Source organism: uncultured Clostridium sp., from assembly GCF_963515715.1.
In the GTDB taxonomy this organism is placed as follows: domain Bacteria; phylum Bacillota; class Clostridia; order Clostridiales; family Clostridiaceae; genus Clostridium_AW.
This window is the reverse complement of record NZ_CAUPZS010000019.1, coordinates 1-82,883: the sequence shown is the minus strand read 5'-3', so window position 1 is coordinate 82,883 and position 82,883 is coordinate 1. Positions and strand designations below refer to the sequence as shown.

At 31.4% G+C, this 82,883-nt stretch carries 73 protein-coding genes, 3 pseudogenes and 1 riboswitch; of the genes and pseudogenes, 26 read left to right on the top strand and 50 right to left on the bottom strand.

Annotated features, from left to right (window positions below):
• From RYO54_RS13440 to RYO54_RS13415, 6 genes and pseudogenes are all read right to left on the bottom strand, one after another.
• Positions 1-909, bottom strand: a 909-nt coding sequence (locus RYO54_RS13440) for an ABC transporter substrate-binding protein (protein WP_315119686.1), incomplete at its 3' end; no start/stop codon positions are given.
• Between the two features lie 241 nt (positions 910-1,150).
• Entirely contained in the window at positions 1,151-1,282 is a 132-nt protein-coding gene (locus RYO54_RS13435; RefSeq protein ID WP_315119685.1) for a helix-turn-helix transcriptional regulator, read from the bottom strand.
• Positions 1,283-1,893: 611 nt separating this feature from the next.
• The gene (locus RYO54_RS13430) at positions 1,894-2,928 is read right to left on the bottom strand and encodes a Cfr family 23S rRNA (adenine(2503)-C(8))-methyltransferase (RefSeq protein ID WP_315119682.1); all 1,035 of its coding nucleotides are present in this window, start codon (positions 2,926-2,928) and stop codon (positions 1,894-1,896) included.
• Between the two features lie 162 nt (positions 2,929-3,090).
• A pseudogene (locus RYO54_RS13425) lies at positions 3,091-4,568 on the bottom strand (Lsa family ABC-F type ribosomal protection protein).
• A 620-nt stretch (positions 4,569-5,188) separates the two neighbouring features.
• The gene (locus tag RYO54_RS13420; RefSeq protein ID WP_315119680.1) at positions 5,189-6,082 is read right to left on the bottom strand and encodes a GNAT family N-acetyltransferase; all 894 of its coding nucleotides are present in this window, start codon (positions 6,080-6,082) and stop codon (positions 5,189-5,191) included.
• An 11-nt stretch (positions 6,083-6,093) separates the two neighbouring features.
• Positions 6,094-6,843, bottom strand: a complete 750-nt coding sequence (locus RYO54_RS13415; protein ID WP_315119678.1) for a DUF2087 domain-containing protein — start codon at positions 6,841-6,843, stop codon at positions 6,094-6,096.
• Between the two features lie 244 nt (positions 6,844-7,087).
• Between RYO54_RS13415 and RYO54_RS13410 the strand changes: the two genes are divergently transcribed.
• Positions 7,088-7,345, top strand: coding sequence for a hypothetical protein (locus RYO54_RS13410; RefSeq protein ID WP_315119677.1), 258 nt, complete (start codon positions 7,088-7,090; stop codon positions 7,343-7,345).
• 60 nt (positions 7,346-7,405) lie between these two features.
• Here RYO54_RS13410 and RYO54_RS13405 read toward each other — a convergent pair whose 3' ends face one another.
• From RYO54_RS13405 to RYO54_RS13395, 3 genes are all read right to left on the bottom strand, one after another.
• Positions 7,406-8,302 (bottom strand): penicillin-binding transpeptidase domain-containing protein, encoded by an 897-nt coding sequence (locus RYO54_RS13405; RefSeq protein ID WP_315119675.1) that lies wholly within the window; start codon positions 8,300-8,302, stop codon positions 7,406-7,408.
• Positions 8,303-8,761: 459 nt separating this feature from the next.
• Positions 8,762-9,910, bottom strand: coding sequence for a toxic anion resistance protein (locus RYO54_RS13400; protein WP_315119673.1), 1,149 nt, complete (start codon positions 9,908-9,910; stop codon positions 8,762-8,764).
• A gap of 18 nt (positions 9,911-9,928) precedes the next feature.
• Complete coding sequence (locus RYO54_RS13395) at positions 9,929-11,257, bottom strand: 5-bromo-4-chloroindolyl phosphate hydrolysis family protein (RefSeq protein ID WP_315119670.1); 1,329 nt, start codon at positions 11,255-11,257, stop codon at positions 9,929-9,931.
• 141 nt (positions 11,258-11,398) lie between these two features.
• On the opposite strand from RYO54_RS13395, the gene RYO54_RS13390 reads away from it, so the two are divergent.
• A complete protein-coding gene (locus RYO54_RS13390) occupies positions 11,399-11,623 on the top strand; it encodes a hypothetical protein (protein WP_315119667.1) in 225 nt (74 codons plus the stop codon).
• An 82-nt stretch (positions 11,624-11,705) separates the two neighbouring features.
• On the opposite strand, the gene RYO54_RS13385 is transcribed toward RYO54_RS13390, so the two are convergent.
• The 4 genes from RYO54_RS13385 to RYO54_RS13370 all read right to left on the bottom strand — a co-directional run bounded on the left by RYO54_RS13385 (position 11,706) and on the right by RYO54_RS13370 (position 13,816).
• Entirely contained in the window at positions 11,706-12,035 is a 330-nt protein-coding gene (locus RYO54_RS13385) for an AzlD domain-containing protein (RefSeq protein ID WP_315119664.1), read from the bottom strand.
• The gene (locus RYO54_RS13380; protein WP_315119663.1) at positions 12,035-12,748 is read right to left on the bottom strand and encodes an AzlC family ABC transporter permease; all 714 of its coding nucleotides are present in this window, start codon (positions 12,746-12,748) and stop codon (positions 12,035-12,037) included. The genes RYO54_RS13385 and RYO54_RS13380 overlap by 1 nt, the downstream gene beginning before the upstream one ends.
• A 64-nt stretch (positions 12,749-12,812) precedes the next feature.
• Positions 12,813-13,130, bottom strand: coding sequence for a hypothetical protein (locus RYO54_RS13375; protein ID WP_315119661.1), 318 nt, complete (start codon positions 13,128-13,130; stop codon positions 12,813-12,815).
• A 332-nt stretch (positions 13,131-13,462) separates the two neighbouring features.
• Positions 13,463-13,816 carry a helix-turn-helix domain-containing protein gene (locus RYO54_RS13370; RefSeq protein WP_315119659.1) on the bottom strand — a complete coding sequence of 118 codons (354 nt, stop codon included), beginning with the start codon at positions 13,814-13,816 and terminating at the stop codon, positions 13,463-13,465.
• A 169-nt stretch (positions 13,817-13,985) separates the two neighbouring features.
• On the opposite strand from RYO54_RS13370, the gene RYO54_RS13365 reads away from it, so the two are divergent.
• The 7 genes and pseudogenes from RYO54_RS13365 (at position 13,986) to RYO54_RS20210 (ending at position 18,860) form a co-directional block, all read left to right on the top strand.
• A complete protein-coding gene (locus tag RYO54_RS13365) occupies positions 13,986-14,174 on the top strand; it encodes a helix-turn-helix domain-containing protein (protein WP_315119656.1) in 189 nt (62 codons plus the stop codon).
• Complete coding sequence (locus tag RYO54_RS13360; protein WP_315119654.1) at positions 14,167-14,874, top strand: response regulator transcription factor; 708 nt, start codon at positions 14,167-14,169, stop codon at positions 14,872-14,874. Before RYO54_RS13365 ends, RYO54_RS13360 begins: the two co-directional genes overlap by 8 nt.
• 2 nt (positions 14,875-14,876) lie before the next feature.
• Positions 14,877-15,800 (top strand): HAMP domain-containing sensor histidine kinase, encoded by a 924-nt coding sequence (locus RYO54_RS13355; RefSeq protein WP_315119652.1) that lies wholly within the window; start codon positions 14,877-14,879, stop codon positions 15,798-15,800.
• A 158-nt stretch (positions 15,801-15,958) separates the two neighbouring features.
• Positions 15,959-16,881 (top strand): annotated as a pseudogene (locus tag RYO54_RS13350) (ABC transporter ATP-binding protein).
• Positions 16,874-17,611 carry an ABC transporter permease gene (locus tag RYO54_RS13345; protein ID WP_315119649.1) on the top strand — a complete coding sequence of 246 codons (738 nt, stop codon included), beginning with the start codon at positions 16,874-16,876 and terminating at the stop codon, positions 17,609-17,611. The pseudogene RYO54_RS13350 and the gene RYO54_RS13345 overlap by 8 nt, the downstream one beginning before the upstream one ends.
• A gap of 10 nt (positions 17,612-17,621) precedes the next feature.
• Positions 17,622-18,383, top strand: coding sequence for an ABC transporter permease (locus tag RYO54_RS13340; protein WP_315119646.1), 762 nt, complete (start codon positions 17,622-17,624; stop codon positions 18,381-18,383).
• 21 nt (positions 18,384-18,404) lie between these two features.
• Positions 18,405-18,860 carry a recombinase zinc beta ribbon domain-containing protein gene (locus RYO54_RS20210; RefSeq protein ID WP_399549496.1) on the top strand — a complete coding sequence of 152 codons (456 nt, stop codon included), beginning with the start codon at positions 18,405-18,407 and terminating at the stop codon, positions 18,858-18,860.
• 464 nt (positions 18,861-19,324) lie between these two features.
• Here RYO54_RS20210 and rlmD read toward each other — a convergent pair whose 3' ends face one another.
• On the bottom strand, positions 19,325-20,707 hold the full coding sequence (gene rlmD / locus RYO54_RS13330) for a 23S rRNA (uracil(1939)-C(5))-methyltransferase RlmD (protein WP_315119644.1): 1,383 nt from the start codon (positions 20,705-20,707) through the stop codon (positions 19,325-19,327).
• Positions 20,708-20,734: 27 nt separating this feature from the next.
• Complete coding sequence (locus tag RYO54_RS13325) at positions 20,735-21,115, bottom strand: hypothetical protein (protein WP_315119642.1); 381 nt, start codon at positions 21,113-21,115, stop codon at positions 20,735-20,737.
• A 230-nt stretch (positions 21,116-21,345) separates the two neighbouring features.
• Between RYO54_RS13325 and RYO54_RS13320 the strand changes: the two genes are divergently transcribed.
• Positions 21,346-23,163: an LTA synthase family protein gene (locus RYO54_RS13320; protein WP_315119639.1), complete on the top strand. Its 1,818-nt coding sequence runs from the start codon at positions 21,346-21,348 to the stop codon at positions 23,161-23,163.
• A 142-nt stretch (positions 23,164-23,305) separates the two neighbouring features.
• Here the strand turns inward: RYO54_RS13320 and RYO54_RS13315 are convergent, their stop codons facing one another.
• From RYO54_RS13315 to RYO54_RS13305, 3 genes are all read right to left on the bottom strand, one after another.
• Positions 23,306-24,082 (bottom strand): TSUP family transporter, encoded by a 777-nt coding sequence (locus RYO54_RS13315; RefSeq protein ID WP_315119637.1) that lies wholly within the window; start codon positions 24,080-24,082, stop codon positions 23,306-23,308.
• Between the two features lie 148 nt (positions 24,083-24,230).
• The gene (gene pepV, locus RYO54_RS13310) at positions 24,231-25,622 is read right to left on the bottom strand and encodes a dipeptidase PepV (RefSeq protein ID WP_315119634.1); all 1,392 of its coding nucleotides are present in this window, start codon (positions 25,620-25,622) and stop codon (positions 24,231-24,233) included.
• A gap of 57 nt (positions 25,623-25,679) precedes the next feature.
• On the bottom strand, positions 25,680-25,949 hold the full coding sequence (locus tag RYO54_RS13305) for an ATP cone domain-containing protein (RefSeq protein ID WP_315119631.1): 270 nt from the start codon (positions 25,947-25,949) through the stop codon (positions 25,680-25,682).
• Positions 25,950-26,113: 164 nt separating this feature from the next.
• Between RYO54_RS13305 and RYO54_RS13300 the strand changes: the two genes are divergently transcribed.
• The gene (locus RYO54_RS13300; protein WP_315119628.1) at positions 26,114-27,010 is read left to right on the top strand and encodes an MBL fold metallo-hydrolase; all 897 of its coding nucleotides are present in this window, start codon (positions 26,114-26,116) and stop codon (positions 27,008-27,010) included.
• 89 nt (positions 27,011-27,099) lie between these two features.
• Here RYO54_RS13300 and RYO54_RS13295 read toward each other — a convergent pair whose 3' ends face one another.
• From RYO54_RS13295 to RYO54_RS13270, 6 genes are all read right to left on the bottom strand, one after another.
• Entirely contained in the window at positions 27,100-27,357 is a 258-nt protein-coding gene (locus RYO54_RS13295) for a hypothetical protein (protein WP_315119626.1), read from the bottom strand.
• A gap of 79 nt (positions 27,358-27,436) precedes the next feature.
• The gene (gene helD / locus RYO54_RS13290) at positions 27,437-29,731 is read right to left on the bottom strand and encodes an RNA polymerase recycling motor HelD (RefSeq protein WP_315119623.1); all 2,295 of its coding nucleotides are present in this window, start codon (positions 29,729-29,731) and stop codon (positions 27,437-27,439) included.
• A 41-nt stretch (positions 29,732-29,772) separates the two neighbouring features.
• Positions 29,773-31,323 (bottom strand): hypothetical protein, encoded by a 1,551-nt coding sequence (locus RYO54_RS13285; protein ID WP_315119620.1) that lies wholly within the window; start codon positions 31,321-31,323, stop codon positions 29,773-29,775.
• Positions 31,310-32,749, bottom strand: a complete 1,440-nt coding sequence (locus RYO54_RS13280; protein ID WP_315119618.1) for a HAMP domain-containing sensor histidine kinase — start codon at positions 32,747-32,749, stop codon at positions 31,310-31,312. Before RYO54_RS13280 ends, RYO54_RS13285 begins: the two co-directional genes overlap by 14 nt.
• Positions 32,734-33,420: a response regulator transcription factor gene (locus tag RYO54_RS13275; RefSeq protein WP_315119615.1), complete on the bottom strand. Its 687-nt coding sequence runs from the start codon at positions 33,418-33,420 to the stop codon at positions 32,734-32,736. The genes RYO54_RS13280 and RYO54_RS13275 overlap by 16 nt, the downstream gene beginning before the upstream one ends.
• Positions 33,421-33,673: 253 nt before the next feature.
• Entirely contained in the window at positions 33,674-36,073 is a 2,400-nt protein-coding gene (locus tag RYO54_RS13270; RefSeq protein ID WP_315119612.1) for a heavy metal translocating P-type ATPase, read from the bottom strand.
• Between the two features lie 152 nt (positions 36,074-36,225).
• Here RYO54_RS13270 and pepF point away from each other — a divergent pair, with 152 nt between their 5' ends.
• Positions 36,226-38,028: an oligoendopeptidase F gene (pepF, locus tag RYO54_RS13265; protein ID WP_315119609.1), complete on the top strand. Its 1,803-nt coding sequence runs from the start codon at positions 36,226-36,228 to the stop codon at positions 38,026-38,028.
• Between the two features lie 139 nt (positions 38,029-38,167).
• Here pepF and hisS read toward each other — a convergent pair whose 3' ends face one another.
• Positions 38,168-39,481 carry a histidine--tRNA ligase gene (hisS, locus tag RYO54_RS13260; protein WP_315119606.1) on the bottom strand — a complete coding sequence of 438 codons (1,314 nt, stop codon included), beginning with the start codon at positions 39,479-39,481 and terminating at the stop codon, positions 38,168-38,170.
• 165 nt (positions 39,482-39,646) lie between these two features.
• On the opposite strand from hisS, the gene RYO54_RS13255 reads away from it, so the two are divergent.
• The gene (locus RYO54_RS13255; protein WP_315119603.1) at positions 39,647-40,306 is read left to right on the top strand and encodes a hypothetical protein; all 660 of its coding nucleotides are present in this window, start codon (positions 39,647-39,649) and stop codon (positions 40,304-40,306) included.
• 66 nt (positions 40,307-40,372) lie between these two features.
• Here RYO54_RS13255 and RYO54_RS13250 read toward each other — a convergent pair whose 3' ends face one another.
• Together RYO54_RS13250 and RYO54_RS13245 are read right to left on the bottom strand one after the other, a co-directional pair.
• Positions 40,373-40,618 (bottom strand): hypothetical protein, encoded by a 246-nt coding sequence (locus RYO54_RS13250; RefSeq protein ID WP_315119600.1) that lies wholly within the window; start codon positions 40,616-40,618, stop codon positions 40,373-40,375.
• Positions 40,619-40,697: 79 nt separating this feature from the next.
• Positions 40,698-41,276, bottom strand: a complete 579-nt coding sequence (locus tag RYO54_RS13245; RefSeq protein ID WP_315119597.1) for a YdcF family protein — start codon at positions 41,274-41,276, stop codon at positions 40,698-40,700.
• 607 nt (positions 41,277-41,883) lie between these two features.
• Between RYO54_RS13245 and RYO54_RS13240 the strand changes: the two genes are divergently transcribed.
• The 4 genes and pseudogenes from RYO54_RS13240 (at position 41,884) to RYO54_RS13225 (ending at position 44,588) form a co-directional block, all read left to right on the top strand.
• Positions 41,884-42,066, top strand: a complete 183-nt coding sequence (locus RYO54_RS13240) for a hypothetical protein (protein ID WP_315119595.1) — start codon at positions 41,884-41,886, stop codon at positions 42,064-42,066.
• Between the two features lie 227 nt (positions 42,067-42,293).
• Positions 42,294-42,536, top strand: coding sequence for a hypothetical protein (locus RYO54_RS13235; protein WP_315119594.1), 243 nt, complete (start codon positions 42,294-42,296; stop codon positions 42,534-42,536).
• A 348-nt stretch (positions 42,537-42,884) separates the two neighbouring features.
• Positions 42,885-43,414 (top strand): annotated as a pseudogene (locus RYO54_RS13230) (CDP-alcohol phosphatidyltransferase family protein).
• A 787-nt stretch (positions 43,415-44,201) separates the two neighbouring features.
• Positions 44,202-44,588, top strand: a complete 387-nt coding sequence (locus tag RYO54_RS13225) for a hypothetical protein (protein WP_315119591.1) — start codon at positions 44,202-44,204, stop codon at positions 44,586-44,588.
• 156 nt (positions 44,589-44,744) lie between these two features.
• Here RYO54_RS13225 and RYO54_RS13220 read toward each other — a convergent pair whose 3' ends face one another.
• A complete protein-coding gene (locus RYO54_RS13220; RefSeq protein ID WP_315119588.1) occupies positions 44,745-45,173 on the bottom strand; it encodes an OsmC family protein in 429 nt (142 codons plus the stop codon).
• A gap of 1,023 nt (positions 45,174-46,196) precedes the next feature.
• Here RYO54_RS13220 and RYO54_RS13215 point away from each other — a divergent pair.
• The 3 genes from RYO54_RS13215 to RYO54_RS13205 all read left to right on the top strand — a co-directional run bounded on the left by RYO54_RS13215 (position 46,197) and on the right by RYO54_RS13205 (position 49,167).
• Positions 46,197-46,736 carry a hypothetical protein gene (locus RYO54_RS13215; protein ID WP_315119690.1) on the top strand — a complete coding sequence of 180 codons (540 nt, stop codon included), beginning with the start codon at positions 46,197-46,199 and terminating at the stop codon, positions 46,734-46,736.
• 120 nt (positions 46,737-46,856) lie between these two features.
• Positions 46,857-47,810 carry an alpha/beta fold hydrolase gene (locus RYO54_RS13210; protein ID WP_315119585.1) on the top strand — a complete coding sequence of 318 codons (954 nt, stop codon included), beginning with the start codon at positions 46,857-46,859 and terminating at the stop codon, positions 47,808-47,810.
• 289 nt (positions 47,811-48,099) lie between these two features.
• Positions 48,100-49,167, top strand: coding sequence for an alkaline phosphatase family protein (locus tag RYO54_RS13205; protein ID WP_315119582.1), 1,068 nt, complete (start codon positions 48,100-48,102; stop codon positions 49,165-49,167).
• Between the two features lie 573 nt (positions 49,168-49,740).
• Here RYO54_RS13205 and RYO54_RS13200 read toward each other — a convergent pair.
• The 8 genes from RYO54_RS13200 to RYO54_RS13165 all read right to left on the bottom strand — a co-directional run bounded on the left by RYO54_RS13200 (position 49,741) and on the right by RYO54_RS13165 (position 59,015).
• The gene (locus RYO54_RS13200) at positions 49,741-50,919 is read right to left on the bottom strand and encodes an ROK family transcriptional regulator (RefSeq protein ID WP_315119579.1); all 1,179 of its coding nucleotides are present in this window, start codon (positions 50,917-50,919) and stop codon (positions 49,741-49,743) included.
• The gene (locus RYO54_RS13195) at positions 50,916-51,926 is read right to left on the bottom strand and encodes a BadF/BadG/BcrA/BcrD ATPase family protein (RefSeq protein ID WP_315119576.1); all 1,011 of its coding nucleotides are present in this window, start codon (positions 51,924-51,926) and stop codon (positions 50,916-50,918) included. Before RYO54_RS13195 ends, RYO54_RS13200 begins: the two co-directional genes overlap by 4 nt.
• Positions 51,916-53,457 carry an argininosuccinate lyase gene (argH, locus tag RYO54_RS13190; RefSeq protein WP_315119573.1) on the bottom strand — a complete coding sequence of 514 codons (1,542 nt, stop codon included), beginning with the start codon at positions 53,455-53,457 and terminating at the stop codon, positions 51,916-51,918. The genes RYO54_RS13195 and argH overlap by 11 nt, the downstream gene beginning before the upstream one ends.
• A gap of 3 nt (positions 53,458-53,460) precedes the next feature.
• Positions 53,461-54,210 carry a creatininase family protein gene (locus tag RYO54_RS13185; RefSeq protein ID WP_315119570.1) on the bottom strand — a complete coding sequence of 250 codons (750 nt, stop codon included), beginning with the start codon at positions 54,208-54,210 and terminating at the stop codon, positions 53,461-53,463.
• Between the two features lie 15 nt (positions 54,211-54,225).
• The gene (locus RYO54_RS13180; RefSeq protein WP_315119567.1) at positions 54,226-55,935 is read right to left on the bottom strand and encodes an iron ABC transporter permease; all 1,710 of its coding nucleotides are present in this window, start codon (positions 55,933-55,935) and stop codon (positions 54,226-54,228) included.
• 14 nt (positions 55,936-55,949) lie between these two features.
• The gene (locus RYO54_RS13175; protein ID WP_315119564.1) at positions 55,950-57,038 is read right to left on the bottom strand and encodes an ABC transporter ATP-binding protein; all 1,089 of its coding nucleotides are present in this window, start codon (positions 57,036-57,038) and stop codon (positions 55,950-55,952) included.
• A gap of 53 nt (positions 57,039-57,091) precedes the next feature.
• Positions 57,092-58,174, bottom strand: a complete 1,083-nt coding sequence (locus RYO54_RS13170; RefSeq protein ID WP_315119562.1) for an extracellular solute-binding protein — start codon at positions 58,172-58,174, stop codon at positions 57,092-57,094.
• Between the two features lie 151 nt (positions 58,175-58,325).
• Positions 58,326-59,015 carry a Crp/Fnr family transcriptional regulator gene (locus tag RYO54_RS13165; protein WP_315119558.1) on the bottom strand — a complete coding sequence of 230 codons (690 nt, stop codon included), beginning with the start codon at positions 59,013-59,015 and terminating at the stop codon, positions 58,326-58,328.
• Positions 59,016-59,117: 102 nt separating this feature from the next.
• Here RYO54_RS13165 and RYO54_RS13160 point away from each other — a divergent pair, with 102 nt between their 5' ends.
• Positions 59,118-59,855, top strand: a complete 738-nt coding sequence (locus RYO54_RS13160) for a 4Fe-4S binding protein (protein ID WP_315119556.1) — start codon at positions 59,118-59,120, stop codon at positions 59,853-59,855.
• Between the two features lie 113 nt (positions 59,856-59,968).
• Here RYO54_RS13160 and RYO54_RS13155 read toward each other — a convergent pair whose 3' ends face one another.
• The 3 genes from RYO54_RS13155 to RYO54_RS13145 form a co-directional block, all read right to left on the bottom strand.
• Positions 59,969-61,414 carry an NCS2 family permease gene (locus RYO54_RS13155; RefSeq protein WP_315119552.1) on the bottom strand — a complete coding sequence of 482 codons (1,446 nt, stop codon included), beginning with the start codon at positions 61,412-61,414 and terminating at the stop codon, positions 59,969-59,971.
• Positions 61,415-61,643: 229 nt separating this feature from the next.
• The gene (locus RYO54_RS13150) at positions 61,644-63,053 is read right to left on the bottom strand and encodes a sodium:alanine symporter family protein (RefSeq protein WP_315119549.1); all 1,410 of its coding nucleotides are present in this window, start codon (positions 63,051-63,053) and stop codon (positions 61,644-61,646) included.
• Positions 63,054-63,154: 101 nt separating this feature from the next.
• A riboswitch (glycine riboswitch) is annotated at positions 63,155-63,248 on the bottom strand.
• A 156-nt stretch (positions 63,249-63,404) separates the two neighbouring features.
• Positions 63,405-63,947 carry an ECF transporter S component gene (locus RYO54_RS13145; protein ID WP_315119546.1) on the bottom strand — a complete coding sequence of 181 codons (543 nt, stop codon included), beginning with the start codon at positions 63,945-63,947 and terminating at the stop codon, positions 63,405-63,407.
• Between the two features lie 230 nt (positions 63,948-64,177).
• Between RYO54_RS13145 and RYO54_RS13140 the strand changes: the two genes are divergently transcribed.
• On the top strand, positions 64,178-64,945 hold the full coding sequence (locus RYO54_RS13140) for a glucose 1-dehydrogenase (RefSeq protein WP_315119544.1): 768 nt from the start codon (positions 64,178-64,180) through the stop codon (positions 64,943-64,945).
• Between the two features lie 120 nt (positions 64,946-65,065).
• Here the strand turns inward: RYO54_RS13140 and RYO54_RS13135 are convergent, their stop codons facing one another.
• Positions 65,066-66,136, bottom strand: a complete 1,071-nt coding sequence (locus RYO54_RS13135; protein WP_315119542.1) for a DUF6709 family protein — start codon at positions 66,134-66,136, stop codon at positions 65,066-65,068.
• 219 nt (positions 66,137-66,355) lie between these two features.
• On the opposite strand from RYO54_RS13135, the gene RYO54_RS13130 reads away from it, so the two are divergent.
• Positions 66,356-67,393 (top strand): M42 family metallopeptidase, encoded by a 1,038-nt coding sequence (locus tag RYO54_RS13130; protein WP_315119537.1) that lies wholly within the window; start codon positions 66,356-66,358, stop codon positions 67,391-67,393.
• Positions 67,394-67,459: 66 nt separating this feature from the next.
• Here the strand turns inward: RYO54_RS13130 and RYO54_RS13125 are convergent, their stop codons facing one another.
• Both RYO54_RS13125 and RYO54_RS13120 read right to left on the bottom strand, forming a co-directional pair.
• The gene (locus RYO54_RS13125; protein ID WP_315119534.1) at positions 67,460-68,491 is read right to left on the bottom strand and encodes a zinc dependent phospholipase C family protein; all 1,032 of its coding nucleotides are present in this window, start codon (positions 68,489-68,491) and stop codon (positions 67,460-67,462) included.
• A 174-nt stretch (positions 68,492-68,665) separates the two neighbouring features.
• On the bottom strand, positions 68,666-70,144 hold the full coding sequence (locus RYO54_RS13120) for a carbon starvation protein A (RefSeq protein WP_315119531.1): 1,479 nt from the start codon (positions 70,142-70,144) through the stop codon (positions 68,666-68,668).
• Positions 70,145-70,354: 210 nt separating this feature from the next.
• Between RYO54_RS13120 and RYO54_RS13115 the strand changes: the two genes are divergently transcribed.
• Positions 70,355-72,028, top strand: coding sequence for a LytS/YhcK type 5TM receptor domain-containing protein (locus RYO54_RS13115; RefSeq protein WP_315119528.1), 1,674 nt, complete (start codon positions 70,355-70,357; stop codon positions 72,026-72,028).
• 2 nt (positions 72,029-72,030) lie between these two features.
• The gene (locus tag RYO54_RS13110) at positions 72,031-72,792 is read left to right on the top strand and encodes a LytTR family DNA-binding domain-containing protein (RefSeq protein WP_315119688.1); all 762 of its coding nucleotides are present in this window, start codon (positions 72,031-72,033) and stop codon (positions 72,790-72,792) included.
• A 26-nt stretch (positions 72,793-72,818) separates the two neighbouring features.
• On the opposite strand, the gene RYO54_RS13105 is transcribed toward RYO54_RS13110, so the two are convergent.
• From RYO54_RS13105 to nuoE, 3 genes are read right to left on the bottom strand one after another with little or no spacing between them, the layout of a single operon-like run.
• A complete protein-coding gene (locus tag RYO54_RS13105) occupies positions 72,819-74,552 on the bottom strand; it encodes an NADH-dependent [FeFe] hydrogenase, group A6 (protein WP_315119525.1) in 1,734 nt (577 codons plus the stop codon).
• Positions 74,553-74,576: 24 nt separating this feature from the next.
• Complete coding sequence (nuoF, locus tag RYO54_RS13100; RefSeq protein ID WP_315119522.1) at positions 74,577-76,472, bottom strand: NADH-quinone oxidoreductase subunit NuoF; 1,896 nt, start codon at positions 76,470-76,472, stop codon at positions 74,577-74,579.
• 13 nt (positions 76,473-76,485) lie between these two features.
• Positions 76,486-76,968, bottom strand: coding sequence for an NADH-quinone oxidoreductase subunit NuoE (nuoE, locus tag RYO54_RS13095; protein ID WP_315119519.1), 483 nt, complete (start codon positions 76,966-76,968; stop codon positions 76,486-76,488).
• A 247-nt stretch (positions 76,969-77,215) separates the two neighbouring features.
• Here nuoE and lgt point away from each other — a divergent pair, with 247 nt between their 5' ends.
• Positions 77,216-77,980, top strand: a complete 765-nt coding sequence (gene lgt / locus RYO54_RS13090) for a prolipoprotein diacylglyceryl transferase (protein WP_315119516.1) — start codon at positions 77,216-77,218, stop codon at positions 77,978-77,980.
• Between the two features lie 472 nt (positions 77,981-78,452).
• On the opposite strand, the gene RYO54_RS13085 is transcribed toward lgt, so the two are convergent.
• The 5 genes from RYO54_RS13085 to RYO54_RS13065 all read right to left on the bottom strand — a co-directional run bounded on the left by RYO54_RS13085 (position 78,453) and on the right by RYO54_RS13065 (position 82,503).
• Positions 78,453-79,025 (bottom strand): hypothetical protein, encoded by a 573-nt coding sequence (locus RYO54_RS13085; protein WP_315119513.1) that lies wholly within the window; start codon positions 79,023-79,025, stop codon positions 78,453-78,455.
• Positions 79,026-79,472: 447 nt separating this feature from the next.
• Positions 79,473-80,021, bottom strand: coding sequence for a GNAT family N-acetyltransferase (locus RYO54_RS13080; protein ID WP_315119510.1), 549 nt, complete (start codon positions 80,019-80,021; stop codon positions 79,473-79,475).
• Between the two features lie 275 nt (positions 80,022-80,296).
• Positions 80,297-81,028: a CPBP family intramembrane glutamic endopeptidase gene (locus tag RYO54_RS13075; RefSeq protein WP_315119508.1), complete on the bottom strand. Its 732-nt coding sequence runs from the start codon at positions 81,026-81,028 to the stop codon at positions 80,297-80,299.
• A 169-nt stretch (positions 81,029-81,197) separates the two neighbouring features.
• The gene (locus RYO54_RS13070; RefSeq protein WP_315119505.1) at positions 81,198-81,935 is read right to left on the bottom strand and encodes an SDR family oxidoreductase; all 738 of its coding nucleotides are present in this window, start codon (positions 81,933-81,935) and stop codon (positions 81,198-81,200) included.
• A gap of 91 nt (positions 81,936-82,026) precedes the next feature.
• Positions 82,027-82,503 carry a hypothetical protein gene (locus RYO54_RS13065; RefSeq protein ID WP_315119502.1) on the bottom strand — a complete coding sequence of 159 codons (477 nt, stop codon included), beginning with the start codon at positions 82,501-82,503 and terminating at the stop codon, positions 82,027-82,029.
• Positions 82,504-82,883 lie beyond the last annotated feature (380 nt).

Genomic DNA, 82,883 nt, shown 5'->3' with positions numbered 1-82,883 from the left:
AGAAACAGCAGTTGTGTTTTGAAGAGCCGGTGAATTATCGATAACATCCTGAGCAGGAACTGCATCAGTTGTAGAAGATACTGCAGCATCACGATCTAGTACGAAAATCCAATTAGGGTTACTTTGTGCAATAGCTTCAACAGAAATATCATCACCTTGATGATCAGAAGACGCATTTCCAACCTCTAATGCTGGAACCCATCCAAAAATTTCATACATTGGTCCCCAAACACGTCCAGAATGAGGAGCTGAAAAACCAATATCTCCACCAGAAACTACAATACTCATAACTGTATCCGTTCCATTATATGCAGACTTAGCATCTTTGATAGCTTGACCAAAATCAGCTACCAATTGTTCAGCCTCTTTATTTTTATCAAAAATTTGTCCCAAAGCAATTGTAGAATTTTTAAGTCCATTTACTAAGTTTTCTCCAGGTTTATCAGCTGCCTCAGAAACATCAAAATTAAGGTCAATAACAGCTGCATTTGGCACTATTTTTTTTATTTCTTCATAATAGCTAGCAAACCTTTGACCAACAATTACAAGTTCAGGATCTACAGCTGCTATAATTTCAAGATTTGGTTCACGATGATTTCCAATATCTTGAACTGACTCATCATTTACATATGATGAATCCGCAGGCATTACCCCCTTTGGAACAGCTGCTAATTCAATTCCCCAATCAGCTAAAGTTTCAAAAGTTCTATTATCCAAAGCAACTACATTCTTTGGATTTACAGGAACAGTAACAGTTCCATGAACATCAGTGATTTCAACCGTTGAAACTTCAACAGGCTCATTAGTTTTAGGGCCACTAGCTTCATTGCTTGAATTTGTGCAAGCTGTCAACATCAAAGCAAAAATTGCCATAATAATAGTTAATTTAAAAAATTTAGATTTTCTCATACATTTCTCCTTATATGTAAATTTTATAAATAAGCAAATTATTGAATTGATAAAATTAATATCTACGTTATATTTTTATGTGTGATTTAAATAATAATTATTTTTATTTCACTATAGTGCACAGAGACAACATAAATTAATTGATATTGATTATCAATTTCAATATTTAAGTTAATTATAACAAATCAAAAAATATTGTCAACTATTTTTTATAGCTTTAATTTTTTGAACTTAGGAAAATTTACTCAGGGAATCCTTGATTATTCTCTAATTTGCTGATAGCCTGTCTAGTTGTACCTATTTGCTCTGCAAGTGCTTCTTGTGACAGTCCGTTCTCTTTTCTTAATTTGAATAATTTTTCGCCAAAATTCATTTGTGATTACCTCCTATGTTTTGATACCCGAATATTGTCAAAACACAATGTCTTCTTCTATATCTTTTGATATGCACTTTGCCAACTTCAAGTTGCATCGGGGAACAGATTAATTTTGCCGAAAGATTGCATGCATCCAAATGTTGCTCCGCCTTTTCGATCTGTTTTTTTGATAAATCTATGCACCATAGAAAGGAATCGCTGTTGTTCCTATATGTTTGTTACTCAATTTGATTTCAATCAATAAATTTTCATACTGTTGCCCGGTAATTGAGCTCAACCAATTTCCTATGAAACTCTACTTCTGTTTTTGCACATTAAGAGGAGGCTGTATATTATAAAGTCTCCAATTATGGTGGAATCGAGAAGAGAATTAATTTTTTATCGAAGTCTTTTAATAATCTCAAGATACCACATAAACTTCAATGCAAATAAATCTAATTACATAAACATCTTTAGTCTTGCATAAAAGGTTCACTCATCTTAACCAAAAAGTCCCTCAGATTTAAAGTCTGAGGGACATACAACATTCTTCAATATTTAATTAAAAATCTTCAAGACCTTTAAAATGAGGCTATTTCTTTACTCAAATGGATATTTTTGAACTAACATCATAATTCATTTTCGTAACACAACTGTCCGCAAGCAGCACTAATTTCAGAACCAAATTGTGTTCTAACAGTTACACTAATACCAGCTTTCTTTAGTGTACTGCAAAATTGCTTGATAGCACTTGAAGATTGAAATTTAAAAGTTGTTTTGTCCGTAGAATTATAAGGTATCAAATCAATGTGATATAAATGCTCCCATGAACCACGATTTTTCAATAAACCTATAACTGCCTCTGCATGTTCTTTCGAATCATTAATTCCTTCAAGCATAATATAAGCAATAAACACTCGCCGTCCCGTATGAATAATATGCTCATCTAATGTCTTCATTACCTCATTCAATGGAAATCTTTTATTTATAGGCATTAAATCGCTTCGTTGACTTTCAAATGGTGAATGAAGTGAAAAAGCCAGATTCACTTGTGGAAATTCTTTGGTCAATCTTTGAATTCCTGGTATAATGCCAATTGTTGAAATAGTAATTCTTCGTTGACTTAACCCAAATAAATTTTGATCAGTTAAAATTTTTACTGCATCAAATAACTCCGGATTTGCAAAAGCCTCACCCATTCCCATAAATGAAATACTATTCAATCTATGGTCATTAAAATAGAAATAAAGTAATTGGTCAGTTATCTCATCAGCAGTAAGATTGCGTTTAAATCCAGCACTTCCCGTTGCACAAAAACCACATCCAAAACCACAACCACATTGGGAAGAAATACAAAACGATTCCCACCCCTGTTTATACTTTAGTCCAACAGCTTCTATTCTTTCTCCATCAGTCAATTCGAATAACAATTTTTGAGTTTGTTTAGAGTCTTGTGAAAAAACAGGTATTACACTAGATACATTATTTCCAAACTCATTTACTAAAGCTATCCTTAACGCTTTTGGTAGTATATGCATATCATCAAAATTATCTATTCTTTGATGAAAAATAGCTTTTGTAAGCTGTTCGTATCTATAATCAGGTAATTTTAAATTTGATACTATTTGTTTTATTTTTTCATATTTCGTTTTTGTCTGCTTCATGTAGGCTTCCTCCTCACTATTAATAGTTAGGAAGCAAAGCCAGTATAATTAGCGACCTATACTACTCCATGCAAGCGTCGCCCAAAACATCTGACTTTGCATGGAGCCTATTGTGTGTTACTTTTATATTCCCATTAAACATATTAATTACCATTTCTGCCTTTACAATTTTATTGTTTTTGTTGCAACATTTTCACAAAATGCACTATCATGTTCAACAAACAAAATTGTAGATTCATGTTCAATTAACAATTTCTCAATCTGCATGCGAGAAATGACATCAATAAAATTCAATGGTTCATCCCAAATATACAAATGTGCCCGTTCACACAAACTTTTGGCAAGCAATACCTTTTTCTTCTGTCCTCCGCTAAAATCCTCGATATTCTTTTCAAACTGTTCTCTTGAAAAATCAAGTTTTCTAAGCATTGATTTAAATAAGCTCTCGTCAATACAGTGTTTATCTGCATACTCAGATAAGTTACCATATAAATCTGAAGTATCTTGTGAAACATACGAAATGATTAACTTATTATTCTTTCTTACAATTCCACTATGGGGGATGTCTTCTCCATAAATTAATTTCAATATACTTGATTTTCCGCTGCCATTCTTTCCTTGAATAGCAATTCTTTCACCTTGCTCTATAGTGAAGCTTACTCCTTCACAGACAATTCTATCATCATATTCAATTGCAACATCTGTAAGTTCTACAAGCTTTTTATCATGGAAAGTAAGCGGTACTATTTTTAAACTTTCATTAGACTCAATATTTTTAAGAAGCTTTGATTTTTCCTCAATCATGTTTTGTTGTCTAGCTTCTATATTTTTAGCACGCTTCATCATTTTTGCAGCTTTATGTCCAACATATCCTTTATCTAATTTGCTCCCAGAATTAGTAGTTCCATACTTGCTGCTTTCAACACTATCTGACCACGTAGATGTACGTTTTGCCGAACTGGAAAGTCTGTTAATATCCTTTTTTAATTTTTCGTTTTCTGCTAGCTCAAAACCATCTTGTAACTCTTTGTTTCTCCACCATGAAGAGAAATCTCCTTTTTGTATTTCAATATTAGTTTTATTAATAGACAAGATATGGTCAACACAATTATCCAAAAAAGACCTATCATGTGAAATCAGAATAAATCCTTTCTTTTTTTCAAGTAATTACTTAGTTTTTGCCTAGCTTCAGCATCCAAATGATTGGTAGGCTCATCAATAAGTAAGAAGGAGTTCTTCTTCAAAAACATAGCAGCCAACAATGCTTTGGTCTGCTCTCCTTTAGATAGCGTATAAAACTGTCTATATAAAGCATCGTAGTCCATATCTAACAAAGATAATTCTTTTACTATTTCCCAATCCATTGAATTTGGACTAATCTCCCTTATGACATCTATGGTGAAATTGCTTTGCTCCTGCACCTCATAAGGAAAATATTCAAAAGTCACATCAGCTGAAATGTTTCCATTATATTCGTATTTCCCAAGCAAGAGATTTAGAAAAGTAGTCTTTCCTCTTCCGTTTCTTCCAGTAAATCCTAATTTCCAATCGGTATCAATTTGAAAACTTACATTTTCAAAAATATTATCATAGCTACCTTCATAAGCAAAAGTTAGGTTTGTAACATTTATTAAAGACATATTTTTGTCCTCCCCTGTATTTAATAGTATAAATAACAAAGTCGGAACAATAGGCGACCTTGTTATTACTCCATATAAGTGTCGCCTGCAGTATCCGACTCTATATGGAGATTATCATGTGTTAGCAAAGTGTCTTTATTTATCATAATATTATTTATCCTCCTTATTCGAATTATTTATTAAAAAATAAGAGCCGCAAGAATTAATTATTCTTACAGCTCATAGATATACGTAATTAAGCTAATCATTATAGCATAACACAAGTGTATATATTAAGAGAAAAAAGAATAACTTTCTTGCATAAGTACAACAAAACAAACAGAACACCCCTGTTTATCTTTGTATTAAATGTACTTTAAAAATTAGCAAGAAAAATTAATCATTTTTTCACCTCAAATTTCAATTTTTCTATCATTATACTATTATACGTCGAAAAAGTCAATAAAGAGTGAATCAAGAAAATCTATTTTTTCCTTATCTTTACAACACACTCTACATGCCTTGCGGATACAAAAAGATGCCGTTTGAAGCTGATAGCCCCTTGGCGGCAGGATTCTTTAAAAACAATATTAAAAATTTATCTTCGCTAAATTTAATTTTAATTAACTTAGCCTTTGAACTTATGAGGATTCTTCATCAAAATCGATTTCATACCAATCAGATATAAAACTTTTTATCCTAAACCCTCTTTTTTTATACATCTCATAAGCCGGCTCATTACCGGAAATAACGGTAAGGGTAACTTCTGTCGCACCCTTTTTAACTAATGTAGCTATGGCTGTTTCAAGCAGCCGTTTTCCCATACCTTGCCCTCTAGCTCTTTCTAAGAGTCCTATATCAAACTCTCCCATACCTTGGTTAAGCTTTAACTGTAAGAATCCCATTTCAGTATTTCCATCAGTAACAATATAGTAATATTTATCATCTTCTTTTTCGGTTAAATGTCTTTCAATTTCCTCAGCCTTTAGAGTGCCTGCGTTTGGCGTATCACGAAATGCTTCATTAAATATTCTAATATATTGATTCTTATTCTCCTGTAAAAGCGGAATGATATCTAAAAGAGGATACCTAATCAAAATATCATCTAAAGACATTTTGATACCTTGGTAAATCATCTCATAACCAAGATCTTCTATCAAAGTTTTTATAGTGTCCAATCTCGTTCCAAGCAGCAAACGATTTAATCCTTTATCTATCGCAAGTGTCCTTATTGATTTAATCATATCCGTCAACACAAGCATTTGATTATCTATATGATTATCAACCATCGTCTCTACAATATAACCTACATTTTTATATCCTGCTTCGTATAACGTCAATGAGGCCTTTCCTTCAACATTACCATTATTGTCATTAAAATAAACTAAAACACCTTGTCCGAAATGAAAATCTTCCGAACGATAACACGTTTCTAACTCTTTATTGGTCATTTCCTTATTAGAATTTCTTAAATAAAAATCATAAACTTTTTCTCTATCAGATGCCGAAAGCATAGAATAACTTTTTACTGACATATTCGCCCCTCCTATTCCTTTACCCAATAACCGGTTCCATCATTTGTCCTATTCATAAAACCATACTCAATGAGTGCCCTTCGGATTGTTACGTAATCCTCATACATTCTCTTTAATATATGGTTAATTTCCTGTTCTTTATATTTTTTACCGGGTGAAAAGTTCTTCATCATTTCACTTAAGATGATAATTTTTCTCTTCTCCTTGGCCGGAAAATTTTTCAGTTCACCATTCTCGTTAAAATATGTCTTTATGATATCCGTTCTTTCTATATCCGTGATATTGTATCGGTCATCAAGCGTTGTAGCTGTCTTATGCGCATCATAAAGTTTGCCTTTATCAAGCTTATGAATCTCCTTTTCTGTCTGCATTGAAAGCATCTCCATCATGGCTTGAAAAACTTTTGCTTGCTTTTCTTTTTCCCTTAACTTGTAGCGGTGATTTCTAATCGTTGAGTCTGCGACACCAAGCTCCTTTGCAATTTCTTTATCTGTCAAACCTTGTGAAATCAATAATAAAACATCCCGCTGAGCCTCAGTGATTCCAGTATAAGCATGGTTCATATTTAAAATATAAGAAAGAATTGACCCATGCTTTGTTTTGATATGAAGCTGTGCCGTTTTCTCAGCATCATATAATGCTCCGTCAATTTCATAGATGCGTCCTATTTCAAATGTCTCTTCACAAATTATACAAATATATGTGTCACCTCTTTTTAGATAACCTTTTATCATTTCATCTTTTGATGCACTCCAAAACATACCATCAACTCCTTAAATACTATGTTGAAAGCAATTATACCATCTTTTAAATTATTTGTCTACACATATATAGACATTTATTATTTTTGTTTGTTTTATATTTTGTTCGTCATATCATTAGTACTGTAACATTTAGAAATATTATCTTATATTACATAAATAGATACTTTGCATACTACTCGTAGAACGAATCAAAAGGAATTAGACAACAGTATGCGCATTGCAATGTCTGAATTAGATGCTTATGATAGTGCTACCGCAACCTAATATGTTTACAGAATTTATAAAACTAACTGAACAAAGTAATTATTTCAGACTAATAGCAAAATCTATTCATGTTTGGTTAAGTGCTTCACCATTACATTATCAATCTCCACATTCCGCTGCATCAAAAACAAAAATAGCCTTTAGAAACACAGGATTTATGCCATTTCTAAAGGCTATTTTTCTTATTTCTTCTCTATCTTCACAACACACTCTACATGCCTTGAGTAGACAATAATGATGTCATATAAAGATGGTACTTCCTTGGTGGATGGATAATTGAAGGTTGTAATGGAGCTTATTTGCCACTTGCTAAGATACTGATTGCTATTTCTTTCGCCTTATATCCTGAAAGACCATCTACTGTATTATCAGATAAATAAACAGCAAAATATTTTCTTTGTATATCATTTTCTACAAATCCAACGAACCAAGTATGTCCATCTATTCCTGTTCCTGTTTTACCATAAAGATTCATATTATCATCCATATCAATCTTCATAATTTTTTTAAGGATATCTATATTTTCGCTAGAATAATCTGTTCTTTCTTCAAAAATTCTTGCCAAAATATTAGTTTGCTGTAATGGTGAGATTTTAAGTGAAGACTCTAACCAAAAACCATTCAAATCTTGTGATGGATTTATATTGCTACCATTCCACTCACTTGTATCGCAATTTCCGTAATCTAATCTTTCTAATTCTTTTTTAACTTCATTTTCTCCTACTTTGTCAATAACTTGACGAAAGTACCATACACATGATGTTTGAAATGCTTCCTCTAAAGTCAAATCTCCATTCCATGCAGAAATAGGATAGTTTTCACCGTTATAATCCATTATTGATTCTTCAGATTTTATCACACTATTACTTAAACCAATAAGAGTTGAAACAATCTTAAAGGTGGAACATGGAGAGATCTCTATTTTACACATTTCTTTGTTGTAGAAATAATATGTGTTTTCAGAAGGCACAAAAACTACGGCACATCCATTAATACCATTAAAATGATTTCGCCAATCTACAGACTTCTCTATTGCAATATCTTGTGCTTTAGATAATTCTTCTGAATTCATATTTTTTTGTGAGTCATTATATAAATCTTTTGTTTCTGAGCATCCACACAATCCTACTAAAATAAAAGCAACTAATAATAGTACTATTTGCTTATATACATGCCTTTTCTTTTTAATCATTCTATCTCCCTAAGCCTCCTATCTACAGATTATACAAATTTTCTTGCCCTCTCTAGAGAAATAATTCTATCTTTCATTAATGTTTTGTAATATTAAACTAACTCGATTACATATGAAGAATATGTCCTTTTAGACCTAATCTTTTAATATTATTACCAATATAATACTATATTTACCCATCACATACATTATATGTATATAAAATTCAACCTTTTATTCCACCTCCCCTGCCCTTATCACACAAAAAAGCCCTGCAACTCTCAGGTGCTCTAACCTGAAAATCACATGGCTTTTATAGCTATTTAATTTTTAAATTTATTATGGACGCCACTAGCAAAACAAATTGTTCACAATTCGTTTACCCCCCCGTGGGTTCTTATGAGTGCCTAGTGGGACATATTTTCCTAGTGCTAATCTGCATAAATCCATATCATAGCAATACCTATTTGGTATCTCTCATCAACCTCTCATTTCTAAAAGCTTAGTTTTTAATTGTTCCTCAATTCTATTCAACTCGATCTCTGCTTCCTTCCTCTTCTGATGACCTTCTGTTTGAATACGCATAACTTCATCAAGGGTCTTTATTAATGATTCATTGGTAATACGAAGTGTCTCAATGTCCACAATTCCTCGTTCTGATTCCTTTGCTGTTTCAATAGTCGCCATTTTAAGTGTTTCAGCATTTTTCCTTAATAACTTATTCGTCATATCCGTTACTTCTCTTTGAGCTTTTGCAGCCTGACCTGAATGGGTAACTCCCAAAGCCAAAACCATCTGACTTTTCCATAGTGGAATTGTGTTTACAATGGTGGACTGAATTTTTTCAGCCATTATGGTATCATTACCTTGAACCAAACGAATCTGGGGTGCCATTTGGATCGAAATCATTCTAGTTAAGTCCAAATCATGAATTTTTTTCTCAAATCGGTTGCAAATGCCAGTCAAGTCGTTAACAGCCTGAGCATCCTCTGGCAAACCACTGGCCGCAGACTTCTTTATTAGTGTAGGTAATTCTTCAGCATGAACCTTAGCCAGCTTCTTTTTACCTGCCAAAATATACATGGAAAGTTCTTTATAATACGTCTTATTAAGTTCATACATTTTATCAAGCATTGCTATATCTTTGAGCAACTGCATCTGATTTCTTTCCAACGCCTCACAGATTTTATTTATATTAACTTCTGCTTTATCGTATTTTGATTTCATCGCCGTAAGTTTATTCGATGATTTTTTGAAGAACCCAAAAAATCCTTTCTCTTCTTCATCTACATCAAAGCTTCTCAGTTCTGTTACAACATTAGAAAGCATATCACCAATTTCACCCAAATCTTTAGTTTTAACATTATTTAAGGCTGTCTCAGAAAAGTCTGCTATCTTCTTTTGAGCTCCTACGCCATATTGGAGAATCTGATTCGATTTATTTAAATCAATCTGATTTGCAAAATCGTCCACCATCTTTTTCTCTTCAGGTGAAAGGATACTTTCATCAAATACTGGCTTTTGACTATGAATGTCATCCTCAGTTAGCATGTCTTTGCATAGTCCTTCTTGAGTTGATGTATCATCACTAAAAGGATCAAAAGTTAGTGTTGGTAATTCGTTATTCATTTTTTGCCCTCCATAGTTTTATTTTTTAACTCTCATATTCTTCCCTGTTAACCCTTCCTGCGCAAACATAGTTTCTAATACAGATATATCCGTTGATATATCCATTGCTATATCCTCAAACAGACCATCTAATAAATTTTCAAAAGCAAGGTTTATGGTATCCATTGTTTCCTCTATCTCTTTCTTTGCATTAGAAATATTCTCTCCTTGTACAGTCTGATAATCTAATCTCTTATAAGCATCCACCAGTTTTAATGTCGTTGGTAGGAAATATTCCGTAAATTTCTTTATCTCTGGAAACTTTTCTGGGTGAATTTCCACATAATCAAAGATTTTTCCTGTTACTTCTTCCAATCTATCTAATTTACGTGATATCTCCTCACCTAGAATTGCGATATTTGCATTTTTAATTTCTATGACGAATTGTCTTCCTTCATCAATGGCTCTTTTAATTTCTGGTTTCAGCCCATCGCTTTTACTATTTTTTTCTCCCTGTGTGAAATCCTGCTGTGTCGTTTGATGCTTCTGTTTTTCCTGTTCCTCCAAATCCTTCATTTTCATATTTTCCTGCAACTTAAGATATTGTTCATAGCATTCGTTGTTTAACATAAAACAGGTATTTTTATCATCAATATGTCCTTCTGGAAACATACCAATAGCAATCATTTTTCGCAAATCTTTCACCGTAGATTTATTGCTCAATCCTGTTGCGGAAGAAAAGTTCTTAATCAAACAGTAGTCGCGGTTATGCATCTGTGCTATATACCTTTGAAATCTTTTTAATCTTTTACGAATCCTGTTTCCATTCATACACAAAATTATACTTGTAATAAAAAAAGGTATTAGCCCTATAGCAATAGTATGAAATACCTCCTTACCTCCAAGCAAATATCCTAATAGTGTTAATACAATTATTCCTATTCCAAATGCAGTGCTTCCTATGATTCCAAATACAGTAAACAATGTTCCTGACACCTGCCCTACCGGAGCAGTGAACTTAGTTGGCTTTAAAGCCGCTTTATACTGTCTGCAAGCATTATTGTGATTACTCATGGTATTATAGTTATCTTTTTGTTGTTTTGGTTTTTGTTCCCCAAATGTCTGTGAATTTTTTTCATATCTATTATCATAATCATTAGTGTTACTAGTCTGACTATTCCAAGTTTGATTGTTCCAATTATGATGATTCTCTCGCTTCCAATCAATTGACCTTCTAACCTCATCAAGTGCACCTTTAACAACATTCTCAATATCTCGATTTAATCTTTTAAAATCCCCATTGTTCAAAGCATCCTGAACTACATTTTTAATCTCATCACCTAAATTTAATTTACCCCACTTATTCATATCCGCCTCCAAGTGATTAACTTTAGAATATGTCTTTGCTCAATAACAACAAATCTATTTTCATCATTTAGAAAATCATATCATATCTTATTTTCTAAATCAACTATCACTGAAAGGGTATTTTTATAGAAGGAAACAAGAATGGTAAATGCACCTGGATTCTCAAATATATATTATTCATTTGATGACTTTATTAAAACTGTATATCGTGATAAATACGGTGATGATGCTGAAATTAAAGCATTGTATTACGGAAGTCCAAAAGACAAAATACTAATTGGAGAAAAGGGAGTGTACTTACCAAAAGTAAGCCCAAAAGTTGAAGCATACTTCAATGATGAGTCTAATTCATATATGCCCTATTAGACATACATAAGAAAAAATTAAATTAAAAAATGCGCTAGTTAAAGATTATTTATTCTTTATACTAACGCATTTACTTTTTTAATTAAGCCAATAAATTGGTAGCCCTTAATATCCATTCCATTATGTAGACTGTAGCACAAGCAGACAACGCAACTATAAGTAAGCCCTTTTCTTTAAAAGCTAAAAAAATTGCAACAAGCACTCCTATAAGTGCAGACCATATAGAGGCTGTTGAGTTTAAAACCTCTGGCAAGGTCATTGCACCAAGTACCGCATAAGGAACGTAAAACAAAAAGGACTTTATAAAAGGACTTTCTATCTTTTTTTTAAATATAGCCATAGGAAGCATTCTAATAAGATATGTAACCCCTGACATTACGAAAATATATATTAAAATTCTATAAGTACTCATTAATCCGCCTCCCTAATAGGAAATAATTTAGCTCCTAAAGCTGATGCCACAACGGTACATATAATAATTATAAAACCGCCTGAAAGCTTATTTAATACGGGAGTAAATCTCAAAATACAGCTGATAATTACAGATATCATTATTACTTTTAGTATAGGACGATAACGCTTTGCTGGAGGAATAATAATTGCAATAAACATTCCATATATTGCAATGCTTAAAGCAGAACGCATAGCTTCTGGCAAAATGCTACTAGCCGCTGCACCAATCAACGTACCTAAAGTCCATCCAAAGTATGGAGCAGTTATCAAGCCGTACATATAACGCCTTCCAACTTCAGAGGGTTGTCCACTTGCTACAGCAAAAACTTCATCGGTAATTCCAAAAGAAATCAATAATCTATGAAACACATTCATAGACTTGTCTGCCTTTTGAGAAAGAGATAAAGACATTAGAGCATATCTCATGTTGATTACTAGTTGTGTCAGCGCCATTTCTACATAGGGTGCACCAGTAAAAATCAATCCAATTCCTGCAAACTGCCCTGCTGAAGTAAGATTTGTCATTGAAATAAACACAGCTACCCAAATAGGAAGTTTCATATTTACCGCCATCATGCCAAAGGTAAAGGATACAGGTAAATATCCTAGAGCTATAGGCATTCCGTCTTTGAAACCCTTGGAGTAGCTATTCATAGATTTAGTCTGTTCCATTCATAATAACTCCTTTGCACGCATAAAAATAATTGTCGTTCATAGTTTATCATTTATTCCCTTTTTAGACAAGAGTTGAAGTTTTTTGAAATATTTTAACATAGATCTTACTAGTACGTGCTAACTTACCAATACTTCCAACAGTGGACATTTCATTGGATGAGCTATAAAAAATATTCCCGTATGATGCAATGAATGGATATGCAGAAAGTTCTTCAAGATCAATACTATCAATATCTTTATAAAAATATGGATTCGGTGTACTTACAATAACCTGGTTTTTAGTTTTTTCATTATGAGAAAAATATATGTTTTCTTTACGATGCTTTTGATATAGATCAACAAAAACATTGTAAACAAACTTTAATGTAAATGTAGACACTGAAAAACTTTTCTATTCTCATAAACCACATGTTTGCAAATTTCCTCTAACTACAAAAACTGCTGATAAACAGGCTTTCAAATAGAAAGACTCAAATTAGGTTGTGAAGTATAAAGATTTTGTGCTGCTTTACTTATAGAGGCTGTTCGAGCAATTTGTTATTAGTATAGATGAATACCAAGATATCAGTATTGAATTCTGGGGTATATAGATAATATATATTTAGCAGTAAAGTATGACGCACTCTACTTGTTATCTATATCTATGTTACGAACTAAAACAATAAACAAATTTATCAAATTATATTATTTTATATTTTAAAATATTTTATGTTATTTTGCACCTAGGTGGAAGATTAGTGGAAAATCTATCGCCCCTTGTATAACCGTCAATTCTTTATCGCTAAGTAAGTTAAGTGCAAAGTCAATCTGACTACGCAAATCACTCTTGCTATCCTCAGTATTCGGATAGAAAAATTGGTCAACGGAAATATCAAGCAAGGTCATGAGTTGATAAAATGTATTCAGCCTTGGGTGTTGTCCTCTGTTCTCTATGTACATTACATTTCGTGGAGAACGGTCAACAAGCTGTGCCAGTTGCTCCTGTGTCCACCCCTTTGCTTCTCTCGCCGATTTTATCGCCTTGCCAATGGGACGAAAATCAAGATTTCTTTCGTCTTGGTACATTTTAATATCACCCCTTATCATTATACATTTCGGGTAGCGATATTTGAACGAAATGTAGTTTTATCAACGGTACAGTTTAGTTTCGTGTTAGCACGAGAAAAATTCGCTATTATTCGTCATTCCGTATATAATAGATATATCATGTTCGAGTGAAAGGATGAGGAATAACATGAATTATATTTCTGTGAAAACTGCTTCTGAAAAATGGGGCATTTCGGAACGACGTATACAAAAATTGTGCGAAGAAAACCGCATTGATGGTACTTTAAAATTCGGTCGGGCATGGATGATACCCAAAGATGCAGAAAAACCTGTTGACGGCAGGACAAAGAGAGGAAAGGAGCTGCAACATGAATAATGTTTTGATTATAGACGACGACAAAGAGCTTTGCGCTCTTATGAAAAAATGTGTAGAACAAGAGAATTTATCTGCTATTATTGCACATGGCGGTGTGGAGGGGCTGCGTCTGGCTGACGAAAACAAAAATAGAAGCTCTCTTTCTCTTGTAATTTTGGATGTAATGATGCCGGATATAGATGGTTTTCAAGTTTTGAAAAAAATTAGGGAAGCAAGTAATATCCCGGTGCTTATGCTCACCGCTAAAAGCGACGAGGGAGATAAAGTTTCTGGGCTTCGGCTTGGTGCAGATGATTATTTAACAAAACCGTTCAGCATTAATGAGCTGATGGCTCGTGTCAACTCCCTTATTCGACGTTATACCACCTTAAATCCCATGACTGAAACAGATTTGGAGTGTATCCCGCTGAAAGGAATGGTTATTGACAAAGCAAACCGCATTGTTATTATAAATGATACTGTTGTAGAGCTTACAGGAAAGGAATTTGACCTGCTTTTCTTTCTGGCAACAAATAAAGGGCGTGTATTTACCAAAAAACAGATTTATACGCAAGTTTGGGAAGAAGAATATGCTTTTGACGATAGTAACATTATGTCTTTCATCAGTAAATTGCGGAAAAAGATTGAACCAGACCCAGACCGTCCATTTTATATTTTAACCATCCGAGGTGTAGGCTATCGTTTCAATAAGGAGGCGTGAACATGAATATAAACGGTTATCTTCTTTTGGGATTTAGTATTGCTATGTTGCTTATCCTGTATCTTGTTTTGAAGCTGCATCGTGTCCGAGAACAGCTCTCTTTTATCAAAGACGCTTTGGAGGATTTGAAAAGCGGCAATCTCAACCGCCGTGTTTTGGCGCAGGAAAATGATATGACAAGACAGATTTGCTATGACATCAACGAAATTGCAATCAGCAGCCAATGCCGACTTGTTCAGCAAAGGCAGGCAGAGCAGGCGTATAAACGCTTAATGACAAGCCTTTCCCATGATGTAAAGACCCCGTTGACCTCACTTGTCGGCTATCTGGAAGCAATCGAAAATGGATTAGTAACAGGGCAGGAAAAAGACGAATATGTTCATGTTGCTTCCGATAAAGCACATCGCCTAAAAGATTTCGTCACAGTTCTGTTTGAATGGGTAAAGCTAGATGCAGGGGAACAGATTTTTCACTTTGAGCTTTTTGACATCAACGAATTATCCAGATACATTATCGCAGAGTGGATTCCCATTTTAGAAAATGCAGGTTTGAATTATGACATTGATATACCCGAAACAGAGTGTTCTGTTCGGATTGACCTCAACGCATATACCCGTATTCTCAATAATCTGATGCAAAATATTATGACTCACAGCGAGGCGAAACAAGTGATTCTGCGCATTACCGAGGATACACAGCAGGCAAAAATCATGGTAACAGACAACGGTAAAGGAATTTCCCCCGACGACCTTCCTCATATCTTTGAGCGAATGTATCAGTGCGACCATTCTCGGTCTGCCAAAGGAAATGGGCTTGGACTTTCTATTGCCAAAGAGCTTGTCAGCGCCAACAAAGGAACGATTGAAGTGGTTAGCTCTCTCGGCTCTGGAACTACATTTACGGTTTTATTGCCGAAAGCCCTGTGACAGCACAGGGCTTTCTTGCTGTAAAAACAAGATAAAAGCAAGATTACGGCAAGGTTTTGGCAAGGTTCATGCTTTATACTTTTAATTGTAAGTGCTTCTGCCGTTATATCGGTTATCGCATTACGAAAGCAAATCTATTGAAAGTGAGGAAATTCAATATGAATGATTTTTTGATTGAAACCAAACAACTGACAAAAATTTATGGAGAACAAACCGCTGTCAGTTCGGTAGATCTTCATGTGGGGAAAGGTCGCATTTACGGCTTGCTCGGACGCAACGGAGCCGGAAAAACCACCATTATGAAAATGATTTTGGGATTGACCACTATCACTTCCGGCGAGGTGGATGTGTTCGGTAAGAACATCAAAGGTCGTGAAAAACGAGTATATCCCCGTATCGGTGCTATTATCGAAACACCTGGGTTTTATCCAAATTTGACAGGAACAGAGAACTTGGAAATTTTTGCAAAGTTGCGTGGTACAGCCGCCCCCAATGCTGTTAAAACGCTTTGGAAGTTGTCGGCTTGCCTTATAAGGATAAAAAATTGTTCAGCAAGTATTCTCTCGGCATGAAGCAGCGGCTTGGTATTGCAAACGCTATTTTGCATGACCCGGAACTGTTGATTTTAGACGAGCCGACCAACGGTCTTGACCCAATTGGCATTGCGGAAATGCGGGAGTTTATCAAGAATTTGAGCGTTGAGCGTGGAAAGACAATTCTTATTTCCAGTCATATTCTTTCGGAAATCTCGTTATTGGCTGATGATATTGGAATTATCGACCACGGCGTTCTTTTGGAAGAAAGTAGCATGAGTGAACTGGAAAAGAAAAACGGCAAATATATCCTGCTGCAAGTTTCCGATGTGTCAAAAGCTTCTTTAATTTTGGAGCAGCAATTCAAGGTCAAAGACTACTCTGTGCAAGACGACCATATTCTGCGACTCTATGATACATCACTTGATATGGCTGCAGTCAACAAGGCGTTAATGATGCAGGATGTTGCAGTTGCAGGCTCTCAGCTTTGCAATGATACTTTGGAGGACTATTTCAAAAAAATCACAGGAGGAGAAGGCATTGCTTAAACTAATTCAAACAGAATTTTTAAAACTGCGTCGCAGAAAGTTTATCTGGCTCATGTTGTCAGCCGCCCTCTTTATGCCGTTTTTCGCACTATTATACTTCAATTATTTTGAGGAAACAGGTGTTGAACCGATACAGTTCTATAAATGGTCCGCATTCGGCTATACGGTTTTTATTATCTTGCCTGTTGTTTTGGGAATGCTTTGCACCATGCTTATGCGTGAAGAAAATCAGTATGATATGCTCAAACAGCTTTGGATTGTGCCTGTCAGCAAAATGGGATACTTATTCAGTAAATTTTTTGTGGTTTTGATTTACTCCATTTGTTTCATGCTGATTACAGCCGTCGCTTCCGTTGTATTCAGTGTAGTTCCCGGATATGTCGTATTTGAATGGGGAAGCGTTTTATATTTGCTGGAAAAATGCTTGGAGATTGGCGCTCTTACTGCGTTTGTAATGCTGCCGATTTTAGCAATCGCTGCGGCGCAAAAAGGATATATTCTTCCGGCTTGTATCACATTGGTGTATGCCTTTTCCGGTTTTATCTTAATGACGGTAAATATGTATTTACACCCGTTATCCAGCATGGCAGTTATCGTCATGCGAAATAAAGATATTCCGGGTCTTGTATTTACACAGGAAATTAACATCCTTTTTGCATTTCTTTGTATTTGTGCTTGGGATATTATTGCAGCATTACTTGCAAATATTGCATTGGGAAGAAGAAGGTGAGGTGTAGGTAATGTGGAAATTACTTTGGGTGGAATGTCAAAAACTTCGCCGTTCAAAGATTGTTTGGATTACAGTTTTTGCTACGGTTATGATAGCGGCCATTGTTTTTGCAGGTGGACAGGATGTATATCATGGCCCTGATGTACAGTATGGCTTAAAGAGTGTCAATGATGGTTCACGGTATATAGACAATGCAGGCTGGTATATGGATGAGGCTCAACCATGGTCAATCTTTTTTGTTCTTCCTGCGGTCATTGCCCTTTTGGGAAGTTATATGATTTGTCGTGAAGAGGATGAGGATACTATCAAATCCCTACGCCTTATTCCCATAAATGAAGCGAAATTAACTGCTGCAAAAATGATTGTTACTTTTGCGATAAGCATACTCCTTTATTTACTGCTCTTTTCCATAACATTTTTAACTGAGGCAGTTTTACATTTTTCCGATTTATCGGCAGAATTGGTTTTAGGTTCTCTAAAGGAGTATTTTCTGGACGGCGTAGGTGTATTCCTTGCAATCTCTCCTATTATCGCTTTGATATCTCGCATAAAAAAGTATTGGCTTGCGTTGGTATTCACGGAAATTTATTCTGTTGCAGGACTATTTGTGGGTATGTCAAGTGTCTTAAAACATTTTTATCCCATTACGGCTGTATTTAACCTTTCCGGTTACTATATAACCACTGCAGGAAACATAATGGGAAGTGTAATAATCTTATTGCTGTACGGCTGTCTTTCTGTTTTTATATTGAAAGGGCTAAACCATAGTTAAAAAATTGAAGTTGCAAGCTATTTGTGGATAATATGGAGTACGCATTTCGTCAGAATGATAATTGACAACCCTGTGTACTCAGGAAAAATCGCTTTTGGCAGACGAACAAAAGAAAAGGTCAAAGGCACTAAAAATGAATACCGCCAAGTATACCAAGATGAATACATTCTTGCAGACGGTCAGCACGAGGCTATCATAAGTGAGGAACTATGGAACCAGGAACATGAAAAACGAGAAATAACAGGTGTGAAATCTCCATCTAAAATTGGTCGGGACAGGGTACATTTGTTAAGCGGCATCTTAAAATGTCCTAAATGTGGTGGGCCGATGTATACCAATAAACACGCCTGGACAAACAAAGACGGTACATATAAAGAGATTTACTATTATGTGTGTAGCAAGGCTCGGACAGCAAGAGGAAAAAGCTGTGATTATAAAGCTATGCTCAAAAAGACCGACATTGAAGCAATCAGATAGCTGATTAAAAATCAAGATTTTGCAACCGAAGTAAAATCACGTATTGGAAAAGAAATTGATACTTCTACCTTAAACAGAGAACTCAAAAACTATGAAACCAAGCTGCGAGAAGTCGAACTCAATAAAACTCGCCTTGAAAATGAAATTGACAGTTTGCCGGAGGATACCCGTTTTCGAGAACGCAAACTTCACGATATGACGCTCCGGCTTGATGGTCTATATGACATCATCGTAGAGCTTGAAGAAAAAATTGAGGACGTAAAGCTACGACGTAAAGCTGTGGAGCAGGATGCCATCACCTTAGAAAATATCTATACCCTATTAGCAAACTTTGATAAGGTCTTTGATAAAATCAGCGATGAAGAGAAAAAATCTCTAATTTCTTCGCTAATCAAAGAAATAGAGATTTTTCCATGTGACGAGGCTGAATTGCCCCTCAAGTCAATTTTATTCAATTTTCCTGTTTATAAAGACGGTGGAGATGTTTGTGGGTTTTTGTGGGACAAAAGCACGCACGTCTCCACATGCGGCGTATGCGGGAACATATCCTTAATCTTAACCTTCTCCACCTTATATCCTGCTTCGATTAAAACTTTAAGATCAGTTACTAAAGTTTTAGGGTTACAGGATACATATACTATTTGTGGAGCATCGAATTTAATTACATAATCTAATGCTACTGGATGCACCCCTGGTCTTGGTGGGTCTAGTATTATTAAATCTGGTTTTTCAGTTACATTTCCAATAACCTTTGCCACATCTCCTGCTATAAACTCACAGTTATTAAGTCCATTAAGTTTTGCATTTTCGTTTGCTGACTCTACTGCTTCCTCTATAAGTTCAACTCCAATAACCTTTTTTGCCTCTGGAGCTACTATTTGACCTATGGTGCCTGTTCCACAATACAAGTCAAATACAACTTTATCCTTTGATTCACCTAAGAATTCCCTTACTATGGTATAAAGTTTTTCCGCTCCCTTTGAGTTGGTTTGGAAAAAGGAAAATGGTGTTATTTTAAATTTTAAACCTAATAACTCTTCTATTATATAATCTCTACCATAGAGTATTTCTACCTTATCTCCTTGAACTACATCGGAAAAAGAATCATTTATTGTATGTATTATACCTACTAATTTTCCTTTATAGTTAATTTCCTTAATTAAGCTTACCCACTCGTCTAAATCAAAATCCATTTGAGAAGTGGTTACTAAGTTAATTAAAACTTCTCCTGTATTAGCAGCTTTTCTAATCACTAAGTTTCTTAAATAACCTTCTCTACTCATTATTCTATAATAAGTCAATTTCTTTTCTCTAAAATAATCTAAAGTAGTATTTAAAGCTTTTCTAAAATCTTCATCTACAATTTGGCAGTCATTTGCTGTGATTATTCCAAAGCTTTTGCCCTTTGCATGCATACCAAGGGTTAACTCTCCCCCTTTTTCCATGTCACCAAAGGAAAATTCCATTTTATTTCTATATTCAAATTCTTCTGGACTTCCTTCTATTCCTAAATATTCAAATCCCTTTATATCTCCACCTTCGAAAAGCTTTAAAACCTGCTCTTCTTTAAGTTTCAATTGCTTATCGTAGGGAACATCTTGGTGAGCACATCCACCACATTCTCCAAAGATAGAACATTTGGATTTAATTTTATAGTCCACTTCTTCTAAAACCTTTGTTATTTTTCCTTCTGCATAGTCTCTTCTTTTTTTAGATATTTTAGCTAATACCTTTTGACCTGGCAGTGCATTTTTTATATATATTTTTAATCCTTCATACTCTCCAATTCCTGTGGATGGAAATTCTGTAGATGTTATATTTATTTCGTATTCCTTACCTTTCCTCATCTTAGCTTCATCCTCACCTCTAAAGTTTTAACGTTCTTTATCTTTTTTAAATACTGGATATATAATTGTTACTAATATATATGTAAATAAAATTCCTGTACCTATATAGGCTCTTGCAAATTTATATCCTAATATTCTTAAGATAACCATGTCTAAAATTAAATATGCTGCTAAAGAAATAGAAAGCATTATTGCAACCTTTGTTAAGTTATCTATAAAAATGCTATTTTCCTTTTTCACTTCTGCTTTTACTTCTGCTGTTTCTGACTCCGTTGATGCTTCTTCAACGTAATCATCTAAATCTATTTTTTCCTCTTTTTCTATAGCATTTTCTTTATTTTCATCTACAACCATTGTTTCTTTTGATTCTTCCACTTCATTTTCTAAAACCTTATTTTCTTCTGTCATATATAACCCTCCAATCTCTTTTTCCGTAATTTTGATACAAATACTATTATCCTACAGTATGATTGTAAAGTAAATACTGAACCGTTGACTAATTTGTGAATAAACTATAAAATATTAACCGTGCCAAAATCTTATAGTTTTGTTTGTATTTTATTTACAATTTGTTTTCTTATAAGTAATATTTATAAAATATAATATTACTTGATGCAATTTATTTGAGGAGGTTTGTAATGCCAGGATTAGATTTAATCTCGTTTGTATTTACTGTAACCATAAAGTTATTACTTTTTGGTAGAGAAATAGAAAAAGGCTACTTCACATATAGGTCTATTTTTATTCCAGTACTATCCTCTGTTCTATTATTTGCTGGTATTGGATTTTTATTTAATAAAGATAAAAGATTTAAGATTTACACCATATTTAATATAATTATTACCCTATTTATAATAGGTGATTTAAACTATTTTAGATATTTTAAAGATATCATATCCTTGCCCGTTATGTTAAATGGCTTTCAATTAGGTGCTGTAAAGAGCAGTGTTGGGAATTTACTTAAAGCTACAGATTTTCTTTACTTTATAGATATTTTCGTATTTTTAATAATTCATAAATTGTACAAAGGTCATAAATCACAAGCTGTAAATTTTAAAACTAGAGCGATAATTTCTATTTCTTTATTGCTAATTGGAACTACAGCAAGTGCAATTAAGATATATGATTTATCTAAAGAACAACCTAGACTCTTAAGTACTATGTACAACAAAGTTTATGTAGCTAAAAAGCTTGGGGTGGTAAACTATCATCTTCTAGACGGTTATAACTTAGCCCTTAATTCCATTAGTAAAAAAATTCCTCTTTCTAAAGAAACTAAAGAAGAGTTGAATAGTTTTTTAATTAGTAACTCTGAAAACTCCTCTGAAAATTTAAAAGGAGTAGGGGAAGGCAAAAATCTTATTATGATTCAAGTAGAAGCATTGCAAGGTTTTCCTATAGATAAAACCATACTTGGAGAGGAAATTACCCCTAACCTAAATAAGCTTATGAAAAGGAGTGCTTATTTTAATAATTATTTCTATCAAACTGCTTCTGGCGGAACTTCTGATGCAGAGTTTATATCAAATAACTCCCTATATCCTACTCCATCAGGTTCTGTTACCTATTTATATACTAACAACCAGTTTAATGCATTACCAGAAGCCTTAGCAAAGAAAGGTTATAACACAAGTGCCTTTCATGGTTTTAGAGATAATTTTTGGAATAGGAATATAATGTTTCCTAAATACGGCTTTCAAGAGTTTCATGGAGAAAAAGACTATAACGTCGACGAGTCAATCGGTCTAGGATTAAGTGATGAATCCTTTTTTAAACAGAGTCTTGAAAAAATGGACAACTTAAAGGAACCTTACTATTCCTTTTTAGTTACATTGACTAGTCATTTTCCTTATGATGACACGGAAAAATACGGCGATTTCCCTGTTGGAGAATTCGAAGGAACTCTTCTTGGAAATTATTTAAAATCTATTCACTATACAGATAAGCAACTTGGAATGTTTATAGAAGAGTTAGAGAAAAAAGGCGCCTTAGATAACTCTATCTTAGTGCTTTATGGAGATCACTATGCTATACCAAAAGAAAACAAAGGAGAACTCGCTAAATTTTTAGGCCTTAATGATTTTACAGAGCTGGAATGGATGGAGCTAAATAAAGTTCCATTAATGATACATTTTCCAGAAGATCAGCACAAAGGACTTTATGAATTATATGGTGGACAAGTAGATCTTTATCCTACTTTAGCTAATATTTTTAACCTACCAGTTGAAAATATGATGGGAAAAGATTTATTTAACTCAAAAGAAGGTAAAGTTATCTTTAGAAATGGTTCCTTTACAGATGGTAAAGTTTTTTATTTATCCTCAGATAACTCCTTCTATGATATGAATACTGGAAATAAAATTTCCGAAAATGATAAGCTAACTAACTTTAAAGAAAGTGTTATCAATCAATTAGAATATTCTGATTTGATTTTGAAATACAATCTTCTTAAATAGTTGAAAATTGAGAGTTCATAATGGAGAATTGGAGAAGGGATTCTGCTTAAGCAGAATCCCTAATATATTTTCACGAATTTTAGCATGCTAAAATTTTATCCATAATTGTCAATTATCAAATATCAATTGTCAATTAAAGAATTTATTTTAATACCATTTCGTAAAGCATTTTTCCAGCTACTGCTAGTGACATAGTGACAAAAATAGGCTTTATAAATTTTGCCCCCTCTTTTAATGCTAGCTTTGTCCCTACTCGAGCGCCAATAGTCATAAATATTGCCATTGGTATTCCCATAAGGTAATATATTTTTCCTTTGATTGCAAATAACACTAGGGATGTAACATTACTCATTAAATTCATAGCTTTTGCATTTCCACTTGCCCTAACAAAATCAAAACCATATATTTTTATAAGTCCGAAAATTAAAAATGATCCTACGCCTGGACCAAAAAAACCATCATAAAATCCCATGGCAAAAGCAAAAACACTACCGATTATTAAAGTCTTTCTAGTAGTTCCTTCAAAGTTATCTTCCATACCTACAGTCTTAGAAAAAAAACTATAAATACCTACACCCAAAAGCAAAGCTAATACAATAGGTTTTAATAAATTTGAATCAAGTAAAAGTACTGTATAAACTCCAGTAGCTGCTCCAAGTAAAGTAAATGGAAGCAATACTTTTAGTACAGCTTTGTCCACCTTACCAGATTGGGCAAATTTTGCTGTACTTACTACAGAACCACAGCTGGCTGAAAACTTATTTGTCCCCAATGTGAAATGTGGTGGAAAACCAACTAAAAAATAGGCAGGTACACTTATGAGACCGCCTCCTCCTGCTATTGAGTCAACAAAAGCAGACAAAAATCCTGCTGCACATAAGAAAATTATTTTATAGGCTATATGAACATTTGCCAGCACCAGAACCCCTCCTCTGAAAATATTATCTGACAATTCAATTATATCACCATAATTAGCTAATTTATATATTAAAAAGAATTTTTCTCACTAAATTTTAACCAAAATAAAAAAGAATGGAAATATCATCCCATTCTTTCCAATAATATACTTATTTCGCCAATTCATATATAGAATGTGCATAGATTTTTGTATTACTAATTAAATCTTCAATCTCAATATATTCATTAGCTTGATGATCTAAATCCGGTTTCCCGGGAAATATAGGTCCAAAAGCTACTATATTTGGCATTTCCTTAGCATAAGTTCCTCCACCTATTGCTATAGGCTCTCTATGATCTCCAGTTTGTTCACTGTAAACCCTTAATAAGGTTTTTATAAGTGGATGATCTTTCGGGAAATAAAGTGGCTTTTGATGACTTATATCTTCAATCTCTATTTTCCTATCCTTTAAAACTTTTTCTATAGGTTCTAAAACATCTTCCTTTTTAAAGGACACAGGATATCTTACATTAATTCCTATAACTAATTTTTCATCCTTTATTTCTACAGTTCCTACATTAAAGCTTAACTCTCCAGAATCCTCATCTTTCAGATTTATTCCTAAGGATTTCCCATTAGTTTCAGATCCAACTTTATTATTCATAAGCCTTATAAAATCGAATATATCAGTCCTATAAATAGGAAGTGTCTCTAAAAAACTAAACATTTGCATTATAGCATTAACCCCTATTTCTGGAGTACTACCATGTGCAGATACCCCAATGGATTTTATAACTAACATATCACTTTTTATATGAGCAGTTAAATTATAATCATAGCTTTGTTTAAATTTATCCAGTGCTTTTATAATTATATCCTTTTCCATTGCCCATATTCCAACTTCACAATAGTCTGGGACCATATTTACTCTTTGTCCACCTTTGATATACTTTATAGAAAAATCTTTTGTTTCTAGTACCTTAATTTCCTTTGATAAATTAAAAGATAATATTCCTTTTTCTGCAAATATTAAAGGATACATAGCGTCTGGTGTAAAGCCTGCTACTGGAGGTTTTTCATGCTTTAAGTAATATTCCATCTCGCCACAACCAGTTTCTTCATTTGTTCCAAATATTATCCTTACCCTCTTAGATAGCGGTAAGCCAATATCCTTAATTGCCTTTAATCCATATAAAGCTGCTATAATGGGCCCTTTATCATCCAATGCCCCTCTTGCATATATCTTTCCCTCATGTATTTCTGCACCATAAGGTGGATGTTTCCAACCATCCCCTTCTGGCACCACATCTAAATGCCCTAAAACAGCGATATAATCTTCACCTTCTCCGTATTCTGCATATCCTATGTAACCATCTAAATTTTTAGTTTTAAATCCCATTTCTTTAGATAGGTTCAAAGCATACTCTAAGGCTTTTGAAACACCTTCTCCAAAAGGCATTCCTTCTTTACTCTCATCTTCTATACTTTTAATTCTTAATATTTCTTGTGTAGATTTTATTATATTATCTCGTAAGTCATTTATTTTCATACTTAACCTCATAATATATACCTCCAGCCATTTATTTTAGGAGAATTGACTATCAAATCATAATGTGCTTTAATTATGTTTAATGTAATTGTCATATAAATCAGCTACATTATCAAAACCTAACTTCCTTAATTCTTCTAATACTATGCATCTAATTTCCTTTGATCTAATTACACCATTGAAATCATTCATAATTGTCTTTTTTATTACTTTTGATATCATATCAATGTCTGATTCATTAAATGGTGTTTTAGCTTCTTCTGCCGCCCTTATTAAAGTAATTTTTATTTTATCAATATCAAAATCTTGAGTTCTTCTATCTCTTTTTATTACTTTCATAATCATACCCCCGTTTAAATGGAATCTTATCTATAATATTATATCATAAAATAGTATAAATTTTTTATAAAAGTTTCTTATATATTGTATGCTTAAATAACTTTATTAATCACGTAAAAAGATGCTATACTTATTAAATAAATTATTTTTTAGGATGTGACAAAATGGACTTAATTAAAATTAAAGGAAATACATATTACATAAATGCACCTACAAATATTGGAGTTTATGTTTTTAAAAATAAAAATTGTTTATTAGTAGATACAGGAATTAATAATTCTCAAGCACGAAAAATTGATGAAGTGTTAATACAAAATAACCTTCATCCCAAATATATAATTAATACTCACAGTCATGTGGATCATTGTGGTGGAAATTTTTATTTTAAGGAGAACTATCCAGGTTCTTTAATCTTTACTTCAGCTAAAGAAAAAATATTCATGGAAAATCCTGAGCTATACCCTTGTATTTTATCCAACTCTATACCTATAAAAGGATTAAAAAGGATTACTAAAAAATGTGATGTGGATTTTATATTAGATTCTGGAATAAATAAAATAAATGATGAAAAGTTTGAAACATTATCTTTAAAAGGACATTCTCAAGAACATATTGGATTTATTACCCCTGAAAAAGTATGTTTCTTAGGAGATGCTCTGTTTAGTGATGAAATTATAGACAAATACTCATTGCCATACCTTTATGACATTGAAGAAAGTATAAATACCTTAAAAATTATCGATGATATAGATTGCGACTATTTCATATTGGCTCATAGCAATGAAATGGTTCTTAAAGATCAAATTAAAGATTTAGTACAACATAATTTAAATAATATAAATTATTTTATGGAACAGATATTAGATCTCTTAGATGGCCCAATGACAAAAGAAGATATACTTCAAAATTTAGCCATATTAAACGATTTGTCTATGGGATTCACTCAATATCATTTAAACTTTTCTTCTGTATCTGCCCTTGTTAATTATTTATATAATCAGGGAAAAATAGAAGGTTCTATAGAGGATGGAAAATTATATTTTTATAATAAAACAACATAGTAAATTCTTCTTTATTCTTTGTAATTTTAAAAATAAAAATAAAACCCAATAAATGTTTAGAATCATTTATTGGGTTTCTTTATAATATTTTATTTTCTTTTATTTTTCTTTTTCCCTTTAGAAGTTTTGTTTACATTATTATTATTACTTACATTATTATTGCTTATATCATCATTCATTTTCTTTTGTGCTCTTTTCATGGAAAGCTGAAGACCAATCATGAAAGCAAAAACAAGGAATATTTTTGCTATAAATCCCGATACATTCCCATGCCTTAAATCTAAAAGATATCCCCAAACTCCTGCTATTGCTACCGCTCCTAAAGTTAAAACCCAGAATTTTTTCATATGTAAATCCTCCATGCCTTTAAAAATATATAATATTAACTCTATTATATATTAAGTTTGCTAAGAAAAACATAAAAAATTAAACTAAAAGCTCTGAAATCTCATCTTTATATAAAATATATTCCATATGAAGTGCTCTAGTTAAAGCTACATACAATAATTTCTTATCCAGTTCATTATCTGAATAGTTATTTTTATTGCAATTATATATTACTGTACAATCAAATTCTAATCCTTTTGTCATATAGGAAGGTATTATTATCCTTTCCTCTTCCATTTGTCCCTTATCTTCTTTTATTAACTTCCAACCTTTTATTTTATTTTTAACTAGTTTTTCATGTATCTCTTTACATTCCTTCATGTCCTTACCAACCAATGCTATGGTTTTCTTCTTATTATTTTTAACTTCTTTACTTATTTCATCTAAGATTTTTACTAATTCTAAATCCTCACTATATTTTATTATAGCTGGCTCCATACCATGTCTTAACACTGGTTTTGCTGGCTTTAAGAAATTTTCTTGTTTAGTAAGTACTTTATTAGCGAAATTTACAATTTCAATAGTAGAACGATAGCTTTGTGAAAGGGATATATACTCCCCTGTTCCTTTATAAACATCCTTAATTAAACCATCCCATGCATTAATACCCCTATAATAATATATACTTTGACCTACATCCCCAACTATAGTAAATGCATCGTTTACCACTGAAGAATTTAATACAAACACTTCAAATTTACTATAATCTTGCCCTTCATCCACTATCATATACTTATATAGAGGATAATCATTTCCTTGTAGTTTTAATTTCAAATATAAGAGCGCTGCTAAGTCATCCCTATCTAGAATTTTATTATCAATATTACTTTTCAATTCATCCTTTAAATAATCCCATAAATTTTTTGGAATTAACTCATCAGTCATCATAAGATATAAATCTTCATCTTCAAATAGATTATAATAAAGTCCTAATACGTCAATTTTTCCTAGAGCATTAAAGAAGTTTTTTAAAGCCTTTTTACTATCCTTTTTTATACTATCTATTTTTTCATCCTTCTCATCATAAAGGGATACTAGCTTTTCTCTTTTTATTAACTCTTCTTCATCAGAATTTCTAATATTTTTTAAAAGATAATCATAATCTCTTTCTATTCCATTAATTATTTTATCTAATCTATTCTTTAATTGAGCATTAAAATATCTTTTTAATTCCTCTACTCTTTTTTCCAATGGCAAATATTTTAAGTTTTTTACTATTAATTCTTTAATCTCTTTTCTTGAGAATATTACATGCTCTCCTACGCTAATATTTTCATAACTGATTCCTGAAAACTCTACATATTTAATGTATCTATCTAAAACAGTTTTAAATAAAATACTTCCCTTTAGCTTACTTCCATTTATAGTATGCTTTATATCCTCATTCTGGCTGTTTTCAATTATATAACTTAGTTTTTGATCTTTATTATAAAGCTTCATTTTCATTTTCAAAATATCCATTGCCCAATCCTCAAAAGTATTTTGAGGCACATCTCCCCCACCTAAGTTTGGAAGTACTTCTGATATATAGTTTAAAAATAGCTTATTTGGTGCAAGCACTAGAACCTCTTCTGATTCTATTTTATTTTTATATTTATAAAGCAAATATGCTAATCTATGAAGAGCTATGGTAGTTTTTCCTGAACCCGCTGAACCTTGTACGATCATAACTTTATTTTTTTCGCTTCTTATTATGTCATTTTGTTCTTTTTGGATTGTGGCAACAATATCTTTCAGCTTAGTATCACTACTCTCCTCCAGTGTAAGCCTTAAAAACTCATCCTCTAGTTCCTCGCCTTCTTCACTACTCCCTAAATTCCTTAAAATTATTTGGTTTTTTCCTTCATCAAAAACATCTACTAATTCACTTTCTTTTATTAAAAATTTTCTTTTTAATAAAAGTTCTCCTAGTATTTCTCCATAAGGTCCTTGATAGCTGGCTTTTCCTTCTGTGCCGCTATAATAGAGATCAGCTATGGGCGCTCTCCAGTCAATCACTCTTTCTTCTTTTTCTCTTTCGTCTGTAAGACCAATCTTTCCAATATAAAAACTTTCTTCATCTCTCAATTTTTCCTTAAAATCTATTCTAGCGAAATATGGTTTATCCTTTGATTCTCTATAATTAACTATTTTATCCTTTAAATTGCTTTGTATCTTTAAAAAGGATTGCAATTCAATATTATATTTTCCTTTAGACTCTTTTTTTAATTTAAGAACCTTTTTATCTATATCTTCTTCACTGTCTTCTAGATACACTATTTCTCTTTCTATCCAAGACATAGTATTATCTAAACTCTCTTTTTCAATTTCAAATTGTTCTTTATTTATAGCCATAAAATCCCTCCAAAACAGCATTAGAAATGCTAATATATTTGCTAACGGACAAATATATCAGCATTTCCTTTTAAAGTCTTTTCCCATCTTTCCATGTACTCACCGGTAGCCCATTCAGCCATTACTACGCTTTCTCCTTGCTTTAGAGCTATCTTTTTTAAGTACATATTTTCTAAAGTCCCATTTAGTATCTTATAAACATATAGATTGTTATCTGAAATAATTATCGCTAAATCTTTATTAGGTGAGGTGTATGCATCCACAGCCCCTGGCACTTTTTCTTTTACATCGTTCCATGAAATATGAAATTCATCATAGTTTAACATTTTCTTAGGAGGTACTATGTTAATATTATAGTCCTTATAGAAAGAATCATTAGTATTAACACTGTTCAAACGACCCTTTACTATCCAATGGCCATTTCTTCTGTATAATGCAAAACTCTCCTCTCTTGGTTCTTGCTCCAACCTTTTTGAGGACTCTTTATCCTCTAATGCCAAAAATGCCACTGCTGAGTCATACACTGAAGTTTTTCCCTCTTCTCCACTAATATCGGAAATCTTTATCCCTTTGTTGTCTAAAATATTATCTATCAATCTTACTTGAAGGATACTCCTTCCTTCATCATCATTAAAGTTTGAAGCATTTTTTTGCTCTATAGCCACATAGTCATTTCCTACAAACAAGATTCGTTTCAAGGATTGTTCATCCATTAATTTTATATCACTAAAATCTTTTCTTTCTTTACCAACAGGATAAGAAAATAATGTATTCGTAGGATATTCTGAATTTAATCCACTTACATCAACACCGAGCCACCAAAAACCACTCACTCTTGGTACAAATAAGTTAGGAGTTTCTAGTATAGGGTGAAGCCTACTATTTTCAGATCCTATCCATATTGTTCTATAAAAAATAGATTTATTTTCATATTCTGCCCCTAGAATATCTTCATATTCAATAGGAGTATTAGACCTTAAACCTATTAAAACTCCTGTTCTTAGTAATTCATCTTTTTCTAAAGGATTCTCTATCTTATTTTTTTGTAATTTCTCTAAGTTTTCCTTGCTTAAGACTTTACTAGTATCATCATCAATTTTTTCAAGATAATAAAATACATCATCTAGATATACTACTAGTTCTTTTTCATTTATTTTTATAAAATCATAAAATAAGCCTCCGTCACGAACTACTGAAATTACTTCTATCTTATCCTCTTTAATATCAAGGTCTTCTTTATCTACTTTATATGTATAAAAAAAATAATTGTTTGCATTTACTTCCTTTAGTTTGTATTGAGGATCTTTACATATTTCATCGATTAAAAATGAATGTTCTTTATTAAAAGCCGCCTTGCTTCCTAGTAAATTTGCAGGCTTCCTTTTGCTTTCTTGATATGTTTTGCTTCCAGAGTTAAAGACCTTATATCTTTTTACTTCCCATACACCATTAAGTGGAGATAAGCTATTACTAGGAGAAGATATTTTATCAGTTGCATTTAAATTATTTAAAGAACATCCTGAAAAAATAGAAGAACTTAAGTATATAAATAATAATATTGAACCTATTATATAAAAGCTATTTTTTTTCATTGTAATCTCCTTTTAATTGCTCTAAAGGTAATTTTATATAAATGCTAGTTCCTATATTAAATTTACTTTCTATAATTAATTCTCCTCCATGCATTTTAACTATTTCGTCACAAATTGATAATCCAATACCATTTTGTGATTTACTACTTTTACCTTTATAAAACTTTTCCTTTACTTTAGGGAGTTCTTCTTTCCCTATACCACATCCATTATCCTCTACCTTTATGATAGCATACTTTTCTTCTTTATAAATACTTAAGCTTATCTTTTTATTAGTTTCATCCTCTTTCATGAACTTAAATGAATTATCTAATAAATTTATTAAAACTTGCTTTATTCTATTTTTATCTATCAAAAGTGTAGGTAGCTCATCTTTATAATTTATAGTGAAATCTATATTCTCTCTTTTACTTCTCGGTCCTATATATTTTTCTATATACTCTACAACTCCATTAATATTTGTATTCTCTTTTTTAATACTTACTTTACCTGAAATCAGTTTTGAAAAATCTAATAATTCCTCTACCATCAAAGATAGTCTATCACTTTCTTTTTCAATAATAGTGAGTCCATCTCTAACTAAATCCTCTGGAGGAAGTTCCTCAGTGTTCAATGTAATGGCCCATCCTTTTATAGCTGTTAGAGGAGTTCTAAGTTCATGAGACACTGAAGAAATAAAATCATTTTTTAGTCCCTCTTTTTTTAATAATTCCTCTGCCATATAATTTAAGGTATCTGATAATTTTCCTATTTCATCATCCATTTCTTTTTCGTTTCTTACTTTTAAATTACCATTAGCCATTTTTTCAGCTGTTTCAGTAAGTTTTTTTAAAGGATCTATAATGCTATTGGATAAAAAAATGCTGATTATTCCTACTAATATTATAACAATGAAACCTATCGACAAAAATAAGGTGGATATTGACATAATAGCTTTATCCACATCTCTTAAAGTACTAATATACCTCAACACGCCCACTATTTTACCTTGAGATTTTAAAGGATATGATATTGCCATTACTTTAGCACTATCATATTCTACCATTCCAATCCACTTACCAAGCTCTCCTTCTAAGGCTTTTTTTACATCGGAAGTATCAATTACTCCTTTATGTATGGTTCCTATTGAGTCCATTAGTATATTTCCTTTTAAATTTATTATTTGAACCTGTGCATTGGTTTGCTTCCAAAATACATCCACATTTTCCATTACATTATCCTCTAGGGAACTATTTGAAAAGTATCTAGAATAAAAATCTGAGGAAATTCTAATTTGATTTGATAATATCTCTTCCACATTACCATAGTAATACACTTTTACAAAATTCATTAATATGACTTCTATAGCCATAACACTTATTACTATAATAATCATAAAATTTCTAAACAGCCTTTTTTTGATGCTTCTTTTTAGATCTTTTTCCATCTATATCCTCTTCCCCATACCGTTTCAATACATAGTGGATTAGAGGGATTGTCCTCTATCTTTGCTCTTAATCTTCTTATGTTTACATCTACAATTTTTGAATCTCCAACAAAATCATAGCCCCAAACTAAGTCTAATAATTCATCTCTACTAAATGCCTTATCCTCATTTTCAACAAATATTTTCATTAACATATACTCTTTTGGTGTTACATCTACTTCTTCATCATTTTTATATACCTTTTGAGAGTATACATCTAATTTAAATATTCCACTGGTTAATATCTGTTTTTCTTCTTCACTATGATTTTCCATTCTTCTCAATATAGCCTTTATCCTTAAAACCAATTCAGAGGGATTAAAAGGTTTTACCATATAATCGTCTGCTCCAAATTCTAATCCCATTATTTTATCTATATCTTGAGCTCTAGCTGTAAGCATAATTATACCAATATTTTGATATTCATTTCTTAGCATTTCACAAACCTTAAATCCGTCAATACCTGGAAGCATAACATCTAAAATAGCTATATCTGGCTTCTCTAATTTTGCTAGTCTTATTCCTTCTTCTCCCGTTCCTGCCTCTATAACATTAAAATTATTTCTTTGAAGATTTATTTTAAGAAAACTTCTTATACTCATTTCGTCTTCCACAACCAAAATTTTAATCATATTTATCACCCTTATACATACTTATATATCAATTTTATAATAAACTATATATAAAATAAAGGGTTACAAATTTGTTTCAATTTATTTTCTCAATTATAATTTTTTAACAAAGATATTGTTTATGCAAATATAGCTAATAATATAATGACATTATTTTAGCAAAATTGCTACGAAATTTTATGTTAAAAATAAAAAAGAATTGAAAGCCTTAACTCTCAATTCTCAAAATGTAAATTTTCAGCTAAATTCTTAACTAAACCCTAACTATTCTCATAGCATTCAACACTGCAATTAGAGCCACTCCAACGTCTGCAAAAACCGCTGCCCACATGTTTGTAAGCCCTAATGCTGCTAATATCAGTACTAAAAACTTTACTCCAAGAGCGAAAACTATATTTTGTATAACAATCTTTCTTGTTCTTTTGCCTATTTCTATAGCAGTAATAATTTTTGATGGTTCATCTGTCATTATTACAACATCTGAAGCTTCAATAGCAGCATCTGAGCCAAGAGCTCCCATTGCCATTCCTATATCAGCCCTTCTTAATACTGGAGCATCATTTATTCCATCTCCTACAAATATTAAATTTCCTTTTTTATTTGAATAAAGTTTTTCTACGATATCAACCTTATCTCCTGGTAGTAATTCCGAGTAAACTTTATCTATATTTAATATTTCTCCTACTTTCTCTCCTACATTTTTGCTATCCCCTGTAAGCATAACAATATTGTTTATTCCTTTTTCCCTTAATTTTTTAATGGTATCTTTAGAATCTTCTTTTATTTGATCCGATATAACCATATATCCCCAATATACTCCATCTACAGCTAAATGAGTTATTGTTCCATAATCTTCAACTTCTTTACTTTTTATATTTTCTTTGCTCATTAACTTTTCATTTCCAAGCAATACTTTCTTTCCATCTACTAATGCCTTAACACCCATTCCCCATATCTCTTCATAATCTTTAATTATATTCTTGTCTACTTCTTTTCCATAGTATTCTCTTATGGATATAGCTATAGGGTGATTTGAGAAACTTTCAATAAGGGCTGCTTTATAAGTAAAATCCTCTTTACTTATCCCTTCTTCTAAATATAGATTATTTACTTTAAACTCTCCCTTTGTTAGAGTTCCAGTTTTATCAAATACCACAGTATCTACATTATTTAATGCTTCAAGATAATTTCCGCCCTTTACTAATATACCTTTTTTAGATGAAGCACCAATTCCACCAAAGAAAGTCAAAGGAATTGAAACTACCAAAGCACATGGACAAGATATTACTAAAAATGTTAATGCTCTATATAGCCACTCTGAGAAAGTTGCACCCTGAATAAATAAAGGTGGTAATACGGCTAAAGCGGCTGCTGCAAATACAACTGCTGGAGTATAATATCTTGCAAATTTAGTAATAAACTTTTCTGTTGGCGCTTTTTTAGCTCCTGCATTTTCTACTAAATCTAGTATTTTAGCTACTGTTGATTGTCCATAATTTTTGCTTACTTTAACCTTTAATAAAGCTGTTTTATTAATAAAACCAGAAAGTATTTCACTTCCTTCTTTCACTCTTCTTTGGACAGATTCTCCTGTTAAAGCTGAAGTATCGATAAAAGATTCTCCTTCTAGCACAACTCCATCAAGTGGAACTCTTTCCCCTGGCTTTACTATAACTATATCTCCAACTTCCACTTCTTCAGGTGAAACTTTGCTTATATCATTATTTACTAATAAATTTGCATAATCAGGTCTAATGTCTAGTAGAGAAGAAATAGATCTTCTTGAATGATTTACCGCATAGTCTTGGAATGATTCACCTATTTGATAAAATAACATAACAGCTACAGCTTCAGGATAATCCTTTATAGCAAAAGCTCCTATTGTAGCAATAGTCATTAGAAAATTTTCATCAAAAACTTGTCCTCTCGAGATATTTCTAAGGGCATTTAATACTACTTCTCCGCCTATTAATAGGTAACTTATGAGAAATAATGATATTCCCATCATTCCTTTATCCTTTAAAAGAAATGCGATTACCGCAATTACTGTCCCTATTGCAATTTGATATATTCTTCTTTTTCCTTCAAATTCCTCTTCTCTTTCTTTCTCTACTTCCTTTACTTCCTCTACCTTTTTAGTCATAGGTGCATTTTTTTCAGTTACTTTTACATCTGGTTCATATTTATTAACTATCTCTTTAGCTTTACTTATTACATTCTCTTTACTTTTTTCTTCCTTTAAATTAATAGTTAGCACCTTAGATACAAAATTCATAGAAGCATCTTTAACTTCTGCTAATTCTCCAACTGCTCTTTCAATTTTTGCTGAGCAATTAGCACAATCTAATCCATCTAAAATTAATTCTACTTTACTAATCTTATTCTCGTATCTGTTTATTTTTTGTATTTTCCCTTTTGCCTTTCTTTCACTTACCCTCACATGTGGTTCATATTTATTTACCACTTCTTTAGCTTTGCCTACCACATTATCTTTGCTTTTTTCTTCTTTTAACATGATAGTTAGTACTTTAGTAACAAAGTTCATATAAGCACTTTCTACTTCCTCAAAATTATTTACAGCTCTCTCTATTTTACCTGCACAATTAGCACAGTCTAATCCATCTAATGTTAACTCTAATTTATTTCCTTCCATAAATTACTCCCCCTATATAAGACATATGAATAATTGTTCATATGTTCATTTTAGTACTAATACTAGTATATGTCAATATATATTTATGTGTATTTACTTTTTCTTTTTTATTATGTATTATAGTTGTAATTTATTCTTAAGGAGGTATTATTATGGAAAACACAAAACGAATCAAAACTAGAGATGAAATAGAGGTAAAATATAAATGGAAAATAAACAAAATTTATCCTAATGAATCTTTATGGGATGAAGATTTTTCAAAGTTAAAAGAACTTACTCCGAAATTATCTCATTATGAAGGAAAACTTAACATAGGAAAGGAACTGCTTAATTTTTTAAAGTTAGATGAGGAAATTAGTAGATTAGCAGAAAAGTTACACATATATGCTCATTGTAGAGCTGATGAAGATACAGCTAACACTAAATATCAAGCACTATGGAATAAAATTGTGGGCTTTATACCTCAAATTAATGCTGAAAAATCTTTTTTCCTTCCTGAAATACTAGCTATGGATGAAAAGCAATTGCTAAAAGAAATTGAAGATACCCCTGAACTTAAAATATATACCTTTGCTATCGATGATATATTAAATTTAAAACCACACACTTTAAGCAAGGGAGAAGAAAAAATTTTAGCTGCTGTAAGCGATGCTTTAGAAGCTCCTGCTAATATTTTTAATATGCTTTCAAATGCAGACATGACTTTCCCTAAAATAAAAGACGAGTTAGGTGCTGAAGTTGAGCTTTCTGATAAAAATTATTCAATTTATATAACTTCAAAAGATAGAAAAGTTAGAGAAAATGCATTTAAAACTCTATTTTCAACCTACGAAAAATTTAAAAATACCTTTGCTACTTCATTAACATCTTCAATGAAAGCTTTCATTTTTAATTCTCAAATGAGGAAATACTCCTCTTCTTTAGAAAGCTCATTAAAACCAAATAATATTCCTCTAGAAGTATATTATAAAACTATAGAAACAATAAACAATAACCTATCTACCCTTCATAGATACGTTAAAATTAAAAAGCAGTTATTAGGTCTAAATGAAATTCATATGTATGATTTATATGTTCCAATTATAAATACTCCAGATATAGAAGTGTCTTATAAAGATGGAGTTAAATTAATAGAAAAAGGACTAAATCCTCTAGGAAAAGATTATTTAAAAATATTTAAAGATGGCATAGAGGAAGGATGGGTTGATGTATACGAAAACAAAGGCAAAAGAGGGGGAGCTTATTCCACAGGTTCCTATGATACAATGCCTTATATACTTTTAAACTACCACAATAAAGTTAATGATGTATCAACTTTAGCTCATGAGATGGGTCACTCTATACACTCATATTACTCTAATAAAACGCAACCTTATATTTACTCAAACTATACCCTATTTTGTGCGGAAGTTGCTTCAATCACTAATGAATGCATTTTAATTGACTACTTAATAAAAAATGAAAAAGATAAGATGAAAAAACTATACTATATTAACAGTGAATTAGAACAGATCAGAACTACTGTATTTAGGCAAGTTATGTTTGCAGAATTTGAAATGATTACTCAAGGAAAACTAGAAGAGGGTACTCCATTAACTAGCGAAGAACTTTGCAACATATGGCATGATTTAAACGTAAAATACTTTGGACCTGAAATGATAGTAGATAAAGAAATAGATATGGAATGGGCTAGAATACCTCATTTCTACTACAATTTTTACGTATATCAATATGCAACAGGCTTTGCCGCAGCAAATTCCTTTAGTGAAAGAATACTAAGAGGAGAAGAAGGTGCATTAGAAAACTATATATCCTTCTTAAAAAGTGGTGGCAGCGACTACCCTATAAATCTATTGAAAAAGGCTGGAGTAGACATGACTACTTCAAAACCTATGGAAGACACTATTAATAGATTCAATCAGTTGTTAGATATGTTGGAAGAAACAATTTCTTAATGGATAGTTAAAAGTTAAAAATTGAAAGTTAATGAAGAATTGAAAATGAAAAGTGAAGAGTAAAGGAATTTCATCCATAACTCTTCACTCTTAATTTTAAACTTTTCACTATTAAGTTTTTAACTCTCAACTAAAATAACTATTTAATTAAACTAACCGCTTCTTCTAAAGAAATCATACTCTGTTCTCCTGAAGTCATGTTTTTAATTGTTAGTTTATTTTCTTTAACTTCATCTGGTCCTATTAATATAACATAAGGTATTTTTAACTTATCTGCATATGCAAATTTCTTGCCTATCTTTCCATCTTCTAGATAAAGTTCAGCAACTACCCCTTTGTTTCTTAATCCATTAGCAACCTTTATGGATTCTTCTATGCAATCATCCATTGGGATAACTAGGGCCTGGGATAAAGTTGATGAAGCATTCTCTCCCCATATATTGGCTTCTCTTAATTGATAAAATAATCTTGTAAGACCTATGGAAATCCCAACTCCAGGAAGTTTTTGATTTGTATAGTATTCTGCTAAGTTATCATACCTTCCACCTGAACAAACACTTCCGATACTTGGATAATTATCTAAAATAGTTTCATATACTGTACCGGTGTAGTAATCAAGTCCTCTTGCAATAGTAAGGTCTATTCTGAAATTCTTTTCTGGCACATTGAAACATCTTATATAATGTACCACTTTACTAAGTTCATCATATCCTTCTTTGAATACTTCGCTATTAACGCCTAATTCACCTAAAGCTTTTAAAATTTGGTCATTTTCTCCCTTTATTTTAATAAACTCCATTACTTTTTTAACTGAGCCTTCTTCAACACCTAGGTCCATTAGCTCTTTAACTACAGCTTCTTCGCCAATTTTTTCTATCTTGTCAATTGTCCTTAAAACATCACCTTTATTAGTTATATTTAAATACTCAAAAAATCCATTCAATATCTTTCTATTGTTGATTCTTATGGTGAAATCTTCAAATCCCAATTCTTTAAAAGTAGAATATATTACGCTAGGTATCTCCGCGTCGTTAATTATGCTTAATTTTCCGTTACCAATAATATCTATATCAGCTTGATAAAATTCTCTAAAACGTCCTTTTTGATTTCTTTCTCCTCTGTACACCTTTGAAATATGATATCTTCTAAAAGGGAAACTTAGATCATTAAAATGCTGGGATACATATCTTGCCAAAGGTACTGTTAAATCAAACCTCATGGATATGTCCGTATCCCCTTTCATGAATCTATATATTTGTTTTTCCGTTTCTCCTCCACCTTTTGCTAAAAGTACCTCTGACTTTTCCATCACAGGTGTATCAAGTGGTATAAATCCAAATTTTTCATAATTATGTCTTATCGTATCCATCACTTTGTTAAAAACTATTTGATCCGCAGGCAATAGTTCCATAAAACCAGGTAATATAGATGGCTTAACTATATCATTTGACAACTTTATCCCTCCATTTTGCATATATAATTGCTTTCCTTTAGTTTCATATTATAACATAGTTTAACCAATTTTTAAATTTTATTATTCACTATTCAGGTTCTTTATGATAAAATGATTAATAGTCTAAATTGTAAAACAATTATTGCATTTACAGGAGTTGATTTTATGTTATTCTTTAACAAAAAGGTAAACCCAAGTACTATTAATGAAATAGAAGAAATACTAAATAAATACAATGAAGAATTTGAAGATTGCTATTTACCTAATGGCACAAAATTTCTTTGTTATTTAGGCGGTCACAAAACTTTAGATTCTTTATGCGAAAATGAATTAACTAATTTTGATTTACATAAGCTTTTTGATTATAAAAAAATAACTTTAGCCAACTGCTTAGATGAGCAGCCTAAAGTTAGAAAATCTTTTTTTTATTCCTTAAATAACATTAAACAAAGTCAAGACTTTGAGGATACTTCTTCCCTATTAGATTTTTTAGAAAATAAAGGTAAAATGTTTATTAATGATTACTTAAAAACCTTTCAAAAATCAGCAGAGTATTATAACAAGAAGCATAACAAGGGCAAATTACCTGAGTATAGGGAATTATATACTTGGACAGATGATGAATATATTTATTTATTAGATAAGCTTTTCGTTTATTTAGGTGCCTTTAAAATAAAACTAGATAGCATAATAGATGTCTATGAAAATGATGATATTGCTAGAACAGTTTTAAAATATCGTGAAAATGATGAAGTTAATGAATTATATTTTAATTTAGAAGCATATGGAATGCTTAAAAATTTTATTCCTTATAAAAATGATTAAAATTTAAAGTTCTAAAAAAGACTTTTGGATAACTTGCCCAAAAGTCTTTATTTAATTCTAAATATTTTATAATACTTTTCTTAATTGTCCTGATTCATACTCTTTAATAAACTTATTATTATATTCATCTCTTACTAATAATCTAACTACATTATCCTTAATTTTTAATACTCTTCCCTTAGTTTTAGTTCCTATTACATTAACTGGTGTGCCATAGCTTAAGTCTTTTATATTTTCCCCATTACAATAATTACATTTTTCGCCGCTGTTAATAACTCTTTTGCATTCTGTACAATAAAATAATTTCCCCATGATCCATCCCTCCAATTATTTTTGTCCATGTTTATATATTCTATATTTTCTGAATTTTTCCTCCTGCTTTACTAAATATTTATCTTTTCAGTATATAGAATTTGCATAGAGCAAGTATCTCTCTTAAAAAATAATAATATTCTTTTTCCTTATGCTCCGTAACAAAAGCTCCTGAGAAGGAAGCATCTATTCCAATTTTTTTAGCCATTAAGGAAGCTCTTTTTAAATGGAATTTATTAGATACTATTATAGCCTTATCAAATCCTTTTTCCTCCATGATTTTTTTACATTGTTCTAAATTCTCCATAGTACTTGTGGATAAATCTTCTTTGATTATTGCTTCTTCTTGCACACCTTTATTAACTAAATATCTTTTCATAGCTTCAGCTTCACTTATATTCTCCCCTGGTCCTTGTCCTCCTGAAGCCATTATGAAATCTGCATATCCTTGTTTATATAGTTTATAACCTTCTTCTATTCTTGCCTTTAAAAATGGGCTAGGAGTTTCCCCATAAACGCTGCATCCAAGAATGATAATGCATTGGCTCTTTTCAACTTTTGAATTCCATCCAAAATTATAAATTTTCAAAGCTAAAACTAAACATAAAGATATGCCAAGTACAATTATCCCTATAAACACCTTTTTAACTTTAGTCATTTTGATTCTCTCCTCTGTACGTTATCTCATAGCTAACCGTAACTAATACCCACACCTCTTTAAGTGGGACAATAATGTATCTAATCTCTTTGATTAGTTCAGTTAAAATTTACTTTATAATAATAGTATATCATTACTTGGACAAATAAATTGAATTATATAGAAAAATTTCATTGAATAGGAAATTACAATTTAGTTTCACAAATAATAGATAAGCACGTAGTGAAGCCGCTCTGAAAAAGTCGCTTTTTCACTACATACTTAGCTCTTTTGTGTTTTACAAATATATTTAATAGATTTTTAGATAATAGATGTTGTGGAAATCTATTTTAGGAGATTTTTTAGATTCAAAACAAATAAAAACAGTGCGATAGCACTTCATTCAATATCAAGTGGATGGTAGTACTTTAAAGATATTCATTATATAATAAAAGAACAGTTAATACGTTATAGTAGTTTTATGTGAAGCAAGATTATTTATATAATCTACATAAAATTGTAATCTAGGAAGATTTTCTATGAAAGAGAAAGTTGGGATTATCATTATATTTTTAATAATAGTAACCGGGTTATTTTTTTAAGTACTGGGGGAAAAATAACGGGTATTATGCTAAACGATTACTCAATATCCCAAGATGGTGATACAATGACCTTAAAAGTCGGTGTAGCAAGTAGTATAGGATATATAAGGACGCTTAGGGCTAGTCAAGACAAAAATACATTACCTTTTATTCAACATACGGATTCAATAGTAATATCGGTGCTAAAAACGAATTTCAAGTTGAATTAACTCCATCATGCGACGAAATATATTTTTACAAAGGTAATGGCAAATACAAATTGAAGTTACAAAAAAATAGTGAAACAAATCAATGAAAAAAAATTAAGTAGTAGCAAGGTTGTTGAAGATAATGAGCATTATCTTAGGTAGTTTATATGCCACACTTTTTATACTTGGCGTCGTAATAGTGGATTTATGTGCAGTAAAAAGTCAATATCAGAAGGAGTTGATTAAATATGTCTGACAAAAACAATATTAATAAAGATAATTCCTATAATAATGATAAAAACTCCTATGTGGGTTTTGGAGTTGGATTTGGATTGATGGGAGGTACTTTGTTTGCAACAGTTATTGGAGCAGTATTTGGATTAATAGGAGATGGTTTCTTCCCAATGGTTATAGCTCTTGGAGCTGGATTCGGAATGCTTCTTGGAATAGTTATAGGTGCGGTAATGGATTACAATAAAAATAAAGAATAAATCAAAGTGATGACTTATAAAGTTAAGACGTATTCTTCTTATATTGCTCTATCAATATTTATATCTAACAGAGCGAAATTTTTTAATAGAAGCTATAGTGGATGCTAAAGTAAGAGGTTAAATCTTAACATGAGGTATAACAAATTTTTTCTCAAACATTGAGTTTTACAATTTCATCGTGCAAAACTTAGAAATGCTATGTAATGTGCTCTATGCATTTGAGCAAAATCTAGAAACTTCCAAAGATAGTTAGATAAATAGATAGTGTTCATTATATAATAAAATAACAGTTACTACGTTATAGTAAGGTTGTGTGTAATAAAGATTTATTTTAGACGAGGTGATGAGATGAAATCACTACCAAATTGTATATCCTTTAGTAGAATAATTTTTTCTTTGATTTTAATTTATACTAAGCCATTGAGCTTAGCCTTTTATGTAATATATATTATTTGTGGATTTAGTGACATTATAGATGGATTTATTGCCAGAAAAGCAGGTACAACAAGTATCTTGGTGCAAAGCTTGATTCCATAGCTGACATGATATTGGCAGGTGTATTGTTGCTTTTGATTTACCCAATTTTAAATCCTACAACTAAAATTATTATTTGGATTATTTTAATTGGTATGATTAGATTATCATCCATGTTTGTAGCCATGAAAAAATATAAAACTTTTGCAAGTATTCATACTTACGGAAATAAAATTGCTGGTATAATTTTGTTCCTGTTCCCTATACTGATTCCCTATGTTAATACAACTATATTAATGTATATAACTTGTGTTGTGGCAAGTATATCAGCAATTGAAGAATTGATTATTCAGCTCACATCAAATAAACTGGAATTAAATAAACAAAGTATATTTGTAAAATGAGCACAATTTATAATTCAAGTGAATCATATTTTTCTTATATCGCTCTATCAATATTTATATCTAACAGAGCGAAATTTTTTAATAGAAGCCATAGTGGATGCTGAAGTAAGAGGTTGAATCTTAACATGAGATGTAACCAATTTTTCTCTCAAATATTTATCTTTTAAATTTTATTGTGCAAAACTTAAAAATGCTATGTAATGTGTACTGTGCATTTGAGCAAAATCTAGAAATTCTTAATTTATTTTAGAAGTTCTTATTGAAACGAATCAGCATAATAAGCATTATGTAGCATTTTTTATTTGTTCTACCTCTAAATTGGTTTCATATTTATAAATTTCTACAAAAGTAATTGGATATCCAAAAGGTGAGCTAAGTACATAATAACGTCACTTCAAAAAAGGCGTTCCTCCCATTGTATACTTAGCTCCCTTATGTTTTACAAATGTATTCAATAGATTAATAGATGATAGATTTTTAGATAATAGATATTATGGAAATCTATTTTAGCAAATTTCTTAGATTGTCTAAAAATCCTATAATTTCATGGGGTTTTTATTGTGATCTCAAATAATTATGCGGGAGCATTTTAGGAAATCACAGACTTATTATATAATGGATAATTTTTAAATTCACAACAAATAAAAAATAGTGCGATAGTACTTCATTCAATATCAGGTGAATGGTAGTACTTTAAAGATATTCATTATATAATAAAAGAACAGTTAATACGTTATAGTATAATATTATGACTATTACAATTTAATTTAGATTAAGGAGTTTTGTTATGCAGATCGACATTGTTAAATTATGTCAATGTGAAAGTGAAGGAATTTTCATCGAGTTTTCATCGCAGTATGGAGTTGCTAAAGGCTTATGGAAAGGCAACACACCAGAGATAAACCAAAGTTATTATGTTGAACTTGATATTCGAAAAACTCTTATTTGGGAAATTGATATAATTGAAACTGATTGTAGGGAATATAAGATGTGGAGCGAACAAGATAATATCTTTTTTAATGTAAAGATGGAAAGCTATGAAAATGATGGCTGTCTTACTGTTAGACTTGGTGATAATGTTATTCTTATTGAAACAGAAGGTATACCATATTCAGAAGGTTCATTTTTAAAACTTCAAGTAAATAAGATATTAATATACCCTTATGACCTATAGTTAATTCAGAGTATAGTTAGTCTTTGAAATACGACGTAAAAACACAGCAAAATTCAATTCTGAATAATGCGGTGTTTAGAATAATTATTCGGTTTTTATTGTTGTGACGCTAAATAAGAATAATGTGCATAAAATATTATAATATACATTTTATTTTTATCGATATCTTATCTTATATTCACTGCTTATATCAACATTATTTTTTACCATGTTCCAAACAGGACATGAATATTCTTCCATATTCTTTATAGCATTTTCAATATCACCTGGTTGTACATCATTCGATGCAAGTTCAAATCTTAATTGTATACTTTTAAAATATTTCGGTAATGTTTCTCTTCTTTCACCTGATGCAATTACGCTTAATTCAGATACATTCTTATTCATCTTCCTTAGTAATAAAGCCAAAGTCATTCCACTGCAGGTTGCTAAACTCATAAGAAATAACTCAAGTGGAGTATATCCATCTCCCTCACCTAAAGGTTGTACAGCATCTATAGACACCTCTTTATTATCACGAGATACCCCTGAGAATTTTATCTTGTCATTTATCAAATCTGCTGTTACTGTTAATTTGTTACTCATAATAAAACCTCCTGATAGAATTTATCTTATAGTTCGTAATTATTTACCATTCCGACTTTATTACTAGTAATTATATCATTTATAACCAATTAATTCTAGATAAGCCATATATGAAAGAAGATTTTCAAGCAATTTTTCACCGCATTATTCAATTTTCAAAGAACATTGTTCGTATTTTTAGATTGAAAAGTTAATTCGTAATATTTTCTTATATTGTGTAACAAAGGAAGAAAATAAATTAATTTTCCTCCTTTAATTATATTACTCTACCAATATTTATTTATATCTAACAGAGCGAAGTTTTTTAATAGGAGCTATAGTGGATGCTGAAGTAAGAGGTTGAATCTTAACATGAGATGTAACCAATTTTTCTCTCAAATATTTATCTTTTAAATTTTATTGTGCAAAACTTAAAAATGCTATGTAATGCGTACTATGCATTTGAGCAAAATCTAGAAATTCTTAATTTATTTTAGAACAATATCGTTAAGATGCTGCACATGTTTGACCGAAGGGAGTTTGTCAGCATTAGGGATTTTTATAAAATAAATTTTAGAAGTTCTTATTGAAACGAATCAGCATAAGAAGCATTATGTAGCATTTTTTATTTGTTGTGCCTCTAAATTGGTTTCACATTTATAAATTTACACAAAAATAATTTAGTTTCACAAATAAGAGCTAAGCATGCAGTGAAGCCGCTCCAATAAAAAGTCGCTTTTTCAATACATACTTAGCTCTTTTATAGTTTACAATATAAAAAAATTGGGCTATGTTTTAACTAAACAAGAAAACTATGAGAACTAAAAACTTTATAGTTCAAAGTAATGTGTCTTATAATTATAGATGATTTAATGAATATCTTCTGGATTTATTATCCATAAATTGTGTATAATTAGTATATAAACTACCGAATAGTTACTAAATATTGTTCGCAATATCTAATAGTAAGAGTAATAAAAATAAGTATCAAGATTAATGGATGGAGAAAATTATGATTAAAGAACATACAATTGTTATTGCAATATCGGGAGTGTCAGGTGGGGGAAAACAACAATAACTAAAGAATTGAGTAGTTTTTTAAATAACGCAAAAATTTTATTCTTTGATGATTATGATTTTGATAATTCTCCTAATGACATTTGTGAATGGGTAGAGAGTGGAGCAAACTATGATGAATGGAACTTAAGTAAATTAGTTTATGATATAGAGTCCTTGCTGTCAGATGAAAAGCAAAGACTTAATTATATATTACTTGATTATCCATTTGCATATAAAAATAAGGAAGTTGCTCAATTTATTGATTACGCAATATTTATTGATACACCATTAGATATTGCTATGGGAAGAAGAATTTTAAGAGACTTCAAAAACGAACCTAAAGAAAATTTATTTATAGATATTAAAAACTATCTTTCTATTGGAAGAGTAGCATATTTAGAAATGCTAAATACAATTAAGCCTAATTCTGATTTAATAGTTGATGGTAGTTTGCCTACTATTAAAATAATAAATGAAATATTAGAGAAGCTAAAAGGTATAAATAAAAGTAAAATGTTTAGATAAAAATCTTAAAATTAGGCGAATTAGATAGACTATAATTTAGTATATATTTGTATTATGATATGGGACAAATATAACTTATATAATTTTTATCGAGCAAAGTGTGGTGAATACATGATTAAAATGTTTAAAATTAAAAGAAAATTTTTCGTGTTTGGCGCAATACTAACTTTGTTTTTTATAGGATATGTATGGCAAGATACGATGCAAAAAATTGAAATTGAGAGATATAGGTCTGTAGGAACATTTGTGAATGTGAATTCTCATAATATACATACCTATGTACAAGGAGATGGAACCACGTGTTTTGTTTTTATGGCAGGCTCTGGTACTCCTTGTGCATATTCGGATTTTTACAACTTACAAAATGAATTTAGTCAATATTCGAAAACAATAACGTATGATCATGCTGGATTTGGATGGAGTGAGAAAACATCCAGTTCTCGTGTAGTGGATACTTTGGCAGATGAATTAAACTCAATTTTGAATGAGGTTGATGCTGGAAATGAGTGTATTCTCATTTGTCATTCTCTTGCCTCGTTGGAAGCTATACGTTTTGCACAACTATATTCTAACAGAGTGAAAGGAATTGTGTTTTTAGATTCTGGAAGTCCTGAATTTTATAGTACGAATTCGGAATTGCAATCATATATTCTTAATAGAGTCTGCTCTGCGCTTCGAGTTACAGGCATAAATCGGTTACTCGGAAACTTTGGAGTTTATTTACCTATTGTCGGTGAAAATGATAGGATTTCAATGTTGCCCGATGAAATAAAACATATAGATAAAGTTATGTATTATCGCTATCTTGGCAATAAAGCTAATGTAGCTAATATAAATTTAATTAATGAAAATGCGCAGACCGTCTTGAATGGGAATACTCTTGTAGATATTCCTATACTTGTTCTATCATCTGATAGTGGTGAGAAATGGGGAAGTGTTCAGAACCAATTGAGCAAGTGGTCGGAAAACAACCATCAAGTTACTATTGAAAATTCTGGGCATTATATTCATTGGACAAATCAGCATAAAGTAATAGAAAAAATCCATAGTTTTGTTGAAGATATAAATAAGTGATATGAAAAGATCAAATTGGATTTGTTGCACCCATAAATTAGTTTCACAAATTATAAGTTTCTATAAGAATATTTAGATATCCAAAAGAGGACCTAAGTACATAATGACGTCACTTCAGAAAAAGGCGTTCCTTCCATATCAGATGGATGCTAGTACTTTAAAGATATTCATTATATAATAAAAGAACAGTTAATACGTTATAGTATAAATTGGCGAACTTAAGATTATTTATACTAAGCTGTTGAAAGTAGAGGGAAAAGATATGTTTGTTGATTATCATAATAGTATCGTGAATCTTGCTTGCTCTATCTTAGAATATTTTGGTGCTGAGAGTGAACATAGTACACTAAAAGAAGTGGATGAGCTTTTGAAATATCAATATAAAAATGTAGTTATCTTGCTATTGGATGGATTAGGGATTGATACATTACAATATCATTTATCGGAAAATGGTTTTTTTCGAAAGAATTTGATTAAAGAATATTCATCTGTGTTTCCTCCAACTACTACATCAGCAACGACCTCTATTGAAAGTGGTTTAACCCCTTTGGAACATGGGTGGTTAGGATGGAGTTTGTATTTTAGTGAAATAAATAAAATTGTAAACGCATTTATTAATACGGAAAAAGACACAGAAATTCATGTGGCGGATTATCATGTTGCCAGTGAAATTTTACCGTATAAAAGTATTTACGAAAAAATAAGAGATGCTGGGATGGCTAATGCATATAGTGTGTCGAAATTCGGAAGTAATAAAATAAAAACATTCGATGAATTGACGCATGAAGTAGAACGGTTGTGTGCTACCTCCGAGAAAAAATACATATATGGATATTGGGAAAATCCTGATAGCTTAATGCATGAGTTTGGTTGCTATAACAGTCTGGTTACTGAGAATATAAAAGAACTCGAAGAAAAAGTAACAGATATGTGCAAAAGATTATCCGATACATTGGTTATTGTTACTGCAGACCATGGACATTGTAATTTGAAGCACTATATTTTGAGTGATTATCCTAAGTTAATTACTATGTTAAAACGTCCAACTTCTATCGAAACAAGAGCTACAGCTTTCTATATAAAAGATGAATATTTAAATGATTTTCCCATTGAATTCAATTATAATTTTGGCGACGACTTTTTATTGTATTCAAAAGAAGAGGTTATCGAAAAGAATATATTTGGTGTTGGAAAAATGCATCCTAAGTTTGAAGAATTCATAGGGGATTATTTAGCAATAGCAATTAATGACAAAGGTATTGTATATTCTCAAAAATCAAATCAATTTATTTCCAATCATGCTGGGATGACTGAACAGGAAATGAAGATACCGCTTATAGCAATATGTAAAAAATGAGCATTTTCAAAAGTTAGTTCGCATTTTTCTAATATTGCGTAACAAAGAAAGAAAATAAATTAAATTTGTTCGTTTAATTATATTACTCTATCAATATTTATATCTAACAGAGTGAATTTTTTTAATAGAAACTATAGTGGATGGTAAAGTAAGAGGTTAAATCTTAACATGAGGTATAACAAATTTTTTCTCAAACATTGAGTTTTATAGCTTCATCGTGCAAAACTTAAAAATGCTATGTGATGCGCCCTATGCATTTGAGCAAAATTTAGAAATTCTTAATTTATTTTAGAAAGATATCGTTAAAATGCTGCACATGTCTGACCGAAGGGAGTTTGTCAGCATTAGGGAGTTTTATAAAATAAATTTTAGAAGTTCTTATTGTAGCGAATCAGCATAAGAAGCATTGCATAGCATTTTGGATTTGTTGCACCCGTAAATTGTTTTCACATTTATAAGTTTCTACAAAAATAATTAGATATCCAAAAGATGATCTAAGTACATAATGACCTCGCGTCACAAAAAGGCGCTCTTCCCATTATATACTTAGGTCCCTTATGCTTTACAAATACCTTATGAGTTTACCAACATTTCATTTTTACTTAGCACTTTATATATGGAGCCTATAATTCCTGCCTTGTTTCCTAAATTGCCAAATTTAACTTTAGGTAGAAAAGGAACTAGATTTTTTAAGATTTCTTCTATGGTTTTTATTCCTTCTTCTCCGATGTTTAAAGCTTCTCCGCCTAATATGACAACCTCTGGGTTTATTATGGATATTAAATTTGCAATGGCATAACTCCAATGAAGGTAAATGTCATTAAGTAGATTTTTATATGATTCATCCTCACTGCTTTTTTCTACAATGTATTTTATTATGCTATATTCTCCTTTGAGTGCATCTCCTTTGTCTTTAATAAAATCCCTTAATGCTGTTGAAGAATAATTGCTTTCAAAAACACCTTGCTCATGGTTATCTCTTTTTTTAAAATTTCCAACCACCATGTACCCTATTTCTCCAGAAGCTTGGTCTGCCCCTCTGTAAAGTTCTCCATTTATCATAAGTCCTGCTCCTATACCATTTCCAAAGTATATATAAGCCATATTAGTTTTTTTATCTTTACTTTTATTGTCATAAGCATTGTAATATTCTCCAAGGCACATTAAATTAACGTCATTATCTATAAATATTGGTACATCGATCCAGCTTTCAATTTTGTTTTTAAGAAGAATTCCCTTATATTTTATTTCTGGGGCAAACATTATCTCTTCACGCTCATCTTTAACTATGCCCGGGATTCCCATGGATATCCCCATTAGGTTATCCATCTCTAAATTATTATCTTCTAAGAGTTTAGAAACAGCAGCCCTAAATTCCTTGGCTACTGTCTCCTCCTCTCTAGAATCCTCTACAAAAATAAATTCTGTAGACATAATCTCCCCTAAAAGATTTCCTAGTGCTAACTGAATTCCTACATTTGTAAACATAGCTCCAATAATTACATACTTTCTAGAATTGAACTTAAGCCTCATAGGTCTTCTTCCTACTTGAGTTCTTTCTCTGCCTTCCTCGAAAACCCATCCTTCATTAATAAGCTCATTCATCAATGAACTTATACTTGGCTTAGATAGGTTAGTAATCTTTGATATATCTGCCCTAGAAAGCCCCTCGTTACTTTTTAATATATCCAATATAATATTTTTATTGATTTTTTTCATTAATTTCATGTTGCCTAATTCTTTTTTTGTCATAAAATCACCACTTGCTCTTTTACTTTCTGCATATTTAACGGATTTAATAAATTTGAATGTTTTAATCCTAGAATCATTGCTCCAAAAATCGGCTTAACATCCATATGAACTATATTACATTTATTATAATTTTCCATAACCTTTTTAACAAGAATATCTTTTAGTGAGGTGTTATTCTCCAAGAGCCCTCCAAGCAATACTAAGGTAAAGTCTTCTTTTAAATGTAACTTATCTACCACTACATTTAAATGACTTAGCAATTCCTCTGCAGCCATATTCACTATTTTAAGAGCTAATTCGTCTCCATGAGAAGCAGAATTAAAAACATCTTTAGCAAGTGCTGATACTTTTTTTATAGAATAATCCTCACTATATACCCAGCCCATTAATTCTTCTATATTTTCTAGTTTTAAACTATTCAATATATTTTCTCTTAATAGAGTGCTCTCTTTTCTTCCATCCTCACTATGAAAAATAAATTTTATTGCCTGACTTCCTATCCAAAAGCCGCTTCCCTCATCTCCTACTATATATCCCCATCCACCAGTTCTATAATATTGATTTTCATTGTTTTTTCCATAACATATAGAACCGGTACCAGATATTATTAAAACCCCTTCTCTATCTTCCAGGGCGCCATTTAAAGTTATATAAGCGTCATTTTCCAGTATATATTTATCTACAGTTATATTTAACTCATCAAATATACTTTTAAATATTCTCTCCATTACTTTTTTATCTTTTCCCGTATCGTTACCAGCAATTCCTGCTATAACACATTCTATCTTACTCACCTTACAGGAATACTTTTTTTCATAATGTTCCATCGCATTTAAAATAGACTTTTTTATGCTTTCCTTTGATTTTTCTTCACCAATGCTTTGATAATTACAAGAACCGCTTTCCCCTACTCCAGCTATATTACTTTCATAGTCTAATAAAGCTGATAAACACTTTGTGCCTCCACCATCTATAGAAAGAACGGGTAAAAATACTTTATTTCTCATACTCCCTCACCATTTCTTTTGATAAACTCTCTATATTGTTAATGCTGTTTGCTATGGAGGCAAATTTTTCACTATACCAGTTTATATTGCTTGCATTTTTATTTCTTCCCTTAAAAATCATATCTTTCATTGACTTTGGGGCTGGCCCGCCTTCTACACTTCTTATGTTTACAAAATTATATGGATCTAATGCCCTTTTGATGATTTCTTCATGGAATTCTATTTTTTCCCCGCACTTTTCCTCATATAGGTTTTCTAACATTTTTCTATCTATGTCCTTTGGTAAAAGTCCTTCTTTCATACATTTATCCACTGATGCACTTACAATACTATGAGCTAATCTAAAAGGTATTTTGTATTCTCTCACTAAAGTATCAGCAAGCTCTGTCACCACAGCAAAGCTTTTCTCTACCCTATCTTTTAATACTTCTTTATTGATTTCTAAAGTTGCCATTATGCTATATAATAAATCATATATATCCTTCATGGTATCTATAGCCTTCCAAATATAAGGTTGAGCATCATCCTCTGTATCTACAATATCTCCATAAGGAGTGTTATGAAGCATAGTTAATATAGTAGAACAATTTCCTATGACCGCTGAAAGTAATGCTCTCATGTGTTCAATAGATACAGGATTTCTCTTTTGAGGCATTATGGAGCTTATTTGAACATATCCTCTTGATACTTTTAAAATATTAAATTCTTGGGTAGCCCACAATAGTAAGTCAGATACAAATCTACCTAAGTTTATTGCAGCCAATTGTATTGAGGTAGCCACCTCTCCTAGGTAATCTCCTCCTCCTATACAGTCATAGGAGTTTTCAATTACATCATTAAATGCTAAAAGCTCACTCATTCTATCTCTATTTACATTAAACCCACTGGTAGTGATGGCCGCAGCACCTAAAGCACTCCTATTACATGTGTTAAAGGCACTTTTAAATCTTACTATGTCCCTATTGATAACCCATTGAATTCCCATGGTATAATGTCCTAAATAAGTTGGTTGAGCCTGTTGAGTATGGGTATGGGCTATCATTATAGTTTCTTTATGTTCCTCTGAAAATTCTATAATTACCTTTTGAACCTCGCATGCAGATTTATAAAGGGATAATAATCTATCTCTAATAACGAGTCTATATAAAGCAACTGCCATGTCATTTCTACTTCTAGCTATGTGAAGATTGCCACCTATATCTCCACTATTTTTTATAATATTGCTTTCCACTTCAAAGTATAAATCTTCAAATTCCCCAGTATATTGGCTGTTTCTGAATTTATCCTTATCCACTTCCAATATACCTTTCATAATGCTTTTGGCATCTTCTTTTTTAATTATTTCCTGCTCCTTTAACATTATTAAATGAGCTTTATTTACTAACATCATATAGTCCAATAAATTTTTCTTAGCTTCATTATATGCAGGCTCTAACTCTATCTTTGAATAGGATTTTACAGGAAATTTAGTTCCCTCAAGTTCTTCTACTTGCTCTCTAATTTGACTTAGATTTAAATATTTTTCTCCCATAAATTAAATCTCCTTCCTGTATTTAATCCATTGATCTATAAGGGTTTTTAAGTTCTTTTCCCCTTCTTCAATTATTAATTTTCCACTTTCACTAGATATTCTAGAAATCAAACCTGTATATCCATCCCATCCTTTTGGCGTTGATTCTACACACACATGAGGAATCTTCGAGTTTATCTTTATAGTGTGTAAATCTACATCCTCTTTAATAACTTCTACACTATCCTCATCTATAGCTTTTACTGCTGACATTTCATAAGGTCCACCATGCCCTTTTCCTATATCACCATTAAAGAGATTTTTTTCTTTTATAAATTCATCTGATACAAGCTGCCACCAGTTTACCATCAATAAACTTACATCTTCATACTTGCCTGTTATATATTCTCCGCTACTTCTAACTGTAGACATGTTACCATCATGGGCATTTAAAACTAAGATATTTTTTATGCCGTTTTTCACCAAAGATTCAAATATATCATTTAAGTAGCTTATCATAGTTTCTGGCTTTATGCTTATAGTTCCAGGATAGTTATAAGTTTTGCCAGGACATGTTGTATATGCAATAATGGGCATTAAAATGCACTCATACTCTTTTTCTATATATTTTGAAAAATGCTCTGCTAGTAAAGAGTCCGTTCCTTGTGGAGAATGTTCTCCATGATATTCCAAGCTACCTATTGGCAGCACAGTAAAAATACTTTTTGATATTTTCTCATTTATCTCTCTTCCTTTAATTTTCCTATAATCCAATTAAATCACCTTCCTTTATATAGCTGATACACTTTCTCCTTTAAGTCTTTCAGAAGTGAATAATACTATTACTAAAAGTACTATTTGTAAAACACCATAAGCACAAGCCGTACCAAATTCAAAGGAATACATTCTCTGAAATATTTCAACGGAAATCGGAGTAGTATTTACTGTATATAATAAAATTGAAGCTACGAATTCTCCAATTCCCTGCACAAAGCCTAATAGCATTCCAGCTGCCATGCCTGAAAAAACCATAGGTATTACCACCTTTATAAAGCTATAAAACCACCCTGCTCCTAAATTTCTAGCTGCTTCTTCTGCTGAACCATCCATTTGGGCAAAACTTGCTGATGTAGATCTATATACTAGTGGCAAATGTCTCACAAAATATGCAAGAGGTAAAATCCAATAGGTTCCTACAAGTATCTTTCCAAAACTAAAAAATGATGGTCTATTGAAAGCCGCTATTAAATTTATAGCTACAACAGTGCCAGGTAATGACCAAGGTATCATTATAATAGAATCTACAAAAGAATTTCCTCTAAATCTAAACCTACTGAGTAGATATGCTGCAATAAGACCAAATACAGCATTTCCTAAGGTAGCAATCAAACTCATAACTACACTATTTTTTATAGGTATCCATGTCTTTGCATTAGTAAATAGATCTTTATAGTGATCCAATGTATATTTAGGTGGTAGTATTTGAGTTGTCCATGTACCATCCTGTGAGAAGGATATTAATATGATTACTATTATTGGAAGCATTAAGAAGATAACTAAAATAAATGACGCTATTGCTGCCACATATTTTCCCCATTTATTCTTAACCTCCGTTCTATGAACTCCCACACCCTTATTTACATTTTTGTAGTTTCTTTTATTTTCATACCATCTCATAAGTATCAAGAACATAATAGACACTAAAGATAGTATGGTTGATTGAGTAGCGGCCATATCTAAGTTTCCATTTGTTCTAGATAAATATATTTGCATTGTCAATGTGTTATCTATACCGTAAATTAGAGGGGCAGTATAGGAAGCCATAGACATCATAAATACCAAAAGGGATGATGCCACTATAGATGGTGTTAGCATTGGTATAATCACTCTAGTAAATACAGTCCATTTACTTGCACCTAGATTATATGCTGCCTCCTCCATAGATGTATCGAAATTTCTTATAGCTGATGAAACAGGTAAGAAAAAATAGGTGTACATTGTAAAGGTGTGTACCATTATTACCCCAGCTATTCCATTTAGATAAAAAGGAACTTTATTAAGAGAAAATAGATGCTGTAAAAACCTAGGTATTATGCCACTTTCCCCATATAAAAAATCAAAGGATATTGTTCCTATTAAAGATGGTAGTGCCATAGGTAGTATTGCTATAATTGCCAAAATCCTTCTCCCAGGGAAACTAAACCTCTCCATAAGAAGAGCTAGTCCTATACCAACTATTCCGCAGGTCACTACACTAATTAATGATATATATACGCTATTTTTCAGCGATTGAATATAAGTAACATTTTCTACATTAAAGAACTCCTTATAGTTTGCAAAATTAATCTTTCCATCTACCATTACACTATTTAAAAAGGTTTTAAATAGTGGATAAACTACATATCCAAATAAAATAAACAATACTGGGATCAATGGTATATACACAAAGTAGGGCGAAGATTTTATGCTCTTTTTTTCACCTTGTATTTTTTTCATCATCTTTCACCCCTCCTTTAATTTACCTTTTCAATAAAGAATATATTATCCTTTGGAACATGTATTTTAATCTCTTCTCCCCTGTTGATTATTGAATGTCCAGTAGATATAAATATTATCTTCCATAAATCTTCTTCAAATTGAGCCATGTATTGTATATTCATACCTGTATATTCTGTCAGCTGCACTTTACCTGTAAGTACATTAAATCCATAATCCTTTTCTGTTGCATCTTTAATGCCTTCAGGTCTTACACAAAATTTCACCTTGTCTCCAACCTTTAGATTTAAATTTTCTCCTTTATTATGAAGGTTTCCTATTAATGAATTGTTACCACCAATTTTTATTTTTACATCTTTACCCTCTATCTCCGCTAGGGTACCTTCAATGATATTGTTTTCACCTATAAAAGAAGCTACAAATGAATTATTTGGTGTATTGTATATTTCTAGTGGTGTTGCAATTTGCTGTATTTCTCCATTTTTCATTATCATTATCCTATCTGATACCGCCATAGCTTCCCCTTGATCGTGGGTAACATATATTGTAGTTATCCCCATATCAAGTTGTAATTTTTTTATTTCCTTTCTCGTCTCCTCCCTTAACTTAGCATCCAAATTTGATAATGGCTCATCAAGTAAAAGTATTTCAGGTTCTATAACCAAAGCTCTTGCAAGAGCAACTCTTTGTTGTTGTCCTCCTGATAGCTCATTAATTTTCCTTTTGCCGAGTCCCGGTAGATTTACCTTCTCTAAAGCACTTTCAACTTTAAAATCTATTTCTTTTTTAGAAAACTTTCTTATCTTCAAACCGAAGGCTACATTTTCTGCCACGCTCATATGAGGAAATAATGCATAGTTTTGAAACACCATACCAATATTTCGCTTATTGGGATCTAAATAAGTTACATTTCTATCTCCAAAGTATATTTCACCTTGTGTAGGAAAGCTGAACCCTGCTATCATTCTTAAAGTAGTAGTTTTGCCACATCCACTTGGCCCTAAAAAAGTAAAAAATTCACCTGGCTGTATATCTATATTTACATTGTTTACCGCTACGAAATCTTTAAAAACTTTTTTAACATCTTTAAGTAAAACATTTTCCAAATCATTAACCTCCCTACTATATAGATTATGCGGTGATTAACACCGCATAATTTTTATTTTTTATTATATTGTCCTTTGATATTTGTATCCCAGTGTTTCATCCACTCTTGCTCTTTTTCAGCAATTACTTGCCAATCGATTGTCATTGGTTTTAAATCAACGCTCTTTAACCAAGATGGCAACTTGTCCTTTTCGATTCCAGTTTGAACTGGTATTTGATACATTTGTTCTGCTAATTCAAGCTTTATACTTTCTTCAAATAGGAACTCATAAAACTTCTTAGCACCTTCTTCATTTTTGCATCCCTTAACTATACCAACGGCATCTACAAGAATTGGAATTCCACTTTCAGGAATTAAATATCCAAATGGTTGATTATGCTGTTCTTTTTGAATCATTATATCTTGTAGGTTCCATAGTGATATTGTTCCTTCTTGTCTAGCAAGTTTTAAGTATAATGCTGTTGGATCTTGAGCATATAACTTAGTATTAGCATCTAATTTCTTTAACCATTCATATCCTTTAGCTGGATCTTTAGGGTCCTGTTTGTAAATTAAAGAACTATATATTGTTCTCATTGTTCCTGAAGGTAAAACCCCTCTTATTATTATCTTGTCTTTATATTTAGCATCTAATAAATCATCCCAATCCTTTGGTAAGTCTCCTTCTTTAAGAACTTCTGTGTTATACATTATAACTTCTGGCAATAATATTTCTCCGTACCATCTATCTTCTTTATCTTTATAAAGCTCTGGTATTTTATCAGAAAAGCTTGGCTTATATGGACTTAATAGCCCTTCTTTAGCAGCTAACTCAAAGGAAGCTTGTGTACCTCCCCACCAAAAGTCAGCTTGTGCATTTTCTTTTTCTCCTCTAACTCTTTCTAGTATCTGTTGTGCCCCCATTGTATTTACTTGAACTTCATATTCTGGATATTTTTCTCTAAATTTTGGTACTAAGTACTCTACAACATTCTTATCACGCGCAGTATAAACAACTAAATTTTGCTTTTCTTTTGGTTGTTTTGCTTCATCCTTGTTAACTGTATCTTTACTTCCACATCCTGCAAGAACAAATGCAGCAAGCAATGCTGTTGCAATTAGCTGTAATCCTTTTCTTTTTGAGAACTTTTTCATTTAATAATACACCCCCAAAATAATTTAATCGTTAACCCTCTCTGAATTTTCAGAATATTTTATTTGTTAATACGATTAACTAATTACATATTAAATATATCATTCTCAAAATTTAATGTCAATAATAGTTAGTAAAATAACAATTTGGTTATTATGACAATATATTCTCCAAACCTTCAATGTCTACTATTTTAATAATATTCTTATCAAACTCTATTAAGCCCTCATCTTGCATATTTATCATTTCTCTTGAAAGGGATGGGCGAGGAATTCCAAGATATTCAGCCATTTCTTTTCTTGATATCGGCAACTTTATTACTTTTGTCTTTTGAGTCTGATAAATATATAATAAGTAACTACATATTTTTTGTCTTATACTTTGATAAGAAAGGGTTTTAACTCTTCTATTTAGCATTAGTATTTTATTTGACAAAACTGCAATGAAATTATTTAATACTATATTATTGTGAGAAAACAATTTTAACATTTCATTTTTAGAAATCATCATTACAGCAGCCTTTTCTATACAAATAATAGTAGCTGGATATTTATGAACATTTGAAAAAACAATAGCCTCACCAAAGGTATTCCCCATTTCAAGTCTATCTATTGTAATAGTTTTACCTGAAGGAAATATCTTTTGTGGTTCTATTTTACCCTGTATAACAATTCCTAAAGAATTACAATCATCTTCTTCTATAGCTACTGTTTCTCCCTTATGATATTCTTCAATTTTATAGTTTATAAAACTCAACATATTTTTTATTTCATTTTCCTCTAATTCCCTAAATACGATGGAACTCTTAAGAGCTATGATAATCTTCTCTTCACTAATTTTCATATACGAACTCTCCTTAAGGTAACCTTTGTTACCGCTTTATATAATTGATTTTATTATAATAAACATATAAAATCAATGTACACTATTTTAGGAGGAATTGAAATGATAAGAAAGATTATTCATATAGAAGAAGAAAAATGTAACGGCTGTGGTCTATGTGTGAATGCTTGCCATGAAGGAGCAATAGAAATGGTAAATGGAAAAGCTAGACTGATTAGCGATGAATACTGTGACGGACTAGGTGATTGTTTACCAGAATGCCCTACAGGAGCTATACTAATGATAGAAAGAGATGCAGAAGAATATAACGAAGAACTAGTTTTAAAAAAGATTGAGGAGAAAAAGACTATTGAACAAAAAACTGCCGAAAAACCTCTACCTTGTGGATGTCCTGGACATGCAGCTAAATTAATCGAAAGAAAGCCAGTAGCTAAAGCTACTATGGCTAAAAAGGATGAGGTTTCTTTAATGGGTGAATCACAATTAAGACAGTGGCCTGTTCAATTGAATTTAATAAATACAAGAGCACCTTATTTAAAGGATGCTAATCTTTTAGTGGCTGCAGATTGTACTGCATATGCCTATGCTAATTTCCATAATGATTTTATAAAAGATCACATCACAGTTATAGGATGTCCTAAACTTGATGATAATAAATACTATGAAGAAAAATTAGCTGAAATCCTAAAACTTAACACCATCAAAAGCATCACTGTAGTTAGAATGGAAGTACCTTGCTGTGGTGGAATAGTAAACGCTGTTAAAAATGCAATGTTAAAATCAGGGGAAATAGTACCTTACAGGGAAGTAACTATTTCAACAGATGGAAATATAATTTAGTATAAAACCCCTATCCTCCCTTGGAAGTGATTTAAAATATAATCTCTTATAAGTAAAACCTCACAGGAAATCTCCTGTGAGGTTTTACTTTTCGGGGTTATATTTAATATATATTATTTAGGCAAAATAGTAAATCTTAATATAAATAGAGCGGCAAGTATATATACAACTGGATGAACTTCTTTAGCTCTTCCTGTAGTCACTTTTACTATTGGATAGAATATTATACCTGCTGCTATTCCATTTGCTATACTGTAAGTAAATGGCATTATAGCAATTGTAAAGAATGCTGGTAAGGCTTCTGTAAAGTCATCAAAGTTAATCTTTGTAACGGCACCCATCATCAACACTCCAACTATAACCAAAGCTGGGGCTGTAGCTTCTGCAGGAACTACTCCAACTAATCCTGTAAAGAACATAGCAAGTAAGAACATACATCCAGTTACTACTGATGTTAAACCAGTTCTACCACCTTCTGAAATTCCTGCTGTAGATTCAACAAAAGTTGTTACAGTGCTTGTACCAAGAAATGCACCGCAAGTAGTAGCAACAGCATCTGCCATTAAAGCTTTATCCATATTCTTCATCTTACCCTTTTCATCTAGCATATTGGCCTTTTGAGCTGTTCCTACTAATGTTCCGATTGTGTCAAACATATCAACTAAACTAAAAGATATTACAACCATGAATACATTTAATAATGCACTAGCTACTCCCACGCCACCAACGTTCAATAATCCTTTTAAATCTAACTGAAAAAATGTCGGTGCTAGTGATGGTGGTGCACTAATTAATTGGCTCATAGGCACTAATTTAGTCACACCTAATGGCACACCTACTACTGTAGTCAATAAAATACCTAATAGTATAGAACCTTTAACTCCCCTAGCCATTAATATCGCAGTAACTGCTATACCTATTAATGTTAATACTGTACCAGGGTTTGTAAAATCTCCAAAAGCCACTAAAGTAGCTGGGTCTGAAACAATTATGTTACCACTTTTTAAACCTATTAAAGCTATAAATAATCCTATACCTCCAGATATAGCCAATTTTAAGTTTTGAGGTATAGCATCTACTATTTTTTCTCTAATTGAAGTTAATGTCATTAATATAAATAATATTCCTGAAATGAATACTGCTGCTAAAGCTTGTTGCCAAGTATACCCTAAAGTTAAACAAACTGAAAAAGTAAAGAATGCATTCAATCCCATTCCTGGCGCTTGTGCAAAAGGAACATTTGCATATAATCCCATTATAAACGTACCAATTGCCGCTGAAATACAAGTAGCTGCAAATACTGACGCTACCACTGGGTCATTTAGCGCGTTTATTCCCGCATTAACGGCATCCGCTCCTAGAAGTCCTTTCGCATTCATACCAGCTTGCATTAAAATTCCTGGATTAACGAAAATAATATAAGCCATAGTAATAAAAGTAGTAATACCTGCTATTATTTCTGTTTTCACATTTGTATTATTTTCTGATAGTTTGAAATATGAGTCTAAAAAAGAAGTTTTTACTGGTGAACTACTTTTGTCTTTTATTTTCTGCTGCATTTTGTTACCTCCTAAATAATAAATACGAACATTATCATTATAATTACATATGAATGTTACCATGCCCCTCGAAAAAAGTCAATATATTATATGCAATTTTTATATTATTATTCGTATATAAGGAGATAGTATTGTCACTACAGTTATCATCGTTCGTGTATTATAGAAAAGAAAAATAGCATTTACTGCTAGAAATATCTTTAGTAAATGCTATTTAAAAAAAACTAAATTAATTAGAACCTGCTACTTTTTTCAATTCCACGTACTCTTCATTTTCTTCATTGCTAGAGAGTTTATCGAAATATTTCTTTGTTTCACTAACTACTACTCCACTTAATCCTATAAGAGCTATAAGATTAGGAATTGCCATTAAACCATTAACTATATCAGCTATAATCCATATTAAATCTAATTTTAATATAGATAATCCTCCTATAGCAACAATAGAAATAAATATATATCTATAAGGTTTTATACCTTTTACCCCAAATAAATACTCTGTACATCTTTCACCATAGTAATTCCAGCCTAATATTGTTGTAAAAGCAAAGAACATTAATCCTATTGTGATTATAAATTTTCCAACATAGGGTATGGATATTCCATTTACAAAAGCCAAATTAGTCATAGCCGCTCCTGCTAAATCTGTTTTCCACGCACCAGTTAATACTAATGTTAGACCTGTCATAGTACAGATTACTATAGTATCAACAAATGTACCTGTCATAGATATAAGTCCTTGTCTTACGCAGGATTTAGTTTTTGCTGCTGCCGCCGCAATAGGTGCACTTCCTAGTCCAGACTCATTTGAAAATACCCCTCTTGCTATACCATTTTGTATGGCATTTTTCACTGTTGCACCTAAGAATCCCCCAATAGCAGCTGCAGGAGTAAAAGCGCTGACAATTATTAATTTTATAGCCTCTGGCAAAACTTTAACGTTTAATCCTAATATAGTTAATGATGCTACTATATATAAAACTGCCATGAAAGGAACTATTTTTTCTGCAACCTTAGCAATATTCTTTATACCACCTAGTGTTACCATAGCAACTAATATTGTAATTATAATTCCTGTTAAAATTACTGGAACTCCATAAGAATCCTTTAATGAATCAGAAATAGCATTTATTTGAGCAAAAGTACCTATACCAAAGAAAGCTACTCCAATTCCAAATATAGCAAACATTTTTGCCAAAAATTTATTTCCTAGCCCTCTTTCTATATAATACATAGGACCTCCGGCCATTTGTCCATTTTTATCAGTCACTCTATATTTAACTGCTAATAACCCTTCCGCATATTTAGTAGCCATACCAAAAAATGCTGCTATCCACATCCAAAATATAGCACCTGGTCCGCCAGCCTTTACCGCAGTTGCAACACCTACTATATTTCCTGTACCTATTGTGGCAGCTAGTGCCGTACACAAAGCTTGGAAACTTGTAACATCACCTTCGCCTTGACTATCATCATCTTCTTTAGAAAACATGTACTTAAATGCTAAAGGAAGTTTTGTGATTTGAATACATTTCAAACGAAGCGTAAGATATACACCTGTACCTACTAATAGAATTAGTAAAGGTGCTCCCCATACTATTGAATCGATTTTGTTAAAGATTTGAATTAAATTTTCCATTTTCCATCCTCCCAATATTTTGATTATTGAGGACAGTGGATGAACAGAAGCATCGCAAATAAATAGAGGTACTTCAAAAAAATAGAAGACCTCTGGATAACTATCTATTCTCTGTCCTTTTACCTGAGAGTTTCATTGGATTTCTCCAATTTGCTCCTTCGGTGCTCTTAAAAGAGTCTCTCCAGAGTTTCGTCCGATAACAGTCCTCACCCTAACTGGGATACCTGAAAGATTTGCATCTTCGGTGGGCTTTCGCCACTCTCCTGCTACCATCATCCGAACCATATTAATTTTTAAATTGAAATTCTATATATAATTATACAACTTTATAAGAAATTATTCAATAGCCAATTATACTATTTTTTTAAGCTTTTTTATTAAAGGTAGCGCTATCAATATTCCTACAACAGCTTGCACAATATAGCCAGGTATTTCTACTAATCCAATTATAAAGCTTTCTTTAATAGTGGCTGTTGGCACAAAGAAATACTTTGTCAACACAACATTTGCTAAATAATATCCCACTATCATCCAAACTCCCGCCATTATAAATGCAATTAAATTATTCTTAAAGTTTTCCCCATTGTATTCCCCTCTATAAGCTATGGATGCTGCTATATACGCCATAACCGCTTTAATTATTAGTGTGGATGGCGCCCAAATTGCATACCCAGATAATACATCAGCTAAAACCATTCCTGTAGCTCCTATAAAAGCTCCTTTTTTCTTGCCAAATAATATAGCAGCTAAAAATATCATACTATCCCCCGCATGAGTATACCCAACTTTACTTGGTATTTTCACGAACATTGTAAGTAAGCAAGTTAATGCTATCATTAAGGCAATTTGAACCATCTCATAAGTCTTTGTTTTTGTTGTTACTCCATTTTGCATAGCAGTTCCCCCTTTATTTACCCAAGTTTATTTTAATAACTTTATTTATGTAACTCTATTTACTATTATATGGATTAAAGCCATTTTATCAAATGTATGGATACACTTTTAGCAATTGAGAATTGATAGTTGATAATTGAGAATTAGCAACATATAACTTAAATAAAAAGAACTTTTCCAGTATTTGTTATATAATATATGTATAGCTAAGATTTAAAGGAGAGAATTTCATGAGTAATCTATTTGATCTAACAGGGAAAGTTGCAATTGTTACTGGCGCTTCAAGCGGCATAGGTGTTCAAATTGCTAAAGCGTTTGCTAGACAAGGAGCTGATGTGGCAATACTTGCAAGAAGATATGAAAAATTAAAAGAAGTGACTACAGAAATAGAAGCCCTTGGCAGGAAAGCCCTTCCTATAAAATGTGACGTTACAATAGAAAAGCAAGTCATTAATGCTGTAAATACTGTTTTAAATACCTTTGGGAAAATAGATATATTAATGAACAATGCTGGAGTAGATTCCGTAGGTTCTGTTGATTCAATTGAAGAAGCTGAATGGGATAGAGTTATGGATACAAATTTAAAAGGTGTATTTTTAATGTCAAAACACGTTGTAAAACATATGAAGAAAAGAAATTATGGAAAAATTATAAATACCAGTTCCGTTTGTGCCATTATTGGAGGCAAATATGAACCTCTTCATGCTTATAATGCTTCAAAAGGTGCTGTAATAAGCTTAACTAAGGGTATGGCAGCTTCATTAGCTCGATACGGAATAACTGTAAATGGAATTGGACCTAGTCTTTTTGAAACAGAAATGACTTCCCCAGAGCTTTTTGAAGAAAGTAGTTTAAAGATCTACAATGAAATTTGTCCTGCTGGAAGACCTGGTAATGCTGGTGAATTAGACGGTGCTGTTATTTATTTTGCCTCTGACGCCTCCAGCTATACTACTGGCCAAACATTGTTTATTGATGGTGGCTTCACATCTATTTAAGTGAAAAAGTATCATTTTAAGTGAAAAGTATGATTAAATAATTTTTAGCTTCAGATGGAGTTTGCTTGTAAAGACATTTACTCCCGCTGAAGCTTTAAAATTTTATCTTTTATGGTAATTTTATATATCCATATTTTTAGAACTTTCCTTATTAACTCTCCACTTAAATATAAATTCATCAGAATCTTTTTTTAATAAATTTTCAAGTTCTTCTGAATGCCCCACGAAGGATGCTTTGCAATTGTTAGAAATATATTCAATAACTTCATCAATTATTTTCTCACCTTTAAATAAATCAACCTTATACTCATTTTTATCTGAAAAAACACATACTAAGCCATTTGTCTTACCAGCTGGAATAATACCATATACTTTTTTCTTTATAGTTTGCTTATACACCCACATTAACTCTTTAAGAGGGAGTGCGAATGTAATTTGCTGAGTTTCTACAACTATATAGTTTTTAGTTATAGTAATAGGTCCATTTTTATATACATTGTCTGAATTAAGTTCTCCATCAATCTTCTGACAGGCAACTTCAAGATTTCCATTAGAAAAATTCTTAAGACTCTTTAATGCTACAGTATTTTTCCTCATATAAACCATATACATAATTAAAATATAAATTATGAAGCAAGCCGCAATCATGAAAAAGAATGAAGCTGAATTCATTGGACTTTCGTATTGTAAATATTGAAAATATGACGCTAATGGAAGCCCATCTGAAAGAGAGTTATTATCTATAATAGCTTCTTGTATAGTTTCTAGTTCGCTATCTTCAAATTCAATTAATGTTCCTTTTAATATAAAAGGTCCCTTCTCTTGTTCTACAAACTTTTCATATTGCTTATTTGGAACGGCTATTGTTAATACATAAGGATCTAACTTCATAGCTACAAATCTTGATTTTACATCCTCTGATATTTTTACTCCTAATTTACTTGTGCTTTCTGTTATTACAATATTTAAATCATAAAGCTCATCTGATGAAACTTGTATATAGCTATCATTATTAAGAGCTTCATAATACTCCTCCAAATTTTTGACCACCGTAGGATTGTTTGTGTTCTCATAATATGTATATATACCAATGCCTATGGCTAGTAAAGCGGCTACTGCACAAAGTGCTAGTGCCATAATTCTATAAGTCCATCTTTTTTTATAGGCCTTCATAAAGCTCGCCTTTTTCATTTAAAAATCCTCCTCTTTGCACATCTCTTTCGTCAACAGTTTCTATTATATGAATTTTTTACAAGTTTGTCCATATTTTAAATGTAAAATTAAATTTTATATTAATTTAAATTAACTTAGTAATTTTATAGAAATCTTTCATCCCTATTTCTTAAATTTTAACTCTAAAGTAAATTGTGGTAAAATTAAATCAATACTTATAAAAGGGGTGTTTTATATATGAAATATAACGAAGAGACGATAAAATATTATTTAAATAATATCTTAACCACACCAAGCCCTAGTGGATGTACTGAAAAAGTAATAGATTACATAAAAAAAGAGCTAGACATTATTGGAGTGCCTTATAGTCTAACTAACAAAGGTTGTCTTTTAATTACTATTCAAGGAAAAAACAATGAATATGGAAAGGTTTTTTCTGCTCATATAGATACTTTAGGTGCTATGGTAAAGAGTATAAAATCTAATGGCTCTCTATCCTTAAGTCCCCTTGGTGGATACATGATGAATTCCGTGGAGGGAGAAAATTGTATAGTAGAAACATTAGAGGGAAAACAATATACTGGAACAATTCAAAGCATTAAACCTTCTGTTCATATAAGTGATGATGCTCGTGAGCTTAAAAGAATTCCAGAAAACATGGAAATTATATTAGATGAAAAGGTGTTTTCTAAAGAAGATACTAAAAAATTAGGTATAGAAGTGGGAGACTTTATATTTTTCGATACAAGAACTACCTTTACCCCTAATGGTTTTGTTAAAAGTAGACATCTAGATGATAAAGCAAGTGCTGCCATATTATTATATGCAATAAAACACTTGGTTGAAAATAAAATAGAACTTCCATATACAACAAGCTTTTTTATAACAAACTATGAAGAGGTTGGCCATGGTGCCTCTGCTGCTATTCCTGACAACACTAAAGAGTTCATAGCTGTAGATATGGGAGCTCCAGGGTTAGATCAAAATTCCTCTGAATATGCAGTGTGCATTTGTGCAAAGGACTCCTCTGGTCCTTATGACTTAGAGCTTCGCAAAAAACTTATGAGCCTATGCAAGGATAATAATATCCCATACAAAGTGGATATATACCCTCACTACGGTTCAGATGCCTCTGCTGCTCTTAGAGCTGGATGGGATATTAAAACTGGGCTCATCGGCACAGGGGTTTTCGCTTCCCATGGATATGAAAGAACTCATATGGAAGGAATTTTAGCAACTTTAGATTTAATTATTAAGTACTGTGAACTTCAATAGTTTTATTTTAATAAATATAGCAATTGCAATTTTAAGTTAAGAATAAATTTTTTAATTTATTCTTAACTATTTATTCTTGCCCTTTGGATGCATTTCAACCTTATCCTTCTCGAAAATACAATCAAAATATATCATTTTTTTATATTCATCTAGAGGTTTTCCTGATTCATAAGATATGTTAGGTATAAGTTTCTCTAATTCAATTCTATCTATTTTATCTTCTAAATAATTTATAATAGCTTCTACCATCTCACTTCCCTTTTTAACCCCCTCTTTATAAAGTTCTTCAGCACCCTTGTTACTCTTTTCTTCTAAATTACAAGGATGATTCCACTGAATATGTTTTTTATTTAAGTAATCATATTCATGTATAATTTTCTCAGGATTTAGGGTTATTTTAGACTTGTTTTTTTTATTAATAATTATCTCTAATAATGAGAGCAATATATTTTTCCCTAAATTTGTATCCATTAAAAATTTAAAACCACTTTTCATATCCTTGTAACAATACTGTAGTAAGTAATTTTTTATTCTCAAATTATAAATTTCATATAGGGCGGAAGAGTAAGTTTCCTCAAGAACTCTAGGAACTTTTTTTCCTATATCTATTTCATTATGTATGTTTCCTTTACTTTCATTTTTCCCTCTAATATCTTCTAATTCCAACATACCAATTATGTTCTCTAATTCTCTGTGATAAAAATCGTACTTTTTTGTATCTTCCATATCTGGATGGTATATCCCCCCGAAGTAATATATAAAGGGGTGCATAGTGGCATCCAAGGCATAGTGAGTTACAAATCCCAATGTATAAGATAGTAAACACTCAAAATCTTCTTTTGTTTTAGTTTCTTTTATCTTATCTATGAAGTACATTATAAACTCTCTAGTTTTATCTGTATGTATTCTCTGTCCTAGCTTTTCCACTCTCTTATGCTTGCTAGGTATAAATATGCAGTAATACAAAAATATATCCGGCCCTTGAGCCCCATATTGGTATATTTTATTATTTTCTTCAATTATATTTTTATATTTTACATCTTTTATATTATTAGAAATTTCATCGGCTCCTAATACATGTGTCCATGCTCCTGGCATAATATCTCCCCTTCAAAGTTTAACATTTTAATCCTAGGGTTCTCATTTGGGAAATTTATTATTCACCAAAATTCTACCTAATAATGAACACCCTTATCTTAAGCTAATGGTTAGCACAGATAAAAAAATCCCAAAAGCAGAACTAGTCTACTTTTGGGGAAAGGCTTATGGACATCAAGCTTTTTTAGTTTCATTAATTGATTTATCTTTACTTATTTTCATTAAGAATAAGCCAAATATTATTATTGTTGCAATCACTGCAACTATATTGCCTATAGGTATATTACCTATAGAAGAAGTGATACCAAATCCCTCTGGTGCAACTATAATATAAGATATACTTACTACGGTCATGAAAGCTGCTGGAATTGATGCCAGAAAATGAGGTTTCCCAATGTGATTAAGATACACTGCGGAAGCCCATAAAACAACTGTAGCTAATGATTGATTTGACCATGCAAAGTATCTCCAAATTATAGTGAAATTAACTTTACTTAATATAAATCCAATTACAAATAATGGTATGCTTATAATCAATCTATTTTTTATCTTGTCTTGTTTATAATTTATAGAATCTGCTATAGTAAGTCTTGCGCTTCTAAAGGCAGTATCTCCTGAAGTTACAGGGCAAGCTACTACTCCTAGTATTGCCAATGCTCCCCCTACTTTTCCTAGTAAAGAATTACATATTATGCTTACCACCCAAGCTGTATTACTCTTGTTTGCAACCATAGCTTCATTTAGCTTTGCTACTCCGTCTGTTCCTCCTGCCCCCCCAAAGAAACTCATTGCAGCCGCTGCCCATATTAAAGCAACTATGCCTTCTGCAATCATAGAACCATAAAATATTGATCTACCCTGCTTTTCACTAGTTATACATCTAGCCATTAATGGTGACTGAGTTGAATGGAATCCTGATATCGCACCACAAGCTATGGTAACGAAAAGTACAGGAAATAGTGGTGTAGTAGCTCCATTAACATGCATGTTTCTTAAGTTAGCTGGTGTTATTTCTGGTATAGGATATCCTTTTATAATAAGCATTCCTCCAACACCTAGAGCCATTATTAGTAGGCATACACCAAATAGCGGATATATCTTACCTATTAATTTATCTATAGGAAGTAAAGTAGCTAATATATAATATGCAAAGATTACATAAAGCCAAAATGTAATATTTAAATTTTCAGGTGTTAAACCTGCAAGTAATCCTGCTGGTCCAGTTACAAAAACAACACCAACTAGTATTAATAAAACAACTGAGAAAACTCTCATAAACTGTCTAAATCCATTTCCTAAGTATTTCCCAACAATTTCTGGTATACTAGCACCATCATGTCTTACAGATAACATTCCAGAGAAATAATCATGAACTCCTCCAGCGAATATGGATCCAAATACTATCCATAAAAATGCTGCTGGGCCAAACATAGCTCCAAGTATGGCTCCAAAAATAGGCCCAAGCCCTGCTATGTTCAAAAATTGGATTAAAAATATTTTCCATCCTGGTAGTGGTACAAAGTCAACTCCGTCCTCTAATCTTATTGCCGGAGTTTTTATGCTTTCATCTGCCCCAAAGATTTTTTCAACAATTTTTCCATAAATAAGATAACCTAAAACAAGGGCAACGATAGAAATTATAAATGATACCATAAAATCATCCTCCCTAAATTTTATTAAATAAAACTTTTTGATATATTGATTATAGAAAATTATACCAAAACACTCCTTGTTATTATACGAATTCTCTGTGAATAGCTATATTTTTAGGGTGAATAACCTATTTATACCATTAAATGTTATTTATATTAATCCAATTTTATGTAATAATGTTAATTGAATCAAATTTAAGAGGTGTATCATATGTTATATATTCAACTATTACAAAATATGTCTTTAATTGCTCTGTCTTCTTATATATTTAACCAAATTGCTTTAAGTAAAAAGCTTTTAATAAAAGATTCTAAATGGAATAAAATTATAATTATTATTTTTTTTAGTATATTATCAATTTTAGGCACTTACACAGGTATAGATGTTAATCCAAAAATAAATCCCCCAAGTCTAAACTTTGCTTCAAAGTATCCATATGCATTAGCAAATACCAGACCTATAGGTGCCATTACTGCTGGATATATAGGTGGTCCTTTAGTTGGAGTAATTGTAGGAAGTATTGCGGGACTTCAAAGATATTATATTGGTGGCTTTACTGCTCTTGCCTGTGGTGTGTCTACTATAGTAGAAGGTTTGTGTGGTGGCATAGCCCATAAATTATCTAAGAAAAAAGACCTAGATCCTAAACTAGGTTTTATTGTTGGAGTTATAGCTGAAATTTTACAAATGATTATAATTTTAATTTTATCTAGACCCTTTAAAGAAGCCTTAGAATTAGAAAAAATAATTGCCTTACCAATGATTTTAATCAATTCTATTGGTGTAGTAATCTTTATTAATATAACCAACAATGCTTTAGAACAATACAATAGGATAAGCGCCTATCAATCAGAAAAGGCCCTTCTTATTGCTGAAAAGACCTTAAATTATTTAAAAAAGGGTTTTAATAAGGAGACTTCAGAAAAAGTTTGTAAAATAATTTATGATAGTAGTAATTACAACGGGGTTTTTATTGCAAATTCCTATGAGATATTAAGTTATCATGGAGGAGATTTAAATTTGGACATGCTAAATTCTTTACTAAAAGACTATTATAAAGCTCCTGATTATAAACCTCTTCCTTTAAAAGAAGAGGGCATTGAAAAAACTCTATTCTTCATACCAATTTTTCATCAGGAAAAGCTAGAAGTTACAATAGGCCTATATTTAAAATCTGAAAAATATATTGATGAATACTTTATGCAATTCACAAAACAACTAGGACGATTATTATCCACACAATTAAATATTTACAAATTGAATAAAGCTGTTGAAGAGGCCTATCGAGCTGAATATAAAGCCCTAAGAGCTCAAATTCATCCTCACTTTTTATTTAATGCGCTAAACACCATATCTTCTTTTTGTAGAACTAACCCTAGTAAAGCTAGAGAATTAATACTTGATCTATCAAATTACTTTAGAAGTACTTTAAAGAGGGATGAGGAGTTTTTAACATTAAAAGAAGAAGTTGAATTTTTAAATTCCTACCTCTCTATAGAAAATGCACGTTTTGGAGATAGGCTAAAGGTGAATATAGATATACCTTCTAATTTTTCAGATTATAAAATACCCGCTTTCATACTCCAACCTCTCATAGAAAATTCTATTAAACATGGAATTTTGCCCAAACCCTCTGGTGGTAATATAGATGTTAAAGTAATATGTAGAGATGAAAAGCTGTGCTTTTTAATAAAAGATGATGGAGTAGGCATTGAAGAAAATGTCTTAAAAAATATTTTTAATAATTCTAGAATAGGATTATATAATGTAAATGAAAGACTTAAACTCTTATATGGAGAAAATTATCATATTAATGTAAAGAGTGCTGTAGGGGAAGGAACAGAGGTAAGCTTTGTAGTTCCCAAGGAGGTGAGATTGAATTGACCATGAATTGTATAATAGTTGAGGATGAAATACCTGCAGCTGACGAGCTGACGCATATATTAAGAGATTTTGATTTTATTCATGTAATAGAAGTGGCTCATGATGGTGAAAAAGGACTTGAATTAATAAAATCTAAAAATCCTGATGTGGTATTTTTAGATATAAATATACCACTTAAAAATGGTATGGACTTAGCAAAAGAAATCAAAAATTTTAATAACAATATAGAAATAGTATTCGTTACTGCCTATGAAAAATATGCTTTAAATGCTTTTGAGGTAGCCGCATTGGATTATATTTTAAAACCTTACGATGACAAAAGAATACTATCCTCAGTAAATAGGTTACATAAATCCTTTATTAATAAAAGTATAAATGAACAAATACCTGCTGTGGTAGATGAGGTTATAAAAAGAATTGACATAAAAACCCCTCAAACAAATGAAAAAATCCCTTGCGAAAAATGTGGTAAAATAGTTTTATTGAATATTGATGATATTTATTTTTGTTACGCTGAAAATGAAAAAGTATATATTAAAGCAAAAAATACTATCTATTTAACTAGCTATACTATGAATAAATTACAGAGAAAAACAAACCTTTTCAGAGCTCACAGAAGTTATCTGGTTAATTTAAATAATGTAAAGGAATTATATTCTTGGTTTAATGGCACTTATAAATTAGTCATGGAGGACAATGAAAATTCCGTAATCCCTATAAGTAGGAAAAATGTAAAATCTCTCAAAGAAATACTAGACATATAAAAACCCCGATTTCTCGGGGTTTTATATTATCTCTTTACATAACTTGTGTGAAGTAATTCATGGGCTTTCTCGCCATAAGGCTTTCCAAGGTAGTCATCGTATAATTGTTGTATAAATGGATTATCATGGGATTTTCTTAAAACTTTATCTGCATCTTCTTTGTATAAAGCTTCCATTCTTTTTTCAATTATATTATTATCTTCGTGTAGATAAGGCTGACCACCGCCGTCTATACATCCTCCTGGACATGCCATAATTTCTATCATATGATAAGAAACTTTTTTATCCCTTATATCTTCTAATAATTTACGTGCATTTCCAAGACCACTTGCTACAGCAACCTTTACATCCATATCATTTATTTTTACACTTGCTTCTTTTATTCCCTTTAGTCCACGCACTTGAGTAAAGTTAACGTCTTTTAATTCTTCTTTTGTTATCCACTCATAGGCAGTACGTAATGCAGCTTCCGAAACTCCACCAGTTACACCAAATATAGTTCCAGCACCTGTTGATTCTCCTAATGGATTATCAAATCCCTCATCATCTAAAGTTGTAAAATGAATTCCTGCTTCTTTTATCATTTTAGCTAATTCTCTCGTACTTATTACTATATCAACATCTGGAACTCCATCATTACTCATTTCAGGTCTTGCTGCTTCATATTTTTTAGCAAGGCAAGGCATTACTGAAACAACAACAAGGTTTTTAGGATCTACTCCCATCTTTTCGGCTAAATAAGTTTTAGCTATGGCACCAAACATCTGTTGCGGTGATTTACAGGTTGATGGTATATCTAAAAGGTCATTAAATTGATGTTCAAAGAACTTAACCCATCCTGGACAACAGCTTGTAAGTATAGGTAATTTTCCACCATGTTCAAGTCTGTGTAATAACTCACTTGCTTCTTCAATTATGGTTAAGTCTGCTGCAAAATCTGTATCAAAAACCCTTTGAAATCCTAAGGCACGAAGAGCTGCAACCATTTTACCTGTAACAACAGTTCCAGGTTCTAATCCAAATTCTTCTCCAAGGGCTGCTCTTATAGCAGGAGCCGTCTGAACAATAACTATTTTGTCATCATCATTTAAAGCATCCCAAACTTTAGAAACATTATTAACTTCAGTCAACGCTCCAGTTGGACATACTGCCACACATTGTCCACAGAAAGTACAGTTAGTTTCTAGCATTGGGTCAGCGAAAGCAGGAGCTATTACTGTTTCAAATCCTCTTCCTACAGCGGATAATACTCCAACGGTTTGAACCTCGTTACACATAGTTACACATCTTCTACAAAGAATACATTTATCCAAGTCTCTAACAATAGAATAGGATGAACTATCTTTAGGGAACTTTGACATTTCCCCATTATATTTTATAGCCTTTATACCTAAGTCAGCAGCAAGGCTTTGAAGATCACACTCTGTATTTTTTTCACATAGTAAACACTCTTGTGGATGATCTGATAATAACAGCTCCACCATCATTCTACGAGCCTTAATTGCCTTTATAGAGTTTGTCTTAACCTCCATATGATCCATTACAGGAGTACAACATGCTGGAGCAAGATTCTTTCTTCCTTCAACTTCTACAACACAAACTCTACATGAACCTGGCTTGTTTTCAGTTTTTCTATCATGAAGTTTTAAATGACAAAGAGTAGGTATATTTATATTTAATTCTTTAGCAGCATCTAATATAGTTGAACCTTCCTCTACTTGGATTGTTTTATTATTTATTGTAAGATTTACTAAACTCAAAGTGTACACCTCTTTCTAAATATATTATTTTTTAATTATGGCTCCTACAGGACAAGCAGTGTAACAGCTTCCACATTTTATACATTTATCTTGTAGGATAAAATGTTTTTCTTTTACCTTTCCAGTAATGCAGGAAACAGGACATACTCTAGCACACTTTGTACAACCTATACATTTGTCTAAAATCTCATATCTTAATAATCCATTACATACACCTGCTGGGCAGCGTTTTTCTTTAACATGAGCAATATATTCATCCCTGAAATATTTCATGGTGCTCAAAATAGGGTTTGGTGCAGTTTGTCCAAGACCACATAGAGAAGTTTCTTTTATTAATTCAGCTAATTCCTCAAGCTTAACTAAGTCCTCTTCTGTACCATTACCTTCTGTTATTCTTGTTAAAATTTCTAGTAAACGCTTGTTACCAATTCTACATGGAGTACATTTACCACAGGACTCATCTACAGTAAATTCAAGGTAGAATTTTGCTATGTCAACCATACAGTTATCTTCATCCATAACAATCATACCACCAGAACCCATCATTGATCCTATAGCATTTAATGATTCATAATCTATCTTTGTATCTAAATATTCAGTTGGAATACAACCTCCTGATGGTCCACCAGTTTGAACAGCCTTGAACTTACGGCCATTCTTTATTCCCCCACCGATATCATAAATTATTTCTCTTAAATTCGTCCCCATAGGAACTTCCACAAGACCAACATTGTTAACTTTTCCCGCAAGAGCAAATACCTTTGTTCCTCTTGAAGTTTCTGTTCCTATAGATTTAAACCAATCGGCACCTTTATTTATAATGGCAGGAACCATAGCTAAAGTTTCAACGTTATTTACGGAAGTTGGCTTATTCCATAATCCACTTTCTGCTGGAAATGGCGGTTTATTTGTAGGCTCTCCACGCTCACCTTCTATTGAGTGGATTAGAGCAGTTTCCTCACCACATACAAAAGCTCCAGCACCGTATTTAATGTGGATATCAAAATTAAAGCCTGTCCCTAATATATCTTCACCAAGCAATCCATATTCATGCGCTTCTTCTATAGCCTTATAAAGTCTATCTATGGCTAAAGGATATTCAGCTCTAATATAAATATTTCCTTCATCCGCTCCGATTGCATATCCTGCAATTGCCATAGCTTCTAAAACACTATGTGGATCTCCTTCAAGTATGGAACGATCCATGAAAGCACCTGGATCTCCTTCATCTGCATTACAAATTATATATTTTTTATCACTTTCATATTGTTTAGCAAATGCCCATTTTTTTCCTGTAGGGAATCCACCGCCTCCTCTACCTCTGAGGCCTGATTCACTAATTAAGTTAATAACTTCCTCTGGAGTTAATCCAGCTAGGCATTTTCCTAAAGCCATATATGCATCTTCAGCTATAGCTTCTTTAAGATCCTCTGGGTTTATTAAACCGCAGTTTCTCAATGCTATTCTTTCTTGCTTTTTATAAAAGCCCATTTCATCTTGTCTTTTAACTCTCATTTGAAGAGTTGGTTCTATATATAAAAGTCTTTCGACTATCTTTCCCTCTAATAAATGACTTTCCACTATTTCATCTACGTCGTCTGTCTTTACCCTTACATAGAAGGCATTGTCAGGACAAACATTGATAATTGGACCTTGTTCACAAAAACCAAAACACCCAGTAATTAGTACTTCTACTTCATCTTTTAATCCAACTTCCTCTACTTTTGCCTTTAATTTATTTACGATTTCATAACTTTCAGCAGATTTACATCCGGTACCACCGCAAACTAACAATTGACGTTTACATCTTTTATTTTCTGCTGCTAATTCTGCTTCATGAGATACTTCTCTTAATGTAACAAGTTTTTTTAATTCTTTATTCAGAGCCTTAAGTTCTTCAAAGGATTTAATCTTAACCAATGGTTACTCCCCCTTATTCCTTATAATCTTCTAATAATTTTCCTACTTGATCTTTGGTTACATGTCCATATACTTTATCATTTATTGTTACTACAGGAGCAAGTCCACATGCACCTACACATCTTAAAGCATCTAAAGTAAACATTCCATCTTTTGTAGTTTCTCCAGTTTTTAAATTGAGCTTATTTTCAAATTCATGTAAAACATCTCCTGCTCCCCTAACGAAACAAGCTGTCCCCATACATACACTAACTACATACTTACCCTTTGGTTCTGTATTGAAATAGGAATAAAATGTAACAACCCCATAAACCTTAGAAACAGGTACATCTAACTTTTCAGCGATAAAATTTTGAACTTCTCTTGGAAGATATCCAAAAATCTTTTGAGCTCTGTGTAATACAGTTATTAAAGCATCTTCCTTATTCTTTAAACCATCGATAAAACTATTTAACTCATTTATTTTTGCGTTCCAAACTTCATTCTTGCAGCACACTAAAAAAGACCTCCTTCAATATTGTTATAAAATTAACTAATTATAGTACAACAGAGAACCTAAAACCATTATAACAGAAATCACACCCTAAAATAAATATATATTTTAAAAACTTTTTAAATTTTAAAAATATATTGTATAATAAGATTTTTTCTTATATTATATCTTATAATTGCTTATTATAGTAATATAATATAATTGGTCCTATTACTATAATTTATGAATTTACACAAAGGAGATGATTCTTTTGAATCCAATAGCATTCACTATATTTGGACTGCCCATTATGTGGTATGGTATTTTAATTTCACTTGGTATGCTATTAGCATTATTGCTAAGTAGCTATACATGTAAGATGAAAAATTTAAACTTTGATATTTTATTTGATACTTTTCTTATATCCTTCCCTATGGCAATTATAGGGGCAAGGTTATACTATGTCATATTTAGTTTTGAAGATTATGCAGATAATCTTTGGAGTATTTTTAACACTCGAGGGGGAGGATTAGCTATACATGGGGGGTTAATCTTCGGACTCACTACTGCATTCTTTTATCTAAGAAAAAAGAAACAGAACTTTCTTGAATATGCAGACGTATCTGTTCCTGGAATTATATTAGCCCAGGCCATTGGAAGATGGGGAAATTTTTTTAATAAAGAAGCTCACGGGGGAGAAGTTACATTAGAATTTATAAGTAAATTTCCTGAGTTCATTCAAAGAGGTATGTATATAAAGGGAACTTACTATCACCCTACCTTCTTATATGAATCAATTTGGAATGTATTAGTCTGTGTTACTCTAATAATTTTATTGAAAAGAAGTAAACAACCAGGCACAGTTCTGTTTGCATATATAGGACTTTATTCTCTAGGCAGATTCTTTATAGAGGGGTTAAGGACAGATAGTCTAATGTTTGGTCCTATAAGAATGGCTCAATTTGTAAGCTTACTTGGGATTTTAGCAAGTATAGTATTCTTAGTTTATATTTATAAAAGGAAAAAATCTTTGTAAAAACTTATAATTTAGTTAGATGTTTAGTTTTTTTAATTTTTAGATATTGTAAAGCACAAGGGAGCTGAGTATATAATGAGAGGAACGCTTTTTTGAAGTGACGTCATTATGTACTTAGTTCCCCTTTTGGATACTCAATTACTTTTGTAGAAATTTATAGATATGAAAACAATTTAGAGGTGCAACAAATCCAAAATGCTATATAATGCTTCTTATGCTGATTCGCTACAATAAGAACTTCTAAAATTTATTTTATAAAAATCCCTAATGCTGACAAACTCCCTTCGGTCAAACATGTGCAGCATCTTAACGGTACCTTTCTAAAATAAATTAAGAATTTCTAGATTTTGCTCAAATGCATAGTGCGTATTACATAGCATTTTTAAGTTTTGCATAATGAAAATGAAATTGTAAAAATAAATGTTTTTAAAAAAACTTACTACATCTCATGTTAAGATTCAACTTTATACTTTTAACCGAATGATCTTTCGTATACCATATTATTTTCTTTATCTAGAATATAAATATGTTGTAAATCTAATTTACATGAAGAAATTGGTATAATCAGACCTTTATTTTTATCTATATTTACAGTTTCTTGAGTTTTATCGCTAAGTATTATTTTAGCTGAATGAGCTTCATTCAAAATTTGCTTATCATTGATAATTAACCATACAAAATCAAATCCTCCAATATTATAATCCCATCCTCCTGATATTCCTATAGAGACAGGAACACGATTAGAATTATTTCTACCAGTAGAATTTGATTCTAATCTTACGTTTCCATACTGATCAGAGGTTAAAGCGTGAATTCCTATAATATCATTCAGTTCATATAAAATAATAGTATAGTTATTTATAGTTTTTATGGTTATAGGAGTAAGTTTTTTTTCTTTTATATAATTATCAATTTGACTAGAAGTAAGAGGTTTTACGTATTTATCAGATATTTGTTCAGATTTTACGGTATCATAATTAAAAATTATTAAAGCAAATAAACAAAATACTAATAGAATTTTAATATTTTTTATTTCTATTTTCATAATTCAAGCTCCCTTATATGTTAGTATGTACTAACACTCAGGAATATTATTCTATACCAATAAAAAGATTACAATAAAAATATTTAATAGATTATTAGGATACATCGAAAAACATGATAAATCCTACGTCAACGGATGAAGATAGAATATCTCTTAATTAATCCAACTTTAAAATATGTTCCTAAAGTAGCATATTGTTCTCTCTTTTTCAAAGCAACGCTACTATACATCCCAATTCCTATTTTGAGATACTCTAATTATTTTTACAGAATCTATCATCTATTAAATATATTTGTAAAACACAAAAGAGCTAAGTATGTAGTGAAATAGCGACTTTTTGGGGAGCGGCTTCACTATATGCTTAGCTCCTCTTTTGGATACTCAATTACTTTTGTAGAAATTTATAAATGTGAAACCAATTTATGCGTACAACAAATAAAAAATACACTAGATACTTGATTTTTTACTATTAAACCTAAAAATTATTTTTTCATCTCCATCTGGGGTATTACCTATAAATTCTTCAAATTTTCCATTAGTATATTCTGAAATAAAGCTACGCCAGAATAATTGTGTTGACATATTTCTATTTGTAGAATTTGTATGTAACTCCCAACTTCCATTTAACATATCTATAATTTTCTTTACAGAAATTGAAGCGATACCTTTTCTTCTGGCAGGTTGTACTATAAACAAAGCATTAATAAAATAATCGCTTTTTTCAAATGCATTAAGAGGAACTTTTGAAACAAGTACATAACCTACAGGCCTATCAAAAGCAAAAATAATAAAAGGAAATAATTCATCTGGTTTTTCAAGCCAAGATTCTCTTCTGTTACATAATTCCTGTAGTGTCCTATCACTATCATATGAGAAAACACCATATTTATTTGGTAGTTCATTGTATACTTCAGCAATATAATGCCTAAATAATGGAATAAAATTTTTAATAATAAAAAAATCATTTCTGTCTGATATTTTAACTCTAACATTCATCTTTTAATTCCTTTCTTTATGCACTTTGTTGTATATTATCATACAATTAAGACGCAATTAATTACAATTATATACCAATATATCTACTAATTACATATAACTTCTCAATAATGTGTTTTCTCTCAGCAACTGCATTTATCCATGTTTTACTTCCTCATGATTTTTTTTGTATGGCGACGTAAAAACACCGTAAATTCAGACTTGAATAATACGATGTTTTAGTAAATTATTCGTTTTTTTGGTTATGACGTTAAATAAGAATAATGGGTATTAAATTAGCAGAGGTTATGCTCATAAACTTTAGCTAATGCTTGTCTTTTGTAAGCTCTTATGCTAAATCCAACAGCTAAGTAAAGAGTTGAAGTAATAAGCCCATTGATTGGTGAAATAAGAATTTCTTTTCCTGCTGCTATGTTAATATAACCTGAAATAACTAAAGGATTTATCAGCGAATCTTCTACCATATGCAGTATAACACAAGGCCAAATGGACTTTGTAACCCTATAAATTTCAATAAACATCACCGACCAACATAGCATTGTTATTATAGCAACAACAGCAAATACAACTCGACTGCCTGGTAGCACAGCTTGTATAACTGTCTCCGATAAAAAGACCAAGTAATACGGTAGATGCCATATCCCCCAAACACAGCCAACGATGAAATATATAATCCAATCGTTAAGATTTAATTTGACGAGTTGTGAGGTTAGAAAACCACGCCAAACTGTCTCCTCAAAGATATTTTTAATAAAATTAATTAACAACGTACTGCAAAACACCCAAACAAAAGATTTGAGATTAAGTGCTGACAAGTCAATCCATTTTGTCATAGATCCGATTATTAAAATGATTGCTGTTACAATAGGAAAAATTAAAACAGAAGTCATGTACCATTTTATATTTCCTTTGAAATTAGGCATGAAACCAATATCTTTCCAACTTACCTTTGAAAATAAAATGATTGCAATTGCAGTCACCATAGGTAATACCAACCATATCCCCATACCAAGAGAATCACCCTGGGGTTGCTCGGCAAGTATAGAGTCTACAAGAACGCCTATCCACCCGCTAACGATAACAACAACAATAAATAAAACAATATTGCGGATAGTTATTTTATTCATAAAAACCTCCTTTTGTATTTTAAATTTTAATGGTTACATCGTAAAAATTTCATCTCAAATAACAGCCATTATTTATATCAAAAATTGCCCCAGTATAATTATTTGATAACTCTGATAATAAAAAAGTAGTTGTATTTGCAACATCATCAGACTTCAATGACCTTTTTATAAGTTCCTTTTCCCTATATTCATCAATTCTCCATTTTGGAACATTACTGATTAAATCTGTATCTACCAATGTTGGTGCTACTGCATTTACCCTAACAAACGGCGAAAAATTCATTGCACAACTTTTGGTTAGACCAATTAATGCAGATTTGGATAATCCATAAATAGCATCAGAACTACCTTCTAATCCAGCTACAGATGATATATTTACAATTACTCCATTTTCCTTTTGATCTAATTTAAATTCACCGAAAAATTTCGAGAAAAATACTGCACCTTTAATGTTTATATTTATAACTTTATCTATCATATCGAGAGTATATTCGGCTATGTCCTTTCCTAAGTAGATTCCTGCATTGTTCACTAAGCAATTAATATCAGGTTGTTCAGAAAACAATTTTTTTAATAAAGTCTCTACTTGTGAATAGTCAGATACATCAACTATACATGTTTGTAGCTTATCTGAATGCACACCAGTTTCCAAAGCTTTTAATAGGTGGCCATTAATATCGCAGGCTATTACTTTAGCTCCGCACTCAAGACATTTCACAGTTATTGATTTACCGATACCTGATCCAGCTCCCGTAACAATAATAGTTTTGTTTGATAATTTTATCATTTTATCATCCCCCACTTATTTATATCAGAAATAACTAAACTTATATCTCATATGGAAAAGCAATAAATACTTGCTTTTCTTCATGAATATATTAAGAATGATATGGTAACTTAAATACTTCTTTTTTAATTTTTAAAACTAAATTTAGCAATACCATGGAAGATACTTCTATTGAAATAAGAGTCATAAATAATCTATAATGTTCAGCTTTGTATTTTATAAAAAGAGAAGTTAAACAATTAATAATAAAACCAATAATTAAAGATATTACTACATTCTTTTTCCCAATTACATTTATATATTTCTCATTAGATATTATATATAAGAACTCTATTAAAAAGATTAGTGAAAACGTTATTTCTAAAATACTAGTTATCCCCATCACAATTAATTCGTTAGGTACAGGAGCTCTATCTAAGTACCAATCCCAATATTCCCTGGTTAGCTGCTTAAAAAAATTATTTGGGATAATTATAATGTCGTTATAATAAATTAATATAATCATAAAGAAAACATTAAATAATATTATAGAAATTAAAGAAATCATTATCATTTTATCTTTTTTCATTTCTACCCTCCAAATTCTTATATAATTTTACTAATTGGATTTATTTAATTTATCTTACAAGAAAATTATACCATATTTTCTATATTGTTATAGCAAATTTCCATTTTATAATCCCTTATTATTCAGTTTTCAAAGGGCATTTTCATATCTTTAATTCCACTAGTTGCTTCACTTTACAATTAAATTGCGTCATCATATAAAACATTAGTATCTTTAATAGATGTTATTACATTGACTTTAGGAATAATATAGTCAATGGATTTTCACCGCCAAGTTTTTGCCCATGCTGGGCGCACAAGAAAGCCATAATGACATTAAAAGTCATTATGGCTTTCGCTACTACCCTTTTTATTTGTTATCTATAACCTGCTGTGCCATTT

What these genes read in the sequence shown, in the direction of transcription:
- RYO54_RS13435 (WP_315119685.1), bottom strand. Translation starts at nt 1,282, where the DNA reads ATGAATTTTGGCGAAAAATTATTCAAATTAAGAAAAGAGAACGGACTG.
- RYO54_RS13430 (WP_315119682.1), bottom strand. Translation starts at nt 2,928, where the DNA reads ATGAAGCAGACAAAAACGAAATATGAAAAAATAAAACAAATAGTATCA.
- RYO54_RS13420 (WP_315119680.1), bottom strand. Translation starts at nt 6,082, where the DNA reads ATGTCAGTAAAAAGTTATTCTATGCTTTCGGCATCTGATAGAGAAAAA.
- RYO54_RS13415 (WP_315119678.1), bottom strand. Translation starts at nt 6,843, where the DNA reads ATGTTTTGGAGTGCATCAAAAGATGAAATGATAAAAGGTTATCTAAAA.
- RYO54_RS13410 (WP_315119677.1), top strand. Translation starts at nt 7,088, where the DNA reads ATGATAGTGCTACCGCAACCTAATATGTTTACAGAATTTATAAAACTA.
- RYO54_RS13405 (WP_315119675.1), bottom strand. Translation starts at nt 8,302, where the DNA reads ATGATTAAAAAGAAAAGGCATGTATATAAGCAAATAGTACTATTATTA.
- RYO54_RS13400 (WP_315119673.1), bottom strand. Translation starts at nt 9,910, where the DNA reads ATGAATAACGAATTACCAACACTAACTTTTGATCCTTTTAGTGATGAT.
- RYO54_RS13395 (WP_315119670.1), bottom strand. Translation starts at nt 11,257, where the DNA reads ATGAATAAGTGGGGTAAATTAAATTTAGGTGATGAGATTAAAAATGTA.
- RYO54_RS13390 (WP_315119667.1), top strand. Translation starts at nt 11,399, where the DNA reads ATGGTAAATGCACCTGGATTCTCAAATATATATTATTCATTTGATGAC.
- RYO54_RS13385 (WP_315119664.1), bottom strand. Translation starts at nt 12,035, where the DNA reads ATGAGTACTTATAGAATTTTAATATATATTTTCGTAATGTCAGGGGTT.
- RYO54_RS13380 (WP_315119663.1), bottom strand. Translation starts at nt 12,748, where the DNA reads ATGGAACAGACTAAATCTATGAATAGCTACTCCAAGGGTTTCAAAGAC.
- RYO54_RS13370 (WP_315119659.1), bottom strand. Translation starts at nt 13,816, where the DNA reads ATGTACCAAGACGAAAGAAATCTTGATTTTCGTCCCATTGGCAAGGCG.
- RYO54_RS13365 (WP_315119656.1), top strand. Translation starts at nt 13,986, where the DNA reads ATGAATTATATTTCTGTGAAAACTGCTTCTGAAAAATGGGGCATTTCG.
- RYO54_RS13360 (WP_315119654.1), top strand. Translation starts at nt 14,167, where the DNA reads ATGAATAATGTTTTGATTATAGACGACGACAAAGAGCTTTGCGCTCTT.
- RYO54_RS13355 (WP_315119652.1), top strand. Translation starts at nt 14,877, where the DNA reads ATGAATATAAACGGTTATCTTCTTTTGGGATTTAGTATTGCTATGTTG.
- RYO54_RS13340 (WP_315119646.1), top strand. Translation starts at nt 17,622, where the DNA reads ATGTGGAAATTACTTTGGGTGGAATGTCAAAAACTTCGCCGTTCAAAG.
- rlmD (WP_315119644.1), bottom strand. Translation starts at nt 20,707, where the DNA reads ATGAGGAAAGGTAAGGAATACGAAATAAATATAACATCTACAGAATTT.
- RYO54_RS13325 (WP_315119642.1), bottom strand. Translation starts at nt 21,115, where the DNA reads ATGACAGAAGAAAATAAGGTTTTAGAAAATGAAGTGGAAGAATCAAAA.
- RYO54_RS13320 (WP_315119639.1), top strand. Translation starts at nt 21,346, where the DNA reads ATGCCAGGATTAGATTTAATCTCGTTTGTATTTACTGTAACCATAAAG.
- pepV (WP_315119634.1), bottom strand. Translation starts at nt 25,622, where the DNA reads ATGAGGTTAAGTATGAAAATAAATGACTTACGAGATAATATAATAAAA.
- RYO54_RS13305 (WP_315119631.1), bottom strand. Translation starts at nt 25,949, where the DNA reads ATGAAAGTAATAAAAAGAGATAGAAGAACTCAAGATTTTGATATTGAT.
- RYO54_RS13300 (WP_315119628.1), top strand. Translation starts at nt 26,114, where the DNA reads ATGGACTTAATTAAAATTAAAGGAAATACATATTACATAAATGCACCT.
- RYO54_RS13295 (WP_315119626.1), bottom strand. Translation starts at nt 27,357, where the DNA reads ATGAAAAAATTCTGGGTTTTAACTTTAGGAGCGGTAGCAATAGCAGGA.
- helD (WP_315119623.1), bottom strand. Translation starts at nt 29,731, where the DNA reads ATGGCTATAAATAAAGAACAATTTGAAATTGAAAAAGAGAGTTTAGAT.
- RYO54_RS13285 (WP_315119620.1), bottom strand. Translation starts at nt 31,323, where the DNA reads ATGAAAAAAAATAGCTTTTATATAATAGGTTCAATATTATTATTTATA.
- RYO54_RS13280 (WP_315119618.1), bottom strand. Translation starts at nt 32,749, where the DNA reads ATGGAAAAAGATCTAAAAAGAAGCATCAAAAAAAGGCTGTTTAGAAAT.
- RYO54_RS13275 (WP_315119615.1), bottom strand. Translation starts at nt 33,420, where the DNA reads ATGATTAAAATTTTGGTTGTGGAAGACGAAATGAGTATAAGAAGTTTT.
- RYO54_RS13270 (WP_315119612.1), bottom strand. Translation starts at nt 36,073, where the DNA reads ATGGAAGGAAATAAATTAGAGTTAACATTAGATGGATTAGACTGTGCT.
- pepF (WP_315119609.1), top strand. Translation starts at nt 36,226, where the DNA reads ATGGAAAACACAAAACGAATCAAAACTAGAGATGAAATAGAGGTAAAA.
- RYO54_RS13255 (WP_315119603.1), top strand. Translation starts at nt 39,647, where the DNA reads ATGTTATTCTTTAACAAAAAGGTAAACCCAAGTACTATTAATGAAATA.
- RYO54_RS13250 (WP_315119600.1), bottom strand. Translation starts at nt 40,618, where the DNA reads ATGGGGAAATTATTTTATTGTACAGAATGCAAAAGAGTTATTAACAGC.
- RYO54_RS13245 (WP_315119597.1), bottom strand. Translation starts at nt 41,276, where the DNA reads ATGACTAAAGTTAAAAAGGTGTTTATAGGGATAATTGTACTTGGCATA.
- RYO54_RS13240 (WP_315119595.1), top strand. Translation starts at nt 41,884, where the DNA reads ATGCTAAACGATTACTCAATATCCCAAGATGGTGATACAATGACCTTA.
- RYO54_RS13235 (WP_315119594.1), top strand. Translation starts at nt 42,294, where the DNA reads ATGTCTGACAAAAACAATATTAATAAAGATAATTCCTATAATAATGAT.
- RYO54_RS13225 (WP_315119591.1), top strand. Translation starts at nt 44,202, where the DNA reads ATGCAGATCGACATTGTTAAATTATGTCAATGTGAAAGTGAAGGAATT.
- RYO54_RS13220 (WP_315119588.1), bottom strand. Translation starts at nt 45,173, where the DNA reads ATGAGTAACAAATTAACAGTAACAGCAGATTTGATAAATGACAAGATA.
- RYO54_RS13210 (WP_315119585.1), top strand. Translation starts at nt 46,857, where the DNA reads ATGTTTAAAATTAAAAGAAAATTTTTCGTGTTTGGCGCAATACTAACT.
- RYO54_RS13200 (WP_315119579.1), bottom strand. Translation starts at nt 50,919, where the DNA reads ATGACAAAAAAAGAATTAGGCAACATGAAATTAATGAAAAAAATCAAT.
- RYO54_RS13195 (WP_315119576.1), bottom strand. Translation starts at nt 51,926, where the DNA reads ATGAGAAATAAAGTATTTTTACCCGTTCTTTCTATAGATGGTGGAGGC.
- argH (WP_315119573.1), bottom strand. Translation starts at nt 53,457, where the DNA reads ATGGGAGAAAAATATTTAAATCTAAGTCAAATTAGAGAGCAAGTAGAA.
- RYO54_RS13180 (WP_315119567.1), bottom strand. Translation starts at nt 55,935, where the DNA reads ATGATGAAAAAAATACAAGGTGAAAAAAAGAGCATAAAATCTTCGCCC.
- RYO54_RS13170 (WP_315119562.1), bottom strand. Translation starts at nt 58,174, where the DNA reads ATGAAAAAGTTCTCAAAAAGAAAAGGATTACAGCTAATTGCAACAGCA.
- RYO54_RS13165 (WP_315119558.1), bottom strand. Translation starts at nt 59,015, where the DNA reads ATGAAAATTAGTGAAGAGAAGATTATCATAGCTCTTAAGAGTTCCATC.
- RYO54_RS13160 (WP_315119556.1), top strand. Translation starts at nt 59,118, where the DNA reads ATGATAAGAAAGATTATTCATATAGAAGAAGAAAAATGTAACGGCTGT.
- RYO54_RS13155 (WP_315119552.1), bottom strand. Translation starts at nt 61,414, where the DNA reads ATGCAGCAGAAAATAAAAGACAAAAGTAGTTCACCAGTAAAAACTTCT.
- RYO54_RS13150 (WP_315119549.1), bottom strand. Translation starts at nt 63,053, where the DNA reads ATGGAAAATTTAATTCAAATCTTTAACAAAATCGATTCAATAGTATGG.
- RYO54_RS13145 (WP_315119546.1), bottom strand. Translation starts at nt 63,947, where the DNA reads ATGCAAAATGGAGTAACAACAAAAACAAAGACTTATGAGATGGTTCAA.
- RYO54_RS13140 (WP_315119544.1), top strand. Translation starts at nt 64,178, where the DNA reads ATGAGTAATCTATTTGATCTAACAGGGAAAGTTGCAATTGTTACTGGC.
- RYO54_RS13135 (WP_315119542.1), bottom strand. Translation starts at nt 66,136, where the DNA reads ATGAAAAAGGCGAGCTTTATGAAGGCCTATAAAAAAAGATGGACTTAT.
- RYO54_RS13130 (WP_315119537.1), top strand. Translation starts at nt 66,356, where the DNA reads ATGAAATATAACGAAGAGACGATAAAATATTATTTAAATAATATCTTA.
- RYO54_RS13125 (WP_315119534.1), bottom strand. Translation starts at nt 68,491, where the DNA reads ATGCCAGGAGCATGGACACATGTATTAGGAGCCGATGAAATTTCTAAT.
- RYO54_RS13120 (WP_315119531.1), bottom strand. Translation starts at nt 70,144, where the DNA reads ATGGTATCATTTATAATTTCTATCGTTGCCCTTGTTTTAGGTTATCTT.
- RYO54_RS13115 (WP_315119528.1), top strand. Translation starts at nt 70,355, where the DNA reads ATGTTATATATTCAACTATTACAAAATATGTCTTTAATTGCTCTGTCT.
- RYO54_RS13110 (WP_315119688.1), top strand. Translation starts at nt 72,031, where the DNA reads ATGAATTGTATAATAGTTGAGGATGAAATACCTGCAGCTGACGAGCTG.
- RYO54_RS13085 (WP_315119513.1), bottom strand. Translation starts at nt 79,025, where the DNA reads ATGAAAATAGAAATAAAAAATATTAAAATTCTATTAGTATTTTGTTTA.
- RYO54_RS13080 (WP_315119510.1), bottom strand. Translation starts at nt 80,021, where the DNA reads ATGAATGTTAGAGTTAAAATATCAGACAGAAATGATTTTTTTATTATT.
- RYO54_RS13075 (WP_315119508.1), bottom strand. Translation starts at nt 81,028, where the DNA reads ATGGGGATATGGTTGGTATTACCTATGGTGACTGCAATTGCAATCATT.
- RYO54_RS13070 (WP_315119505.1), bottom strand. Translation starts at nt 81,935, where the DNA reads ATGATAAAATTATCAAACAAAACTATTATTGTTACGGGAGCTGGATCA.
- RYO54_RS13065 (WP_315119502.1), bottom strand. Translation starts at nt 82,503, where the DNA reads ATGAAAAAAGATAAAATGATAATGATTTCTTTAATTTCTATAATATTA.